Genomic DNA, 111,464 nt, shown 5'->3' with positions numbered 1-111,464 from the left:
GCGGAAGGCTGGCTTGGCACCCTGGGTAACCAGATTCCAGAGCTTCTCGGCGCCCATTTTTGCAAAGGTGTGCTCAGGTTGAACCGAGCCACGCAGACGGACGACGTCAGCAGCGGAGTAAGTGCGCGTCACGCCTTTCCAGCGCGGGTTTTCAGCCCAGTCTTTTTCAAGGGCTGCAATTTGCTGTTCGCGTGTCAGTGCCATGGAGATAAACCTCGTCGCATAGGTCTGGTGGAAAATTCCTGTTGCCAGGTACGCACATTCAAATGGGGCGTAGATGGCGCTCGCTGACCAGAAGCTTAGGCGGTCAAGTCGGGTCTGGCGGGGAAGGCGACGGGATGAACGATGGGCTCGAGGATGAAAGCTGAGCAGGTAAGGGCGAACTGGCGGGCGCATTCGGGCGTCGTGGGCCTTTATACGATCATCAGTGTGTTGCCGGGCTACCTATTACGCTTCCGTCCCTCGGGACAACTTCGTTCCAGTCGCAACCTCGTCAAACACACCTTGTGGGCGGTACAGACACGAATCGGCTCAGGTCGGTAAGGTTAGAGCGCGACCCGAAGGCCCTTGCCAGGGCCCCTGATTAGCGGGAGCGAGGCCATCATGCCTTCGCTTTTTTGGCTCGTCAAACGTTTTGTAGTGCTATTTTTCAAGCACTACATCTTTAGTCTAATACGACTAATCAGTCAGTTTTTGGTGTGTTAGTCCAAGGTGTCGACTTTGACTCGCAATGTCATGTCATCCCGCCCCTGAGTAGAGTAGCTGCGGCTCATGGCCTGTTTGTCGGCTTGAGTCTGGCGGTTGACGCCAGCCAGGGTGATCCACTCGCCTAGGCGACCGCTGACGGTTGTGTCGGTACTTTGAACGTTCACTACATCGGGACGCTCCTGGCTCATCCGGTCACGGTTGGTACTGATTGCCAGGTGAACGATGTCGCCGGTGACGCTGGCGGTGACGTAGAAGCCCTGGGTGACGTTGCGGTATTGGGTCTGGTTTTGCTGGTGAGCGTAGTTGTTGAGCGGGTTTTGCGGCTGGCCGGAGGTGTTTGTCTGGTTTGGCAGGCTGGTGTAGGTGTCGGTCTGGGTGGTGGTCAGTGGCACGCTCTGGCCGATCTGGATCAGGGCGGGTGTGCCTTCGCTGGTCTGGACCTGCTGGATGCCGCCTTCACGGCTGTCGGTGCTGTAGGTGATGATCTGCGTTTGCCGATCGGCGTTGTTCTGCTGGTTGTTTTCGTTGGTGTCGACCGTGATCAGCAGGCGTTTGGGCGCGGTGTCGAGCTGTGCGATCAGGGCTTTGAGTTCGTCGATCTTGTCGGGTTCGGCGTTGACGATCAGCTGGTTGCCGTAGGCGCTGACCTTGCCGTCCCTGCCGATAATATTCTGCGCCACGGGCAGCAGGTCGGCGCTGGTGCGATTGTTGAGCTGCACCACTTCGGTAGCGGCGACGACCGAGAAACTGCAGGTCAGTAGCAGCGTGGTGAGCAGGGTGCGTAGGGACATGTCCGTTATCTCCGCGATCAAAGGCTTGAGTTTGCCAGTTTGTCGGCCTGCGGTGGGGCAAGTTGAATCGTAGACAGCAAAACGCCCCGCTACCTGAGGATAGCGGGGCGTTTTGTGGTGTTACTGGTGTGTACTTGTGGCGAGGGAGCTTGCTCCCGCTGGGCTGCGCAGCAGCCCTAATAATTTTGGGGCCGCTTCGCGACCCAGCGGGAGCAAGCTCCCTCGCCACAGGTAATCAGCCCTTGCGAACCATGTCCACATGCGGAATTCCTGCTTCCAGGAACTCTTCACTGACTACGGTAAAGCCCAGGCGCTCGTAGAACGCTGTCGCCTGCACCTGCGCGCTGAGCATCTGCTGCTTGAGCCCGCGCTTCTCGGCTTCACCGATCACCGCTTGCATCAGCTTGTCGCCGACCTTCAGGCCGCGCCAGTCCTTGAGCACCGACACCCGGCCGATGTGACCATCGGGCAGCAGGCGGGCGGTGCCAATCGGAAAGTCGCCTTCGAAGGCGAGGAAATGCACGGCGCTCGCGTCGTCGGCATCCCATTCCAGTTCAGGTGGAACGGATTGCTCGGCGATGAACACCGTTTCACGAATGCGCCGGATCTCGGCGTTGTCCTTTTGCCAGTCTGCGACACGTACGTGAATCTTATTCATCGGCAAATCCCAGGCTACCTTGCTTGACCAGTTCGCACAGCAGGCTGCGGCCGTCTTCATCGCTCAGCCATTGGCCAAGGTTGTCAATGTGCAGCGCATCGGCGGCGCAAATCATTTTCAGCAGTTCACGCAGTTTGCCCGGCAGATAACGGCTCTGGCCGCTGGCGAACAGCAGCAGGTCGTCGTCGACTTCGGACCAGGCCAGGCGCGCGCTTGGGTTGCGAATCAGCACAGCGCCTTGTTCGAGGCTGCTCAGCAGATCGTCTTCTTCCAGTTTCGGGCCAACCACCAGTTCCGGGTAGCGTGGCTCGGTCATGAACTGGCCGAACCAGGTCAGCAACAGGCGCTCGTCGCTCATGTGCTCCGCCAGCAGGCTTTTCAAGCGGTCGAGCGCATCGTGCTGGATCTGGTGCGGGTCGATCGCTGGCTGCGCGTCGGCATCGGTGTAGCGCTCTTCGTCAGGCAGGAACTGGCTGAGGAAGTCAGTGAAGTGGGTCAGCACTTCAGCGGCGCTTGGGGCGCGGAAACCGACCGAGTAGGTCATGCAGTCATCGACGGCCACGCCGCAGTGGGCCAGGCGCGGCGGCAAGTACAGCATGTCGCCCGGTTCCAGGGTCCACTCGTCGGTGKCTTCGAAGTCGGCGAGGATGCGCAGGTCGGCATGTTGCAGCAGCGGGCTGTCGGAATCGCACATCTGGCCGATTTTCCAGTTGCGCTTGCCGTGGCCTTGCAGCAGGAACACGTCGTAGTTGTCGAAGTGCGGACCGACACTGCCACCCGGGGCGGCAAAGCTGATCATCACATCGTCGATGCGCCAGCTCGGCAGGAAGCGGAAGTTTTCCAGCAGCTCGGCGACTTCCGGCACGAACTGGTCGACAGCCTGCACCAGCAGGGTCCACTCGCGCTCTGGCAGCTTGCTGAATTCGTCTTCGGCGAACGGGCCGCGACGCAGTTCCCAAGGGCGCTCGCCGTGTTCGATGACCAGGCGCGATTCGACTTCTTCTTCCAGCGCCAGACCGGCCAGTTCGTCGGCGTCGATCGGGCTTTCGAAGTCAGGGATCGCCTGGCGGATCAACAGTGGTTTTTTCTGCCAGTAGTCGCGCAGGAATTCCCGTGCCGTGATGCCGCCCAGAAGTTGAAGAGGAGTATCAGGATTCATGTGTAACCTATTGAAAAAAAGCACTTTTCAGACGGGAATAAAAACGCCCGGCGCTGCCGGGCGTCTCAAAGGGTCAAGCGGTCGATCAGATGCGTTTGGCTTGTGCCACGGCGTTGCCGATGTAGTTGGCCGGGGTGAGCTTTTTCAACTCGGCCTTTGCTTCGGCAGGCATGTCCAGTGCATCGATGAAAGTCTGCAACGCTTCAGGGCTGATGCCCTTGCCGCGCGTCAGTTCTTTCAGCTTTTCGTACGGGTTTTCAATGTTGTAGCGACGCATCACGGTCTGGATTGGCTCGGCCAGAACTTCCCAGCACGCGTCCAGGTCCGCAGAAATCTTCTGAGCATTGAGCTCTAACTTGCTGATTCCCTTGAGACTTGCTTCGTACGCGATCACGCTGTGGGCGAAGCCGACACCGAGGTTGCGCAGTACGGTGGAGTCGGTCAGGTCGCGCTGCCAGCGGGAGATCGGCAGTTTGCTCGCCAGGTGCTGGAACAGTGCGTTGGCGATGCCCAGGTTGCCTTCGGAGTTTTCGAAGTCGATCGGGTTGACCTTGTGCGGCATGGTCGAGGAACCGATTTCGCCGGCAATGGTGCGCTGCTTGAAGTAGCCCAGGGAGATGTAGCCCCAGATATCGCGATCGAAGTCGATCAGGATGGTGTTGAAGCGCGCGATCGCGTCGAACAGCTCGGCGATGTAGTCGTGCGGTTCGATCTGCGTGGTGTACGGGTTGAAGCCCAGGCCCAGCTCGTCTTCGATGAAGGCGCGGGCGTTGGCTTCCCAGTCGATCTCAGGGTAAGCCGACAGGTGAGCGTTGTAGTTGCCGACGGCGCCGTTGATCTTGCCCAGCAGCGGTACGGCCGCGACTTGAGCGATCTGGCGCTCCAGGCGGTAAACCACGTTCGCCAGTTCTTTGCCAAGGGTAGTCGGCGAGGCCGGCTGACCGTGGGTGCGCGACAGCATGGGTACGTCGGCGAAGCGGATGGCCAGCTCGCGGATGGCTTCGGCGGTCTGGCGCATCAGCGGCAGCATCACGTCATCACGGCCTTCGCGCAGCATCAGGGCGTGGGACAGGTTGTTGATGTCCTCGCTGGTGCAGGCAAAGTGGATGAATTCGCTGACGTTGGCCAGCTCAGGCAGCTTGGCAGCTTGTTCCTTGAGCAGGTACTCGATGGCTTTAACGTCGTGGTTGGTGGTGCGCTCGATCTCTTTGACGCGCTCGGCGTGTTCCAGAGAGAAGTTTTCCGCCAGGGTGTTCAGCACGGCGTTAGCTTCGGCGGAGAACGCCGGCACTTCGCTGATGGCAGGGTGAGCGGCCAGGCGCTGGAGCCAGCGCACTTCAACCAGGACGCGAGCACGGATCAGACCGTATTCGCTGAAAATTGGGCGCAGGGCCTGGGTTTTGCCGGCGTAGCGGCCGTCAACAGGGGAAACCGCAGTGAGCGAAGAGAGCTGCATGGGGTGTTCTCGGACAGTCGGGCAACGAAATGGGGCGCGTATCATACATGAAAAAATTCCGCTGGTCCGTTGCCAACTGACCAGCGTTTTACGCGTTACAGGCTAAAAATCAGTATTGCAGGCGCAGATCAGCTGCTGTGCATCAGCGGATAAAGCTCTTTGAGCAGTTTGCGGCGACTGATCACCAACTGCCAGCGATGACCGCCCAGCTGCCGCCACAAGCGCGCCGAACGGATACCGGCCAGCAACAGGGCGCGGATCTTCGAGGCGTTGCTTGGCTGCTGCAGGTTGCGCATGTCGCCGTGCACCTGAATGCGTTGGCGCAGGGTACTCAAGGTGTCCTGATACAGCGCGCCACAGGCGGCGATCACGTTTTCATGGGCCGGGCCGAAATGCTCGACCTGGGACTGAATCTGCGGCAGGCGCTTGCCGATCACTTCAAGCATGTCGCCGCGCTTGGCCAGTTGCCGCTCGAGACCGAGCATCGACAGGGCATAGCGCAGGGGTTCGCGCTGCAGGGTGCTGGGGTCGCGTTCAAGGGCGCCGATCAATGCGCGATAACCTTCGCGCAGATTGATATCGTCGCCGCCGTAGACTTCCAGCGTGTCCTTGGGGTCGATGATCAACAAGCTGCCAAGCATGCAGGTCAGGCCGGCTTCGCTGACCTGCCCGGTCTTGGCTATCTTGTCGACCAGCACGGCGGCGAGAAACACACCGCCGAGCGCTATCAGTTGCTCCTGAGTCGGGCTCATGCGCACGAATCCTTGCTGCTCCAGGGTTCGGCGACTTCGATGACACCGCCACCGAGGCAGACTTCACCGTCGTAAAACACCACCGATTGACCTGGGGTGACCGCGCGCTGCGGGTCATCGAAGGTGGCGCGGTAGCCGTTGGCGGTTTTTTCCAGGGTGCAAGGCTGGTCGCACTGGCGATAGCGTACTTTCGCTGTGAGTTTGCGTGGCGAGCTCAGGTCGACCGGGTTGACCCAGTAGATGTCCGAGGCAAGCAGGGCGCGGGAGAACAACGTAGGGTGATCATTGCCCTGGCCAACGATCAGCTCGTTGTGTTCCAGGTCCTTGATCAGCACGTACCATGGCTCGTCGCCGGCATCTTTCAAGCCGCCGATGCCCAGGCCCTGGCGCTGGCCGATGGTGTGGTACATCAGGCCATGGTGGCGGCCGATCACTTTACCTTCGGTGGTCTTGATCTCGCCTGGCTGTGCCGGCAGGTATTGCTTGAGGAAGTCGCTGAAGCGTCGCTCACCGATAAAGCAGATACCGGTGGAATCTTTCTTCTTCGCGGTGGCCAGGGCGTGTTTCTCGGCAATCGCGCGAACTTCGGGTTTTTCCAGTTCGCCGACCGGGAACAGGGTCTTGGCGATCTGTTCGCCGCCCACAGCGTGCAGGAAGTAGCTTTGGTCCTTGTTCGGGTCCAGGCCTTTGAGCAATTCGGTGCGGCCATCGATGTCGCGACGGCGCACGTAATGGCCGGTGGCAATCAGGTCGGCGCCGAGCATCATGGCGTAGTCGAGGAACGCCTTGAACTTGATTTCACGGTTGCACAGGATGTCCGGGTTCGGCGTACGGCCGGCCTTGTACTCAGCCAGGAAGTGCTCGAACACGTTGTCCCAGTACTCGGCGGCGAAGTTGGCGGTGTGCAGCTTGATGCCAATCTTGTCGCACACGGCCTGAGCGTCCGCCAGGTCGTCCATGGCGGTGCAGTAGTCCGTTCCGTCGTCCTCTTCCCAGTTCTTCATGAACAGGCCTTCCACCTGATAACCCTGCTCGATCAGCAGTAGGGCAGAAACGGAAGAGTCCACGCCGCCGGACATGCCGACAATGACGCGCTTCTTTTGTGTGTCAGAAGGGGCTGGATCACGCATAGGGATTTAATGAGTGTCTTGAAAAAGGACGCGATTCTATCAGGCCCGAGCCTGCAAGGCTAAAGAGAAGGGCGGATCAGTTCGAGACTGAAGAGTTTACCGCTCAGGTAATCGTCGATACAGCGAATAATCAGCTCGCTGCGCCAGTGGTCGCGTTGCGCAAGGAGTTCGTCGCGGGTCAGCCATTTTGCGCCGACGATGCCGTCGTCGAGTTGATAGTCGGGGTGGTGTTTCACTGCTTTGGCGGCAAAACACACACGTTGGTAAGTCACGCCGTTGCTTGGAGCGGTGTACAGGTAGATGCCCACCACGCCAGTGGCTTCAACGTCCCAGCCGGTTTCTTCGAGGGTTTCGCGAATGGCGGCTTCGGTCAGGGTTTCGTTCGGGTCCAGGTGCCCGGCCGGTTGATTGAGCACCGCGCGTCCGGCCTTGAGCTCTTCGACCATCAGGAAGCGGCCGTTGTCTTCGACAATGGTGGCGACGGTGATGTGGGGTAGCCAATCCATAAAGCTTCCTCGATCTAATGCTGGAATAAAAAATAATGTGGGAGCGAGCCTGCTCGCGATTGCGGCGGGTCAGTCGACATCGATGTTGAATGATAAACCGCTATCGCGAGCAGGCTCGCTCCCACATTTGTCCGGTGTTCACATTGGAATTGTGTGAAGGCTGGAAACAGAAACCCCGGCACGGGGCCGGGGCTTCTTTGCATCCTTACAACCTTAAACCAGCGCAGCAATCGCCGCGTTGAAGGTGTTGCTTGGGCGCATGGCCTTGCTGATCAGCTCGGCGTCGGCGTGGTAGTAGCCGCCGATGTCGACTGGCTTGCCCTGAACGGCGTTGAGCTCGGCAACGATGGTTGCCTCGTTCTCGGTCAGAGTTTTCGCCAGTTGGCTGAACTGCGCTTGCAGCGCTGCATCTTCAGTCTGGGCGGCCAGGGCCTGGGCCCAGTACAGCGCCAGGTAGAAGTGGCTGCCGCGGTTGTCGATGTTGCCGACTTTGCGCGATGGCGACTTGTTGTTGTCCAGGAACTGGCCGGTGGCCTGGTCCAGGGTCTTGGCCAGCACCAGCGCCTTAGGGTTGTTGTAAGTAACACCCAGGTGCTCAAGGGAAGCGGCCAGGGCCAGGAACTCACCCAGGGAATCCCAGCGCAGGAAGTTTTCTTCCAGCAACTGTTGAACGTGCTTCGGTGCCGAACCGCCAGCGCCGGTTTCGAACAGGCCGCCGCCATTCATCAGCGGAACGATCGACAGCATCTTGGCGCTGGTGCCCAGTTCCATGATCGGGAACAGGTCAGTCAGGTAGTCGCGCAGTACGTTGCCGGTCACCGAGATGGTGTCCTTGCCTTCGCGAGTACGGGCCAGGGTGAAGGTCATCGCGTCGACTGGCGACATGATGCGGATGTCCAGGCCGGACGTGTCGTGATCCTTCAGGTAGGCCTGAACTTTCTCGATCACTACGCCGTCGTGGGCGCGCATTGGGTCCAGCCAGAAAATCGCCGGCGTTGCGCTTGCGCGAGCACGGTTGACCGCCAGTTTGACCCAGTCCTGGATCGGCGCGTCTTTGGTCTGGCACATGCGGAAGATGTCGCCGGCTTCAACCGACTGCTCCAGCAGAGTGCGACCAGCGCTGTCGGAAACGCGTACCACGCCGTTTGCCTTGATCTGGAAGGTCTTGTCGTGGGAGCCGTACTCTTCGGCTTTTTTCGCCATCAGGCCAACGTTTGGCACGCTGCCCATGGTGGTTGGGTCGAAGGCGCCGTGTTGCTTGCAGTCTTCGATTACCGCCTGGTAGATGGTGGCGTAGCAGCGATCCGGGATCACGGCCTTGGTGTCGTGCAGCTGGCCGTCGGTGCCCCACATCTTGCCGGAGTCACGGATCATGGCTGGCATCGAGGCGTCGACGATGACGTCGCTCGGCACGTGCAGGTTGGTGATGCCTTTGTCGGAGTTGACCATCGCCAGCGACGGACGAACCGCGTAGACCGCCTGGATGTCGGCTTCGATCGCCGCTTGCTGCTCGGCCGGCAATGCCTTGATGCGGGCGTACAGGTCGCCGATGCCGTTGTTCAGGTTGAAGCCGATCTGTGCCAGCACGTCAGCGTGCTTGGCCAGGGCGTCTTTATAGAACTCGGCAACGATCTGGCCGAACATGATCGGGTCGGAGACCTTCATCATGGTGGCTTTCAGGTGAACCGACAGCAGTACGCCTTTTTGCTTGGCGTCTTCGATTTCTGCGGCGATGAAGCTGCGCAGGGCATTTTTGCTCATCACGGCGCAATCGAGGATCTCACCGGCTTGCACGGTGGTTTTTTCTTTCAGGACGGTGGTGGTGCCGTCTTGAGCGATCAGTTCGATTTTCACGGCGTCAGCGGCGTCGATCAGGGCAGCTTTTTCGCTGCCGTAGAAATCGCCGGTGCTCATGTGAGCGACGTGAGACTTGGAGTCCTTGGCCCAGGCGCCCATTTTGTGCGGGTGCTTGCGAGCGTAGTTCTTGACCGACAGCGGAGCGCGACGATCGGAGTTGCCTTCGCGCAGAACCGGGTTTACCGCGCTGCCCTTGATCTTGTCGTAACGGGACTTGGCGTCCTTGTCGGCTTCGCTGGTGACGGTTTCCGGGTAGTCCGGCAGTGCATAGCCCTGGGCTTGCAGTTCTTTGATTGCGGCCTGCAGTTGCGGAACCGAAGCACTGATGTTCGGCAGCTTGATGATGTTGGCTTCAGGCGTGACGGCCAGCGCGCCCAGTTCGGCGAGGTGGTCGGCTACGGCTTTATTACCCAATTGCTCGGGGAAGCTGGCCAGGATGCGCCCTGCAAGAGAGATATCGCGAGTTTCCACGGCGATATCAGCGGAGGCGGTGAAGGCCTCTACGATAGGCAACAGTGAATAGGTGGCGAGGGCTGGGGCTTCGTCGGTGAAGGTATAGATGATCTTCGAGCGGTTGGGCATATTCGGATTAACTCTCTTCTTTGCTAAAGCGTGCGCAGAAACTCGAGGGGCGCCGGGTAAGCGCGTTCGTTCAAAGTCATCCATGAGCCGAATGTCGAGGTTTCTTCGCGGTGATGTTGGGTGCATCAGTCGAGCGTCAAGCGGGTGGACTGCGGTAACAGTCCAGCTTTAATCAGGCGGAAAGTCTCGTCTTAGAGAGGTCCGCCTGCGTGACCCTGCGGTCAGCGGCGGCATTATACATAGGTAGCTGGCAATCTGCCGATGGTTCATATGCAACGATTCTCGTCCATTGGTCTAAAGGTCGCAGGCGTGCGTGGGGCGTAGAGTCGTCCACCGTGCTTGAGTTTGGCGCTTTTCCCTTTGCTTTCAGGCTTGTACGTCGCGAACTGTGCGGCTTTGCGGCAGATCGATGGAACATAGGGTTTGCGTGCCGATTCAACTGGGGTACGCTCGGACGAAGCCAGATGTTCAATCCAAACAATGGAGTTCAGCATGGGATACAAGAAGATTCAGGTTCCAGCAGTCGGCGACAAAATCACCGTCAATGCAGACCATTCTCTCAATGTTCCTAACAACCCGATCATCCCTTTCATTGAAGGTGATGGTATTGGCGTTGATATCAGCCCGGTCATGATCAAGGTTGTCGATGCTGCTGTTAAGAAGGCTTACGGCGGCGAGCGCAAAATTTCCTGGATGGAAGTCTACGCCGGGGAAAAAGCGACTCAGGTTTACGATCAGGACACCTGGCTGCCTCAGGAAACTCTGGATGCAGTCAAGGATTACGTGGTTTCCATCAAGGGCCCGCTGACCACGCCGGTCGGTGGCGGTATCCGTTCCCTCAACGTTGCGCTGCGTCAGCAGCTCGACCTTTATGTGTGCCTGCGCCCTGTGCGCTGGTTCGAAGGCGTGCCCAGCCCGGTCAAGAAGCCTGGCGACGTCGACATGACGATCTTCCGCGAGAACTCGGAAGACATCTATGCCGGTATCGAATGGAAGGCCGGTTCGCCAGAGGCGACCAAGGTCATCAAGTTCCTTAAAGAAGAAATGGGCGTTACCAAGATCCGTTTCGACCAGAATTGCGGTATCGGCATCAAGCCGGTTTCCCTGGAAGGCACCAAGCGTCTGGCACGCAAGGCCCTGCAATACGTTGTCGACAATGATCGCGATTCGCTGACCATCGTCCACAAAGGCAACATCATGAAGTTCACCGAAGGTGCCTTCAAGGAGTGGGCCTACGAAGTGGCCGCTGAAGAATTCGGCGCAACCCTGCTCGACGGCGGCCCGTGGATGCAGTTCAAGAACCCRAAAACCGGCAAGAACGTCATCGTCAAGGATGCCATCGCCGACGCCATGCTCCAGCAGATCCTGCTGCGCCCGGCTGAATACGATGTGATCGCGACCCTGAACCTGAACGGTGACTACCTGTCCGACGCCCTGGCGGCTGAGGTGGGTGGTATCGGTATCGCGCCAGGTGCCAACCTGTCCGACACCGTGGCGATGTTCGAAGCCACCCACGGCACTGCACCGAAGTACGCCGGCAAGGACCAGGTCAACCCGGGGTCGTTGATTCTGTCTGCTGAAATGATGCTGCGTCACATGGGCTGGACCGAAGCGGCCGACCTGATCATCAAGGGCACCAACGGCGCAATCTCGGCCAAGACCGTGACCTATGACTTCGAACGTCTGATGGAGGGCGCCAAACTGCTGTCTTCTTCCGCGTTCGGCGATGCGCTGATCTCGCACATGTAAGCTGATGTGCGTTAAATAAAAAACCGGCCGACTCAAGTGATGAGTCGGCCGGTTTTTTTATGTCTCTAAGTTTGGTGGTATCAGCCCAACACACGCTCGTGCTGGACGGTCGTTGCAGGCGCGGGCGCATTGGCCTTTACTGAAACTGAGTCGATGTTGATCGCGTGCAGGCCTTTGGGGCCCTGGATGATCTCGAAACTCACGGGTTGGCCTGCTTTCAAGGTCTTGTAGCCGTCCATTTTAATGGCCGAGTAGTGGGCAAAGAGATCTTCGTCCTTGCCGTCCTCGTTGATGAAGCCATATCCCTTGGCATTGTTGAACCACTTGACCTTACCGCTAGCCATGCTCATATCCCTCTGCAACAGACTCCATCACTGGAGTATCATCCAGTTAATCCGCATCAACCCTGAAATGGGTTGACCGTGCGGACCTTTTTTACCCACCGTGGGCTCTATTGGTTGTAACACTGATTTGCCGATAGTCAAGGTGACCAAGCAGTCGGGGTTGAAAAGCTCTGGGGCCGTCCCCACCACTGTATTCAGCTCAACTAACGAACCTTTCTTTCCATGCATGCTATCAGCCAGATTCGACTAACATTCAATCAGGATCGCCCTGATTTACACGACGACGATTCAGCAGGCATTGCTGTACAGGAGGCTAAGCCTGTGTTACAGGCGCCGCCGATGTACAAGGTGGTTTTGTTCAATGATGACTACACACCGATGGATTTCGTCGTCGAAGTGCTCGAGGTGTTTTTTAACCTGAATCGCGAGCTGGCGACCAAGGTCATGCTGGCCGTTCACACAGAAGGACGGGCAGTATGTGGAGTGTTTACCCGCGACATCGCCGAGACCAAGGCCATGCAGGTCAACCAGTACGCCAGGGAAAGCCAGCATCCGCTACTCTGTGAAATCGAGAAGGACGGTTAACGCCGACCACTTGGGTATGAGGTGAAGCTATGTTAAACCGCGAGCTCGAAGTCACCCTCAATCTCGCCTTCAAGGAGGCGCGTTCGAAACGTCATGAGTTCATGACCGTCGAACACCTCCTGTTGGCTCTATTGGATAATGAGGCAGCCGCCACCGTTTTGCGTGCGTGCGGTGCAAACCTCGACAAACTCAAGCATGACCTGCAGGAGTTCATCGACTCCACCACGCCTTTGATCCCCCTTCATGACGAGGATCGCGAAACCCAGCCAACCCTGGGCTTCCAGCGTGTACTGCAACGTGCTGTCTTTCATGTACAGAGCTCGGGCAAACGCGAAGTAACTGGCGCCAACGTGCTGGTTGCAATCTTCAGTGAGCAAGAGAGTCAGGCGGTGTTCCTGCTGAAACAGCAGAGCGTTGCACGCATTGATGTCGTCAATTACATCGCTCATGGCATTTCGAAAGTGCCAGGGCATGGCGAACACTCTGAAGGTGAGCAAGATATGCAGGACGACGAGGGCGGTGAGTCTTCTTCTTCAGGCAATCCTCTGGATGCATATGCCAGCAACCTCAACGAACTGGCGCGCCAGGGTCGTATCGACCCATTGGTCGGGCGTGAAATGGAAGTTGAGCGTGTCGCGCAGATTCTGGCGCGGCGGCGCAAAAACAATCCGTTGCTGGTCGGCGAGGCAGGTGTGGGTAAAACCGCAATTGCCGAAGGTCTGGCCAAGCGCATAGTCGATAATCAGGTGCCTGATCTGTTGGCCAATAGCGTGGTTTATTCGCTCGATCTGGGCGCGTTGCTCGCTGGGACCAAGTACCGCGGCGATTTCGAGAAGCGCTTCAAGGCGCTGCTCAATGAGCTGAAAAAACGTCCGCAAGCGATCCTGTTCATCGACGAGATCCACACCATTATTGGTGCGGGTGCCGCCTCTGGCGGTGTCATGGATGCTTCGAACCTGCTCAAGCCGCTGCTGTCGTCGGGTGATATCCGTTGCATCGGCTCGACCACGTTCCAGGAATTCCGTGGGATCTTCGAAAAAGACCGTGCTCTGGCACGGCGCTTCCAGAAGGTCGATGTGTCGGAGCCTTCGGTCGAAGACACCATTGGTATCCTGCGCGGTCTCAAGGGGCGTTTCGAACTCCATCACAACATCGAATACAGTGATGAAGCCCTGCGCGCCGCTGCCGAACTGGCATCGCGCTACATCAATGACCGGCATATGCCGGACAAGGCCATCGACGTCATCGACGAGGCGGGCGCCTATCAGCGTCTGCAGCCAATCGAGAAGCGTGTGAAACGCATCGAAGTGCCTCAGGTCGAGGACATCGTGGCGAAGATCGCGCGGATTCCGCCAAAACACGTCACCAGCTCCGATAAAGAGCTGCTGCGTAACCTTGAGCGCGATCTGAAGTTGACGGTGTTTGGCCAGGATGCGGCGATCGATTCCTTGTCGACCGCGATCAAGCTGTCCCGTGCCGGACTGAAGTCGCCTGACAAGCCAGTCGGTTCGTTCCTGTTTGCCGGCCCTACGGGTGTCGGTAAAACCGAAGCGGCCCGGCAACTGGCCAAGGCGTTGGGGATCGAGCTGGTTCGCTTCGATATGTCCGAGTACATGGAGCGTCACACCGTTTCGCGCTTGATCGGTGCACCTCCAGGCTACGTCGGGTTCGATCAGGGCGGCCTGCTGACTGAAGCGATCACCAAGCAGCCCCACTGCGTGCTGTTGCTCGATGAGATCGAGAAGGCGCATCCGGAAGTCTTCAACCTGCTGTTGCAGGTCATGGACCACGGTACGCTCACCGATAACAACGGGCGCAAGGCGGATTTCCGTAACGTGATCGTCATCATGACGACCAACGCCGGTGCCGAAACCGCAGCTCGGGCTTCTATCGGCTTCGCGTATCAGGATCACTCTTCCGACGCGATGGAAGTGATCAAGAAGAGCTTCACGCCGGAATTCCGTAACCGTCTGGACACCATTATCCAGTTTGGTCGCCTCAGTCATGAGGTCATCAAAAGCGTGGTGGACAAGTTCCTTACCGAACTGCAGGCGCAGCTGGAAGACAAGCGTGTACTGCTCGAGGTCACCGACGCTGCACGCAGTTGGCTGGCGGCCGGTGGTTACGATGCGACCATGGGTGCGCGACCAATGGCGCGCTTGATCCAGGACAAGATCAAGCGTCCGCTGGCGGAGGAGATTCTCTTTGGCGAACTGGCCGAGCATGGCGGTGTGGTGCACATCGACATCAAGGATGGCGAGTTGACCTTTGAGTTCGAGACCACGGCAGAAATGGCCTGACATTAACCGCGATAAAGCAAAAGGCGCCGAAAGGCGCCTTTTTGCTGTTTGGTGTAATGGTGATTTGCGCATATCTCCTGTGGGAGCGAGCCTGCTCGCGATAGCGGTGGGTCAGGCTGCATCAATGTCGGGTGTGAAACCGCCATCGCGAGCAGGCTCGCTCCCACAATGGATTGAGGGCGCCTGTCAAATCCAGGGCAAACAAAAACGCCCGGCAGAGCCGGGCGTTTTGTATTGACTTGATTAACGAGCGCGGTAAGTGATCCGCCCTTTGCTCAAATCATAGGGCGTCAGCTCGACGCGCACTTTGTCACCGGTAAGAATACGAATGTAGTTCTTGCGCATCTTGCCGGAAATATGCGCGGTTACGACGTGCCCATTTTCCAACTCCACACGAAACATGGTGTTGGGCAGGGTGTCGACGACAGTGCCTTCCATTTCGAAGCTGTCTTCTTTCGACATGCAGTAAAGCCCTCGGTATCCAATGAATGGCCCGGTGCAACTGCGCCAGGCAAAAGCGGCGTGCATTGTGCCCGAAAAATGGGGTTTAAGCCAAGGGCTTTAGGGCTGAACCTAGTTCAGTACCACCCAGCGCTGATTAATCAGCAGCTCTATGGGGCGATATTGGGTCTTGTAGTTCATTTTCTTGCAGTTTTTGATCCAGTATCCGAGGTAGACCGCTTCCAGTCCCAGGCGCCGGGCTTCGTTGATCTGCCAGAGAATCGCGTAACGGCCCAGGCTGCGGCGATCTTCTTCGGGCTCATAGAAGGTGTAGACCGCCGACAAGCCGTTGGGCAGCAGATCCGTCACGGCGATCGCCAGCAGACGTCCCTCGAGGCGGAACTCGTAGAAGCGCGAAAACGGCAGGTCGCGGACCAGAAAGGTTGAAAACTGATCGCGGCTGGGCGGGTACATGTCGCCATCGGCGTGGCGTTGCTCGATATAGCGCTGGTAAAGGTCGAAATATTCTTCGCTGAAACCCGGTTTGGCCGGGCGAACCTGCAGGTCGGCATTGCGTTTGAAAATACGTTTCTGCTGACGGTTAGGTGAAAACTGCGCAACGGGAATGCGCGCAGGCACACACGCATTGCAATTTTGGCAATGCGGCCGGTACAGGTGGTCGCCACTGCGACGAAAACCCATTTCCGACAGGTCTGCATAGACATGCACATCCATGGGCTGGCTAGGGTCGAGGAACAGCGTGGTGGCCTGTTCATCGGGCAGATAGCTGCAAGAGTGGGGCTGAGTGGCATAAAACTTGAGGCGCGCCAACTCGGTCATGAATCAACCCTCGGGAATAGCTGTTCAATTAAGTGTAAGCCACGGCTGCAAAAATCGCTCAGCAAACCCATGTGGCACGGCTGGGTTGATCAAGATGTTGCTGAAGATAACCGGCAAACTCGCGACGAGGGATCGCCCGGGCACCCAGGCTGTGCAGATGACCGGTCGGCATCTGGCAGTCGATCAGCACGAAACCGGCGTCCTTGAGGTGATTGACCAGCGTGGCGAAGCCGACTTTGGAGGCGTTGTCGGCGCGGCTGAACATCGATTCACCGAAAAACAGCCGACCCATGGCCAGGCCATAGAGCCCGCCCACCAACACCCCTTGGTCCCAGACCTCGACCGAGTGGGCGTATCCGCGAGCGTGTAGCTCCATGTAGGCGGTTTGCATCGCTTCGGTGATCCAGGTGCCGTCGGCATACTCCCGCGGAGCTGCACAGGCGCGTATGACGGCAGGGAAGTCCTGGTCGAACGTCACGTCGTAGCGCTTTTGGCGCAACAGCTTGCCGAGGCTGCGAGAAACATGCAGTTCGTCGGGAAACAATACGGTGCGTGGATCCGGTGACCACCACAGGATCGGTTGGCCCTCCGAAAACCACGGGAAACAACCGTGGCGGTAAGCCTGGATCAGCCGATCGGCGCTCAGGTCGCCGCCGGCGGCAAGCAGGCCGTTGGGGTCGCGCATGGCTTTTTCCAGCGGCGGGAATTTCAGGGAGTCGCGTTGTAACCAGGTCAGCATGGTATCCAGGCTTGCAGAAGGGGAGGGCAGCGATGGGTCGGTGCCCACCGCAATGAAGGTATATCAGTTGTCATCGAGGTATTTTTCAGCGTCGAGTGCCGCCATGCAGCCGGCACCGGCGGAAGTCACCGCCTGACGGTAGACGTGGTCGGCCACATCGCCAGCGGCAAACACCCCTTCGATCTCGGTGGCGGTGGCATTGCCTTCGCTGCCGCCACGGACTCGCAGGTAACCGTTATGCATCTCCAGCTGGCCCTGGAACAGGTCGGTATTGGGTTTATGGCCAATGGCGATGAATACGCCGGTCAGCTCCAGGTCTTTCATCTCGCCGGTCAGGCTGTCGCGCAGGCGCGCACCGGTAACGCCGCTGGCATCGCCCAATACCTCTTCAAGGTTCTGGTTCCAGTGCAGGCGGATGTTGCCATTTTTGGCGCGTTCGAACAGTTTGTCCTGAAGGATCTTCTCGGAGCGCAGTTTGTCGCGACGATGAATCAGGTGTACTTCCTTGGCAATGTTGGCCAGGTACAGGGCTTCTTCAACGGCCGTGTTGCCGCCGCCAATCACCGCGACCACTTGATTGCGGTAGAAAAAGCCATCGCAGGTGGCGCAGGCGGAAACGCCTTTGCCGGCGAAGGCGTCTTCGGAGGGCAGTCCCAGGTATTGTGCCGAGGCGCCGGTCGCGATAATCAGCGCATCGCAGGTGTAGGTGCCGCTGTCGCCGGTAAGCCGGAACGGCCGCTGCTGCAACTCTGCGGTGTGAATGTGGTCGTAGACGATCTCGGTGTCGAAACGCTCGGCGTGTTTTTGCATGCGCTCCATCAGCACCGGGCCGGTCAGGCCTTCAACATCGCCTGGCCAGTTGTCGACTTCAATGGTGGTGGTCAATTGACCGCCAGCTTGCAGGCCCGTGATAACGGTTGGCTTGAGGTTGGCGCGAGCTGCATAAACGGCGGCGCTGTAACCGGCAGGGCCGGAACCCAGAATGATCAGGCGTGAATGCTTAGCTTCGCTCATAAAAACACCTCATAAGCCTTTGTCACAAAAGAGAATGCATGCTCAAATTGAAGCGCGCGCAACGTACTTTTGGCTATGCTACACCTTAGCTGCTCTGGCGTGGCATCGTGCGGGCAAACCCGTACAATGCCGGTCTGTATCGGGATGTTCCGAAATCTTCGTTATAAAAGATCGCTGTCTTCGGCATCTCCTACGGTTTCAGATTTCGATGTCAGAGTGTTAAAAGTAGTCTCTGTTGCGCCCGTTAACTTTGTTACCTGCCCGGAGTGGGCAGTTTTTTGTAGTCAATCAACAGTTGGACGCGCTACAGGCGCAGGAAAAGACGCGTTTTGAAGAAATCCACCGCAGCACCTAAAACAGTAGTTCCACTTTGGCGTCAGCATCTGCACTACCGGCTCAAGGAAGGTGCACTGATCGCCATCGGTGCCTTGTGCCTGTTCCTGATGATGGCCTTGCTGACCTATGGCAAGGACGATCCGGGCTGGAGTCATAACAGCAAAATCGACGATGTACAGAACTTCGGCGGGCCGGCCGGCTCTTACAGCGCCGATATCCTGTTCATGGTGCTGGGTTACTTTGCCTATATCTTCCCGCTGTTGCTGGCGATCAAGACATACCAGATATTCCGCCAACGCCACGAACCGTGGCAGTGGAGCGGCTGGCTGTTTTCATGGCGCCTGATCGGCCTGGTGTTTCTGGTGCTGTCGGGCGCAGCCCTGGCGCATATCCATTTCCACGCCCCGACCGGTTTGCCGGCCGGCGCCGGCGGTGCATTGGGTGAAAGCCTGGGCGATCTGGCGAAGAACGCGCTGAATATCCAGGGCAGCACCCTGATGTTCATCGCGCTGTTTCTGTTCGGCCTGACCGTGTTCACCGACCTCTCGTGGTTCAAGGTGATGGACGTCACCGGCAAGATCACCCTCGACCTGTTCGAACTGTTCCAGGGGGCCGCCAATCGCTGGTGGGCTGCGCGCACCGAGCGCAAGCAACTGGTTGCGCAATTGCGTGAAGTCGACGATCGGGTACACGACGTCGTGGCTCCGACCGTGCCCGACAAACGCGAGCAAGCCAAGGTCAAGGAGCGCCTGATCGAGCGTGAGCAGGCCCTGAGCAAGCACATGTCCGAGCGCGAGAAGCAGGTTCCGCCGGTGATTGCTCCAGCACCGCCGAAAGCGCCGCTGCCAAGCAAACGCGTCGAGAAAGAGAAACAGGCGCCGCTGTTCGTTGACAGCGCGGTGGAAGGCACCTTGCCGCCGATCTCGATCCTCGACCCGGCGGAAAAGAAACAACTCAACTATTCGCCTGAGTCGCTGGCTGCGGTTGGTCATCTGCTGGAAATCAAGCTCAAGGAATTCGGCGTCGAAGTCTCGGTGGATTCGATTCACCCGGGCCCGGTGATTACCCGTTACGAGATTCAACCGGCGGCCGGGGTAAAAGTCAGCCGTATCTCCAACCTGGCCAAAGACCTTGCGCGTTCGCTGGCAGTGACCAGTGTGCGGGTGGTGGAAGTGATTCCCGGCAAGACCACGGTCGGCATCGAGATTCCCAACGAAGACCGGCAGATCGTGCGCTTCTCCGAAGTGTTGTCGACGCCGGAATACGATGACGCCAAGTCCCCGGTCACCCTGGCCCTGGGCCATGACATCGGCGGCAAGCCGGTCATCACCGACCTGGCAAAAATGCCTCACCTGCTGGTAGCCGGTACCACCGGTTCCGGTAAGTCGGTGGGTGTGAACGCGATGATCCTGTCGATCCTGTTCAAGTCGGGCCCGGAAGACGCCAAGCTGATCATGATCGACCCGAAAATGCTTGAACTGTCGATCTACGAAGGCATTCCGCACCTGCTGTGCCCGGTGGTCACCGACATGAAGGACGCCGCCAACGCATTGCGCTGGAGCGTGGCCGAGATGGAGCGCCGCTACAAGCTGATGGCGAAGATGGGCGTGCGTAACCTGTCGGGCTTCAACCAGAAGGTCAGAGAGGCGCAGGAAGCCGGTACGCCGCTGACAGATCCGTTGTACAACCGCGAAAGCATCCACGACGAAGCGCCGCTGCTGACCAAGCTGCCAACCATCGTGGTGGTGGTCGACGAATTTGCCGACATGATGATGATCGTCGGCAAGAAGGTTGAAGAGTTGATTGCGCGGATCGCCCAGAAAGCCCGTGCGGCTGGTATTCACTTGATCCTCGCGACCCAGCGTCCGTCGGTGGATGTGATCACCGGTCTGATCAAGGCCAACATTCCGACCCGTATGGCGTTCCAGGTATCGAGCAAGATCGACTCGCGGACCATCATCGACCAGGGTGGCGCCGAGCAGTTGCTGGGTCACGGTGACATGCTCTACATGCCACCGGGCACCAGTCTGCCGATTCGGGTTCACGGCGCGTTCGTTTCCGACGATGAAGTTCACCGGGTGGTTGAAGCCTGGAAACTGCGCGGCGCACCGGAGTACAACGACGACATCCTCAACGGTGTCGAAGAGGCGGGCAGTGGCTTTGAAGGCAGCAGCGGTGGCGGCGACGATGATGCTGAAACCGACGCGCTCTATGACGAAGCGGTGCAGTTCGTGCTGGAAAGCCGCCGCGCCTCGATCTCTGCGGTTCAGCGCAAGCTGAAGATCGGCTACAACCGCGCTGCGCGCATGATCGAAGCCATGGAAATGGCCGGGGTCGTGACCTCCATGAATACCAACGGTTCGCGCGAAGTGCTTGCACCAGGCCCTATGCGCGACTGACCGGTGCCGCGTGAGATCACGCGGCACGCCATTCAAGCGAACATCAAAGAGGACTCCCATGCGTCTTATCCGCATGTTGCTGCTGCCGGTACTGGCTTTAACCACGCTCTCGGCCCACGCCGATGACAAGGACGTGGCGCGTCTGACTCAGTTGCTCGAAAAGTCGCAGACCCTGACCGCACGTTTCTCTCAGCTGACCCTCGATGGCAGCGGTACTCAGTTGCAGGAAACCGCTGGCGAGATGTCGTTGCAGCGTCCGGGCCTGTTCTACTGGCACACCGATGCACCACAAGAACAGCTGATGGTGTCGGATGGCCAGAAGGTTTCCCTGTGGGACCCTGATCTGCAACAAGTCACCATCAAGAAGCTTGATCAGCGCCTGACCCAGACTCCAGCCCTGTTGCTGTCCGGTGACGTGTCGAAAATCAGCCAGAGCTTCGCCATCACATCCAAGGAAGCCGGCGGCGTGATCGACTTCACGCTCAAGCCCAAGACCAAGGACACGCTGTTCGACAGCCTGCGCCTGTCGTTCCGCAACGGCATGGTCAATGACATGCAAATGATCGACAGCGTCGGCCAGCGCACCAATATCCTGTTCACCGGAGTCAAGGCCAACGAGCCGATTCCGGCCTCCAAGTTCAAGTTCGACATCCCCAAGGGTGCGGATGTGATCCAGGAATAAGACAAAACCTGTGGGAGCGAGCCTGCTCGCGAAGAGGGAGTGTCAGTCACCATCAATGTTGTCTGGCACACCGCATTCGCGAGCAGGCTCGCTCCCACAGGGATTGCGGTGTTTAACACTTTGGCGGGTCGGCATCAGGACCCAGTAGAGGTTTCATAAGTAGTGATGGACCTGTTTCGCAGTGCCCCGATAGCTCAGCCCTTGGCCGCCCGTTTACGTGCGGCCAACCTGGACGAGTACGTCGGTCAGGAACACCTGTTGGCCCGCGGCAAGCCGTTGCGCGAGGCGCTGGAGCAGGGTGCCTTGCACTCGATGATTTTCTGGGGGCCGCCGGGCGTGGGTAAAACCACCCTGGCGCGGCTGCTCGCGGAAGTCTCGGATGCGCACTTCGAAACGGTCTCGGCGGTGCTGGCCGGGGTCAAGGAGATCCGCCAGGCGGTGGAAGTTGCCAAGCAGCAGGCCGGGCAATATGGCCGTCGAACCATTCTGTTCGTCGACGAAGTGCATCGCTTCAACAAGTCGCAACAAGATGCCTTTCTGCCGTACGTCGAGGACGGCACGCTGATTTTCATCGGCGCGACCACCGAAAACCCATCCTTTGAACTGAACAACGCACTGCTGTCCCGTGCGCGCGTCTACGTGCTCAAGAGTCTCGACGAAACCGCGCTGCACAAACTGGTGCAGCGGGCCTTGACCGAAGAGCGCGGCCTGGGCAAGCGTCAGCTGAGCCTTGGCGATGACGGTTTCAAGATGCTGCTCAGCGCCGCTGACGGTGACGGCCGGCGTCTGCTGAACTTGCTGGAGAACGCCTCCGACCTGGCCGAAGACGGCACGGAAATCGGCGTCGAGCTGCTGCAAAGCCTGCTCGGTGACACCCGGCGACGTTTCGACAAGGGCGGCGAAGCGTTTTACGACCAGATCTCTGCGCTGCACAAATCGGTTCGTGGTTCCAACCCGGACGGCGCACTGTACTGGTTCGCGCGGATGCTCGACGGTGGCTGTGATCCGTTGTACCTGGCCCGGCGCGTAGTGCGCATGGCCAGCGAAGATATCGGCAATGCCGATCCGCGTGCCTTGAGCCTGTGCCTGGCGGCGTGGGATGTGCAGGAGCGGCTGGGCAGCCCCGAAGGCGAGTTGGCGGTCGCGCAGGCGATTACCTATCTGGCCTGTGCGCCGAAAAGCAACGCCGTCTATATGGGCTTCAAAGCGGCCATGCGCAGCGCTGCCGAGCACGGCTCGCTGGAAGTCCCGCTGCATTTGCGCAATGCCCCGACCAAGTTGATGAAACAACTCGGTTACGGCGACGAATACCGTTATGCCCACGACGAGCCGGACGCTTATGCCGCCGGTGAAGATTATTTCCCGGAGGAGCTGGAACCGCAGTCGTTCTATCGTCCGGTACCGCGTGGCCTCGAATTGAAGATCGGCGAGAAGCTCAATCACCTTGCGCAGCTGGATCGCCTGAGCCCCAAACAGCGGAGAAAACCTTGATTCCCTTGATCGTTGCGGTCTCCGTCGGCGGTATTGCCGGCACCTTATTGCGTTTCGCTACCGGCAACTGGATCAACGCGAATTGGCCGCGGCACTTCTATACCGCTACGCTGACCGTTAATATCATTGGCTGCCTGTTGATCGGCTTTTTGTACGGCCTGTTTATGTTGCGCCCGGAAGTGCCGATTGAGGTGCGTGCCGGGTTGATGGTGGGCTTCCTTGGCGGCCTGACGACTTTTTCATCCTTTTCACTGGATACGGTGCGCTTGCTCGAAAGCGGGCAAGTGCCGCTGGCCCTGGGCTATGCGGCGATCAGCGTATTCGGCGGGCTGCTCGCGACGTGGGCTGGCCTATCCTTGACCAAACTTTGATAAACGAGAGACCGACATGCTCGATTCCAAACTGTTACGTAGCAACCTTCAGGACGTAGCGGACCGCCTGGCATCCCGCGGCTTCAGCCTGGATGTTGCGCGCATCGAAGCGCTGGAAGAACAGCGCAAGACCGTCCAGACCCGCACCGAAGCACTGCAGGCTGAACGTAACGCGCGCTCCAAATCCATCGGTCAGGCCAAGCAGCGCGGCGAAGACATCGCGCCGTTGATGGCCGACGTCGAGCGCATGGCGAACGAGCTGGGTATCGGCAAAGTCGAGCTGGACGAGATCCAGACCGAACTGGACTCGATCCTGCTGAACATTCCTAACCTGCCACACGAGTCGGTACCGATTGGTTCCGACGAAGACGGCAACGTCGAAGTGCGCCGCTGGGGCACGCCGACCACCTTCGACTTCGAGATCAAGGATCACGTCGCGCTGGGCGAGAAGTTCGGCTGGCTGGACTTTGAAACCGCAGCCAAGCTGTCCGGTGCCCGTTTCTCCCTGCTGCGTGGGCCGATTGCCCGCCTGCACCGCGCACTGGCGCAGTTCATGATCAACCTGCACACCACCGAGCATGGCTATGAAGAGGCCTACACGCCTTATCTGGTTCAGGCGCCGGCCTTGCAGGGCACCGGTCAACTGCCGAAGTTCGAGGAAGACCTGTTCAAGATCAGCCGCGAAGGCGAAGCCGATCTGTACCTGATCCCGACTGCTGAAGTGTCACTGACCAACATCGTGGCTGGCGAAATCATCGACGCCAAACAGCTGCCGATCAAGTTCGTCGCCCACACCCCGTGCTTCCGCAGCGAAGCCGGTGCGTCGGGCCGTGACACCCGCGGGATGATTCGTCAGCACCAGTTCGACAAGGTCGAAATGGTCCAGATCGTTGAGCCGTCGACTTCGATGGAAGCGCTGGAAAGCCTGACCGCCAACGCCGAGAAAGTCCTGCAATTGCTGGAACTGCCATATCGTACCCTGGCGCTGTGCACCGGCGACATGGGCTTCAGCGCGGTCAAGACCTACGACCTGGAAGTGTGGGTTCCGAGCCAAGGCAAATACCGTGAAATTTCGTCGTGCTCCAACTGCGGCGATTTCCAGGCCCGTCGCATGCAAGCACGTTTCCGTAACCCGGAAACCGGCAAGCCTGAGCTGGTCCACACCCTGAACGGTTCCGGCCTGGCGGTCGGTCGTACCCTGGTGGCGGTGCTGGAGAACTATCAGCAGGCCGACGGTTCGATCCGTGTGCCAGCCGTGCTCAAGCCGTACATGGGCGGCCTTGAGGTCATCGGCTAAATGGAATTTCTGCCGCTGTTTCACAACCTGCGCGGCAGTCGTGTGTTGGTCGTCGGTGGAGGGGAGATTGCCTTGCGCAAATCCCGTCTGCTGGCCGACGCTGGCGCGCTGCTGCGGGTCGTTGCACCTGAGATCGAAGCCCAGCTGCGCGAGCTGGTGCAGGACAGTGGCGGCGAGCTGGTGTTGCGCGGCTATCGTGAGTCGGACCTCGACGGTTGCGGGCTGATCATTGCCGCCACCGACGACGAACCGCTGAATGCGCAAGTTTCCAAAGATGCTCATCGGCGCTGCGTGCCGGTCAACGTGGTGGACGCGCCTGCCCTGTGCAGCGTGATCTTCCCGGCGATCGTCGACCGTTCGCCGTTGGTGATTGCGGTGTCCAGCGGCGGCGATGCGCCGGTGCTGGCGCGGTTGATCCGCGCCAAGCTGGAAACGTGGATTCCCTCGACCTACGGCCAATTGGCCGGGTTGGCAGCGCGTTTTCGCCATCAGGTCAAAGGTCTGTTCCCGGATGTGCAGCAGCGTCGGGCGTTCTGGGAAGAGGTGTTCCAGGGGCCGATCGCGGATCGTCAACTGGCCGGGCAGGGCGCTGAAGCCGAGCGTTTGCTGCTGGCGAAAATCAACGGCCAATCCCCCAATGCTCCAGGTGAGGTGTATCTGGTCGGCGCGGGGCCGGGTGATCCGGACCTGCTGACATTCCGCGCCTTGCGGCTGATGCAGCAAGCCGATGTGGTGCTGTATGACCGTCTGGTGGCACCGGCGATTCTTGAACTGTGCCGTCGTGATGCCGAGCGGATCTATGTCGGTAAACGACGTGCCGATCACGCCGTACCTCAGGACCAGATCAACCAGCAATTGGTCGACCTGGCCAAACAGGGCAAGCGTGTCGTGCGGCTGAAGGGCGGTGATCCGTTCATCTTTGGCCGTGGTGGCGAAGAAATCGAAGAACTGGCGGCCCACGGCATTCCGTTCCAGGTCGTGCCGGGCATTACCGCTGCCAGCGGTTGCGCAGCCTACGCCGGGATTCCGTTGACCCACCGTGATTACGCGCAGTCGGTGCGTTTTATCACCGGCCACCTGAAGGACGGTACCTCGGATCTGCCGTGGAGCGATCTGGTCGCACCCGCGCAAACCCTGGTGTTTTACATGGGACTGGTGGGGCTGCCGATCATCTGCGAACAACTGATCAGGCACGGTCGTTCGGCGGACACGCCGGCGGCGTTGATCCAGCAGGGCACGACGCCGAATCAGCGCGTCTTCACCGGCACGCTGGCCGATCTTCCACAACTGGTGGCGGAGCATGAAGTGCATGCGCCGACATTGGTGATTGTGGGAGAGGTGGTGCAACTTCGCGAGAAACTCGCGTGGTTTGAAGGCGCCCAGTCGCAAGTCTGAACACCGAGTTGCCCTCATCGCGAGCAGGCTCGCTCCCACATTTGATCTGTGTTTGGCCATGAATCTGTGGCTGAACGCGGTTCAGTGTGGGAGCGAGCCTGCTCGCGATGGGGCCCTCAAAACCTGCATAAACCTCAGGTCTTGCGCCAAACCCCTTTCCCGCTCAACCGCTCCCGATCATGCGCAGTGGTGAAATCCTGCGCCGGTCCCTTCGGCACAATGCCGGTCGGATTGATCGTGCGATGGCTCGCGTAGTAGTGCCCCTTGATGTGGGCAAAGTCCACGGTGTCGCTAATCCCCGGCCACTGATACAGCTCGCGTAGCCAGTTCGACAGGTTCGGGTAATCGGCGATCCGCCGCAGGTTGCACTTGAAGTGGCTGTAATACACCGCGTCGAAGCGAATCAGCGTGGTGAACAGGCGAATGTCCGCCTCGGTCAGGTATTCGCCGGTCAGGTAGCGCTTTTCACCCAAGCGGTTTTCCAGCCAGTCGAGTTCACTGAACAGCTCATCAAATGCTTCTTCATAAGCCGTTTGCGAGGTGGCAAACCCGGCGCGATACACGCCGTTGTTCACCGCCGGATAAATCCGCGCATTCAGCTCATCGATTTCAGCGCGCAAGGGTTGCGGGTAGAAGTCCAGGCCATTGCTGGTCAGACCGTCGAAGGCGCTGTTGAACATGCGGATGATTTCCGCCGATTCGTTGCTGACGATGCGCTTTTGCAGGTTATCCCACAGCACGGGCACCGTTACGCGGCCGGTGTAGTCGGCGGTATCGGCGGTGTAGCGCTGGTGCATAAACGTGAGGTGGTCGAGCTTGTCGCCCGTGGAGCCGAAGGCCTTGTCGAAGGTCCAGCCGTTTTCCAGCATCAGCCAGCTGACCACCGACACATCGACCAGGCTTTCCAGGCCTTTGAGCTTGCGCAGAATCAGCGTGCGGTGCGCCCAGGGACAGGCGAGCGAGACATAGAGGTGATAGCGGCCGGCTTGTGCGGGGAAGCCGCCTTCACCGCTGGGGCCGGGTTTGCCGTCAGCGGTCAGCCAGTTACGGCGCTGCGCTTGTTCGCGCTGGAACGCGCCGTCCTTGCTGCTTTCGTACCACTGATCACGCCATTGCCCTTCAATCAGCAAACCCATCTTGAACTCCAAAGTCGTTAAACGTTGGAGTTGAGTCTATTCCGATCCCTTCGAACAAAAAGCGCAAAGGTTGAGCGTTAATGATCGATTAAATAGATTTGTCGCGAGCATCCCAGAACTGCTGAGCCTTGACGAAGGCTTCATCACGCGGTGTACCGAGACCGCGCAAGGCCAGGGCCATGGTCGAAATCAGCGCCATTTGCGGATAGCTGTCGACCACGTCACCGCGCCATACGGCCTTTAAGTGTTCCGGGTCCAGGCTCGCCGGTTTGACGTGGCGTTGCGCCGACAGCTGCGGCCATTCCTCGTCCCAGCTTTGACCGCCAGTGGTGCCGTACAAGTGACTATCGGCATCCGGGTTGATCTCGATCTCACCGCCATCGCCCTTGATCACGATCGCGTTATCGCCCAGCAAGCCGCTGGCGTCGCGGTGCACGCCCTGATAGCCGGGGTGGAAGATGCTTTGCAAGCCACAGCGTGCGCCCAGCGGGTTGAGAATCCGCGCCAGCGAATGGATCGGCGAACGCAGGCCGAGGGTGTTGCGCAGGTCGATCATCCGTTGCAGTTGCGGCGCCCAGTCGCCCAGCGGGATGAACGCCAGATTGCCTTGTTCCAGCGCCTCACCCACTTGTTGCCAGTTACGGCACAGCGGGATCTGCAATGGTTCGAGCAGTTGCTCGCTGTACAGCCGCCCGGCGGTATGCGCGCCACCGCCGTGCATCAGGATCCGCACACCGTTTTGCGCCAGGCACTTGGCCGCCAGCAGGTACCACGGCAGGTGGCGCTTCTTGCCGGCGTAGGTCGGCCAGTCCAGGTCGACTGCCAGCGCTGGCGCGTTCAGCCGCTCGCGCAAGGCCTCGGTGAAACCCGCCAGCTCTTCCGGGCTCTCTTCCTTGTGCCGCAACAGCATCAGGAAGGCGCCGAGTTGAGTGTCCTCGACCTTGTCGTCGAGCAGCATGCCCATGGCCTCGCGGGCCTCTTCGCGGGTCAGGCTGCGGGCGCCGCGTTTGCCTTTGCCGAGAATCCGCACGAACTGCGCGAAAGGGTGTTCGGCAGGTGTTTCAGTGATCAGTGGGGCGAAATCGGTCATAGACAATTCGTCGGTTTGGGCAGGCCCGCCAGCTTGGCGGCAAGTTTGGCGGGAGTGCCTTTGAACAATCGATTCAGGTGCAGGCTGTTGCCCTTGTCCGGGCCCAGCTTCAGCGCGGTGTATTTGATCAACGGGCGAGTGGCCGGCGACAGCTGGAACTCCTGATAGAAACCGCGCAGCAGCTCAAGGATTTCCCAGTGTTCGGGGCTCAGCTCCAGTTCTTCGGCGGCAGCCAGCGCGGTGGCGACTTCGGCGGACCAGTCACCGAGATCAACCAGGTAGCCGTCCTTGTCCAGATCGATGCGACGAGCGCCTACGGTGAGCGAATTCATAGCCAGCTGTTGACCTTGTCGTAGTGAATCGACAGTTCGACAAAGGCCGGATAGTCGACGCTTTTGACCCAGCTGGGCACGTGTATGCCGCGAGCCTGGACGTCTTCGTCGAGGACGAACAGACGCAAGGTTTCGCTTTGCGCTTGCAGTGCGCGGAGTGGCGCGGTGCCGGGCTGCAAGGCGTAGACCGCATCGCCACTGAGCAGAACGGCATCGCTCGCACCCAGCACGCGCAGGCAACTGGTCAGCCGGTTATCGGTAAAAGGCGAGTGAGACAACACATGCAAAGTCGACATCAGAGGGTGATCACTTGGTCATAACGGTCAATAACGGCCGAGATCTGTTCAGCGGCCAGTACGTGCAACGGTTCGAGGCTCAGGGCAGTCGGTTCCAGACCCCGTGCGGTTGCACTCTCGCCACACACGTACAGGTCTTCTATACCAAACAACCCAAGCGCCTGCAGGTTGGCGCTGAGGTCTTTTTGTTGCACGGCCTTGGCGTCCTGCCCGGTGGCGAGCTGGAACACGCCGTCATCGAGAAACAGCAGGCCGATCGGCAAATCGAAGGCGCCGCCGGCGAGTACGATATCCAGCGCTTCACGGGCACTTGGGCCAGACCAGGGCGCTTGCCGGCTGATAATCAGCAAGGATTTAGGCATGTTCATGGCCCTCCAAAACAGATCAGACGATCGGCGTCTTGTACCGCATCGTGCAACTGCCCGAGCCCGGACAGTTCCCACGGTGCACTGACATTGATTGCCGTGCGCTGATAACGCCTGGCTTCCGCTTCATCCAGTACACCACGACGCAACGCTGCAGCAATACACACTACGCCGTCGAGCTGGTGCTGGCTGACAAAGGTGCGCCATTGCAGCGCCAGGTCCTGCTCGTCCTGTGGCGTAACGACGTTGCTCGAGGCGTTGTAAACGCCGTCCTGATAGAAAAACAGCCGCACGATCTCGTGCCCACCGGCCAGCGCTGCCTGGGCAAACAGCAGGGCGCGGCGCGAGGAGGGCGCGTGTGCGGCGGAAAACAGCGCAATGGCGAACTTCATGGTGAACTCTGACAACAAACCTGCGGCCATGATAAAGCTTTATCGCCGGTGCGGCGAAGGGCGTTTAGGTGAGGGTGGCCGCTTTGATTAATTCTCAAGGCCATGCAGTTTGCGATATTCCTTCCAGTCCATGCCGGCCATTTGCGCCACTTCCTTGTGCACCTCCAGCCGCTGGGCTTCATAGTCCTCAACAGTCGCCACGGTCAATTGCAACGTCAACTCCCAGGCGAACAGGCCCAGACGCTCGGCCTCCGCCTCGTAGGCTTCATGCAGTCGTTCGTTGCGGTACTGCGCCATGGTTTCGCCTTTGGCCTGGGCGGCCAGAGGGTTCAGGTGATCGAGTTCTTCGCGTAACGCCGGTCGCGCATTGAGAAATCGTTGCAGCGCCAGTTCGTGCTGCGAGTCGATGGGGGCCATGGACTGTCCTTGTCGAAGGGAAAGCATGCACGTCTTGAGGGCGTTTGCCTTGACGCGGGTCAGGAGGTCTTTTTCTTGTTGGCTTTGGCCTCGGCGGCCAGGCACTCGAGCGCAAATTGCTCGGTATAGGTCATCTGGATCGGCGTGGTTTCACCTTTGACGGTTCTTTCGCCATCGAGGATGTAGCGAATGCGTTTGTCGGTCACGCCAATGCGTTTGGCGATCCACGACGGGGTCTGACCGATCTGGCTGATCAGCTTGTCGGCGTAGTCGGTGGAAGGTTTGTAGAACTCGGCATTGGGGGTCATGGGCTTTCCGGAGGAGTTGCTCGGCGCGACGCGCCAATTATGGCGCGACAGGGTGCGCGAATCGGCGCGGGCTGTCGCGAACTATATCAAGTAAAGCACGAAGCAGAGCGGCGCCATGAGGAAGAACCTTGCCAGGCGCTTCGGAGTAGCCGCTTGCGGTGATACAGTCAGCGTTTTGCGAATAAGGAAGCACAATGCGTATTTTGATGGTGGCGCTGGCTGGCGTGTTGCTGGCGGGTTGCGCGGGATCGACGATGAAAGAAGCGCGCTCCCAGAGCCCCTACAAGACGCTCGCTTCGAGCAAGCCCGATCTGGTCGTCGCCCAGTGCGTGCAGTTTGCCTGGCAGGACGAGGCGGTGTTCGGTGTCGACGCCAGCGGTTACCTGCAACCCGGCGAAACCGGTGGCTTCACCGTTTACACCCGTTCGGCCGAGGCCTTCATCGACGTGCAAGGCGGCGCATTGAAGTACTACGCCACTCAGGACAACTGGGTTGCCAAGCGCCGACTGGCAGCACTGGCAACCTGTCTGTGAGTCAGTGAGCGTCAGGTGTTTGGCTCAGCGGCCGTCAGGCGTTTCTGAAAAAAGAAGCGCTTGCTGCCCGGCGGGTAATCGGCAATCTGCCCAATCTCGGTAAACCCCAGCTTCTTGTAAAACTCCGGTGCCTGGAATTCGAAGGTGTCGAGGTAGATCCCAATGCAGTTCTTCTCCCGTGCCAGCTCTTCGGCCATGTGCATCAGCCGTGAGCCGGTGCCCTGTCCGCGTGCCTGCTCGGGCACCGACAACAGGTCGATGAACATCCACTGATAAAACAGTTTTGCGTAGAGCCCGCCGAGGATTTCGTTGGTCTGCTCATCACGAACCAGCAGGGCGATTTCCTGGTGGTGACCTTCGCCGGCATGGGCGATGTTGTAGGCGCGCAGGGGGTTGATAATCGCCTGGCGTTCTTCGGGTAGCGGGTTTTGCGATAACTCGATGCGCAGTTTCATTCGTGACGTCCTTGTAACGGTTTATTTGAGGGCAACCGATGCCGAGACTACCGCGTGTCGTTAATGAAGTGAATGCTTGTGGTGCGCAACCGTCCTGATGTGAATCGTTCTGATTGCGGGGTTGTGTTGTAGTACTTTTACCAGTCCCAGCGTAGGAATTCATACACTTAACTGTATGGATAACCAGTTATTGTTGGGTTTGGTGCGAACCCGCGATCGAAACGCGAAAAAAGCGGCCATGGACTTCACCTGTCATTCGGTTAGGTTGAAAGCGTTCCTCAGGAAGGAACGTTCTTAATCAACGGAGTGAAAAAATGAACAAGCCACAAACCCAAGCGCAACTCAAACATGGTCGTGTCACTACCCCTGCCAGCCGCGGCTCTGTCGCCATGGAGGTCGGTCTCCTGGAAGGGTGGCAGGTCAACGAAATGGAAGGCGGCAAGAACTTCCCGTCACTGACCGCCGGGCCTTTCCCCGCACCGTATCAGACGGACAGCGACAGCGTCGCACCGCCGGCTGATGGTTTTATTCTCAGTGGCGGCAAGGCTGATGCTCGTGATTGCATCAACTTCACCAACGAGGAAATGAGCAAAAAGCTCAACCGGCCATTTACCTGGCCACTGCTGAACGTGAACTCGGGCGAGACCTTTCATGTCACCTGGCAGTACACCGCGCCTCATACCACCCGCGGCTACAGCTGGTTCATCACCAAGGATGGCTGGGACCCGAAACAGCGCATCAGCCGTGCGCAACTCGAGGCCAAACCGTTCGCGGAAGACTTCTACACCCAGGTGCCTTATTACGCGCACAGCAGCGAACTCAAAGCCAAAGTCGAACATGAAGTGAAGTTGCCGGCAGGCAAGAAAGGCCATCACGTCATTGTGCTGCTATGGATTGTCGCCAACACCGGCAATGCGTTCTATCAAGCGTTCGACGTGGACTTCAAGTGAGGCCACGTTTGTAGTGTGATGCCTGACAGGTTCTAAAGGATTAGAACCGAAAGCCCGGCAGCGATGCCGGGCTTTTTTGATTTTTCACGGAGCCCTGGGGGGGACAAAAAAAAAGCAAAAAAAAGCCCGCGGGAGGGTGCGGGCCGAATGTTTCTTGAATGAGCGGCGAGGAATATAAGCGCTCTGCGTCGAAATCACTGTGAAAGATGTTTCATATCTAATGCCGGTCCATTCGACCGTTCGACCTATTCAGCCCACAGAACGCCAAACCGGGTGTAAGTTAGGTCCGGACCTGTCTGTACTTGAATGGAGGTGACTATGAACGCTCCGATGCTTAGCAAAATGCAGATGAACGGTTATCAAGTGGTCAGCATCAACAGCGGTCTCTGGAAGGTCTGTACCCGTAACGACCGGCTCGGGTCCTTTGGCAGCCGAGAGGAAGCGCTGGCTTACGCCGCGTCATTGCCTGCCCGTGCATCCAGAACGAAACCCGTTTCCAATACACAGTGAGGCGAGCATCTGGATGAGTGTGTCGGCCTTTCTTCCAGCTACCGCAAACAAAAAAGAGCCCGCGTTCAGCGGGCTCTTTTGTCAGGCGTTATCGGTCGACTGAGGTTTGCGTCGATCCTTGCCGGCAGGGTTGCCGGTGTTCAGAAGCCTTCTCTCCACCATTACATTTTCAAGTGCCTGGCGGTCTGAAGGTTGCAGCTGATGTTCCCTCTCTTTGAGCTCAAGCAGGATCGGGCTGGACCAAGTGCGATAGGTCCGCTCAGCCATTCGAATCGGGTTCATTTTCGTCTCCCAGACCAAGTGCTCGCTAACGGCGCGAAGCGTTTCCATACCGCGAAAATCCTAGTCGAGAAACCTCGGTGTCGCCACCCGATCAGCCATTGCTTTTGTGATCGCCACTGATGATCTTGCCGATCGGCGTGATGAGATCAGGTCTCTGGTTTCTCACATTGCCGATCGCCATATCCACCTTGAACCACTCGAAGGTTTCGGCAGGCTCGCCCTGGTGCAGCACCATCTGCTCGGCGCTCTCCTTGGGCATCGCCAGGTTGAGCCACTCGCGGGCCAACTCCGGTGACAGCACCACGGGTCGCCGATCATGCAGGTCGACCAGGCCACCGCCACTGTCTGCGGTGAAGATCACAAAACCATCGTCCTTCTTCGGTTCCCGGCCACCCGCAGGGTACTGACCAATGGCCGCGCAAAGTATGGGAGCGCGATCCCGGCGCCGGATAAGGTAAGGCTGTTTATTCGGGCCGCCTTCATAAACCCATTCGAACCAGTTATCGATGGGTATGATGGCGCGGTGCGGCCAGATCGCCCGGAAGAATGAGCCGTGTGCGACTTTCTCGACCCGGGTATTGATCGGGACAGAGTTGTCTTTCGACCAGGCCGGTCGCCATCCCCAGCGTACCCGGTCAGCGTGCAGGGTTTCGCCTTCGAGGTGGAAGAGCGCGACCTGGGTTGATGGTGCGACGTTGTACAGACCCAGAGGCTGGTCGCCCACAGTATTGACCAGGGGATTGGGCATGCTCAGCGCCGCGACGAAGTCGTGGATGCCTCGGTACTGCGAAAGTCTTCCACACATTGGAAAATCCTCCGGTGGAGCTTTCAGCTTAGCCGAGTCGCGCCCAGGGCGGAGGCGCCGCGAGCGGATCTAGTGTCTGAAGAACTGGCAGATCGCAGGAGGTATGGGCCAGCAAACCTGCAATGGCTCCGGTCAGCAGGTTCTCCAGCAATTCGTTGCGTTCCCGATCCTCCAGCGGGTGCAGCGCCAGCCAGCTGGGTGCGCTGTTGAGCATGCTGGCAATGGTGTGTCCGGCAGCCAGTAACCCTTGTTCACTGAATCGGGGCGAGGGACAGAGGATCATTAACAATTGCCGTTCGTAATGCTCCTGCAACTGCCGGACACGCGCTTGTTGATCCTCGTTCAGGCAACCGCTGTCGCGCTCCACCAGGCGAAAATGCCAGGGCATTTCCCGATGCAGGTTYAGGTGCGCATGGATGACGTTGTGCAGGCTGCTACGCAGGTCTCGCGGCTGTCGCTCGAGACGTCCGAGTGTTGCCAGTAGCTCCTCGTAGAACTCTTCGATCAAGTCGAGCAGCAAGTGCTGCTTGCTCGGGTAATGGTGATACAGCGAGCCTGGGGCAAGCCCCAGGAACGCTGCCAGCTCGCGCATGCCGACCTGGCCAAAACCCTTGCTGGCGAACAGCTCCAGGGCCTTGTCCCGGCTCTCGGCAAAGCGTGAGCAACGCTCAGCCATAGGTATGGAAACCACGGCCAGTCTTGCGCCCCAGATAACCGGCCGCGACTATTTCCTTGAGCAGCGGCGCGGGGCGGTACTTGCTGTCGTTGAAGCCGTCGTAGAAGGCCTGCATGATCGCCAGCAAGGTATCCAGGCCAATCAGGTCGGCCAGCGCCAACGGGCCTATCGGCTGGTTGCAACCCAGGCGCATGCCCGCATCGATGTCTTCGGCGCTGGCCAGGCCTTCCTGGAACACCAGGATCGCTTCATTGATCATCGGCACCAGAATCCGGTTCACCACGAAACCCGGACGGTTACCGGCGGTGATCGCGGTCTTGCCCAGCCGTTGCGCCAGTTCCAGAGCCAGGGTGTGCGTGGCGTCGCTGGTTTGCAGGCCGCGAATCACTTCGATCAACCCCATCACCGGCACCGGGTTGAAGAAGTGCAGGCCGATGAAGCGCGCCGGCGAACTGACACTGGCGGCGAGCTCGGTGATCGACAACGATGAGGTGTTGGAGGCAATCACGCAGTCGACGCTGACCTGAGCGGCGATCTGCTGCAGCACCCGCAGTTTCAGTTCAAGGTTTTCAGTTGCGGCCTCGATCACCAGTTGAGCATTGTGCAGGGTGGCGTAGTCGGTGCTGGTGCGGATCTTGTCCAATGCCGCGAGCTTTTGCTCCTCGGTCAGCGACGCCTTGGCGACCTGCCGGTCAAGGTTCTTGCCCACGGTCGCCAGCGCTTTTTGCAGGGCGCTGTCGGAGATGTCCAGCAAGGTCACGTTGAAACCGGCCAGTGCGCAGATTTGCGCAATGCCGTTGCCCATGGTGCCGGCGCCGATGACGCCAATGTTCTGCAGATTCATCGTCATGTCCTTCCCGTCAAACCCGTTCGAACAACACGGCAATGCCTTGGCCGCCGCCAATGCACATGGTCGCCAGGGCATAACGTCCCTGAATCCGATGCAGTTCGTGGATGGCTTTGGTCGCGATGATTGCGCCGGTAGCGCCCACTGGATGGCCCAATGAGATGCCCGAACCGTTGGGGTTGACCTTCTCGGGATCGAAGCCCAGCTCTTGCGCCACGGCACAGGCCTGGGCCGCGAAGGCTTCGTTGGACTCGATGACATCAAGGTCGGCCACGGTCAGCCCGGCGCGTTTGAGCACCAGACGGGTGGCGGGAATCGGCCCCAGGCCCATCATTGAAGGCTCAACGCCGGCGTGGGCATAACCCACCAGTCGGGCCATCGGCTTGAGGCCTTGTTCCTGAACGAGTTGCCCGGTGGCCATGATCAGCGCGCCAGCGCCATCATTGAGGCCAGAGGCGTTGCCGGCGGTGACGCTGCCGTCTTTTTTGAACGCGGGTTTCATGCCGCTCAATTGCTCGAAGCTGACTTCTGCCCGTACATGCTCATCCGTGGCAAACGAAACCGTCCCTTTGCGGCTCGCCACTTCGATCGGCACGATCTGCCCGGCAAAACGCCCTTCGGCAATCGCCCGGGCGGCCCGCTGCTGGCTGAGCAGCGCCAGTTGATCCTGGGTCTGACGGGAGATGCCGTAGTGCTCGGCGATGTTTTCTGCGGTGATGCCCATGTGGAAACCGGCAAACGGGTCTTGCAGCACGCCGAGCATGTAGTCGATGCCCTGAATGTCACCCATTCGTGCACCCCAGCGCGCCTGTGGCAACAAGTAGGCACCACGGCTCATGGATTCGACACCGCCTGCCAGCACGGCAGAGGCATCCCCGAGCATCAGACTTTGCGCGGCACTGACAATCGCCTGCAGACCCGAACCGCAGAGGCGGTTGACGTTGAAGGCCGGGGTCTCTTTCGGCAGGCCGGCATTCATCGCCACGGCCCGTGAAATGTAGGCGTCGCGCGCCTCCGTCGGGATCACATGCCCCATCACCGCATGACCGATGTGCTCGGGCGCCAGGCCTGATCGTTCAATGGCTGCGCGGCACACGTCGGTTGCCAACTGGATAGGCGGCACATCCTTGAGTGAACCGCCAAAGCTGCCGATGGCAGAACGGACCGCGCTCACAACAAAAATATCGGAAGGGTTCATGTGGTTTTCCTGAAAAAGGTCTTTTTTGTTGGGCACGAGTCTAGAATCAGCAACGCCGCTGGCCTATGCCGGAACTGTTCAACGGTGATGGCGTTTTTTGCCACTTTCAGATGCCGAGGAGAGAGACGATCACATGCGGGAAACGGATTCGGTGGCGGTCTATTTCATGTATCCAATGATCCATGCCCTGCGAGAAAATCCGCAGCGTCTGCGGTCGGTGCTCGAACAGGTGGGAATCGATCCGGCACTGATGGATCAGCCTACGGCACGGGTGCCGGCCACTGCTTTTGCGGCGTTATGGCTGGTGCAGATTCGTGAGCTGAACGACGAGTTCTTTCAGCTGGACTCCCACGGCATGCCGCCAGGCAGTTTCGCCTTGATCTGTCGGGCACTGATCCAGGAACCGACGCTGGAAAAAGCCATGCGTCAGTGCCTGGCCAATTTCGGCCTGTTCCTGCGGGATTTTCGCGGCACGTTAACGGTGCGTGGCAAGCGTGCAGTCATCAGCTTGCAGACTCAGGCGCAAAACAGCGACGTCGCGCATTTCGGTGAGGAGACGTTCCTGGTGTTGATGATCAGCCTGCTGTGCTGGCTGGGCGGGCGGCGCATTCCCATCGATCGTGCAGACTTTCGTCATGAGCGGTTATCGCTCAATGATGATTCAATGCTCTGGGGCGCCAACCTGACCTTTGGCGCCGAGYGCACCGAGATCGAGTTCGACAGCCGTTATCTGCAATTGCCGGTGGTTCAGGACCTGGCTTCACTCAAGGCATTTTTGCGCAGTGCGCCGCAGTGGCTGGTGATTCGTTTCCGTAACCAGCATGGCCTGGCGTCACAGGTTCATCAGCGTTTGCGCAACAGCCATTACAGCCAATGGCCGACCCTGGAGGCGTTCGCGCTCGAACAGCATTTGAGCCCCAGCACCGTTCGCCGAAAACTGGAGCGTGAAGGCTGTTCATTTCAGGAGATCAAGGACGAAGTACGCCGCGGTGTTGCCTTTGAACAGCTGCGCCAGAGCCCATCGAGCATCACCGCGATTGCCGAGCAGATCGGTTTTCAGGAGCCCAGCGCGTTCCATCGGGCGTTCAAGAAATGGACCGGTGAGAGTCCGGGGCGTTACCGGGCGAGGTTCCAGGGTAAGCGCGTCGATGCCTGATCGGTACTTCAAAAAAACGCCATAATGCCTGTCAGTTAAGGCTCAAACCTGTGGGAGCGAGCCTGCTCGCGATAGCGGTGGGCCATTCAACATTGATGTTGAATGTTATGCCGTCATCGCGAGCAGGCTCGCTCCCACATGGATTGCGCTTAACTGACAGGCACCGGACAGAACGGAATCACTCACTGATCCGTTTCGCAGTTGACCATCCATGGCACCCCGAAACGGTCAACCAGCATGCCGAAGCGTGCGGCCCAGAACGTCGCCTCCAGCGGCATTTGAATGGTGCCCCGGTCCGCCAGTGCGCTAAAAATTCGCTCGGCTTCAGCGATGCTGGTGACATTCAGCGAAACAGAGCAACCGTTGATGCCGTGGTAGGGCCGCTCAGGTGTGGTGTCGGACCCCATGAGGACCTGGTCGCCGACCACCAGCCGGGTATGCATGATCAGGTCATGGCTACTCGCCGGAATTTGATCGCGAGCCGGCGACTCACCGAAGGTCATCATCATTTCAAGGGTGCCTTGCAGGCATTGCGCGTAGAACGTGAAGGCTGCTTTGCAATCACCGTTGAAGATCAGGTAGGGATTGATTTTCATCGTCAGCTCCAGGAACGCAGAGGGAGAGGGCACTGTTTGTTCCAGCGTGCCCGCGTGGGTAAAACCATGGGAAAGACGTTCAGCTATCGAGTAGCAGGGTGCTAATTATGGCTGACAGGTGTGGTTTTTTTAGATGATTTTGTTTGCTGCGAGGGAGCGTTATTACCGGCGGTAAAAAGATCGCAGGGGGCAACTCGCCCCCTGGTATCGAGGTCTCGCTACATCAAGTTGCTTTGCGGCAACCCCAGCAGGCCGGTCAGCGTATTGAGGATGGTTTGTTGCCGGGCGCGGTTGACCTGGTGCTCGGCTTCTGCGGCTGCGACATCGGCGGCGCAATGTGGGCAGATCACTTCGTGTGCGTGGATGTACTGCAAGCAGCCACGACACAGCGCCAGTTGCGGCGGAATACGTCCTTCGTCAGGCGATTTCTGGCCCTGGTTCGCCCAGGCCAGTTTGATCACCTGGCCGCTGTCGCTGACGCTGTTGACCTTCTCGCCGGTGTCGATGCGTTCGGTAATCAGGTCAAAACGTCCGACGGCGAAGGAGGTTTTCGCGGCATCCTCTAGTTTGACGATTCGTTCGCGCAGTCCCTTTTTCTGCAGGTCCAGTGCTCGGTAGTGACAGTAGGGGTTGTTGCCGGGTTTGCCGAGCAAGGAGTGCGAGGTCCAGGTACAGCCGCCACGGCAGACATCGTTGTAATAGCAGCTTCGGCAGTAGCCCCACAGATCCTCGACACCGCGCAGGCGGCCAAAGTGCATGCCTTCGCTGTAGTGCCAGATATCGTGCAGGCTCATGTTGCGCACGTTACCGCCGGAAAAGCCCACCGTTGCCAATGAAGGGCAGCCTTTGACGGTGCCGTCGGCTTCGAGTGCCAGCACGGTTTGCCCGGCCGCGCAGCCGCTCCAGTGCACGCGTTCGTCGCCAAAACCACGCCACATATGCTCGTAAGGGCCGTAGTAACCAATATTGTTGCCCACGTTCATCAGCAGGCCGCGATCGACCCCTTCGCGGTAGAGGCGTGCCAGCAACGGCATCACTTCAAGCAGTTGATAGGGCTGCAACAGCAACTCGGGGTGGTCGACGGCATTGCCCATGGCGACCGTCAGCTGGATCTGCCAGTGGGTGGCGCCGAGTTCGATGATCAAGTCCATCAGTTCGGGCAGATCGGGCAGGGTGGCCGCGCCGATCTGGGTATTGACGCTCACCGCAAGCCCCGACTGTTTGGCGCGTCGCAGGGTATCGATAGCCTTGTCGAACGAGCCCGGAACATTGCGCACGGCGTCATGCAATGGGGCCAGTCCATCCAGCGAAACACCGACGCCATTAAGCCCGGCGTCCACGGCGGCCTGCATTTTCGCGGGCGTCAGGTTGCGTCCACCGGTTTGTATCGCGCAATACATGCCGTGATCGTGGATCGCCTGGATCAGCTGAGTCCAGTCCTTGCGCAAATAGGCTTCACCGCCGATCAAGGTGATCTCGCGGGTGCCGAGTGCCGCGAGGGAATCGATGACATCCAGGCATTCCCGGGTGTTCAGTTCATCGGGGCGTCGATGGCCTGCGCGTGAGCCGCAATGCAGGCATTTGAGATCGCAGGCCAGGGTAATTTCCCAGACCACATGGACCGGCACGTAGCGTTTGAGGTCGGTTTCACTGAGGTAGCGGGCGGGGCGATTGTCTGACATGGGAAATCCTTGCGCACAGACACGTACGCGGCACGAATCCATCGAAGTGTTCGCGCCTTCCTTAACATCAATGGCGCGAGCGGATTTACCTTTTGTTGTTGGCCAACGGGCGCAGAACCTGTGGGAGCGGGCCCGTTTCCACAGGGATACCCAGGCGTGGCCACTTTTTAAGTGACCACGCCCGGGCATTGCCGGTTAGCGTGCTTCCAGTCGGGCGATTTCTGCTTGCAACTGCTCCAGTGCGCTGCGCAAGGCGCCGCTGTTGGCCAGTTGCTGCTCGCCCTGGCTCACCACGGATTTCAGTTGCGCCAGGTCACCGCTGGCTTGCGCTTGCTGCACGGCGACGGCGTAGAGCGGGCGCACAACATGTGACGGATGCTCCGGGTGCTGAGCCGGGGCCTGGCTGACAGCCGCGTGTCTGACTGTCGTCCAGTGGTCTTGATCGTAGTACTTGTAGTCGGCAAAGCCGCTGGCCCAATCGGCGCCTAGAATGCCGCGCAGGTCGAAGGTCTGGGCGATATTGCTGTTAGGGCCGCTCGGGCTGCCATCCAAAGTAAGGATGATGTGGTTTTCCGTATCGGCGGTCAGTTTGGCCTCGGAATACTCACCCCATACCCGGGCACGGAAGTTGAGGGGTGGATAGGTGCTTTGAAAAATGCTCGCAATACCGCTGACTTTCTTGTTGACGGTATCCACCAGCAGATCCAGGGTTAAAACCGGTGCGCCGAGTAGCGAGCTGGAAACGTTGAGGCGCGTGTGAAAAAGTCCAATTGACATGGTGCAACTCCCTTAATTGTATTCAGGACAAGCCAGGCACATTCAGTTGCCGGTCAGCGGCGTTCCAGCCGGCTGATTTCACCCTTGGCGGCCTCAAGCGCACTTTGCAGCTGTGGTTGCTGGGCCAGTTGTTGTGTGGCAAGGCTCGCCAGATTTTTCATCTGGGCCAGGTCACCGCTGGCAATGGCACTCTGAATCGGTGCGGCGTACAGCGGCATGATCGGCGGATACGGCAGGATGACCGGACCCGGCTCCAATGGCGGTAAATAGGCCTTGGAGGGCACCGACTCGACAAGATGGGCGGGCGCATTGACCTTGACCCAGCGCTGACCATTGAAGTACTCATAGTTGGCGACGCCTGATTTCCAGTCGCTACCGACCACCAGATGCAACTTGAAATTCACGATGGAGTTAGAGCTCGGACCACCTTGGTTGCCTTGAACGGTGATGAGGATTTTGCTGACGCCGGGTTTCATCACTGTCATGTAGGTGTATTCACCCCAGACATCGGAATGCACATCCAGCGGCGGGTTGGTTGCCTGAGTGATTGCGGCAGTACCGCTTACCGTTTGCTCAGGTGTAAACACCAGCAGATTGAGCGCCAGACTTTGTGCGCCTGGTTGCTGAGTACCAATTTGATAGCAGAGTGGGAATAAACCGACAGATTGCTGAGAAGAACCAGACATAATTATTGCCTCCATTGCAATAGGGGAGCGGAAACAGCAGTTAGTGCCGTTCCAGGCGTGCGACTTCCTTAGCCAACTGCTCGTACGCGCTACTGAGTTCTTTGGGTTCTGGCTTGGATGCATCGCGTTGTTTCAACAACGTTTTCATTTGCGGCAGGTTGCCTGCCTTGATCGCGCTTTGGATGGCCACCCCATAAGGGGGCATGCTATGGCCAGTTGAATTGCTCATAACGATTCCTTCCGTGGTTGTGCGAATACTGCTGTCGTCAGCAGTTTCTGCAGTTAAGCAGGGGTTGATAAATATGCAATGGGCAATGGGCTAGTACGGCTGATAAATTGTTAATATTATTTTATTAATAGCGACGCGTTAGGAAGTTGGCTGTTTGTTATCAGGATTGGCGATGAGGGGAAGTGTGCCGGGTTCTTTTCTCATAAGCAGGGTAAGTTCTTATCGCCATTGATAATGAATATGTGTGGTTGTTTAATTTACGGGTGATTAAGTACGATAGTTCCAATAAGAGCATCGTTTAATTGTGTCTGTTCAGCCTTCCTGAGCGGCGATTCGTCGAATGATCTGCAAGGCTTCTTCGCGCAGCAACGGCTGTTTCATCCGCTCGGCCAGCAACGCCATTTGCCGCGAATATTCGCAGGCGACCACCGCCTCGACCTGTTCGCCCTTGCACAGCAGGGCGATGAAGGCGTATTGCTCGGGGTTGCCTTCGAAGACGATCCGGTCCCATTGGTCGGCGTGACCGAGCATCTCGAAGGTCTTGTCGAAGTGATAGGTCCAGAAGAACGGCACATCCACATAGTGTGTATCAGCGCCCAGCATGTTTTGCGCGGCGATCCGCGCCTGCTGCTGGGCCAGGCGCCAGTGCTCGATGCGTGTGGGGAAACCTTGCAATGCAAAGGAGGCGATGTCGCCGGCGGCCCACAGGCCAGGCGCAGCGCGCATGCCTTCGTTTACCGGTAGCCCGCCGTCATCGTCCAGCTCAACACCTTCGAGCAGGTCGGTGACCGGGTTGACGCCGATGCCGATCAGCACCAGGTCGGCGGGAAGTCGTTGGCCATTCTCGAGCAGAACGGCCTCGACGTTGTCCTGGCCCTCGAACGCCTTCGGTTGGGTATTGGCATGAAAGACCACGCCGTTGTCTTCGTGCAGGGACAAAATCGCCATGCCGATGCGCTCACCGAACAGCGTACTGAACGGTGTTTCATGGTGCGCGACCACGCTGACTTCCAGGCCATGGCGGCGCAACGCCGATGCCGACTCCAGGCCGATGAAGCTGGCTCCGATGATGACCACACGGGCACCGGGCTTTGCGATGTGCAGAATGCGCTCGGCGTCCGCTCGCGAACGTAGCGCCAGGATGTTGTGCAGATGCGCACCGTCTACCGAAAGCGGCCTGGGTTCGCCGCCACTGGCCAGAAGCGCGGCGTCGTAGTCGAAGGTGCGCCCGTCACCCAGGGAAACCCTTTTGGCGGCCACATCGAGTCGGATGACCTCACCTTGAACCCGCTCGATGTGCTGTTCGTTGTAAAAGCGTTCATCCAGCAGCGGTGGGGTTTCTTCGACGGACATTTCCCCGGCAAGGACATATTTGCTCAGCACCGTGCGGTCATAGCCGGGGTCCGTTTCGCGATCGATCAACACCAGGCGCCCGGCAAAGCCGTGTTCACGCAGGGCGGCTGTTGCCGCTGTGCCCGCAGCGCCTGCACCGACGATCACGAAGCAGCGTGAATCAGGGGCAGGGGCACGAACTGCTTCGAGGGGCGCAAGGGGCTGGTCGTCCACATGTACATCGCCATCGACGATCTTGACCGGATAACGGGTCAGTCCATTCAGCGCTGGCGGTTCGCACAACCGGCCGTCCTCGACCGTGAACATCGCCTTGTGCCACGGGCAAATCAGCCGACCATTGCAGACAATGCCTTCGTCCAACGGAGCCTGTGCGTGCGGACATTCGCCCTGATAGGCGTAGACCCGTTCGCCGGCCCGCAACAGCACGATCTTCAGTGAGCCGATTTCAACGCGAGTACCGCGGTCTTCACGAAGGTCGGTAAAGCGGGCGACGTTGTGCAGGGACATGACAACTCTCCGGGGCGGGATCTTCCGTTGGCGCCGGCAGTGGCGGGGGAGTGTCAGTGAAACCGCGGCCCCGTCTGGCAGGCTCGACCCTTACAGTAAAGCAGTGAAATCGATTGCCCATCGGCACCCTCGATCGACGCTCCAAGGAACGCTTGCGCTGCGTTACACGCCATGCAAACTGTCGCGACTCCACCTGACTGATGGCCTTTAACATGACGGATAGCAAACCCGACAGACACACTCCCAGCGCCCAGGACATCGTCGCTGCACTCGACCTGGAACCCCATGTGGAAGGCGGTTATTACCGCCGGACCTTTCAGTCTGATCACCAGCCCATGGTCGAGACCGCAGGTGGTCGGCGTTATGCGATGACCTCGATCTATTACCTGCTGACGGACAAGTCTCCCGTCGGCCACTTTCATTTGAACCGATCCGACATCGTTCACTACTACCATCTGGGAGATGCGATTCAGTACTTCCTCATTTACCCGGACGGCACGTTGAAAACCGTGGAGATGGGCAATGACGTCACTGCCGGGCAGTGCCTGCAATTGCATGTGCCGGGCGGTGTCTGGAAGGCTTCGCAGCTCATGGCTGGACCGGCCGCTTACGGCCTGATCAGTGAAGCCGTTTCGCCAGGGTTTGATTTTGCGGATATGCAATTGGGCAGTCGGCGCGGGCTCAGCGAGCTGTTTCCAGAGCATTCGGCGTTGTTTGAGCGGCTGGCGCGAGAATAAAACAGTAAGACCAGCTGCTACGGACTCAAACGCAGGCTTCGCCAGCGGCTACGGGTCATCCGGTCTGCGAGGGATGAGCAGGGTGTTGCGCTTGTGAAATTTATTCTGTAGTTTTTCATGAAATTATAAAAACATAATTTCATGGGTGCCCGAATGTTTCAGCAGTCCTCGCAGCATGTCGCCAGCTATTACGCCCACAGTTGCGCTGATCGCCTGTTGAACCGAACCGTTCTGGAAGGTGAACACACTGCTGAGGTGCTGATCATCGGTGCCGGTTTCAGTGGTCTGCATACCGCCTTGCGCCTGGCCTTGGCGGGCAAGCGCGTGACGTTGCTGGAAGCCAGTCGCGTTGCCTGGGCGGCCTCGGGGCGCAATGGTGGGCAGGCGATTCTCGGCTGGTCGTGTGATATGCCGCCCCTGGAGGCTGCTCTGGGTCATGAACGCGCGCGGCGCTTGTGGGACGGCATGCGCTGGGCGGCGCAGGAGCTGCGCGAGTTGCCCGCGCGCCATGGTTTCGACTGCGATTATCGCCCTGGCCATTTGTGGACGTCGGTCATGCCGCGTCGGGTCAGTCTCCTGACCGAGTGGCAACGCGAGGCCAGCCATAAGTGGGGCCACGATGGCCTGCGATTCATAACGCGTGAGCAGTTACCGCAGTGGGTCGCCAGCGAGCGTTATCAGGCGGGGCTCTATGACCCCGAAGGCGGGCATCTGAATCCATTGAAGCTGGCACTGGGGCTGGCCGCAGCCATCGAACGTGCTGGCGGCTGCATCTTTGAGCAAAGCAAAGCGCTGAGCTATCGCGAAGAAGGCGACCAGTACCTGGTGACTACCGAGCGCGGGAGCATTCGGGCAAATGTCCTGGTGCTGGCGTGCAACGCCTATCTCGATCAACTCGATCCTGAATTGGCCAGTTGCGTGTTGCCGGTGGGCACTTATCAGGTGGCCACCGCGCCGCTGACCGCCGAGCAAGCCAGCGCGCTGCTGCCGAGTAATGTCTGCGTCACCGACAACCAGTTTGTCCTCGATTATTTCCGTCGCACACCGGATAACCGCCTGCTGTTCGGTGGCGGCTGCACCTATCTGGGCGGGATGCCCAAAGACATCGCCGCCGCGACACGGCCCTATCTGGAGCGGGTCTTCCCGCAGCTCAACGGTGTCGAACTGGAGTTTGCCTGGGGCGGGCATATCGATCTGACCCTCAAGCGCACCCCCGACATTGGCCGGCGCGGCGATCTCTACTGGCTACAGGGTTATTCCGGGCATGGCGTGCTTCCGACATTGGCAGGGGCTCGCGCTGTGTCCGATGCGATTCTCGGTCAGCCGGACGAGCTGGCGTTGTACCAGGGGTTGCGTAATGACAGCTTTCCCGGTGGTAAATACCTGGCAGCGCCATTGGAAGCCATCGGCAAGGCCTGGTACCGACTGCGCGACAGCATTTGATGAGTCATCTTCCGGAATTACTGGCATGAACAAGCAAGAAGAAATCGCCGCGCTGGCGATCCTGATCCACGATCTGCGCAAGCACAAGAAATACACCCTCAAGGAATTGGCCGACAAAATCGACCGCTCCGTGGGCTTTCTTTCGCAAGTCGAAAGGGGCTTGTCACGGCCGACCGTGGCGGACCTGACCGCGATCAGCGAAACCCTCGGCGTGCCAACCACCTATTTTTACAGCCTGCCGAAACCCAAGGTGTTGCCTTGGGTGACCCGCCCGGATGAGCGCCGTACGTTGTACTACGCCAACGGGATTACCGACATTCTGGTCTCGCCGAAGATCAGGGCCTCGTTCTCGATGCTCGAGAGCCAACTGGAGGCCGGCGCCAGCAGTGGCGAGCGGCACTTGAGCGACAGCTCGGAGCAGGGCGGCTACGTCCTGGAAGGCGCATTGACGCTGTGGTTGGGCGATGACGACGAGCCGGTCACCTTGCAGGCCGGCGACAGTTTTCAGCTCGACAGTCACACGCGCTGTCGCTACGGCAACCTCACTGACCAGCTCACGCGAGTGCTTTGGGTTTACACCTGATAACAATAAAAGGAACAACAACGATGGATGCTGCCTGCTCTGATCTGCTGGCCGAAGTGCGTGCTTTTCGCCAACGCTACCCCGAGGTGCGCTATGTCGACCTGATCTCCCTGGACATTCCCGGGCATTTCTACGGCAAGCGCTATCCGATAGAGATGCTCGAAAAAGTGGCTGCCGGCAGCGCTCTCAAGCTGCCGCAGAACTGCGTATTACTGGGCGTGCAGGGTGGTCTGTTCAAAATCGGCGACTACTGTTTTAACGACGGCGACCCGGATGCCCTGCGGCGCCTGGTGCCAGGCACGCTCAAGCCGGTGAGCTGGGAATCCAAGCCACTGGGGCAGATGCTGATCACCTCGGACGGCACCGAGAAGCCGATTGTCTTCGAGCCCCGCGAGGTCCTCGCGCAAGTGCTGGAGCGGTTGCGTGGCAAAGGTATTCATCCGGTAGTGGCGTTCGAACTGGAGTTCTATCTGTTCGATAAACAGCTGCGCGAGGGGCAGCCGCAGTTCCCCCGCGATCAGCTGTCGGACGATGCCGATGATCAACCGAACATGCACATCGAGCGGCTGTCGCGCTTTTCGCCGGTGCTCGATGAAATGGTCGAAGCGGCGAGGGCGCAAGGCATCGATACCACGGTGATCACTGCCGAACTTGGGCCGGGCCAGTTCGAGATCAATTTCGGTCACCTTGATGACGGCCTGCGCGCTGCCGACTGGGCGGCGCTGTTTTGCCGTAGCACCCGTGGCGTCGCACTCAAGCACGGTTACCGCGCCAGCTTCATGGCCAAGCCTTACTTGCAGCATCCGGGCAGCGGCATGCATGTGCATGTCAGCCTCTATGATGCCGAGGGTAAAAACCTGCTGGCCGCCAACCAGCAGCAAGCACTGCGGCATGCAGTGGCCGGCTGCCTGGAACTGCTGCCGCATTGCATGCCGATCTTCGCGCCGAACCAGAACGCCTTCCGGCGTTTGGGCGGTACGGTGAACGCGGCGACACGTGCCAGCTGGGGTTTCGAGGATCGCGATGCGTGCGTGCGGATTCCCGATTCGGATTCGAAAAATCTGCGTATCGAGCATCGCCTGGCGGGCGCGGATGCCAACCCTTATCTGGTGCTGGCAGCAATCCTGGTGGGGTTGGAGCAGGGGCTGGAAGCCGGTCGCGAGCCGATCGCAGCGCTCAATGAAGACCGCAACAGCGGGATCGATTTCCCGCTGGAAATGCTCGAAGCCGTGCGCGCCATGCAGCATCAGCCACAGCTGCGCGAGGGTTTGGGGGCGGAGTTTGTTGACGTGTACTGCGAGAACAAGCGCCAGGACCACCTGGCTTTCATGCAGGAGATCAGCGCGCGCGAGTACCGTTGGTATCTGTAACAACCGCCGACTCAGCCCCGTGAACTGAGTCGGCGTTTTACCCCCCGTTGTTATCGAAGGAATTATCGAAGGAATGCCTGCATGTCGCTGGTCAGTTTCTTCAGTGCCGCCTTGAAATCGTTGGCAGTCACCTGCTGGCTTGTATTTTTCAACTGTTCACCGAAGACCTTGCGAGCGACTTTAGCCACGGTTTGGCCGTTGCTCGCATCGATCATTTCGGCTTCGATGAACAACTCGGTGTCTTGGTCGCGGTGACCGGTGGCCGCCTGAGTCGCACCTATCGCGGCCGCAACCGGAACCACTTCATACCATTTCATGCCTTCGTTAGAAGCCGTGACCCCGGTAATCGCGGCGCGTACGATCAGGACGCGAGAACCGGCAGGGGCCGACTGAACGTTTGGCACCACACGGTACTTCTGGCTCAGTGTGCTCTTGGCACTGTCCGTCATGTAGGTTTGCAACTGATCCAGCGTCTGGCGGTTGACTCGCTCATTGGGCTTGGGGGCCGGGTACAGTTCCAGTTGCTTGAAGGCCACCGTGTTGTAAGCGTTCGGGTTCCAGGAAGGCGTCACCCAACGCATGGCTTTCTCGCCACTGGGCGTGGTGACTTCTTGCAGGTTGCTGTAGTTGGAAAGAAACCCCGAGTATTGTTCCTTCTGTGTCACTTTTGAGGTGCAACCGCCGAGCATCAGGCCGGTCAAGGCAACACCGATAAGCAAGTTTCTGGATAGGTCCATATTTTTACTCCATGGGTTGAAACGTTTTATTCAGGTCGCCTTAGGGGGGAGGCCGGCATCATCCGTATCGATTTCGCACCTCACTCAACCACAGCCCGCCAGAAACCTGGATCCCTGGCGAATCAGCGTAGGTACGAATGGCGAAATATCCAGTAGTGATGCTCGTGGACACATTGCCCTGTGACATCGTCTGCCTGGTTGCGGAATGCACTCGGTAGGGTGCTACAGAATTTTTTTCTTCCTGTCCTTGACATGCCCGGCGAACACGTCCAGAATTGCGTCCATTCCTGATTCAGGAACGATAAAAACCCTTTAGATATCAAAGGGTTGGAAACAGATAGCAATCCAGTTTCCCTCTCCAGTTTTTATGCGTTTGATGTTGTTTTTAAGGCATCGGACGTTTGGGGCCGAGTAGCAAAATGGTTATGCAGCGGATTGCAAATCCGCCTACGCCGGTTCGATTCCGACCTCGGCCTCCACTATAAATAGCTCCGTAGATCACTGATTTACGGAGCTTTTTTATTTGCAGTAGACGACAAGATTTTGTCTTGAATTTGACGTTAGTGAACTTGCTTAGCGGGGAAGGGGTGTATATATTTCTTCCCCTGCTGCACCGCACCAAAAAGGATTGATCGTTAATTCGATCGTTCTTGAACGCTTCACCGCGCTACCGCCCGAATGGCGAAACTGGTAGACGCATGGGACTTAAAATCCCCCGCTCGTAAGGGCGTGCCGGTTCGATTCCGGCTTCGGGCACCATATTTATCAAGGGTTTGCGAGCGAAAGCTAAGCAAACCCTTGTTCGTTTCTGGTCCGCAATTTTAGCGTTGCTCCGCAACTCACTTGGTAGGCGAGACTTTCTCGCCTTTTCGGTTGCGGATGTACCGGCCTTTGCGCGCAAATCGCGTTTTTGGGGCTGGACCAGTAGAGGTCGGTCGTCGAGTGCGTGGGGCATATGCGTTCCTCGCCCTCCTTTCACCGGCAGGCTGCCGATATACGCCGTCGAGCAAGGGCGTGAGATCGAAGAACCAACGCGTTGCACCGAGTCAGACGACGGATACCTCTCAATCAGGCGATACCCGGTCTTCGAGTGCGTCCACCGCCGTATGCGCCAGGTCGGACGCAGTTTTCCGATTAATTGGTGAAACGTGGACTACTCATAGTTGAATAATGTCTATTGTCAGGTAGTACGAGATGGGGACTACCAACGTATGATAAAACTATCATCTCCTTTATAGAGACCATCTGGGCCTGTTGCTGGAGCTCCACCAAAACCGATCACTCGTCCTGCGGTGCTAGAGCGACACGCAAGAAGAAAAAATGAATCGTAAGTTGTGTGAAAGGTTCCACCTGCAGGGTGCGGTGAGGCAATAAGCTGCTCAAGTCGAATATAGTCAGTACCTATCGTAAGATCAGTTAGGTACATTAAGTCGCAAACGCCATGTACATCAAGAGCGTCAAGTGCATCATCGATACGGGGTGCTTGTGCAAACAAATAAGGGTAAATGTAGAGCTGAGGAGCTGGTGAGGTGAAGCTCGCAGCGCTTCCGATGAAGGTCTCAGTGTATATTTGCAGGTTCTCTATGTTGTCTGGAGAGGTAAACTCTGGGTTGAATAACGCGTAATTAAAGGGGATGGTAAACGCATAGTTTTTGGGTGGGAGTGATGGCGGTGGTTCTAAATATACTGGGTTCTGCATTCCATGAGTGTATAAGAGTAAGGTGCGAGAAACTGCTGGCGCTGGCCAGAACTCGAGTGTTGCGGTAATTGCTGGAGTAATAACGACGTTTATTGTTTGTCTCATGGTTTTTCCTCCGTGAAAATAAGAGCGCAGGTATTCTTATGTGCTGGATGGATTTTTCTATAGCTACTTGCAAGGATGGAGTACAAAACAAGCCAAATCTATTCGTGCTGATCAACACTGAATATCGTGAGCGATGATGCAAGCGTAGTCTAAAAATGAGCGGGATGAGGGCTCTATCGAGAGCAAATGGTGCCGCGCGGGTGGTATACGGTCAGCAGGACACCGGGGTAAGGAGCCGAGCCGCACGGGTGAAGGGCGTGGGAATATTTCCTGAGCCTATAACGGCGGGGCAAAAGGTTATTAGACGTGCCGAAGCAGCTTTGTTAAAAAAATAGTGCACGGCACGCTGTCTGCGTGCTCTTGCATCTCCATTTGGCTAAATGGAAATCGCCCAACATTGAGCTGGGCAACGATCAATGAGTCTGATTGCCGATACAGGGAAAAGTAGCTGCGACTTTGGCCAACTGCTCGCGCACCAGTGCATCGGGCTCATTGATCCCTCTTCTTTTCTGCCGCTGACCCTCTCACCCAAAAACCTTCTCGCCGGCTCGCGGGGGCCGACAGGCACATCCGATGTACGACTGCTTGCCGATTGGCGCGCCAGTGGTAGCGGGTCAATACTTCTTACCTGTCTCTGGAGCGCCCCTATGAACCGGCAAGAAGAGTTTTTGGCGAAAGCGTTAGAGGTTCATCATGAGTATGAAGAGGCTACGGTCGCCGTTCACAAGATGATGCGTGAGAACAGGGCTATAGGCGCGGAATGGGATGCGGCTGTAGCGCGGCAGATCGCATCCCTTGATGCCTGGATGGAGCTGCCCCACGAGTTCGGGGACTTCAAGGCGGATGAGTGACAGGTTTCGTGGCGTGGGATCTTCAGCAACCGGGCGTTTTGAACCTCCTCAATCCGAGGGCATCAAACGACTATAACGTCAGGCACGGGCCTGCCCGGAGATGATCAAATGAAACGCACAACTGCTTTGATTTTTGTGGTGTCAGCGGCGTTGTTACTTGGCGGTTGCTGGCCATATTGGCATGACCATGACCGTCGCGGACATGATCGTGGGCGTTACTACGGTGACTATCATCAGGCACAAGAGTATCGCCATGCATGAGTTCGATGTAGCGGAGCCAGGATAAATTCGTCTCGAGCCCGGCAGTTCAATCGACTGCCGGGAGGAGGGCGTCTTATAGCCAGTAGCGGCGGTTGGAGCGAACCCGGTGAAGGGAAAAGCCCGACACGAGATCGGGCTTGAACGTGCACGTCAACTCAACCGTTTAATCGTGTTTGTACTTATTCTTGTATTTATGATGGTGTTTACCGTTGTAACCTCTGCCCTCTGAGCCACGATTGCGATGATCGTCGGACAGGTTATTGCCGAGTGCGCCGCCCGCCGCACCGCCGAGGCCTGCGCCAATGGTGGAGCCGGTTGAGCCGCCCAGCTGATGACCAATGACCGAACCACCCGCCGACCCGAGCCCGCCACCGATCGCTGCGTTGGTTTTGTTGCCCCTCGGCGCAGCGACAGCGCTGCCTGCAGCGCCCCCTACACCCGCGCCGATCGCTGCACCGGTGCTTCCGCCCATTTGCTGACCAACTATGTTGCCCAGTGCGCCGCCAAGGCCTCCGCCAACGGCTGCGGTGCCATCTCCAGCGGCCATTGCTCCTTGTGTGATCAGGGCACCAAGAGCAAGGGTAAGCAGTGTGATTCGCATGCTGTGCACCTCAATAAGTAGTTTTTGTGTTCAGACTGCTATTTTGACTATTGAGCATTTTGAAACGTGCGTTGTTGCTTCCGGTCGCCAAGCTGCTCTCGTCAGTGCATTGACGATAGAGAGAGCACTAGAACTGTAGAGGGCGCGGCAGAGCCAAAGTTCGACTGGGATCGTGGCACGTTGTCGAGAGTTTACACAGGAGCAAAAAAAACAGCCCGTACGCGGTGGGCTCTTTAGTGCGGGTTACTCGACTAACAACCAACAGAGGGATGCAGCAATGACTGAGCGCCATATGATCCACTCGGAAACGCTTTTGAACGGACGCAAGATCGAGGTCAAGACCAAGATCCTGAGGGACGGCTCGTTGCAGATGTTCATCGGTGTTTACCAGCCTGACGGTACGGTCCTCTTTGAGGACCACGATCCAAAACCGCATCTGCTGGACATGGAAGACGCTCTGGACTGGGGGATCGAAATCGCGCGACGCACGGGTAACGCCCCTTAAGCCAGTCAGGCTTGATAATCACCGGACCTGTTTTCTGGTGTACCACCGCTCACTAATGAATCATTAATCCGCTTGATGGTCGTATCTATGGGTGAACGCTCTGCGAACTAAACTTGCGGGTAGTGACACTCCTTCTCCGTAGTACTGACCCTTGCTTTTAGGATGTTCATATGAAGCGCACAGCGATAATGATCCTGGCCATTTCAAGCTCTCTCCTGCTGGGAGGCTGCTGGCCTTACTGGGAAGATGGAGACGGGTACGGCCGAGATCATGACCGAGGCCGTGATCATGGTCGTGAGTATCATCGTAGTTATGATCGCCATGATGACCGTGGATACGAGCGTCGTGACAATGATCAGGGCGAAGGTCGTTACCACAATCGTGATCATGACAACAGAGATGACTGACGCTTGAGGCCTGGTCGAAACGAGGAAAGGTCATGCAGATTCTGACAGCAAGGACGGTTCGGCCCGTCAGCCAGTGGTTGATGGCGGCGGGTATCGGCCTGATCGCAATGATGGCCTATGCCCAGGCTCAAACCTCACCTCAAGCCGCCCAAGAAATAAAGAGCCTGCTGGATTTTGTCGAGCACAGTGAGTGTCGGTTCGTGCGTAACGGAAGTGAGTATCCGGGTTCCCAGGCTCGGGCGCATCTGGAGAAAAAGCTGAACTACCTCGAAGGCAAGAACATGATCGGCAGTGCAGAAGACTTCATCGATCTGGCGGCCACTAAAAGCAGCATGAGTGGCAGCCTCTATGAAGTGCGATGTCCCGCAGGCGTACAACCTTCAAGCCTCTGGCTGAAGACCGAGCTACAGAGGCAGCGTCAGCTTCATTGAGTTGGTTTGAAGTCGAGAAAGCCCAGTATGATGCTGGGCTTTTTCGTATCCGGGCGTCGTACGGTGGATTGGATCGGTCTATCTGTCACTTCAAGGCTATTCTGTGATTTCAAGCCAAGGGCACAGTGACGCATGGGGCGACCAGAGTGAATAAATCCCGACTTTCGATGTAGAAACAGTAGTGCGCGTTGCTCCGATGAGAGGTCCCTTCCTGGTCTGAAGGTTCTTATGATGCCCCACACGCAGCCAGGGAGGGTGGGGGTGGTGGCATTGGAAAAGTGGCGATTATGGACACGAGAGTCAGACTGGCGAGCGGTGAAGAGGCAGAAGACTTTTTCGTCCAAACACTGGAGCAGGCTGTCGATGCCGTGGTGGTCATTGATGACCAGAACAACGTGGTGTTTTTCAATGCGGCTGCCGAACGGTTTTGGGGCTGTCCCCGTCTGGAAATACTGGGGAGTAACGTCAATACATTGGTTCCTCACACCCTGCGTTCCCGGCACGACGGTTATGTCGACGCGAACCGGGAGACCGGAGTCAACAAGATCGTGGGTGTCAGCCGGGATGTCCATATCGCGCGCAAGGATGGCGAGGAGCGTTGGGGCGCGATGTCGATCTCGAAAATTACCTTGCAGGGCCGAATCCTGTATGCGGCCTTCGTCAAGGATGTGACACAGACGCGCTTGAAAGATATCGAACACCGGTTGCTGTCGATGTCGGTCAATATCACCAGCTCTGCCACTTGTATTGTCGACGCCGATGCACACCTTATCTATGTCAATGACGGGCTCATTCGATTGCTCGGGTATTCCCGTGAGGAGGTCATCGGACGGTCGCCCCTGATGTTCTTTGTCTCCGATATTCAGGCCGAAACGCGTGCGCAAGCGGTGCTCGAAAGAGTCCTGCGTGGTGAATCCAGTGAAGCCAGCGCACTGATCAGCAAGCGTAATGGTCAACGGTTGTGGGTGCATATTTCGTCGACCCCCGTGTTCGATGCTCACGGGAAGGTCGACAACATCGTCATTGTGCTGACTGACATCACCCGGTCAAAGCTGCATGAGGTGTTGCAGGACAAGGTGATAGGGGCTCTTTTGAAAGAGCAGTCTTTGGAAAGCGTATTGACCCTGATGTGCCAGGAGATCGAACGCATTGCGCCCGAAGTCATCGTTTCGATCCTGAGCGTGGACCCGGAGGGTTTTCTGCACCCGCTGGCCAGTCCTGGTTTGCCGACCGATTACTCCAGAGCGATCGAGGGACTACCGATAGGTCCTGTTGCGGGGTCTTGCGGGACGGCGGCCTACAGGGGCGAACCGGTTCTGGTGACGGATATCAATCACGATCCGCTCTGGGCGGATTACAAGTCTCTGGCCGAGAAGTCGGGCTTGCGAGCGTGCTGGTCTATTCCCGTGCGCAATAGCGCAGGCCGGATCGCTGCCACCTTTGCACTCTATTTCAGGGAATGTCGCGGTCCCGATACCTTGCATGCGCACCTGGTGACGGCGGGAACGCACCTGTGCATGTTGGCGCTCGAGCGGGAAGAGGCGCGTGAGTCCATTCGAAAAATGGCGTTTTATGATGCGTTGACCGGCTTGCCCAATCGCAGTTTTTTGCTTGCACAGGCGGACCGGGCCATTGCCGAAGTTGCTCAAGAACAGGCCGGGCTGGCGGTGCTGTTTGTCGACCTGGATCGCTTCAAGCAGGTCAATGATGCACTGGGACATGCTTCGGGCGACGAGTTGCTGCAAGTCATGGCGCAACGGCTACGCAGTGTGCTGCGGGAGGCGGACATTGTCGGGCGGTTATCCGGCGATGAGTTCGTTCTGGTGCTTCCAAGGATGAATGCCACGCAGGTCACAACCTTTCTCGAACGGCTGAAGATGACCCTGAGTACTCCGGCCAATATAGCTGGCACCTCCGTGGTCCTGTCGGCCAGCATCGGTATTAGCATGTTTCCAGATGACGGGCAGGATATGGAAAACCTGCTGCATTGCGCTGATATTGCGATGTACCAGGCCAAACGTACCGAACGCGGCGGCTTCAGTTTTTTCCTCGAAGAGATGAACAAGATCGCTCAGGAACGTTTGATACTCGAGACGGCGTTGCGTGTGACCCTGGCTGACAATGGTCTTCAACTGGCCTATCAGCCACAAGTCGACCTGAGGAACGGACGTCTTGTCGGCGTAGAGGCGCTGGCACGCTGGGAACACCCCACACTGGGCAGTATCTCGCCAGCGCGATTCATACCTTTGGCCGAGGAGTGCGGGTTAATCAATGAGTTGAGCCAATGGGTATTGCAAGAGGCCTGTGGGCAATTGGCGCAGTGGCGCCGACAAGGATTCGTGGTCCCGTCCATGTCGATCAATCTGTCACCGATCAACTTTCACAATCTGAATCTGGTGGGGCTGATCGACGAGCAATTGCGCCGATGCAAATTGCAGCCCGCCGATTTGTGTGTGGAGGTGACGGAAGGCGTATTGCTTTGCAACAGCCCTGGTTCAGAGCAAACCATCCAGGATCTGCATGCCTTGGGTGTACGTCTGGCAATCGATGACTTTGGCACGGGTTATTCCAGCCTGGGGTACTTGCGGCGGTTGCCGATCAGTGAGCTGAAACTGGACAAGAGCTTTGTTGATGACCTGGAGCACGATGCATCCTGCCGCGCATTAAGCGAGTCGGTCATCGGTATTGGAAAGGGGCTTTCCTTGCATGTTGTCGCTGAAGGCATTGAGCACGCCGCCCAGCGTGACATTCTCAGAGCGCAAGGTTATGAGGTCGGGCAGGGATATTTCTTCTCTGTCCCATTGCCTTCCGGGGCGTTCATGCAATGGATGCTGAGCGGCCCGAGCGGGCGATAAACGGCGTAGAAATAATCCTGTCCGGCCACGGCAGTCGATCGGGTCCTCATCCCTGACATCTATACTCTTTGCATGCATTCAGCCATGGGATCCCGATCCCGGGACCTGTCCTGTTCACTCGCTGGTGATAAAGCCTTGGCCTGGATTTACGAGGGCTCAACATGCGCATTTTGATAGGGGTTGCAGCCTTTTTATTCATGTCAGGGTGCATGACTTCTCCAGTCCCGGCAGAAAAAGCCGCTCAGGTTCCAGGTGATCGGGTTTTTGCGTTTCAGCAACCCATCGGGGGAGACAGCGGGACTATTTTTGTGACGCGTGATGGCGGTTTGCTGGGTTCGGCCTGCTACATCGGTGTTTACGTGAACGGTGATTTTGTTGCGCGAGTGGGACCTGGTGAAGGAGCAAGATTTTTCACCAGGCCCGGGGAAGTCTTTGTCGGCGCAGGCGAAGACCTGAAGGGTAACGGCCTGTGTTCGTTAGGCATTTCCTTACGCGAGGTGGTAACGACCATGGATGCCGGAGAGGTCAGGCATTTTCGAATTTACGGTGATGCGAGCGAGGGCATTTCAATAGCGCCAAGCTCTCGCTGAAGTGGCGGCGTACGAGCTGCGACCTTGAAAAAAGTGTGGTTATTTAAGGACTTAGGTGATTATTTGCGTGATAAAAAGATGTAAATATCTTGTTACATGTCGGATGGTGAGCTATTATCGCGTCCGTGTTCACCTACCACGGTTTACGCATTTTTAAGCCCCAAGCGTCCATCAGCTGCTTGGGCTTTTTTTTGCTTTAAATTTGTCGCTGGCGGGTACTGGTTTTGAACATGGAGCGTTTCTAAACTTCTAATACGTATCGACCACAGGGCGTACGAGAGGTGAGCCATGAAGACCGATCCGCAAGCACCAGGTACCCGAAAACCAGCTGAACCGAGCCATTCGGACGACGCACGGCAGGAGCGCGACGAGCTCCAGCCAGATAATCCGAAAAAGTGGAAGGATGTTCAAAGCGCGGTCGAGAGCGAGCTGGAGACACTGCACGATAAAGCCAGGCCCCTCTAAGTGGCGCTCGCCAGCGAGTACAAGCCATGCATCTCACCGTCGGGTGAGATGCAGGGTGCGAATCAGGCAATCAGATCTACTTTGCCGCTGGCCAGGCGATAGACGCCCCCGACGATTTTCAATGAGCCCTTGCTCAGCGCTTCAGTCAGTACGGGTGAGGCTTTCTTGAGGTTGTTTACCGTGTCTTTGACGTTTTGCACGGTCGCGTTCTCGAGAAGATTTCCGGGATCCTTGAGTACCTTCTCGATAGAGGGCCTCAGTGCGTCAGTCAGTTTCTGGATTTGACCGGGGAAAACCGCATTGTCCTTTGTTGCCTTGATGCCGGCATTGAGTGCGCCGCAGTCTTCATGCCCCAGTACCAGAATCAGCGGTGCGCCGAGCACCAGGACCGAATATTCCAGGCTTGCCATGCCTTCCTCCGTGACGAAGTTGCCTGCGACACGCACCGCAAAAAGGTCGCCGCGGGCCGTGTCGAATGCGTACTCGGGGGCGATGCGTGAATCAGCGCAGCTCAAGACTGCTACGAACGGGTTCTGGCCGGTGACCAAGGCTTCACGCTCGGCCTTGAAGTCGTGCGTCTTCGAGGTGCCGTTGATATATCGCTTGTTACCGTTGATCAGTCGTTGAAGGGCCTTGTCGGGACTGATCGCATTTTGTGGTTTTGGAGGCGGGGCCTTTTTCTCGGCGGCCTGGGCGATGCTGTCAGGCAGCACACCGGCAAGCAGCAGGGCGCTGGCGCCTAGTCCTGCAAGCCGGAGAAAACGACGACGGCCATCTGCGTCCGGCGCGGAGCTTGAATCACAGGATTCACACATGATTTGTGTACTCGGGATTTGGGTGGGAGTGGCTCGCTATCAAGGGTTAATACTTTCGGGAGACTTCAGCACTTCTGCGTTGGAGTCTAGATGGTTTGCCGGGGGGGGCGTTTCAGGTGGCGCGCGATTACAAAGTGCGAAATACCTAGTACTTTGAGCTTAATTCGTTCGCTTTTGCCGGAGGCAGCTAACCTGTAAAGGTCAGGTAACACTCCGATACGCAATCCCCACGGACGGAATGCCATGTTTCCTCTTCTTCAGCTTTGCCAGATTGTGGAGTCCGGTTTCTATCCACTCACATGCACCTGCACGGTGAATCCCGACAGGTCGTTGAGGGTCACAATTGTCGATCCAGAATCCGGACGGGTTGAACTGCTGATCACTGGCGTGTCGACGTCGACTCTGGGCAGTGTCCGGGAGATCGCCAACTTTATCGGTGAGCTGCGTACTGAATTGAAAGCCGGGCGCAGAGCGTTTGCAGGCTGATCCAACGATCAGGTCAAGTCGCGGTCCGACGATTGGACTTCTGCCGAATGATCTGGCGGCAGGCTCGATTCGCCGCGCAAGCGAGGTGGCAAATCTGGGAGTTGCATCCAGTGCACAAGAGGGTTATCAAGTCTTTTGCAGTGGAAACGATTTTCAGAGCGTCGCATCGAGTGATGCCGTGACGCGGAGGGAATTGCCATGTTACTTAACAAACCCGAGCACGAACTGCGCAGCGATTTCCAGAACCTTGCATCTGATTTGCGATGGTCGGCAGTGGAGCTCAACGCCATTGCCGAGCGGCTGAAACAGACCGGTAATGATGTCGATGCCCAGTCATTGCTGAAGACGTGTCAGGTGTTGGGGACCGCCGAAGAACGGCTGGCCCTCTACGCGAGTGAGGTGAAGGCTCATCGAATTCACCTTGAATAAGCGCGGGTCGCCATTACAGCTCGCTCAGGACCGCCAGTATGACTCTGCGGCATCGTTGCAGATTTTTCGGAGCAGCGGAGATTTCCAGGCGTCTCGCATGAGGTTGCCGCACAGAGTCAGGAGATATACCCAGTTGAAGGAAAGGTTTTCAGATTTTGCAGTGCTCATATTGATGGTGCTTGGCGGCATTTCGTTGCTGTTCGTTGCTAAATACTGCATTGAATACTTCGTAGGCCCCATTGCTGAATCATGGATCGATCTCGCGCTCGTCCTCTCGGGCTATGTACTGTTCTTTCTTCTTGAACCCATTCGCAAGTCAGTGAGTAAAAAGTGGAGTAGTAAAGGGGCGAGACGAAAAAGACCCGGTGAGGGCGTGTGAGGGGCGTTGATAAGGCGCTGGCTTCCTTGGGGGGCTGTGATATTTCCGTAACCATGACAACCCTTTCACGAAGTCTTCACCCTGACCGGCCTAAATTGGCCTGACTCCTTTGAGATATCCCCTTCAAGCCCGCCCGCATGCGGGCTTTTTTTCGTCCTCAATATTGTCCACTCGTCGACAGGCTCTCCAATGAGTCTCCATTGATTACTTTTGCCGAGGCCTGGCAAATTCTATAAAGTTAACCATTAGGTCAGCTTTTCGGCTTTTCAGCCCTTCGCATTGCGAGGAAGGGCTCCTGAGATTTGAGATTTTCCCTGTACACCATAACGACATGGGCGGCATTCATAACCGTCCAGAGGATGATCCATGTCCAACCGTGATATATCCCGGCGCTCCTTTCTGCAGGGCGGGTTGATCGCAGGCGTCAGCGTCACGCTGACCCCGCTCAGCTCCCAGGCGCTGGCTGCCTTGATGGAAAACAGCGTGACCGTGCCGTCCGAGCAATGGCTCGGCAACAACGGCAAGGCCCGCATGCGCAACGACTCATTGTCCAAGGTGTGCGGCAGCAAGGTATTTGCCCGCGACATCCGCTCCAAGGACATGCCCGGCTGGCCACAGCAACAAGGCCACGCGATGCTGCTCAAAACCATTCGCGCCGACCGCATTTATGACGGATTCGACCTGTCGTTGCTGGGTGCCGAATTGCAGCCTGATCGCATCGTCACCGCTGAAGACCTGGACAAGGACGGCATCGTTTTCCCTGAAGACCACGCGCCCGATCCGCTGCTGCCAACCGGCAAGGTGCCGATGTTCATCGGCCACCCGGTAGCGATCCTGATCTGGAACGATTTCGAGCGCTTCCGCCAGGCCAAGAACACGCTCAAGTTCAACGACAAAGCGATCCGCTACGGCGCTGAGGCGCCGTTTTACACACGCGATCCTTATGGCAGTTTCCGTTATGTGCGGGTCGGTGGGGCGACCTCGGCGGATGAAGATGAATTCGCCAGCCTGAAGGACTCGATCCTGTTCCCGATGATTCGCGAACGGCGTCCGGTGTGGAACGCCCAGCCAAACCTGCATGGCAACCTGACCGAGCGCGGTCTGTTTTATGCCGATCGCATGAAGCAGCAACTGGAAACCCCGCCAGAAGGCTGGATGGTTTTCGACGAGCGCTACAAGACGCCGTCGATTGAACCGGCTGCAATGGAACCGGACAACGGCAATGGCTGGTACGACCCGGCGACCAGGACCCTGCATTTTGTCGTCGCGACCCAGTGCCCGCTGGAGGCGGCGACTGAAACCGCGAAGATGATCGCGCCGTCGCGGTTCGGCTTGAGCACGCTGAACATGCACCCTGGCTACACCGTCGGCTACGGCTCCAAGGACCACAACATCTTTGTCTACTACGCGGCGCTGGCGGCGTTGTATGGCGGCGGTGTGCCGGTGCGTCTGGCCAACGACCGTTACGAGCAGTTCCAGAGCGGTATCAAGCGTCATCCGTTCGACATTCGCTACCAGTTGGCCGTCGACAAACAGGATCACAGCTTCAAGATTTTTCGCGCGGACATGAGCGTCGACGGTGGTGGGCGGATCAACTACAGCCCTTCGGTGGCGGCGGTCGGTGCGACAGCCGCACAGTCGATTTACTACATGCCGCAGAACGACCTGCAAGTGACCGCGTACCATTCACGTGGTGTTGAAGCCGGCTCCATGCGGGGCTACGGCACCCTGCAAAGCATGGCCGCCACCGAAATGATGGTGGACGAAATTGCTGATCGGCTGGGCATTGATGCCATCGACCTGCGCAAGAAAAACGTGCTGCTGTCCGGGATGAAAAACACCCAGGGCGCAGTGCCGGCCGGTGCGTTGCGCCTGCATGAAATTCTCGAAAAAGCGGCTGGCAACGAGCTCTGGAAAAACCGTCACGCGTTGAAAAAACAAGAGGATGCCAAGGACCCGGACAACTGGTACGGCATCGGCTTCGCCATTTGCCAGAAAGACTTCGGCACCGGTTCCGAAGCACCGATGGCCAGTATCGAATTCACCGCTGACGGGCATATCACGCTGCGCCACATCGGCATCGAGATTGGCACCGGCATGTCCACTTCCCAGGCTTTGGTGGTCGCCGATTTCCTCGGCAATCCGGCCAGTGAAGTGAAGACCGGTGAAACCGAATGGAAAGAGCTGCAACTGACCAGCAGCGGCAACCCGTACCTCATGAGCCAGGCCGAGCAGGACGCCATGCTGCGCAACCCGCGTTGGGTCGGCAAGATCGCCTCGGCGTCGTCGGCGACCAACTCCGCCTATTACTTCAGCCATGCGACCCGTGAAGCGGCGCGTGTGTTGTTCAATCACGGCCTGTGGCCGGCCGCCGTCGAAATCTGGCGTCAGGGGCCGTTCGGTGGTCAGGCCAACCCGTATGTGCTGCGCCGCGAAGACGCCCATTGGGTGGATGGCAAATTGAATGCCAACGGCATGGAACCGCTGCCATTTGCGGTGCTGGCCAAACGTGCCCACGAGCGTGGTCTGGTGACTGGCGCGACGGTGCACGGTTTCAACCGCTGGAGCTGGGCTGAGGCCGAGTACAGCATCAATGGCGTGCGCGAGCGGTTGCCGCTCGACGGTCTCGCCGTGAAGTATGGCGACGGTGCGCCGAATGCGATCAGGGCACAAATGAACAGCGCCGGTTTCCACCTGCTGGATCGGCAGAACATTGCCTACCCGGCGACCCAGTTGAACAACGCGGCGGTGACCTATTACAGCCCCGTGGCGACGCTGGTTGAACTGAAAGTGAACAAGGGCTCGGGCGAGGTGGAAGTCCTCAACCATCACTCCTGGCTTGAATGTGGCCGGGTGCTGGTGCCGGAGCTGGTCAAGGGCCAGCTCGAGGGCGGGATCGCCATGGGCATCGGTCACGCGCTGCTGGAAGAAATGCCGCTGTACGAAGGTGGACCGGGGGAGGGTGACTGGAACTTCAACCGTTACCGTTTACCGCGCGCCAAGGACGTCGCGGTCTGGACGCAGACCTCGGAGATCCTTCCGCCATTGTCGCCGAGCGACCCGTCCAAGGGCATCGCCGAAGTGGTGATGATTCCGGTGGTGGGCGCCATCGCCAACGCCGTGGCCCATGCAATTGGCAAACGGGTCCGTGACCTGCCTATCACTCCAGCGCGCATCAAGGAGGCCCTCAATGGCTAACCGTCCGCTTCAAATGACCCTCAATGGTCAATCCGTCGGTCCCGTCGGGGTCCCTGATGATCTGCCGATGATTGACTATCTGCACGAATACCGAAACCTTACCGGCTCGCGCCTGGGCTGCGGCCAGGGCATTTGCCACGCCTGCGTGGTGATTGTCGACAACCCCGACGGCACCAGCGAAGAAGTACGCACCTGCATCACCGGCGCGCATTACTTCGAGGGCAAGAAAGTCCGCACCATCGAAGGCCATGCGCGCCGCGATGAAAGCGGCAAGGTCACCGAACTGAATCCGATCCAGCAACGCTTCGTCGATGAGTTCGCCTTCCAGTGCAGTTATTGCGCCCCGGGCTTCGTCAACGCCGCGACCGTGCTGGTGGAAAAACTCCAGCGTCAGCCGATCAGCAAAAGCCAACTGGAAGCGGTCATCGAAGACAGCCTCGGCCATCACATTTGTCGCTGCACCGGCTACGTGCGCTATTACAGCGCCACGCGCAACGTGCTGACCGATCTCGGCCTGGTCAAGGAGGGTTGAGCATGAAGCGACTACTGTCCAGCCTTGGCACGGCGGTTGGCCTGGCCGTTTCGCTGATGGCGATCCAGCAGGCCCAGGCGGCCGATCAGCAGCAGATCAAGCGCGGTGAATACCTGGCGCGGGCGGCGGACTGCATGGCTTGCCACACCGCGCCCGGTGGCGCGCCTTATGCGGGCGGCCTGCCGATCGTGTCACCGTTCGGCACCATTTATGGCACCAATATCACCCCGGACAAGGACCACGGGATCGGCCAGTACAGCGACGACGAATTCTTCGCTGCGCTGACCGAAGGCAAGCGTCGTGATGGCGCCAACCTGTACCCGGCGATGCCGTACACCTCGTATCACCTGATGCCGCGTGAAGACTCCGACGCCATTCACGCGTACCTGGAGACGGTCGCGCCGATCAACCGTGCTGCACCGGTCACCCGCCTGAGTTTTCCGTTCAATGTTCGTCTGGGGTTGATGGGCTGGAACATGCTCTACGGCAAGGACGTGAAACTGACGCCGGCTGAAGGCAAAAGTGAAGACTGGAAACGCGGCCAGTACCTGGTCGACGTGCTCGGCCACTGTGGCGAATGCCACACACCGCGTGGTTTGCCCGGCGCGATGCAACAAGACAAACGCATGACCGGCGGCCTGCTCAATGGCTACCTGGCGCCCAGCTTGCTCGCCAACGATCTGGCGGCACGCGGCTGGACGCATCAGGACCTGAGTTCTTTCCTCAAGCACGGCATGAGCGCTCAAGGTACGATGTTCAACGAGATGTTCCCGGTGTTTCATAACAGCACCCAGAACCTCAATGAGCCGGACCTGGCGTCCATGGCGACTTTCCTGCTCGGCGACTCGCCACCGCAAGCGCGGGTGTTGAGCGAAGTGCCGCTGGACAAGATGACCGAAAGCGCCCGGCGCGGCCGTCAGGATTATCTGAACGTTTGCGCCGGTTGCCATGGTGTCAACGGTGAGGGCAAGCCGCACATCGCGGTGGCGATGCAAGGCAACACCACGTTGCGCCTGGAAGATCCGCGCAACCTGTTGCGGGTGATCGAAGACGGGATTGGCGAGCAAAAATTTGCCGGCTTCGAGCGCATGCAACCGATGCCGGGTTTCGCCGACAAGTTGAGCAATCAACAAATGACGGACCTGATCAGCTATTTGCGTCAGGCTTGGGGCGGTCAACCGGCTGATCTGCTGATCGGCCAGATCGAGCAATTGAAGGCAGATGCTCCCGTTGAGCACAAGGCACACTGATATGCAGCATCTTGACCTGCAAGTGGTTCGGCGAGCGTTGGCCTGGTCCAGCGCTGGCCAGCGTGTATGGCTCTGCAGCGTGCTCGGCACCTACGGCTCGGCGCCTCGTGCGCCGGGCTCGATGTTGGCGGTCAACGACAGCGGGCACTGGATTGGCTCGTTGTCGGGCGGCTGCGTCGAGGACGACTTTCTGGCGCGCATGGCCGAAGGGGCGTTTCTCGACGCCGTGTCGGTGGTGCGTTACGGCGAAGGCGATGATCCGCGTTCCACGATAAAACTGCCCTGCGGCGGGTTACTCGACGTGCTGGTGGAAAAGCTTGAGCCTGAGTGCGAGGTGCAAGCCCATCTGCGCGAACTGGAGTCCGCGTTGCTCGGGCAGCGTCGTTTGATTCGCGAAGTGAATCTGGCCAGCGGCGCACGCAGTCTACTGGTTGACCGTGAACACGGGCCGCGTATCGAACGGGAAATCGACCGGGTGCGTGTGCGCGTCGGTGCGGCCCAACGCTTGTTGCTCGCCGGTTATTCCAGCGTGGCCCAGGCGTGTGCCGAGTTTGCGGTGGGGCTGGGTTTCGAGGTGATTCTGTGTGATCCGCGTGATGAGGTCCTCGAAGGGGTGGTCCTTGAGAACGTGGAGATTCGTCGCCAGTTGCCGTCGATGTTCATTGCCGATGGCGGCTGTCACAGCGATACCGCCGTGGTGGCGCTGACCCACGATCCGCGCATCGACGACCTGGCCATGATGGAAGCGGTGCGCACCGAGGCGTTTTACATCGGTGTGATGGGCTCGATGCAAACCTCGCAAAAGCGCTTTGAGCGCTTACGGCGTATCGGTGGTTTGGGCGAAGCTGAACTGGCGCGTATTCACGCGCCGATCGGGCTTAATCTGGGCAGCAAGACACCCGCGGAAATCGCCTTGGCAGTGCTCGCCGATATCCTGCGTATTCGCAGCGGTATCGCTCGGGATCAACTCTGAAAAACAGCGTGTCGGCGTGCTGCCGATCCCTGGCGAGTCCCGGCTTCAGCGTATGAGCCGGGACTTGCTTAGCGGAATCGAGGCAGTGGCCGGTCGACAGGTTTGAGTGATGTCAGCGCGTTCTGAATCAGCGGGGCATCTTTCTCGATGTCTTGCAGACGGTCGCGAATTTTCATCGCGGTGGGGTGGCCGCCATGGATATCGACCCAGTCGGCGATTTCCTTGCAGGCAGCCGCCAGGCGCGCCTGACGTGAGTCGAGCAGGGTCAGCAAGGTAGTGATGGACTCTTTTTCGGACATGAGAAACACCTCCGTATCAGAGAAGCTTTTGATCGAGCAACAAAACGCTCGCCGGGCGCGAGCGTTTGCCGATGGGGTCGCCGATCCTTCAGCTGGAATCAGTATAGACCCGCAATGCCAATGGCGGCGGAGCCGCATGCAGCCTGCGTTTCAGACTTTGCGCGAGACCCGCGAGCTGGCGGCATTGAGCCGTCGGCACTCCTTCATGGCATCTTCCATACGCTCATAACCGTCACCGATAAAACCGCCGCCCGTGCGTGTATCGGCGATCCGGAACCAGACCGCCGTAATCGGCTGCTGACCAGACACTTCACCCGCACGGCGACCCTCAACGGTGCTCTTGTTGCAACGTTTCACAACGAATATGTCTTCCATGGCGTCACCGACGCTCCAGTTGTGTACACATCAACTATAGAAGCAAGTTGAAAAGCTGCAAAAACGGTCTGTGCTGTTTGTCGACTTACGCGAGGACCGCCACCGCCTTGATTTGCGCCCACAACTGCTGGCCGGGGTGCAGTTGCAAGTGATCGCGGGAGTAGCGGGTGATGCGCGCCAGCAACGGTGTTCCGGCAGCGTCCAGGCGCACCAGCACATGGGCGGCGTTGTCCGCGGAAATTTCGCTGGTGACCGTCACTGGCAAGCGGTTGAGGATGCTGCTGAGTTCACCGCCCTGAAGACTCAGGCTGACATCGCGGGCCTGGACTTTGACGCGCAACAATTTGCCCACGGCCAAAGGCGAATGCGCGACCCGCACGTTCAATTGGCTGCGGGGCAGTTGCAGGGTCAGCAGTTGATAATGGGCGTCGTAGTCCGTCACCTGACCCTTGATCACCACGCCAGCATCGTCGCCCAAGGCCAGCGGCAGGTCGAGCCGCGCAAGCGTTTCGCCGATGGGCCCGCTGGCCAGGGCTTTGCCGTAGCTGAGCAGGACAATGTGGTCGGCCAGTCGCGCGACCTCATCCTGCGAGTGACTGACGTACAGCACCGGAATTTCCAGTTCGTCGTGGAGCCGTTCGAGGTACGGCAGGATTTCACTTTTGCGCTGTGAGTCCAGCGCTGCCAGTGGCTCGTCCATCAACAGCAGTTTCGGGCTGGTGAGCAACGCCCGGGCAATACCGACCCGTTGGCGCTCGCCGCCCGAGAGGTGTTGTGGATGACGGTCGAGCAAGTGGCTGATTCCCAGCAGTTCGGTGGCGTGGGCCATGTCGACCCGGCGTTGCTGGCGTGGAATGCGCCGCAGGCCAAATTCCAGGTTGGCCTGCACCGACAGATGGGGAAACAGGCTGGCCTCCTGAAACACATAACCCAACGCCCGTTTGTGCGGGGCGACAAAGAGTTTCTTGCTGCTGTCCTGCCAGATTTCGTCATTGATCTGGATAAAGCCTTGCTCGGCCTTTTCCAGGCCGGCGATGCAGCGCAGGCAGGTGGTCTTACCCGAGCCGGAATGACCGTACAGCGCCGTGACGCCGCGACCGGGCAGGTGCAGGTCGACGTCCAGGGAAAAATCCGGGTAGCTCAGTTTCAGCCGAGCGTGAATCGTTGAGGTCATCGATCAGCTCCAGCCAGCTTTGGTTTTGCGGCTGGAGTACAGCGCCAGCAATACCAAAAACGAGAACACCAGCATCGCCCCGGCCAGCCAATGGGCCTGGGCATATTCCATGGCTTCGACATGATCGTAGATCTGCACTGACACCACGCGGGTTCTGTCCGGGATATTGCCGCCGATCATCAGTACTACGCCGAACTCACCCACAGTGTGGGCGAAGCCGAGAATGGCCGCAGTGATAAAGCCTGGCCTGGCCAGCGGCAAGATCACGTTGAAAAAAGTGTCCCAAGGGTTGGCGCGCAAGGTGGCGGCCACCTCCAGCGGGCGCGGACCAATCGCCGAGAAGGCGTTCTGCAGTGGCTGGACGACAAAGGGCATGGAGTAGATAACCGAACCGATCACCAGCCCTGCAAAACTGAACGTCAGCGTGCCCAGCCCCAGTGCCTGGGTGAACTGGCCGATGACCCCGTTAGGACCGAGGGTCAGCAGCAAATAGAAGCCGATCACCGTCGGCGGCAGCACCAGGGGCAGGGCGACAATGGCGCCGATGGGCCCGCGCAACCAGGAACGGGTGCGCGACAGCCACAACGCAATCGGAGTGCCGATGACCAGCAGGATGGCCGTCGTCAGGGAGGCCAGCTTGAGGGTCAGCCAGATGGCGGAAATATCGGCACTCGATAGCGTCATTTAGAGTTGATAACCGTAGGACTTGATGACGGCAGCGGCTTTAGGCCCTTTGAGGTAAGCAACCAGCGCCTTGGCGGCCGGGTTGTCTTTGCCTTTGTTGAGGATCACTGCGTCTTGTTTGATCGGGTCGTGCATGTCGGCTGGAACGATCCACGCCGAACCGCCGGTGACTTTGCCGTCTTTATAGATCTGCGACAAGGCGACGAAGCCTATTTCCGCATTGCCGGTGGAGACGAACTGGTAGGCCTGGGTGATGTTCTGGCCTTCGACGACCTTGCCCTTGACCTTGTCGGTCAGGCCCAGTTTAGCCAATACCTGGGTGGCCGCGAGACCGTAAGGGGCGGCTTTCGGGTTGGCGATCGACAGGTGCTGATAGGTGTTGTCGCTGAGCACTTTGCCTTTGGCGTCAACGTAACCGTCCTTGGCCGACCACAGTGCCAGGGTGCCGATGGCGTAGGTGAAACGCGAACCTTTGACCGTGTCGCCTTCGCTCTCGAGTTTTTGCGGGGTGCTGTCGTCAGCCGACAGGAGCACTTCGAACGGCGCGCCGTTTTTGATCTGGGTGTAGAACTGGCCCGTGGCGCCATAGGCGGCGACCAGTTTGTGCCCGGTGTCTTTTTCGAAGTCGGCGGCAATCGCCTGGATCGGTGCGGTGAAATTGGCCGCGACCGCGACCTGGACTTCATCGGCCTGGGCTGAGCCAAACGCGAACACGGCGAGCAAGGATGCCAGGCAAGTAGGGGCAAAACGTGAGGCACGAATAGTCATGAAGCGGCTCCGAGGTTGGCAGGTGCAGTGGGCAGTTTTTATTGGGGGGTGGACTGCACCGGTGCGAAAGGATGAAACGCTATATAGGTGAATATATAGCGAATTTCCGACAAACGGAACGTATCAAATACCACGCAATGAGCCGACACTTGCCCCGTAACCCGTAACCCGTAACCCGTAACCCGTAACCCGTAACCCGTAACCCGTAACCCGTAACCCGTACCTCGTACCTCGTACCTCGTAGCAGCTGCCGAGCCCGCGAGGCTGCGTTCGGCTGCGAAGCAGTCGTTGAATCAGGCCGCGCGTTCTTCCAGGCAAACCACGTTTGCAGGATTTGCGAGGACTTCGTCCTCGAACGCAGCCTCGCGGGCTCGGCAGTTGCTACGGGGGGATCGTTACCACGCAAAGTATGTGAACGATCAAACGGGGATTAGAGGCGAGTCAATTTGGCCAGCGCCTCGTCCGCCAGACGCCTAGTCAACTCAGCGGTCGGTAATTCAATCCCAAGCCGCAGTGCTTGTCCGGCCCAGAGGTTGCTGAAGTCCGCCTCGTCCTTGGCGCGTAGCGGCATCAGCGCGCCGCCGGCCAGCGGGAAGGCCGGTGCTTGCGGGCTGATCGGGCCGAGTTCGCGCATGACCCGATTGAGAATGCCTCGCGCAGCCCGCCCGGTGAAAATGTTGGTCAGCGCCGTCTCGCTTTCCTTGGCGCTGCGCAAGGCCCGGTGATGGGAGGCGCTGACCTTGGCCTCCGGGGTAAACAGGTAGGCGGTGCCCAGTTGCACTGCCGACGCACCCAGGGCGAAGGCAGCGACAATCCCGCGCGCATCGCCGATCCCGCCGGCGGCGATCACCGGTACGCTGACGGCATCGACGATCTGTGGCACCAGGGCAAAGGTGCCGACCTGACTGTTCAGGTCATCGCTGAGAAACATCCCGCGATGGCCTCCAGCCTCGTAGCCCATGGCGATGATCGCGTCGCAGCCATGCTGTTCCAGCCAGATCGCCTCATCGACCGTGGTCGCCGAAGACAGGACTTTTGCGCCTGTAGCCTTGACCCGATCGAGCAGGGACTTTTCCGGTAGGCCGAAGTGAAAACTCACCACCTGCGGACGGAACTCTTCGACCACCGCGCAGGCGGCGGCGTCGAACGGTGCACGATTGGAAACCGGGGTCGGTGCGTCGAAGTCAGCGCCCAACTCGTGGTAGTAGGGCTCCAGCAGGTTTTTCCATTGCTGAGCGCGTTGCTCGTCGGCGACCGGTGGTTGATGGCAGAAGAAGTTCACATTGAAGGGGCGCTGGCTGTGTTGCTGGATGACTTTCAGCTCTTCGCGCAATTGTTCGATGCTGAGCAGGGCGGCGGGCATTGAGCCCAGGGCACCGGCATTACTGGCTGCGATGACCATGGCTGATCCGGTGGCGCCGGCCATGGGGGCCTGGATGATCGGTAATTCAATGCCGAACAGATCAAGAATACGGGTGTCAGGCCACTGGTTCATCGCAACGTCCTCCTCATGACAAGAGTCAGTTATGTAGCAGGAATCAGTGTCAAAAGACCAGTGGCCATTAGGCGCAGATGCCGAGTGCAATAAAGCGTAGCCTCCGGTTGTGCCAACGCTCGGGCCAATGCATTGTGGCCGCTTGTAGTGGATGTTAATCGTTAACAACGGAGGAGCTGTTCCATGGATTTGAAGCAACTTGAGGTTTCACCGTTCCGCGTATCGGGATTGCGTGTACGTACGTTCAACAGCGCTGAGCAGCAGGCAGCTACCGCCAGAATCGGCCCGATGTGGCAGCGATTTTTTGCCGAAGGGCTGTTTGACAAGATTGCCAATAAGCAACCGGACTCACCGGCTTACGGGGTTTACTCCCACTATGAGTCCGATGCATCCGGGGCTTTCGACGTGACAGCCGGGGTGGCGGTCAATGAAGCTGCTCCCGGTTATGAAACCATCGAGGTGCAGGGCGGCCAGTACCTGGTATTCGAGGCGAAGGGGGCGATGCCCGGCAGTGTGATCGAGGCGTGGGGCAGGGTCTGGGCGTATTTTGAGGCCAACCCGCAGGTCAAACGCCGATTTGCCACCGACTTTGAGGCTTATACCGGCCCTGAGTCAGTGGCCGTGTATATCGGCATTTTCTGAGATTTAGTTTCACGCGCAAGCAGTTGACGCTTGCGCTCCACCCCCCAGCGGTAGCCCGAAAGATCGCCATCGCTACGCACCACCCGATGGCAGGGAATGGCCACCGCGAGGTTGTTGGCACCGCAAGCCTGGGCCACGGCACGGAAGGCTTTTGGCGCGCCAATGCGCTGGGCAATTTCGGCGTAGCTGGCGGTGCTGCCCGCCGGGATATCGCGCAGCGCCATCCACACCCGCTCCTGAAACGCCGTGCCGCGCACATCCAGCGGCAGGTCCAGGCCAAGCGCCGGGGCTTCGATGAAACCCACCACCTTGGCAATCAGTTGTTCGAAGTCATGGTCGGCGCCAATCAGGTTGGCCTGGCGGAACCGGTCTTGCAGGTCGCAGACCAGCGCATGGGGATCATCCCCCAAGAGGATCGCGCACACCCCGCGTTGGCTTTGCGCCACCAGGATCGCCCCTAATGAGCACTGGCCAACGGCAAAGTGGATGTCGGTGTTCTGGCCGGCGGCGCGGTAGTCGCTGGGCTTCATGCCGAGCAGATGATCGGCGGACTCGTAAAAGCGACTGTTGGAATTGAAGCCTGCCTCATACAGCGCGTCGGTCACCGAACCGGCGATTTCCAGGCGTTCACGAACCCTGCGTGAACGTTGTGCAGTGGCATAGCCCTTGGGCGTCAGGCCCGTAACAGCTTTGAACACCCGGTGAAAGTGGAAAGCGCTCATTCGTGCGGTCTCTGCCAGTTCGTTCAAGCTGGGCAATGTCTCGGCAGCCTCGATCTGCCGACAGGCTGCAGCGACCAGTGTGGCGTGCTGCGCGGCGAGATGAGTCTGGTCTGTTGCCGCGCGTTTGCTCGGGCGATAACCGGCCGCCTGAGCCTGTTCCTCGGTGTCGAAAAACTCGACGTTTTCCGGTTTCGGCAATCGCGCCAGGCTGCTGGGGCGGCAGTAGATCCCGGTGGTTTTCACCGCGTAGACGAACTGACCGTCAGCGCGTGGGTCGCGCGCCAGCACCGCGGACCAACGGGGATCTTGCTCTGTGATGGGTTTGGCAGTGGTCATGGGACGTTACCGATAGAAGGTTCAGTTCAGCCTAGCGAGTGTGGACGCTGAGGACACTCCGGCGCTTGCGGTCAAACTCTGGATTTCATCCCGCGGTGCGGAACGTGAAGTTGATCCGCTGTCCGCCCAGTTGCGGGTGATGACCGTCCTTGAGTGGCAGCACGCCGTGATAACGCAAGCGATCCACGCCGCCCCAGACCACGATGTCACCGTGAAACAGCGGCACTCGCAGGCTCGTGTCGCTGCGCTTGAAGCCGCCGAACAGGAACATCGCCGGCAGACCGAGGGACACCGAAACAATCGGCGGATCGTAGGACCGTTCATCCTTGTCCTGATGCAACGACATCCTGGCGCCCGGCAGGTATCGGTTGATCAGGCAGGCATCGGGCTCAAAGTGATGGAAACCGGCTTCTCGTGCGGCAGCCTGTGCCATTTCCCGAAAGACCTCGGGCATCGCCGGCCAGGGCTGGCCGCTGACGGGATCGATGCGAGTGTAGCGATAGCCACTGCGATCGGTGGTCCAGCCCAGCGTGCCACAACTGCTCAAGCCGACCGACATGGTGAAACCGCCAGGGGTGACCATCTGCCGAAACGGTGCGACCCGTAGAATCTTCTCCAGCAGCGGCAGCAATTGCTCCACCCAGGGCAGGGCAAAACCCCGGAGTACGAAAGACTGTTCGCCGATTTGCTCGGTCCTGGCCGGTTGCCGGTCTTCATCGGCAAACAGCTCGAAGGTGGTGGGAGGCATCGCTTTACTGCGCATCGTGAAAGATCACTCCAAGGGTATGCCGTTTGCCGCTGTGCAGGCGACTGACACCGTGGCGCAGGTTCACCCGGTAATCGCCGCGAACACCTTTGACCGGGCGCTGATGCACGGCAAAAATCAGCGCATCGCCTTTTTCGAGTCTCATCACCATGGGCCGTGATTGCATCCGTGGGCGCTGCTCGGTGAGCACGAACTCGCCACCGGTAAAGTCTTCGCCGGGAGCGGACAGCAGAATCGCCACTTGCAGTGGGAACACGTGCTCGCCATACAGATCCTGATGTAAACAGTTGTAGTCCTGCGGACCATATTGCAGCAACAGTGGCGTAGGGCGCTCCTGTCCCGCGTCATGACAACGTTGCAGGAAGGCTGCGTGCTCCGAGGGAAAGCGGCCGGGCAAGCCCATCCGTTCATTCCAGCGATTGGCCTGCGGGACAAGCCTCGAGTAGAGCGTGCTGCGCAGGCAAGCAACGATAGCCGGCAGCGGGTAACTGAAATATTTGTACTCGCCGCGCCCGAAACCATGTCGGGCCATTATCACGTGCGAGCGGAAAAGCGCAGGCTGGGCGTAGAGCGCGCTGAGGTCTGCACATTGCTCGGGGCTGAGCAGTCCTTTGATTGTCGCGCAGCCGTCCCGGTCGAGGTCTTGCTCCAGGGGAGGCCAATCCAGTGCGTTGATACGCGAGATCAAAGGCTGTTCGCCCATTGCACGGACACCGTCGATATAACGCGCTACTGAGGTGTTGTGCGGAAAAGAAATGGACATGTCCGGCTCCTGAACCAAGGTTGAGGTGTGCCAGTCTGGGGAGTACGAAGGCGGGCGACACTCCGGTGCTTGCGGTCGAACTCCGGAGTGGTTGTGCCAGGGGTTACAGCGCTTTGCTGACCTTTATATCGCTGATCCCGGACAATTCGCCGTGAATCGCTTCAAGTGCGGCTCTGGCCTCTTCTTCGGTGCCGGTTTCAAGCTGGGCGAACTCGAAGCGGCGTTCTTCGTTGAGCTTGTATTTGATGACGTATTTAGTCGTTTGGGCCACGGTCGTACCTGTCTGTCGCAGTGCGGGCCGAGGTCTCAGCTGAGTTTCGAGCTGGACCGGCGGATGATTTTGATCGAGTGGGTCAGGGTCGGTTTGCGGGTCACGCTGATCGGCCGGCGGTTGACCGTGTCGATGGTGATGTTCCAGAAACCGGTGCTTGGCGCGGTGATTTTCGCAGGGAAGGTGTCAAACGCGCCGCCGTGGTAGGTGTGGCGGCCGCCGTTCTTGAAGCTGCGAAAATTGGCGTCGTTCATCAAGCGGATGTTGCACATTTGGGAGCATTGAATGACGACGATGTCATCTTCATTGAGGTGCTCGCGCTGGTGGATAAATTTCATGGGGGCGCCTCCAGAAGGGCTTTTTCTACAAAATCAAAACGATAGCATGGGCGATGGCGCAGTTTATCAGCCCGAACGGTTTATTATTGGGCTACCGCGAGTCGCTTTGACAATTAAAAACAGCTATTCGGGTTTTTATGGGTGATAAAGCAGCGGTCTCCGGAGAAAAACAGTATTTGCGCTGTCGGAGGGTCTTTAAGGGAGGATTCGTATGAAACGGGGTGTGTTGGTACTGGTGTTGGCGATGAGTGGTTGCGCGACGGTCTCGGACATTAGTCAGACGCTGCCGACCATGAATGTGATCTCGGGGAAAAAACCTCAAGCGTACGCCGACTGCGTGGCCAAACATTTGGCCAGTACCCGAGGGGCTGTGCAAATGGAGCGCTACAACAAGGACGGCGTGCGGGTCATTGTTGCAGGAAAGTTGTCTGCGAGTCCGTCTGCGGTGTTTGACATCGAAGAGCGATCCGGCGGAAGTAGCATCAAGCTCCACGAAAGCATGTCCAATGTGCCAATTCGGCCTGGAGATGTGCAGGATGCGGCCAACCAATGCATTTCTGGAACATAGTTTTTTGGCGTTTCCCCCTCGCTCGCTGAATTTGAAATTGGCTGATTGACCATAWCGTCCGATAAACTGTCGTCAATCAGCAGGAGTGCCGTCCAGCCTCGGGCTTGGGCGGCACTGTCATTTCTGGAGTGGTCAATGAAGCGAGAGCAAGTAAGAGAGCGGCATGCAGAGGGGCTCATCTCTGCGACGCATGTGATTCAAAACCCGGCAAACTCCGGGGAATGGATTGTGTTTTTCAAGAAAAGTGCAGGGCGCAGCTATTTCCTGGTGGATGACAACGACGAGGTCGAATCATTCGCTCGGCTGGATGATTTGATCGAGACAGTACGCGGACTCGGGATCAAATTCGCCGAAATTCACATGTAGCGGCCATAGCGTCTGCCGGTTACTTGCACACCACTACGACGCTGCGGCTCTTGTAGTTGCCAACATCGACGCCCAGGGTCTTGTCGCTTTCCTTGGTGGCTGGCGTGCCATCGGTGCCAATGATCCGATAGCCGGTTCCAGCGCAGGAATCGTCAGCCATTTGATAACATTTGGCCCAGGAGTTGGCTTCACCCGAGCAGTCGATCGACAGGCCTTGCTCGCCATTGTTCAGATAGGTTTTGGAGGCAGTCGCGCAACCGCTCAAGGCCAACACCGCAATCAGAGCCAGATATTTTTTCATGTAAGGGTCGTCATCGAGTGAACAGTGTGTAAGGGCGTAAGTCGCCCTGCAGCGAGATGCTATAGCGAACAACTATTTCGGTACAGACAATCACAAAAAAGCCCTGCACCTTGGCAGGGCTCTTTCGAGCAGCGGTGTTACTCAGGCTTGGCACCGCGCCGCTTGGGTGCAGGCGGGGTGTCTTGAAACACCGAGGCGACTTCAATCGCCAACGCTTGCGTGGGGAAAGGCCCGGCGATATTTTCGCCGCTGACGCTGTCGACCCACCATTGGCCATCTTTGGCCTGATTGATCAGGTAACCGTTTACGCTTTTTGCTGCCGACATCTATCTGCCTCGTTGGCTGGTTCAATCGCGTCATGATAACTGGAAAAGTACCCCGGTGCGTTCACTGGTCTAAAGTGAAGACTTTGCGTTGTTCCGTACGTCTTGGTTTGGAAGCTAATCTGCGTCGTCGCGGAACTATCCGCCGGAATATTTCTCTATGATGGCATCGGTTAGCCAGTGCGGGGCATTGTAAGGTGCTCGCCGGCTGATTAGACTGCGCCGAAACTCGTACACACAGCCCTTTTAAGGACTTTTATGATCAAGAAATGCTTGTTCCCAGCAGCCGGTTACGGTACTCGCTTCCTGCCAGCGACTAAAGCCATGCCTAAAGAAATGCTGCCGGTGGTGAACAAGCCACTGATCCAGTACGGCGTTGAAGAAGCACTGGACGCTGGTTTGACAGAAATCTCCATCGTGACCGGTCGTGGCAAACGCGCCCTGGAAGACCACTTCGACATCAGCTACGAGCTGGAAAACCAGATCAAGGGTACTGACAAAGAGAAGTACCTGGTCGGCATCCGCAAGCTGCTCGACGAGTGCTCGTTCTCCTACACCCGTCAAACCGAAATGAAAGGCCTGGGTCACGCAATTCTGACCGGCCGTCCATTGATCGGTGACGAACCGTTCGCGGTCGTGCTGGCGGACGACTTGTGCGTCAACCTGGAAGGCGACGGCGTACTGACCCAGATGGTCAAACTGTACAAACAGTACCGTTGCACCATCGTCGCGATCCAGGAAGTCGACCCGCAGGAAACCAACAAATACGGCGTGATCGCTGGCGATTTGATCGGTGACGACCTGTACCGCGTCCGCAACATGGTCGAGAAGCCAAAGCCGGAAGATGCTCCATCCAACCTGGCAATCATCGGTCGTTACATCCTGACCCCGGACATCTTCAAGCTGATCGAAGAAACCGAGCCAGGCAAAGGCGGCGAGATCCAGATCACCGACGCCCTGATGAAGCAGGCGCAAGACGGTTGCGTGATTGCCTACAAGTTCAAAGGCACGCGTTTCGACTGCGGTGGCGCTGAAGGCTACATCGAAGCGACCAACTTCTGCTTCGAACACTTCTACAAGACGGGCAAGGCTTACTAAAAGCGCTTCGCTGTTTTGTTCTGGAAAGCCACCTTCGGGTGGCTTTTTCGTTTTTCGGCCCCATGTCAATCGCAGCGCTGACCGAGAAAGCTGCAGCGAGTATGCTTGTGGCCTGCCGAGGAGATTGAAAATGGCCTACGATTTTGACCTTTATGTGATTGGCGCCGGTTCCGGCGGTGTACGAGCAGCGCGCTTCGCTGCAGGTTTTGGCGCGAAAGTGGCAGTGGCCGAGAGCCGCTATCTGGGCGGGACCTGCGTCAACGTTGGCTGCGTGCCGAAGAAGTTGTTGGTTTACGGGGCGCATTTTGCCGAAGACTTCGAGCAGTCGCAGGGCTTTGGCTGGTCGTTGGGCGAAGCGAATTTCGATTGGGCAACGCTGATCGCCAACAAGGATCGCGAGATCAATCGGCTGAACGGTATCTACCGCAATCTGTTGGTGGGCAGTGGCGTAACCTTGCATGAAGGTCACGCCAAAATCGTTGGCCCGCATGAGGTCGAGATCAAGGGCGAGCGGCATACCGCCAAGCATATTCTGATTGCCACCGGCGGCTGGCCGCAGATCCCCGAGATTCCGGGGCACGAGCACGCCATCAGCTCAAACCAGGCGTTTTTCCTCAAAGAGCTGCCCAAGCGCGTTCTGGTGGTCGGTGGTGGCTATATCGCCGTAGAGTTCGCCGGGATTTTCCACGGGCTGGGCGCCGAAACCACCTTGCTGTATCGCGGTGAGCTGTTCCTGCGTGGCTTCGACGGCTCGGTGCGCAAGCATTTGCAGGAGGAACTGACCAAGCGCGGGATGAATCTGCAATTCAATGCCGACATCGAACGCATCGAAAAACAGGCCGACGGCAGTTTGAACGTGACCCTCAAGGATGGTCGCGAGCTGCAGGCGGATTGCGTGTTCTATGCGACGGGGCGTCGTCCGATGGTCGACAACCTGGGGTTGGAGAACACCAAGGTCACGCTCGACAAGAAGGGCTTTGTCGAAGTCGACGAGCAGTATCAAACCGCTGAGCCATCCATCCTGGCGATTGGCGATGTGATCGGTCGCGTGCAACTGACGCCGGTAGCCCTGGCTGAAGGCATGGCAGTGGCGCGTCGGCTGTTCAAGCCCGAGCAGTATCGTCTGGTCGACTACAAGATGATTCCCACGGCCGTATTCAGCTTGCCGAACATTGGCACGGTTGGCCTGAGTGAAGAGCAGGCCAGGGAAGAAGGTCATGAGGTGCAGATTTTCGAAAGCCGTTTCCGGCCGATGAAACTGACCATGACCGAGTGCCAGGAGCGCACGTTGATGAAATTGGTGGTAGATGCCAAGACTGACAAGGTTCTGGGTTGCCACATGGTCGGCCCGGAAGCGGGTGAAATCGTCCAGGGCCTGGCAATTGCCTTGAAGGCTGGCGCTACCAAACGCGATTTCGACGAAACCATCGGCGTGCATCCTACCGCTGCCGAAGAGTTCGTCACCATGCGCACGCCGGTAGCGGGCTAATCGTCCTTCCGTGCCTCTGAAGCTGCGTCTGGCTACACATTCGTATGGGGCATGCGGAATTATTGAGCACCTGAGACCAAATGTGGGAACGCCGCCCGGCTGCTCCCACAATGCGACTTGGGCTCTGGATCGCTGAAAAGGCTGTTGGCGAATAGATATGGTTTTCTTCTATTGATAGTGCAGGCTAATAGCGAAAACCAATGAGCAGCATCAGGTTTGCCAATGAGCCATCCGTCGGTCGAGTAGGTAGGATTCACTCCATCAACTTCTCAACCCCTGACGGAGAGTCAACGATGCCTATCATCAACAGCCACGTAAAACCGTTCAAAGCTACCGCATTCAAAAACGGCGCATTCGTCGAAGTGTCGGACGCCGATCTGAAAGGCAAATGGTCCGTCGTGTTCTTCTACCCGGCTGACTTCACCTTCGTTTGCCCTACCGAGCTGGAAGACCTGGCTGACAACTACGATGCATTCCAGAAGCTTGGCGTAGAAATCTACAGCGTGTCGACCGACACCCACTTTGCCCACGCCGCATGGCACAACACTTCGCCTGCGATCGAAAAAATCAAGTACACCATGATTGGCGATCCGACCCACGTGATCTCCCGCAACTTCGACGTGCTGATCGAAGAAGTCGGCCTGGCCGACCGTGGCACCTTCGTGATCAACCCTGAAGGCCAGATCAAAATCGTCGAACTGAACGACGGTGGCGTTGGCCGTGACGCTTCCGAGCTGCTGCGCAAAATCAAGGCTGCCCAATACGTTGCCGCTCATCCTGGCGAAGTCTGCCCAGCCAAGTGGAAAGAAGGCGAGGCCACCCTGGCTCCGTCCCTGGACCTGGTCGGCAAGATCTGAGTCTGTGAGTCGATTGAGGGCGATGAGCTCTTAAGCACGTAAACCGCATCGCCCCAAAAAACGCCTGGGCGAATCTGCCCGGGCGTTGTTTTTTCTACCGTATACAAAATGGAAATCGCCCGTATGTTGGACGCCAATCTTAAAGCTCAGTTGAAGTCATACCTGGAACGGGTCACCCAGCCGATCGAGATCGTCGCCTCCCTCGACGACGGTGCGAAATCCCAGGAAATGCTCGCGTTACTGAAAGACGTTGCCAGTCTTTCCCAACAAATTACCTTGCTCGACAACGGCACCGATGCGCGCAAGCCATCGTTCTCGTTGAACCGCCCGGGAAGTGATATCAACCTGCGTTTCGCCGGTATCCCCATGGGCCACGAATTCACTTCGCTGGTGCTGGCCTTGCTGCAAGTCGGCGGTCACCCTTCGAAGGCCAGTAGTGAGGTGATCGAACAGATCCGCTCGCTCAAAGGCGAGTTCAACTTCGAGACCTATTTCTCGCTGTCGTGCCAGAACTGCCCGGACGTGGTCCAGGCGCTGAACCTGATGGCGGTGCTGAACCCGAACATCCGTCACGTCGCCATCGACGGCGCGCTGTTCCAGGACGAAGTCACTGAACGGCAGATCATGGCCGTGCCCAGCATTTACCTGAACGGTGTGAATTTCGGTCAGGGCCGCATGGGCCTGGAAGAAATCATCGCCAAGATCGACACCAGCGCCATCGAGCGTCAGGCCGAGAAGATCAGCGCCAAAGACGCCTTTGACGTGCTGGTCGTCGGTGGTGGGCCAGCCGGTGCTTCGGCAGCAATCTACGCCGCCCGTAAAGGCATTCGTACCGGCGTTGCAGCCGAGCGTTTTGGTGGTCAGGTGCTGGACACCATGGCGATCGAGAACTTCATCTCGGTACAGGAGACGGAAGGGCCGAAGCTCGCCGTTGCGCTGGAAGAACACGTCAAGCAATACGACGTCGACATCATGAACCTGCAACGCGCCGACAAGCTGCTGCCGGGCAAGAACGGCGAGCTGCACCAGATCCAGTTCGCCAGCGGTGCTTCACTCAAAGCCAGGACCGTGATCCTCGCGACCGGTGCTCGCTGGCGCGAAATGAACGTCCCGGGCGAGCAGCAATATCGCAACAAGGGCGTGGCGTACTGCCCGCACTGCGACGGCCCGCTGTTCAAAGGCAAGCGCGTTGCGGTGATTGGTGGTGGCAACTCGGGTGTCGAAGCAGCCATCGACCTGGCCGGTATTGTTGCTCATGTCACACTGCTGGAGTTCGATGTGCAGTTGCGTGCCGATGCGGTGTTGCAGCGCAAGTTGCACAGCCTGCCGAACGTGACAGTGATCACCAGTGCGCAAACCACTGAAGTGACCGGTGACGGTCAGAAGGTCAACGGCTTGCGTTACAAGGATCGTCAGTCAGGCGAAGTATTGAGCGTCGAGCTGGAAGGGATCTTCGTGCAGATCGGTTTGTTGCCGAACACCGATTGGCTCAAGGGCACCGTCGAGCTGTCGCCGCGCGGCGAGATCATCGTCGATAACCGTGGTGAGACCTCGATACCGGGTGTGTTCGCCGCCGGCGATGTAACGACCGTGCCGTACAAGCAGATCGTGATTGCGGTCGGCGAGGGTGCCAAGGCATCGCTGAGCGCCTTCGATCACCTGATTCGCACGTCTGCGCCGGTGTAAACGTCAACGCTGAAAACACAAAACCCCATGAGCGATCATGGGGTTTTTTTGTGTCTCACACAATCCAGATGATGGATTGATCTTTGTGGGAGCGAGCAAGCTTGCTCCCACATTGGATTTTCGGTGAGCTTTACAACGGGGCTGGCTGAATGATCTCAACCCAGTAAGCGTCCGGGTCCTTGATGAACGCCAGGCTCTTCATGCGGCCATCGTTCAGGCGTTTCTGGAAATCACAGCCCAGTGCTTCAAAGCGCTCGCAAGCAGCGCGAATGTCTGGCACCGAAATGCAGATGTGGCCGAAACCGCGAGGCTCGGTGTTGCCATTGTGGTAGGCGAAATCCGCATCGTTCTCGGTGCCGTGATTGTGAGTCAGCTCAAGAATGCCGGGAATCGATTTCATCCACTGGGTGCGTGCAGCCGCGTCGGCCGGGATCTGGTTCTTATCGACCAGCGCCAGGAAGTACAGGCTGAACTCGGCTTCAGGGAAGTCGCGTTTTTCCACCAGCGTAAAGCCGAGGATGCGTGTGTAGAAGTCCAGGGATTTGCTGATGTCCTTGACCCGCAACATGGTGTGGTTGAAGACAAATTGCTGCGTGGCGGCGTCAGGTTGGGCGGTAACGCCGGGGAAGGAGTTCAGTTCGTGCAGGCTCATGGGCCCTCCGGAAAAAAGTGGGGCAAACGGCGCTCAAGACAAGAGCTGTCACTTGGCTTGCCGTTGATGGGACTTGCTTGCAGTACGCCAATAATACGCAGGCGGCGTATTGCGCCAAAGCAAAACCTTCAGCTATTGCCTGGCGGCGTGGCGGGGCTCAGACTTTAACGTTCGCCCCGTCAGTGTTGAGTGCAATGTTTCGACCGTATCGCTACCTGCTTGTTTTGACCTGCCTGTTTTCGGCTGTTGCCCGCGCCGAGACTGTGCTCCCCGAGATTACCTGGCCCAGCGGCTGGGCAGTGCAAGTGTTGCCACAAGAGGAGGCGACAACTCAAACACCGCCCAGGGTTTCAAGGCAGCGGGCGGTGAAAAACGATGCAAACGGTGATCCGGTCCTGGTCATGGAGTTGACCATGAGCCAGGTTGAGCCGGGGCATGAAGTCAATTTGCAAGGCGTGCTGCTGGAAATGCGCAAGTCTGTGCAAAAGGATTTTTTTCGGGGCGGTTATCAAAGTGTATGCAACAAAATTCATCCCGCTACATTGAGCAGGCTGCAAGCGCTGGAAACCACCTGCACGGTCACCCAGAATGGACGACATGTGTTGTCGCAAACATTAGTCGCAGCGCTAGATGCTGATAAGGCCTATGTTTTTTCCTACGCAGGGCAAGCCGAGGCTTATGCCGCAAGTCAGGATGAAATACGCGATGCGCGAAACAGTTTGAGACTTTAGTAATGCGCGATGTCTGCACGCTGGCCGTGCCGAGGGGCATTGTTTAATGCCCAAAGGGATTAAGCAGAAAGTTATACCGGATGCCTATGGTATTTGGCCGGCGTTTCCAACTAGATCGACGATCATCGTTGCATTAAGTATCGGTGAGCATAAAAAAGCCCTGCACAGGCAGGGCTTTTGGAGGGGCGCAGGAAAGCTTAAGCGCGCAGCCAGGAGTCAACGGTGCTCGCACCATATTGTTCCTTCCAGGCTTTCAGGCCGCGGTGATTGCCGCCCTTGGTTTCAATCAGTTCACCGGTGTGCGGGTTTTGATAAACCTTGACCACACGGGCGCGGCGGGTTTTCGGTGCGGCGGCCTGATGCAGGCTGGATTTTGGGTTCGGGTCGAGAATGGCGATGATGTCGCGCAGGCTCTTGCCGTAGGTTTTCATCAGCCCCTGGAGCTTTTCTTCGAATTCGATTTCTTTCTTGAGCCCGGCGTCGTTCTTCAGCGATTCCAGCTGCGCGAGCTGTTCTTGAAGGGCCTTTTCAGCGGCACGAAATTCAGCGAGTCTGGACAATATCTTTACTCCAATAGTGTGTTTGGCTGATACCAACCGCCAACAAAGCTATAAGCCAAGAGCCTTGTAGCGACTCGGTGTTAATGGCTCACCTGTCAATCTTGCGCAGGCAAGAAAAATTGTAGTAGTTAATTCGCTCAGAGTAAATCACGTCTTTTTCATGATGTAACGCACGTTGCTGTTTGATGCAATTTGCGGCGTGGATCCTTTTGTTGAGGATGTCCATGGAGCGCGCAAAGTGGCTAATTAATGGCTGTTCAACGCAATAATGAAGTCGGTACCCGGCATCGGTCGTCCAAATAGGTAGCCTTGCAGAAAGTTCACCCCATGACGGGCAAGATAATCACTCTGCTCGACGATTTCGACACCTTCGGCAACGATACCAAGGTCCAGCTTGGCCGAGAGTTCGATGATGCTGTCGAGTATATGGCGGGACAAGGCATCGACACCGATCATCGCCACAAAGCTTTGATCGATTTTCAGAAAGTCCACATTGAACTGGCGCAAATACCCCAGGCTTGAATGCCCGGTGCCAAAGTCATCGATCGCAATCATCACCCCCAGCGCATGTAACTGTTCGAACAATTGAAGGGTGATAGCGTTGGGTTCGATCAACTCGCGCTCGGTCAGCTCCAGAACCAGCGCGACCTTGCCGGGCGGGAAGGCCGCGAGAAACTCGCGGCAATCGTCTACCAGTGCAAGGTCACGGCAGTGGCTGGCGGTGATGTTGATGCCGATATGAAAGCGCTCATGGAACGCATGCGCATGCGGGGCGAGCAACGCGGCAGTCTGGCGCATCAACGAGCGGGTCATCGGCACGATCAATCCGGAATGCTCGGCGAATGGGATGAACAGGTCTGGACGCACCAGGCCTTCTTTCGGGTGTTGCCAGCGCATCAAGACCTCGATACCTGCCCACGCTTTGCTGTCACCGTGAACCACAGGCTGGAAGTAAGGAATGAACTCATTGGCCTCCAGCGCCCGTTGCAGTTCGTGAGTCTGTGAAGACGAGCGCTTCTGCAGCCAATGACCAATGGCCCCGGCAATCACCCCAAAGAATATCAGCAGGCTGAACAGCGGCGGGTATTCGCTTTTCATGTAGCGCCAGACCTCGCCCTGGGGAAAGCCGGCCTCTACTTCATAGGCGTACCGCGAAGATTCAAGATTGCTTTGGGCTACCGGCAATACGGGCAGGGCGCCCTCGTGGACTTGGCCGTCGTCAGATAACCAGTGGGGGCCGACTTGCAGTAACAGTAGAGTCTGTCGACCAATCAGCCGCAGGACGTTGCTCAGGTGATAGCCGTCAAGGGCGCTCAGGGCGCCTTGCTTCCCTTCGCTGAGGCGATACACCAGCACCGCGGTATTGGGTGTGACCGGGTTTCCGTTCATCAACCACAATTTGCCTTGTGTGTACTCGCCAGGATCGACCGCTGCCTGATAGTCGCCAAATAGTGAACTGCAATATATGTTGTTGTCCCACACCAGATTGGTCGAACGCACGAAGGGTCGGCGCGTGACTTGTTCGCGCAGGGCCAGTTTGACATCGGCGCAAGGCTGTCCAGCCAGCGGCAGCAGTTCTTGTGCCGCCAGCGCGGTGTCATCGAGCATCAAATCGAATTGGCGCACCGCTTCTTCGGCCGTTTGCTGGGTGCTGTGCTCCAGCACCCGCTCGGCCTGCATGTGCAGAATGACCAAGCCCAGCACCACCGGCAGCAAGCCGATCAACAGCGTGATGAGGTTGCGAGTCCGTGGCGTGCGGCGGGCTTTGATGGTCAAGGGCATGTGCGGAACCTGCGGCGACGGAGTAGGGCTCTCAGATAGAGTAGGGCTCTCAAATGCAGGCAGGGCACAGACTTGCCTCTCAAAAAGAGTACAGACAAGGGCCATGATAGATGGCGCACAGGCTTTGTGCTTTTCAAGGATAGTTCAGGCTCACGGCCAACTTGATAAACGCCAGGGTCGCCGGTGATGACTGGCGCTGGTCGAGTACTGCCAGGCCGACCTGACGTTTGACCGGCGGTGAAAGTGGCCTTTTCACGTAGCGCGCGTGTTCCGTGTTCGGCAGCGAAAGTTCGGCCACTAGCGTCAAGGCGTCGCCACGGCTGACGGTTTCCAGTGTGCTGAGCAATTGCGAGCTGCGATAGCGAATGTCCGGGGTCAGCCGGGCAGCGCTGAACAGGTGCGAAACCAGCTCCGAAGAGCCGGCTTCAGTAAGAATGAACGGGTCGTGACACAGATCACTCAAGGTCAGGCTGTCGCGTCGGGCCAGTTCATGAGTGGCCGGTAACAGCGCCACCATCTGGTCTTCCACCAGCGCAAACGTATCAAAGCGGTCCTCGGGCAACACCACAAAACCGATGTCGATACGCCGCTCCTCAAGCCATTGCAGCACTTGCCGATCCGGGCCTTCGTCAACGTGGACCTCGATTCCGGGATACGCCGCGCGGTAGTGCTGCAAAATCTTCGGCAGCAGTTTGATCGACGAGGTTGGTCCGAATGAGCCGATACGCAGCGTGCCCCGCTTCATTCCGCGAGCATCCGCTGCTTCCTGGCGCAAGGTGCTGGCCAGCCCGAGCATGGCGCGGGCGCGTAACAGCAGTTGCTGACCGATATCGCTGAGTTCGATGTGGGACTGATGCCTTCTGAGCAACTCGACACCGAGTTCCTGCTCCAGCGATTTAATGGCATGGGACACCGCCGACTGGGTGATGCCCAGGCGGTTGGCCGCACTGGTGAAACCGTGCAGCTCGGCCACCAGCGAAAAAATCTCGAGTTGGGTCAGGGTCATGAGTGTTTACTCATTTTACGATGATCAGGCATTACGCAAAGAATACGTCATCCGACTTCCTTCTCGGCGTGGAGATTTATGAAAAGTCTTGTCCAGAGCGGCTCCCGTGATTCAGATGTTCTGGTTTACCTGAAACTCGCCACGGTCACGATGATCTGGGGTGGGACCTTCGTGGCTGGCCGGTTTCTCGCCGGCACTCTCAGCCCGTTATTCGCGGCGAGCCTGCGTTTTCTGCTGGCGAGCCTGGCCTTGCTGCTGTTTATGGCTCTGGCGCGCATCCCTTTGATGCGCCCGACCTTCAGGCAGTGGTTGCAGTTGGGCGTACTGGGTTTTTTCGGGATCTTCTTTTACAACCTGTGTTTCTTTTACGGCTTGCACTACATCAACGCCTCTCGGGCATCGCTGATCGTGGCGTTGAATCCGGCCGTCATCGGGTTGGCGTCGTGGCTGCTGTTCAAGGAGCGCTTGAGTCGGGCCAAAATTGCAGGCATCGCGATCTGCATCGCTGGGGCAGGGCTGGTCATTGTCAGTCGCAACCAGCCTGTGTTTGATGGCAGCGCCACGAACAGCTGGATCGGTGATCTGCTGATTTTCGGTTGCGTGTTGGGTTGGGGCATCTATTCGTTGTTTTCCAAAGGCCTGAACCAGGCGTTGGGCCCGCTGCACACCGTGACCTACTCGATTGTGCTGGGCACATTGATGTTGTGGATGACCAGCGCCGCACGCGGTGAGGTGAGTCTTGAAGTCGTGGGCGATTTGCAGGTGACGCAGCTGTTGAGTCTGTTGTACCTGGGTGTACTCGGTTCGGCACTGGCCTACATTTGGTACTACGACGGTATTCGTAAAATCGGCGCTACCCGTTCGGGGGTGTTCATCGCCCTGAATCCGCTGACGGCAGTGATACTTGGCGCGCTGTTGCTGGGCGAGCAGTCGAGTGGGGCGATGTACCTGGGAGGCGGGGCGATTCTGCTGGGCATTTACCTGTGCAATAAACCCCTTGCACCGACGTCAAAAAGGGGGATTTTATAGAGAAGGCGGACAAACATGGTTACGCTGTGTAGAATCCGGTTACGCATATAAGAATAACGTCTTCTGGCAGCAGAAGCCTCGCCCGCAAGAGCCTTGGGTCGACAATGAAGATATTCGGGTTCCAATTGATCTACGGTGATTTTCTCGCCCGCAGTGTGCGAGGTATCTCCTGTGCGCCACCCGCCGCTCTCAGCAGTGCTTGTAACTAACGTTCCGTTAATTCCAAAAGCATCATGATGAGGCGCCAACCATGGCAGATTTATACGAAAACCCAATGGGCCTGATGGGCTTTGAGTTCATCGAACTCGCATCGCCGACCCCGAACACCCTTGAGCCGATCTTCGAGATCATGGGCTTCACCAAGGTCGCGACCCACCGCTCAAAAGACGTGCACCTGTATCGGCAGGGCCAGATCAACCTGATCCTCAACAACGAACCCCACAGCGTGGCGTCGTACTTCGCGGCTGAACACGGTCCGTCGGTATGCGGCATGGCGTTCCGGGTCAAGGATTCGCAAAAAGCCTACAAGCGCGCCCTGGAACTTGGTGCGCAGCCGATCCACATCGAAACCGGCCCGATGGAACTGAATCTGCCGGCGATCAAAGGCATTGGCGGCGCGCCGTTGTACCTGATCGACCGTTTCGGCGAAGGCAGCTCGATCTACGACATCGACTTCGTGTTCATCGAAGGCGTTGATCGTCACCCGGTCGGAGCCGGCCTGAAGATCATCGATCACCTGACCCACAACGTGTACCGCGGTCGCATGGCTTATTGGGCGAACTTCTACGAGAAGCTGTTCAACTTCCGCGAGATCCGTTACTTCGACATCAAGGGCGAATATACCGGCCTGACCTCCAAGGCCATGACCGCCCCGGATGGCATGATCCGCATCCCGCTGAACGAAGAGTCGTCCAAGGGCGCCGGGCAGATCGAAGAGTTCCTGATGCAGTTCAACGGCGAGGGTATCCAGCACGTTGCCTTCCTCTCCGATGACCTGATCAAGACCTGGGATCACCTGAAAAAGATCGGCATGCGCTTCATGACCGCGCCGCCAGACACCTACTACGAAATGCTCGAGGGCCGTTTGCCGAACCACGGCGAGCCGGTCAACGAACTGCTAGCGCGGGGGATTCTGCTGGACGGTTCGTCCGAGGCGGGCGACAAGCGTCTGTTGTTGCAAATCTTCTCGGAAACCCTGATGGGCCCGGTGTTCTTCGAATTCATCCAGCGTAAAGGCGACGATGGTTTCGGCGAAGGCAATTTCAAGGCACTGTTCGAATCCATCGAGCGCGACCAGGTTCGCCGTGGTGTGCTCTCGACTGAGTAATCTGCTTCAACTGTAAACCTGTGGGAGCGAGCCTGCTCGCGATGGCGTCTTCAGACTCAACATTGATGTTGGCTGACAGATCGCAATCGCGAGCAGGCTCGCTCCCACATTGTTTTGCGCAGCGTTAAGGGCGGCGATGCCGCATCAAATGCTTGAAGCCCTCAAATACCAACACCAGCACCGCCAGCCAGATCGGGATGTAGGTCAGCCATTCTCCCGCCTTGATGCTTTCTCCCAGCAGCAATGCAACCCCCAGCAACAGCACCGGTTCGACATAGCTCAGCAGCCCGAACAGGCTGAACGGCAGCAAGCGGCTGGCGATGATGTACACCACCAGCGCCGAAGCACTGATCACCCCGAGCAGCGGGATCAGCAGCGACAACCACGGGTGTTGGTCGAACACTGCAAAACCTTGTTCACCGCTGTGCACGAACCCGTACGCCACCGGCAGCATCAGCGTCATGTCCAGCCACAGACCGCCGAGGTTGTCCGACGCCAAGCGCCGGCGCAGCACGAAGTAGGTCGGGTAACCGATGGCCACCAAGAGAGTCGCCCAGGAAAAACTGCCCACCTGATACAACTCGTTGAGCACGCCGAGGGTGGCGAAAAACGCGGCGACCTTTTGCAGGTACGAAAGCTGTTCGCCATAGGCGATGCGCCCGGTCAGCACCATAGTCAGTGGCAACAGGAAGTAGCCCAGCGAAACGTCAAGGCTGTGGCCGTTCAGCGGCGCCCACATGAACAACCAGAGTTGCACGCCGAGCAATGCCGAGGAAACCAGCAGGCCACCGAACAATGCCGGTTTGCTGCCCACCCGACGGAGGATCTCGACCACGCGCCGCCATTCGCCGGAAACCACCATGAACACGGTCATGCACGGCACGGTCAACAGCATTCGCCAGCCGAAGATTTCCACGCCGCTCAGGGGCGATAGCAACGAGGTGTAGAAATACATGACGGCGAACAGCACCGAGGCTGACACCGATAGAGCAATACCTTTAGACAAACTGTCCTCGCGAGACATTGAGTGAGCGTGAAGCGGGTGCAAAGGATACGTGGTTTCAGAGCCGAATATTGTCCGAATGATCAACATAAACCAACTGTGGGAGCGAGCCTGCTCGCGATAGCGGTCTACCAGTCAACATCCATGTTGAATGTGAAATCGCCATCGCGAGCAGGCTCGCTCCCACCGGAGTATGTGTTTATTTAGTTGGAACGCGGTCTACGCCCCGACACGAAATGGCCCATGTCATTGAACCCCGGCGTCGACGAGTGTCCCGGCGTTACCAGCGAGTCGATGAAGGCTTCATCTTCCGTCGTGACCTTCACCGCCAGGGCCTTGGTGTAGGCATCCCATTGGGCTTCGGTACGCGGGCCGACGATGGCCGAGCTGACGGCGGAGTTGTTCAGCACCCAGGCGATGGCGAACTCGACGATGCCGACGCCGCGCTCTTGGGTGTATGCCTGAATCTGCTGGGCAATGCGCAGCGACTCGACCCGCCATTCGGTTTCCAGGATGCGCTTGTCCTGACGACCGGCACGGCTGTTGGCGTCCGGGGTGACGTCTGGCGCGTACTTGCCGCTCAACACGCCACGGGCCAGCGGGCTGTAAGGCACCACGCCGAGGCCGTAGGCATTGGCGGCGGTGATTTGTTCGGTTTCGGCCTGGCGATTGACGATGTTGTACAGCGGCTGGCTGATCACCGGTTTGTCGACGCCGAGTTTCTCGGCAACGCGGATTACTTCGGCGATACGCCAGCCACGGTAGTTGGACAGGCCCCAGTAACGGATCTTGCCTTGGCGAATCAGGTCGCCGATGGCCGACACCGTGACCTCCAGCGGCGTGTTGTGGTCTTCGCGGTGCAGGTAATAGATGTCCAGGTAATCGGTGCCCAGGCGGGTCAGGCTGGCATCGATGCCATTGAACAGGTGCTTGCGGCTCAGCCCGCTGCGATTCGGCACACCGTCCACCGGGCCGAAGCCGACCTTGGAAGCCACCACCCATTCGTGACGGTGACCGGCAATCGCTTCGCCGACGATCTCCTCGGAGCGGCCGCCGGTGTACACGTCTGCCGTATCGATGAAGTTGACGCCCTGATCCCAGGCCTTCTCGATGATCCGCAGCGAATCTTCGGTGCTGGTCTGTTCGCCAAACATCATGGTGCCGAGGGTCAACGTAGACACTTGCAGGCCGGAGTGGCCCAGTGTGCGGTAGGTCATGTGCGAAATCCTTTTACCGGTGGGAAAGGCCCAATCAAATACCAGAACAACCGCACGGGGCAAACGGAATTATCGAACACCCCGGATCAAAATGTGGGAGCGAGCCTGCTCGCGATAGCTGCTTTACATTCAACATCAATGTTGACTGTCATGCCGCCATCGCGAGCAGGCTCGCTCCCACATTTGAAGATTCGCGGTGATTAAGCGCGCAACGTGCGGGTCATGCGCAGCGCCAACAGACTGCCGCAAACAATCACGCCCGCCAGCAGGTACAACGCCGCATCGGTCGAGCCGGTGCTGTCCTTCACCCAACCGACCAGGTACGGGCTGAGGAAGCCGGCCATCTGGCCCATGGAGTTGATCAACGCCAGGCCACCGGCAGCAGCGCCGGCGCTGAGCATGGCAGTCGGCACCGGCCAGAACATCGGCAAGCCGGTGAGGGCGCCCATGGTGGCGATGGTCAGGCCAAGAATCGCAATGGCCGGGTTGGCCGCAAAGTTCACGGCAATCAACAGACCCACCGCGCCCATCAGCATCGGCACCACCAGATGCCAGCGGCGTTCTTTATGCAAGTCAGCCGAGCGACCGACCATCAGCATGAACACGGCCGCCAGCAGGTACGGAATCGCACTGAGCCAGCCGATCACCAGGTTATCGGCGAAACCGAGGTTCTTGATGATCGACGGCAACCAGAAGTTGATCGCGTACACACCGCTTTGAATGCAGAAGTAGATCAGGCCGAATGCCCAGATCGCCGGGTTCTTGAACACCGCCGGCAGCGAGTCGGTGGCGGTTTTCGGTTTGCGGGACCAATCGATGGCTTGATCCGCCTCGAGCACGGCACGTTCTTCTGGCTTGAGCCATTTGGCGCTGGCGAAGTTGTCGCTGAGCAGGAAGAACGCCAGCGCACCGAGGGTGATGGTCGGAATGCCTTGCAGCAGGAACATCCACTGCCAGCCGGCGAGGCCACCCTGGCCGGCGGCGAAGTGGTTGAGAATCCAGCCAGAGAACGGGCTGCCGAGCAGGCCGGAGACCGGAATCGCCGACATGAACAGCGCCATGATGCGACCACGGCGGAACGTCGGGAACCACTGCGAGAGGTACAGCACTACACCCGGGAAGAACCCGGCTTCGGCGGCACCGGTGAACAGGCGCAAGGTGTAGAACCCGGTCGGCGTGGTGACGAACAGCAGGCAGGTCGACAGCATGCCCCAGGTGACCATCATCAGCGCGATCCAGCGCCGTGGGCCGACTTTGCTCAGCGCCAGGTTGCTCGGTACGCCGCACAACACGTAGCCGATGAAGAAAATCCCGGCCCCGAGGCCGTACACGGTTTCGCTGAATTTAAGCGCATCGAGCATCTGCAGTTTGGCAAATCCAACGTTGACCCGGTCGAGGTAGTTGAACAGGTAGCAGACAAAGATGAAGGGGATCAAGCGCAGGGTAACGCGCTTGTAGACGGCGTTTTTATCGTCATCGGTGGCCAGGGTGGCAGCGGCGCTCTGTGACATGGCGGGACTCTCTTTATTATGATTTTTTGCGAGGCAAGGGTAACGTTGGTCGCCTGGAGAGTCTCGGTCACCCCTACGCGGATGTCTTTGTGCCTGAGCACAGGGTTTGCGCCAACAGCCTGTGCGGGTGAACAATCAATCGCCGCACGTTTTCAAGGATTAGCCGCATGTTCGAACTCGATCACGATCTGGCGCAGGATATCGTCGACCGTGCGATGGCCATTCTGCCGTACAACGTCAATGTCATGGACAGCCAGGGGCTGATCCTCGGCAGTGGCGAGCCGGAGCGGATCAACACCCGGCACGAAGGTGCGCAACTGGTGCTGGCGAATGGGCGCGTGGTGGAAATCGACGCGCAGACCGCCGTGCACCTCAAAGGTGTGCAGCCGGGGATCAATCTGCCGTTGCTGCTCGATCAGCGTTTGATTGGCGTGTTGGGTATTACCGGTGAGCCCGAGCAACTGCGTACCTATGCCGAACTGGTGCGCATGACGGCCGAGATGCTGGTCGGCCAGCGCAACCAGCAGGCCGAGCAGCAATGGCGTCGCCAGCGTTGCGATGACCTGTTGGCGTTGCTGCTCAGCGAGGCCGGGGATTCACCACGGCTGATCGACGAAGCTCAGCAAATGGGCCTCAAGCCGCAGATGTCGCGCACACCTTATTTGTTCGAGTTGGGCCTGGAGCATGGCGCGGGGCAAACCGCCGAGGCCTTGAGTGCCTGGCTGATCTCACGCTATCCCGACAGTTGGTGCGTGAGCTCCGCGAAGTCGTCGTTGCTGTGGTGCCGGCCGACCACGCAAGTGGTGGACAACGAGCGCTTGTTGGAAAAACTCGAGGGCCAGGGCTGGAACATTCTGCGTATTGCCGTGGGTGGCCAGGCCGATGGTTTGCAAGGCTTGCGCCGCTGCTATCGACGGGTCGGCGACTTGCTGGCCTATGGGCGCGATGTGCTGCCAAAAACCCGTTTGCTGATACTCAACCGCTATCGATTGCCGGTCATGCTCTGGCGTCATCGCAACGACGATGCGCTGGACGAGTTGCTCACGCCTCTGCGCAAAGTCATCGCCAAGGACAGCAACGGCCAACTGTTGGCAACGTTACGAAGCTGGTGCGAACACGATGGCCAAAGCCAGGCCTGTGCCGATGCGTTGGGCATTCACCGCAACAGCTTGCGTTACCGCATGGAGCGCATTGCCGAACTCAGTGGCGTTGACCCGATGCGCCTCGACGGCATGCTCGCGCTGTACCTGGGCGTGCAATTGCTGCCCGAGACAGACGCCAAACCGTGAACGACATAAATCCCTGTGGGAGCGAGCCTGCTCGCGAAGAGGTCATCACATCCAATATCCATGGCGACTGACACATCGCCATCGCGAGCAGGCTCGCTCCCACAATGGATCGGCAAGGTTCACAACATTTTGTTTCACTGCCAATCCTTGTGGGTTTTGTGAGAATGAACAATAAACCCCTGCTGCACTTGTGCAACGGACCGGCGTTATTGTTCATATCAACTGGCAGCATGGGCTCCATTGGAACTGGAGAATTCACATGAAAATCGTCATCGCCCCTGATTCGTTCAAGGACAGCCTCAGCGCCGAAGCCGTGGCCACTGCCATTGCGCTGGGCCTGGCCGAGGTCTGGCCGGACGCGACGCTGGTCAAGTGTCCGATGGCTGATGGCGGAGAAGGGACGGTCGAGTCGATTCTCGCTGCCTGCGAAGGTGAGCTGCGCAGCGCCAGCGTGCAGGGTCCGCTCGGTATACAGGTCGACGCGCACTGGGGCTGGCTGCCCCACACTCACACCGCGATCATCGAAATGGCCGAAGCCAGCGGCTTGCAGTTGGTGCCGCTGGGTCAACGCGATGCGTGCATCAGCAGCACCTTCGGCACGGGCGAACTGATCCGTGCGGCACTCGATGCAGGGGCGCAGCGGATCATCCTGGCCATCGGCGGCAGTGCCACCAACGACGCAGGTGCCGGTGCGTTGCAGGCGCTGGGTGTGCGACTGCTCGATGCCCAGGGCCAGACATTGCAACCGGGTGGCTTGGCATTGGCGCAACTGGCACGGATCGACCTGAGTGAAATGGACCCGCGTCTGGCCAGCGTGCGCTTCGAGATCGCCGCTGACGTCAACAACCCGTTGTGCGGTCCTCATGGTGCCTCAGCGATATTCGGTCCACAGAAAGGTGCATTGCTCGAGCAGGTTCAACAACTGGATCAGGCCCTTGGGCATTTCGCCGGGATCTGCGCCCAAGCGCTGGGAAAGGATCTGCGTGACGAACCGGGCAGTGGCGCCGCGGGCGGTCTGGGGTTTGCGGCCAAGGCGTTTCTTGGCGCGCAATTTCGCGCCGGTGTAGAAGTGGTTGCCGATCTGGTCGGCCTGGAAGAGGCGGTACGTGATGCAGACCTGGTGATCACCGGCGAGGGCCGCTTCGATGCCCAGACCTTGCGCGGCAAAACCCCGTTTGGCGTGGCGCGTATCGCCCGGCAACAGGGCGTGCCGGTGATCGTGATTGCCGGCACGCTCGGCGAGGGCTACCAGCAGATGTACGAACATGGCGTGGACGCGGCATTCGCCCTCGCATCCGGGCCAATGACGCTGGAGCAAGCCTGCGTCGACGCCCCGCGCCTGCTACAGGATCGCGCCCGGGACATCGCCCGCGTCTGGCGCATGGCGGTACATAAGCACTGAACACGGTCCTTTTTGGCGAGGGAGCTTGTCGGAACGCCGCACCGTCCCGCTGGGACGCGAAGCGGCCCCGAAATGGAAAAAAATAAAGTAAAGGCTTACGGCGGCTTCGCCACCGAGCGGGAGCAAGCTCCCTCGCCACAGATAGGAGCAGTGTTTCACCACTGAAACACGTCTCCTGCCCAGAAATATATTTCGCTCAACCCTCCATAAAACCTAAAGCCCTGCCGATACAGGGTATAGGCGCATAACCCCTCAAATAAAAGTCGCCTACCTGCACGCCGGGCGCAACTTTCTGCCTGTCAGCGTTCACTGCATGGATGCTCGAAGACATCACTACCCGAGAGTCATCCTATGTCCATACGTAATATGAATATCGCGCCTCGAGCGTTCCTGGGTTTTGCGTTCATTGCGTTGCTGGTGATCGTGCTCGGCATCTTTGCCGTGAACCGTATGTCGATCATCCGCCAGGCCTCCATCGACATGGAAAGCAATCAGCTACCCAGCGTAGCCTTCCTTGGGAACATCACCGAGAACGTCCTGCGCTTGCGCATTCTGTCGTTTCGCGTGCTGGTCAATCGTGAAGCCGCCGGGTTGCAGGAAGCAGAAACCCGCATCAATGAGCTGGTCAACAAAGTCAGGCAAGCTCAGAAAGGTTATGAGGCCTTGCCAGCAGGCCCGGAAGAAACGGCGCTGACTAAAACCTTTGCCGCTACCCTGGACAGCTATCTGCAAGCCCAAAGCCAGATGATGGAGCTGTCGCGGCAGAACAAAGTCGATGACCTGCGCAACCTGATCAATACGCGGATCAAGGACGGTACCGATCTGATGGGTGTGCAGTTGAACAAGCTGATCGACATTAACAAGGCGGGCGCAACCGAGGCCGATGCTGTAGCGGGCGACCAGTATTCTTTCGCTACCAACGGCATCATCGCGGTTTCGGTGTTTGCCGCATTGGTGACGGTGTTGCTGGCCTGGCTGCTGACCCGCAGCATCGTCACACCACTGAACCGTGCAGTCGCCGCTGCTGAGTCGATTGCCGGCGGTAACCTCACCAAATCCATCGAAGTCGATGGCAAGGACGAACCGGCGCGTTTGCTCGGCGCCTTGTCGACCATGCAGGCCAACTTGCGCAAGACCATCGAGCAAATAGCCGGTTCCGCCAATCAACTGGGGGCTGCCGCAGAAGAACTCAGCGCCGTGACCGAGGAAGCGTCGCGTGGTCTGCAACAGCAAAACAACGAGATCGAACAGGCCGCGACCGCTGTCAATGAAATGACCGCCGCCGTGGAAGAAGTCGCACGCAACGCGGTGTCCACCTCCGAGGCGTCGAATCAATCGACCCAGGCCGCCCGTGAAGGTCGCGACCGCGTGGTGGAAACCGTCAACGCCATTCAGACCATGACCCATGACGTACAAAGCACCTCGCTGATGATTGAAGGCCTGGCCACGCAGGGCCGCGATATCGGCAAGGTGCTGGACGTGATCCGGGCAATTGCCGAGCAGACCAACCTGCTGGCACTTAACGCGGCCATCGAAGCCGCGCGTGCCGGTGAAGCCGGACGCGGTTTTGCGGTGGTAGCAGACGAGGTCCGCGCCTTGGCGCATCGCACGGCGCAATCGACCCAGGAAATCGAAAAAATGGTCGCCGGGATTCAAAACGGCACCGGCGAAGCGGTCGACTCCATGCAGCAAAGCAACCAGCGCACGCACACGACCTTGGAACTGGCCCGTGCGGCCGGAGTGGCGCTGGAGCAAATCACCCAGTCGATCCACCAGATCAACGAGCGCAACCTGGTGATCGCCAGCGCCTCGGAAGAACAGGCGCAGGTGTCGCGCGAAGTGGACCGCAACCTGGTGAACATCCGCGACCTGGCCACGCAATCGGCGGCTGGTGCCAACCAGACCAGCGCCGCCAGCCATGAGTTGTCGCGCCTGGCGGTGGATTTGAATGCCATGGTGGCGAGTTTCGTGATTTGAGATAGGGTTGAATGTGGAACTCGCGCGACAGGAGAAGTACATGCGCTATTCAGCCTTGACCCAACGAATCGCCGGCGACGGAGCCGATGCCTGGCAGATTCACTACCGAGCGCTGGAGTTGCGCGAGCAGGGCGTCGATGTCCTGCTGCTGTCGGTCGGCGACCCGGATTTCGATACGCCGAAGCCGATCGTGCAGGCGGCCATCGACAGCTTGCTGGCTGGCGATACCCATTATTCGGAGGTGCGCGGCACGCGGTCGCTGCGCACCAGCATCGCCCGTCGTCACACCCGGCGCAGCGGACAGGTGGTCGATGCCGATCATGTGCTGGTGCTGCCGGGCGCGCAGTGTGCGGTGTACTCGGTGGTGCAATGTTTGCTCGACCCGGGTGACGAGGTGCTGGTCGCCGAACCGATGTACGTGACCTACGAAGGCGTGTTCGGTGCCTGCGGGGCGAAGGTGATACCCATCGCGGTGCGGCCGGAAAACGGATTTCGCGTTGACCCGGCGGACGTCGCTGCACGGATCACTCCCAGGACACGCGCCATTTTGCTCAACAGTCCGAACAATCCTTCCGGGGCAAGCCTGTCGCTGGCGATCTGGCAGGCGTTGGCGCGTTTGTGCGTCAAGCATGACTTGTGGCTGATCAGCGATGAGGTCTACAGCGAACTGTTATATGAGGGGGAGCACATCAGTCCGGCCAGCTTGCCGGGGATGGCCGAACGTACGGCGACCGTGAACAGTCTGTCGAAGTCTCACGCCATGACGGGCTGGCGAGTCGGTTGGGTGATCGGTCCGAAACCCTTGACTGAACACCTGGAGAACCTTTCGCTGTGCATGCTCTTTGGCATTCCCGACTTCGTGCAGAACGCAGCGCGGGTGGCACTGGAGGCTGATTTGCCGGAACTTGCGCTGATGCGCAACGAATACCGTGCGCGGCGTGATCTGGTGTGCGCGCGCCTGGGCGACTGCCCGGGCATCAGCCCGGTGATTCCGGATGGCGGGATGTTCGTGATGGTCGATGTGCGCCAGACCGGGGTCGGTGCGCAGGCATTCGCCGAAAAACTGCTGGAAGGTTATGCCGTGTCGGTGCTCGCCGGCGAAGCGTTCGGGCCGAGTGCGGCGGGGCATATCCGCATTGGCCTGGTGCTCGACCAACAGCAGTTGGCCGAAGCCTGCCGCCGGATTGTGCGGTGTGCAGCTGAATTGCTGGAGTCCCGCCGGGCCTGATCGGTCTGAAGCTTTGTGCTGGATTTGATGGCCTCATCGTCGGATCGCCGCCCGGAGCAGGCTCGCTCCCACACTAGATCTTTAGTGAACACAGATTTTGTGTACGACATAGATCCAATGTGGGAGCGAGCCTGCTCGCGATAGCTATCTAATGATCGCCAACACCATCAAACTTTCCACGCAACAGCATTCACCAGATTCGCCGGCCGTTCACCCGCCAGCGCCGCCAGCAAATTGTCGACCGCACAGCGGGCCATGGCCTCGCGGGTTTCGTGGGTTGCAGAGCCAATATGCGGGGTCGCCACCACGTTGTTCAACTGCAACAACGGCGAGTGGTGATCCAGTGGTTCACGTTCGAACACATCCAGCCCCGCCGCGCGAATCTGCCCTTGGCGCAACGCTTCGATCAACGCCGCCTCATCGACCACTTTGCCTCGGGAGATATTGATAAAAATGCTCTCCGGGCGCATCAGTGCAAACTGCTCGGCGCCGATCAATCCTTCGGTTTCAGCGGTCAGCGGTAATGTCAGGCAGACAAAATCGGCCTGTTGCAGCAGCGCTGGTAGGCTGCGGTACCGCGCGTTAAAGCGTTGCTCCACCGCAGGTTTCGGACTGTGGCTGTGATAGAGAATCGGCATCCCGAAACCGAAGTGCCCACGCTGGGCCAACGCCTCGCCGATGCGGCCCATGCCGATAATGCCCAAGGTCTTGCCATGCACATCGGTGCCGAAATGCGCCGGGCCGATGTTGCGGTTCCATTGCCCGGCACGCACCAGATTGGCCAACTCGACCACGCGCCGGGCCGTCGCCAGAATCAGCGCAAAACCGGTGTCGGCGGTGGTTTCGGTCAACACGTCCGGGGTATTGCTGAGCAGGATCTGTCGGCGGTTCAGGTAGTCGATGTCGTAGTTGTCGACGCCGACCGAGACACTGGCGATAGCCTGCAAGCGTGGCGCAAGGTCGAGCAATTCGGCGTCCAGCTTCAGGCTGGCACCCAGCAAGCCGTGGGCGCTGGGCAGCGCTTCGCGCAAGCGCTGCAGGCCCTCGGCGTCAAGGCTGTCGATCAGCGTCACCTCAGCCTGTTCATGCAGGCGGGCCATGAGTGGCGCAGAGAGCTTTTTGTACAGCACGACCTGCTTTTTCATCCGATCAGTCTCTTGTTCAATTCAGGAGTGCGCCGCCACGGGCCGGGCCGTTGCACGCGAGGGTTGGGCCCGGTCGCTGGCGCCGGGCTTGAGGAAAATCGTCAGGATCACCGAGAGCATCAAGGCTGCGCTCATCAACAGGTAAGAGGCGCCGGGCGAGCCGGTGGCGCTGTTCAAATAGCCGACCAGATACGACCCGCCAAACGAGCCAAGCGCGCCCATGCTGTTGATCAGCGCCATGGCACCGCCGGCGACGTTGACCGGCAGGATCTCCGGGACGATGGCAAAAAACGGACCGTACGGGGCGTACATGCAGGCGCCGGCGATCACCAGCAGCGCGTAGGACCACCAGAAGTGCTCGGCGCCGAGTGCATAGGAGGCGTAAAACGCGATCGAGGCGATCAACAACGGCGGCCAGACAAAGCGTTTGCGCCGCTGAATCCGGTCCGAGCCCCAGGACACCCCGAGCATCGCAATCACCGCCGCCAGATACGGCAGCGCCGACAGCCAGCCGGCTTCGATCATGTTCATCTGCGCACCGTGTTTGAGGATCGACGGCAACCACAGTACAAACCCGTAAACACCGATGCTCCAGCAGAAAAACTGCAAGGCCAGGATGATCACTTTGGGCGAGCGGAACGCTTCGGCGTAATTCTTCACCGCTTTGATCCCGACCTGTTCAGCGGCGAGGGCGCTTTGCAGGTCTTGCTTCTGCTCGTTGCTCAGCCACTTGGCGTCGGCAGGCCGATCATCGGCCAGGCGCCACCAGATAAACGCCCAGAGCACCGCCGGCAACCCTTCGACGATAAACATCCAGCGCCAGCTGAAATGCTGCACCAGATACCCCGACACCACCGACATCCAGAGCATGGTCACCGGGTTGCCGAGGATCAGAAACGTATTGGCCCGCGAGCGTTCGGCGCGGGTGAACCAGTGGCACAGGTAAACCAGCATCGCCGGCATCACCGCGGCTTCGACCACGCCCAGCAGAAAGCGGATGGCAACCAGCATGTAGGCGTTGGAGACGATGCCGGTCAACGTGGCGAGGCCACCCCAGAGGATCAGGCTGACGAAGATCAGTTTCTTTACGCTGTGTTTTTGCGCGTAGATCGCCCCCGGTACCTGGAAGAAAAAATACCCGAGAAAGAACAGCGCACCGAGCAGCGAGGACAGTCCCGGTGTGATCATCAGGTCGGCGGCCATCCCGGAGGCGGCGGCAAAACCGTAGTTGGCGCGGTCCAGATACGCCAGGCTGTAGGTGATAAACACGATCGGCATGATGTACCACCAGCGGCGGGTGGCGAGGTTCAGCGTTTGCATGGCAGTGCTCCTGAGCTTGTTGTTTTTGTCGCAGCAGGTAACGGTTCTGGTTCAGGTAATGCGGTGACAGTCAGGGCCTCATCGCGAGCAGACGAACGTCGCCCGGCTCTTCCCACATTTGATTGGTGTCGGTCACAGAATTCGTGTCTGAAACAGATCCCCTGTGGGAGCGAGCCTGCTCGCGATTGGCGGCCTCAGACCCAGCCAATAACTCGGCCCGGGTCGGCAACCCCTCCATATCCCCCCGGCTCTGCACCGCACGGCTGCCAATCCAGTTGGCCCGCCGCACGGCATCGGGGAGGCTGAAATTCTCCAGCAACGCGCTGATCATCCCGACCGCAAAACCATCGCCGGCACCCACCGTGTCCACGACGTTGGTCACGGGCACACCCGGTACGAAACCCTGATCATGTCGGGTGCGGTAATAGGCGCCGTCAGGGCCGAGTTTGATCACCACCGCCTCGGCGCCCAGATCCAGATAAAACGCCGCAATGTCGGCCGGGTCCTCGAATCCTGTGAGCAAGCGTCCCTCGCTCAAGCCCGGCAGCACCCAATGGGCCAAGGCGGCGAGGCGATTGATTTCGCCGATCATCTGCTGTTCGTTGCCCCACAGCGTCGGGCGCAGGTTCGGGTCGAACGAGACGCTGCGCCCGGCTTCGCGCATGCGCGTCATCAATTCGAAAGACATCTGCCGCGCCGACTCGGACAGCGCCGGCACAATGCCGGTGGCGTGCAGATGTCGGGCTTGAAGCAGTTCAGGCACGATCGACTGCACGGACAGAAGACTGGCCGCCGAACCCCGGCGGAAGTATTCGACGTGAGGATCGCGGCCATCGTCGGCACGTGACTTGAGCTGGAAACCGGTCGGCTGCGCGGGGTCGGTCTCGACGAAACGGCAATCCAGACCTTCCTGCTCCAGGGTGTCGACCACAAAACGGCCCAGCGAATCCGCACCGACCCGGCTCAGCCAGGACACCTTGAACCCCAGTCGCGACAGACCGATCGCGACATTGCTGTCGGCGCCGGCAATGCGTTTGTGGAACTGCGCAACGTCGGCCAGATCACCGCTCTGTTCGGCGACAAACATCGCCATGGTTTCGCCAAACGACAGAATATCGATCTCAGACATGAGCGCTCTCCAGCCGTGCCTGACCCAGGCGGGCGAGGGTGGCGACATGCTCGGCGGTCAACTGCACCAGGTCGGCACCTTGCAACGGATATTCCACCGCCCGCATAACCCCTTGGGGCATGTGCTGCAGGTGCTGTGCCCATTCGTGCAAATCATCAAGCGAGGGCGGTATGGCGACCAGCTTGCCGTCGGCACGGCGACGGACCGCTTTGCAATGCACATAGCCGACATGCCGGCCCAGCAGGCATGCGGCGCTGGCGGCGGATTGGTCCTGCCATTGCCAGTTGCCGATATCGAAGGTCATCTGCACCGGCAGCGCATGCGCTTCAACTGCGCTGAAAAACCGCTGGAACGGCTCGATGCGTCCACCCTGCAAGGTCTGGTCATTTTCCACCAGCAACTGCACCGGACTCTGGGACAGACTGGAGGCCAGCGCCGACAGGGAGTGAGTGTCGGTGAAGTCACCCAGCGAGATCTTCAGCCACTTGGCGCCAAACGCCCGGGCTCGCCTTAAGGTATCCGGCAATTCTGGATGGGGCTGCTCCTGTCCTGTCAGCCACAGTTCCAGCGGTGAAGAAAACACGCAAGCCAAGCCGTGGTATTCGATGGCCGCAGCCACTTGCGACGGCACTTCATCGGTGAGCAGTTCTTCACGCAGCTCAATGCGATCAGCGCCGGCAGCGGCCAGCAACTCGACAAAACCCAACTGCCCACGCTGGCGAACCAGCTCGGCACCGTAGCTGGAAAGACTGATGGAAACGGGTGGTTTATTCATTGTTTTGTACCTCTGAAACCGGTTTCATTTTTGTTCAAAAAAAGAGTCAGTCATTGATTTATGCAGTGACCTTAAGGGCCCCATCGCGAGCAGGCTCGCTCCCACAAGAGCGTCACCGCGATTTCCTGTGGGAGCGAGCCTGCTCGCGATGGGGCCATAAGCATCACACCAAACTCCCACGCGTCGACCCACGCTCAATCAACCGCGCCGCAAAATCCAGGGTCCGCGCCGGCCCGTCATCGCCGCGCAAGCGCTTGAGCAAACACTCGAACGCGCTCGCGCCAATCTCTGCCGTTGGCTGGGCGAGGGCGGTAATGCCGCTGCCCACCAGCGGGTACCAGTCGAGGTCGTCGAGGGCGATCAAGCCGATGTCTTCAAACAACCTGCAACCCAACTCGCGCAAGGCGCGGGTGCCGGCCAACGCGGCAATACCGTTGGCGCAAAACAGTGCTTTCGGACCGGGGCCGGGGGTGGCCAGGAAGGATTTCAGCTGTGCGTTCAGCTCGCTGCCGGTCTCAACCACTGCACCGCTCAGCAGCGTGCGCTGCTCGATCTGCCCCTTGAAACTGTTGACCCGCTCAATCCGTGAGCTGGTGCCGTCGAAGGGTTCGCTGACCAACACAATGTCGCGATAGCCGCGTGCTTCAAGATGATCCAGCGCCATCTCGACCGCCGCCGGGTTGTCCAGCCCGACCAGGTCGCTGTCCAGCAGATCGACCTTGCGATCCACCAGCACCATCGGCAGTTCACGGTGCAACTCGCGCAGCTCATCAAGGTGATGGCCAAGGGTGTTCACGATCAAGCCTTCGATGTTGTACGAGCGCAGTGCCGCCAGATGCTGGCGTTCCTGTTCATCGTCGCGGTCGGTGTTGCACACCACCAGGCTGTAGCCGTGCTGACGGCAGGCGGTTTCCACGCCATGCATCACGGCAATCGAATAGGGGTTGCGGATATCGGCTACCAGCATGCCGATCAGGCGGGTTCGCCCGCGTTTCAAGCCGCGAGCCATCTGGTTCGGGCGATAGCCCAGTTCACTGATCGCTTGCTCGATGCGTTTGGCAGTAGCCTCGGACAGCAAGGCCCGGTCTTCGCCAATAAAGCGCGACACGCTGGCCTTCGAGACCCTGGCGTGCTCGGCAACATCGAGCATGGTGACGCGGCCGCGCTGGGCGGCGGAAAAAATAGTCACGGTGTGAAGCCCTGTTGTTTGAGTTGTTGTGGCTGGCGCTGAAACCGGTTTCAGAAGACACCAGGCGCACCTGAACGTCAAGCTCATCGACGAAGGAAATTGTAGGAAAAGTCGGATTATACCGACAGACGGTCGTTAGACCTGTCAGATCTGACAGTAGCCGGTGTCGGGGATAGGGCGTTTAATTTTGAACAACGCTTGGTGAGTCACGACTCCAGAAGTCTTGCGAACGTGGAGACCCGCTTCGGTATTGCGCCGGCAATGAAATAGCGGGGCAACGGTAATGTGTTCTTGGGCATGAATTGGCTTGAGCGCAAAAAATTAGCTCATCAGTGATGGAGTACATGAAATGACGGCTAAAGAAAATCTGGGCCTGCTGAGCCTTGGTAAACGGGAACTGGCGGAAAAATCTCGAGATGAACTTCGGTTTTTAAGATTGGATGATCCCGGTACGCTCGCAGGCAAGACGCTTATGGATGGTCTGCTGTCCGAAAATCATGTACCGAAAGCATTGCTCGATCTGACGGAGATTACTGTCAAGTTGGAGTCATATGACTCTACTAGACCCGATGCTGCCGACTACTATCAAATTCGCTTGCGTAACCCGCGTACGGGGGCGACGAAGACTGTGGGCACTGGCAATCTCGGGCCAATTGCTGATCGTGTATGGCCGTTAGAGGTCAAATTTCTTTCCAGTGAGTTGCTGGACGACGATGCCAGTAAGTCGGCCACGGATTGGGAAATAGGCATCAGAGTTATAAACGGGGACACTCAGAACCCAACGACCCCGCAGTATCTATCGATAAAGGTTGACAGATTCCAACCCTATAAGAACAAGCAAACAGGTGTCGTAAGCAACCCTGTAAGGGCCACGTTCACAAACCCTGCGCCCGGCAAGGACCTGGACAGCGACTGGTTACTTCGCAACACTCACGTCGAATGTAATATTTCAACGGCCTTTAGCTATTATCGACAGGATGATGAAGTCGAAGTCTGGTTCGATGATACCTATTCACAAACAGCACCTCCGAAGGAAGTCATCAAGATTTCATTGCCTCCTAGCGGCCAGGTACGATTTCCGGTAGCAGACATTCCCGCTCCTCTGACTAATGGCACGTGGTATCTGTTCTACCGATTGAAAGACCTTGTTGGGAATTTCAGTCTGGTTTCTCTTGAACGTACAATCACGGTAAGAATCCAGCCTGATGCCGTGCTTAAACCCGTCGAAATTCCGACTGCAATCAAACCGGATGCACTTGACCTAAAAGACCTCGAGGGGCGTGTCTATGCCGAGGTGCCGCGCCCGGATAATGGCCTGAATACCGATATAATCAAACTCTATCTTGCGCCCAGGACGGGGGGGATCCCGATCTTTGTCGGTGAACAGGATTTGGGTGGCCAGTCGCGGCTACAGTTCGAACTGTACTACCACGAACACCTTAAACCCTTGTTTGGTACTTCTGATATCGAAGTAGAGGTGAGGGCGTATTACGAGTTCATACGTCACGGTGCTCTTCCACGTACTTCAATGGATACCCACGCTATCATTGACTTCGTTACTGCCGGACCGGATAAGGGTGATGAACTTCCAGATCGGGTCAGCAAACAAATGGCCAAAGTGACCGTTATGGGGGATTCCCTGACCCCCAACAAAATCACGGCAGAAGATCTGAAAGGCCCCGTCTGGATCAGTACCCCGATGAAGGCAGCGGGTGACACTTGGGAGCCAGAGGCGAATGAACAGTGCTTTTTAATCTACGCAGGGCACAAGATAGGACCTATCTTACTGTTGGGTGGGGAGACTGAAATCAAGCAGCAAATTCCCGCTTCAATTATTGAAAGTGTCGGTCCTGGATTTAACAACGCGTCGTGGGACATTCAGTATGTCGATGGCCGAAATACGATGTCGTCGGAGCCGCAAGAGGTTGAAGTCGCAAAAGAACGTATTACGTTTCCTCAACCTACATTCCGGCTCAATGCTAAAGGTGATGTCAATTGCCTGAGTTTTGACGGTAATGAAGGTACCTCGGATATTTGGCTGCCTGTGACGGTTAAATCATTTCCGCTTATATGCCAGCAGGTACTATTGTGACTGTTCATTCTTATGGTGCAAAAGAACTGGATGGGACAGACGTAATACCAGGAACCGAGTTTCAGATGCCGTACCGGATTCAAGGCAGTGAACCGGATGGAGAGTTTGTGATCAATATTCCGTACTTGAAATACATCAAGCCCATTCAACCAACGCAAGCATCCGGACTGCCATCCGGTTCTCTCACCGTCTGGTTCGAAGTGCCTGTGGCTGGCGAACCGGTACCTTCTGACATGAACCGGAAGAAGGTAACGCTGCTCTCTGATGCGAACTACTGCGAAGGGACTCCCAATCGTCGCCGCTGATTGAATCAATACCTTTGGGGGCGGATACATCCGCCCTTTTTTTCAAAATGAGTAAGACGAATTCCATATAGGAAAAAGATTATTCCTACATACGATTGGCGATTGTATCCGTAGTCTCTGCCTCCTCTTGCGGTGGGCTCTCCCGCCGACATCATTCAATCGTAGGATTTGAAAATATATCAGGTGGATATTTCATGAAGTATCGGTTCAATTTGAGGCCCATTGCCATTGCATTGGGTGCGCCTTCGCTGGCCATGATTTCGCTTGTAGCCTTCGAGGCTGATGCTCGGGATCTGGTGGACGAGAGCTGGACCGTCATTCCGTCAGAGGGTGCGCAAGCGTGGTCGCTGGCAAGTAACTCGGTATTGAACGTCATCAAGGGTACCGAGGCGCTTGACATCAACGCCTTGCAATCGACTGTCAATGTCAACGGGGGAGTCACCCGGCAAATTTCTGCTGAGGACGGTTCTCACGTAAACCTGGACAAAGCTACGGTAAACGGTAATGGCGGTCGGGGGGGGGGGGGGTGGAGCTGGTCAACAGCACCGCGACCATTACCGACAGCACTGTCTCCAGCGTCAATACAGGCCTGCAAGTCGCACACGAGCAAGGCACTCCTACAGGCTCTACCGCCACGGTCACGGGTAGCCGCATTATCGGGCAGACACTCGGGGCGCGGGTCACCGCCTTCAGCACGCTCACGCTTTCGAACTCGACGGTTGAAGGAGCCGGGGCTACGAGTACCGGGCTGAGTCTTTTCAGCGGTTCCGCTTCAGCCAGCAACAGTACTCACATCATCGGTGGCCATAACGGTGTGACGGTCAAGGTTGAAGTCCCGGGCGAAGGCAGCCAACTGGTGCTGGACAATTCAAGCGCGGAAGGCAAAACCGGTTCTGCGATCGTTGTGGACAATGCCGGGGCAACGAACACTATTACTGACATTCATGTCATTAACGGTTCGACCCTCAAGGGCGGCAACGGCACTATTCTTGAAATGGCGGGAGCGGCGTCGGTCAACATGAATGTTGGCAGCAGTGCACTGGAAGGCAATGTTCAGGTGGCCGGTAACAGCACTGCCAACCTGAACTTCAACCAGGCCTCGCTGACGGGTGATGTGATCGCCGAGGCGGGCAGCACCGCTAATGTGCAGTTGCAGCAAGGTTCGCTGTTGACCGGGCGCCTGGAGAACGTCGCCACGCTCGGCATCGATCATCAATCCGAATGGGCCATGACCGGCAACAGGCAGGTCGGCGACCTGCACACCGAGGGCACTGTCAGGTTTGGTGCCGATAATGGCAATGACTACAAACAACTGGATGTCACCAATCTGTCGGGCCGCGGCCTGTTTATCATGCGCACCCACTTCACTACGGGTGAGACCGATCTGTTGAAGGTCATGGGCACCGCTACCGGCGATCATCGACTGCTGATCACCAGCAGCGGTGTCGATCCGGCCAGTGGTGAGCCGATCACCGTGGTGCGCACACAACAAGGTGGCGATGCGCGATTTTTGCTGGCCAATGCCAACAATGAGGTCGATCTGGGGACCTATTCCTATGGCTTGAGTAAAAGTGCCTCGGGCAACGATTGGTTTCTCGACCCGAGCAAGCGCACCGTCAGTCCTTCCACTCAGGTCGTCAGTGCCTTGTTTGGCGCGCCACTCACCGTTTTGTATGGCGAAGACGCCATGTTGCATACACGCATGGGCGAAGTGCGCTTCAACACCGGCAAGTCAGGGGCCTGGAGCCGCGCTTTTGGCAGCAAATACAAAGTCGGTGGGGCATTCGGCGATAGTTATCGGCAAACGCAGCAAGGCTTCGCGTTGGGTGTCGATACACCGTTGGGCGACGGTCAGTGGTTGCTGGGGGTGATGGCCGGTTATAGCCAGTCGGACCTCTCTTTGAACCACGGCAGTTCCGGCACTGTCGACAGCTACTCCCTGGGCAGCTACCTGACCTGGTTGAGTGAACGCGGGTATTACGTCGATAGCACCCTTAAGCTGAACCGCTTCGAGAACAAGGCGGACGTTGTGATGAGTGATGGTAGGAAGGCCAAGGGTGATTATGGCAACACCGGGGTGAGCGGATCCGTGGAGTTCGGCCGTAACATCAAACTCAAGTCTGGCTATTTCATCGAGCCCTTCACTCGCTGGTCGACCGCATACATTCAGGGCCAGGATTATGAACTGGAGAACGGCATGCAAGCCAAGGGCGACCGGACCTGGTCATTCGTGGGTAAGGCCGGGCTGACCGCAGGTCGTGACATGCCGATGGCCAGCGGTGGCACGCTGAAGCCTTATGTCCGGGCGGCGCTGGCCCACGAGTTTTCCAAAAGCGATGAGTTCAAGGTCAACGATAATGCGTTCAGCCGTAATCTCTCCGGTTCGCGCTTTGAAGTGGGAACGGGGGTTGCCATGAAACTGTCGGATCGCTGGAGTGCACACGCCGAGGTCGAGTACATGAAAGGCAAGAACATCGAAATGCCGATTAGCGGGACGGTGGGTGTTCAGTTGAAGTTCTAATAGGGTTATCGCCGTCCCTATCGTAAAGCCCTGTCTCTATCGAGACAGGGCTTTTTTGTGCTCAGCGGTTTGCGCGGGTTAACAGGGTGTCGAATTCTCCATTAGCCGTGGTAGAGAGAGTACTGATGCCTTTCACTTCGATCTGCGCGTTAAAGTCGCCTGAGAATGTGCTGTTTGCGACATCGAGTTGGAAGTTTATATCCCCTGATATTGCTAATTTACTGGTAGGGTTTTGTGGGTCCGTGTAATCAACGAGTTCAATGGTGGCGAAGCCCGGTTTGTCTTCACCAACCTGATGATTTCCGTTTGAAAGTGTCTTGGAGAACACGATCAAAAACACCCTCAAGCGCTTTTCATCACTGTCTTTTTCAGTGGCTTCTACCACCCAGGTTTCACCCCGGTTCGGGCTTGTACTGCTGCGCAGTGTCGTCCCGCTAGCTGTAAATGGGGGGGCACCCTCCAACGTGACGTCGAAGTAATCTTCTGTGCTGGTTTTTTTTGCGGCTACGCTCATGATCGCTTTCTCCCTGGCAATTAACAAAGAATCCACAAATAGGTAACCATCGCTAACTCATGGATTAACTCATCAGAGCTCAGTAGCGTCATTCTGTAAACTGTCAGATATACCAGTTTACAGTGGGTGTTTTGTGTGGGTTGTTATCAAGAGGTTTTATGCGTATGAAGTGTTATTTCAAAAGCCTATAACCGCTAGTTGAAAGTCATTATGACTTCCCCCGGTTTTCATCAACTGAACAACCCCGCAGCGATATTGATCGAAAAGCCAAGGATGGCCGTGTTGAACAGAAAACCGATCAGTGACTGGGCCAGCACGACCTTGCGCAAACTGCGTGTGGCCACCCCGACATCGGCGGTTTGCACGGCCACGCCGATGGTGAACGAGAAATACAGGAAGTCCCAATAGTTGGGGTTTTTCAAGCCTTCAGCAAAGCGCAACGCCGGCTCCTTGCCATCCCAAGTGTAGAACAGCCGGGCATAGTGCACGCTGAAGATCACCCCGACCAACAACCACGAACCGATTACCGTCATTCCGGTGAAGCCGTAGTGCAATAGCCGTCGGCTGGTCTCCAGATCCTTGCTGCCGACCAGTTCCAGGGTGATGGTGGCGAGACTGGCAATAGCCGCGATACAGACGATGAGCAGTACCATGCCGGCGTTTTCATCTTCGACTTCGGCGATACGTTTTACATCATCGGCCCGTGCGCGGATGGTCAGCCAGAGCATCAGTATCAGATAAGTCCAGACGCCGGCATTCCAGCCAATAAGGATTTTGCTGATGATCGAATTGGCCGGAACCAGAAGGCTGACCGCTACCCCCAGCAGGGTGGCAGTGGTCAGGCGAGGGTGGGTGCGCAGGAGGTGTGGCATGGAGGCTCGATACGTCAGGGCTTTGCAACACCTTAGCCCAGCGCGGTCTGTTGTGACCACCGTCAGCAGGCAGACGATAGCCCTTGTGGGAGCGAGCCTGCTCGCGATGAGGCCGTAACATCCAACATCTATGTTGGCTTTTACGCCGCTATCGCGAGCAGGCTCGCTCCCACATTAGGTTGGTGTTGTTGCCTGGATGCTCTTATGTCGCTTGCGCACCAACTTCATCACCACCACAAAAAACACCGGCACAAACACCACCGCCATGGTCGCGGTGATCATCCCGCCGATTACCCCGGTGCCGATCGCTTGCTGGCTCGCCGAGCTGGCGCCGGTGGCAATCGCCAACGGCACCACGCCAAGGATGAACGCCAGCGAGGTCATGATGATCGGTCGCAGACGCAAGCGTGCGGCTTGCACCGTGGCGTCGATCAGGTCATGGCCTTCGTCGTACAGGCTCTTGGCAAACTCGATGATCAGGATCGCGTTTTTCGCCGACAACCCGATGATGGTGATCAGCCCGACCTTGAAGAACACGTCATTGGGTATTCCGCGCAAGGTCACCGCCAGCACCGCGCCGAGCACCCCCAGCGGCACCACCAGCAGCACCGAAGTCGGAATCGACCAGCTCTCGTACAGCGCCGCCAGACACAGGAACACGATCAGCAACGACAAGCCAAGCAGCATCGGTGCCTGGCTGCCGGACAAGCGCTCTTGCAACGACAACCCGGTCCACTCCTGACCCAACCCCGCCGGGCCTTGGGCGACCAGGCGCTCGATTTCCGCCATGGCTTCRCCGGTGCTGTGGCCGGGTGCCGGCTCACCGGAAATGCTGATCGCCGGGTAACCGTTGTAGCGCGTCAGCTGCGCCGGGCCCTGGGTCCACGTGGCACGGACGAACGCCGACAACGGCACCATTTTGTCGGCATTGTTGCGCACATGGATCTTCAGCAAGTCTTCAACCTGACTGCGCTGATCGCCTTCAGCCTGAACCACCACCCGCTGCATCCGCCCCTGGTTGGGGAAGTCGTTGATGTACGCCGAACCGACGGCGGTGGACAGCACGTTGCCAATATCGGCAAAGGAAATGCCCAAGGCATTGGCCTGTTTGCGGTCGACCTCCAGTTGCACTTGCGGTGCTTCAGCCAGGGCGCTTTCGCGCACGTTCATCAGGATCGGGCTTTTCTCGGCAGCCGCCAGCAAGGCACTGCGCGCTTGCATCAGCGCCGCATGACCCAGGCCACCGCGGTCTTGCAGGCGGAACTCGAAACCGCTCGACGTACCGAGGCCGTCAACCGGAGGCGGCAGCACCGAGAAGGCCACGGCGTCCTTGATCTGACTCAAGGCGCCGTTGGCGCGATCAGCGATAGAGGCTGCCGAATCATCACGGCTACGTGCCGACCAATCCTTGAGCGTGGTAAACGCCAGGGCCGCATTCTGGCCGCTGCCGGAGAAGCTGAAGCCGAGAATCACTGTGCTGTCGCCGACACCGGGTTCAGTGGCGTTGTGCGCTTCGATCTGCTCGACCACCTGCACTGTACGGTTCTTGCTGGCACCCGGTGGCAGTTGAATGTCGGTGATGGTGTAGCCCTGGTCTTCGACCGGGAGGAAGGACGAGGGCAGGCGACTGAAGCAAAACACCAGGCCAATCAACAACACGCCATAGACCAGCAGATAACGACCACTGCGTTTCAGGGCGTAGACCACCCAGCGCTGATAACCCTCGGTCATCTGCTCGAAGCGCTGGTTGAACCAGCCGAAGAAACCGCCCTTGGCGTGATGTTCGCCCTTGGCGATCGGTTTCAGCAGCGTGGCGCAGAGTGCCGGAGTGAGTGTCAGGGCGAGGAACGCCGAGAACAGAATCGATGTCGCCATCGACAGCGAGAACTGCTGGTAGATCACCCCGACCGAGCCCGGCATGAACGCCATCGGGATAAACACCGCCACCAGCACCAGGGTAATACCGATGATCGCCCCGGTGATCTGGCTCATGGCTTTGCGTGTTGCTTCTTTGGGCGACAGGCCTTCGTTGAGCATGATCCGCTCGACGTTCTCGACCACGACGATAGCGTCGTCGACCAGAATGCCAATCGCCAGCACCATGCCGAACATGGTCAGTACGTTGATCGAGAAACCCAGCGCCATCATGGTCGCAAAAGTACCCATCAATGCCACRGGCACCACCAACGTCGGGATCAGCGTATAGCGGATGTTCTGCAGGAACAGGAACATCACCGCGAACACCAGCAGCATCGCCTCGCCGAGGGTGTAAACCACTTTGGTGATCGAGACTTTGACGAACGGCGAGGTGTCGTACGGAATCTTGTATTCGACGCCGGCCGGGAAGTAGCGCGCCAGCTCGTCCATCTTCTCGCGCACCAGCGTTGCGGTGCTCAAGGCGTTGGCGCCGGGCGACAGCTGCACGCTGACCGCTGTCGACGGCTTGCCGTTGAGGCGGGTGGAGAACTGGTATTCCTGGCTGCCGATTTCGACCCGCGCCACATCACCCACGCGCACCGTGGAACCGTCGGGATTGGCCCGCAGCACAATGTCGGCGAACTCTTCGGGGGTCGACAACTGACCTTTCACCAGCACCGTCGCGGTGATTTCCTGAGTGGTGCGGGTCGGCAAATCGCCGATGCTGCCGGCCGAGACCTGGGCGTTCTGCGCAACAATCGCTGCGTTGACGTCGGCCGGGGTCAGGT

114 protein-coding genes, 2 tRNA genes and 1 pseudogene (2 of these 117 only partly in view) are annotated in these 111,464 nt (G+C 58.4%); 51 read left to right on the top strand and 66 right to left on the bottom strand.

From position 1 onward, the window contains the following. The 9 genes from aceA to AC1DIH_RS15100 form a co-directional block, all read right to left on the bottom strand. Positions 1–204, bottom strand: partial view of an isocitrate lyase gene (gene aceA / locus AC1DIH_RS15140; protein ID WP_019689825.1) — the 5' portion only. It extends 1,122 nt beyond the left edge of the window; only the first 204 of its 1,326 coding nucleotides appear in the window; its start codon is at positions 202–204; its stop codon lies beyond the left edge, outside the window. A gap of 497 nt (positions 205–701) precedes the next feature. Then, a complete protein-coding gene (locus tag AC1DIH_RS15135; protein ID WP_477772276.1) occupies positions 702–1,499 on the bottom strand; it encodes a secretin N-terminal domain-containing protein in 798 nt (265 codons plus the stop codon). A gap of 235 nt (positions 1,500–1,734) precedes the next feature. Next, on the bottom strand, positions 1,735–2,157 hold the full coding sequence (locus AC1DIH_RS15130; RefSeq protein ID WP_477772275.1) for a GNAT family N-acetyltransferase: 423 nt from the start codon (positions 2,155–2,157) through the stop codon (positions 1,735–1,737). Beyond that, positions 2,150–3,316: a ribosomal protein uL16 3-hydroxylase gene (locus tag AC1DIH_RS15125; RefSeq protein WP_477772274.1), complete on the bottom strand. Its 1,167-nt coding sequence runs from the start codon at positions 3,314–3,316 to the stop codon at positions 2,150–2,152. The genes AC1DIH_RS15130 and AC1DIH_RS15125 overlap by 8 nt, the downstream gene beginning before the upstream one ends. A gap of 85 nt (positions 3,317–3,401) precedes the next feature. Beyond that, the gene (purB, locus tag AC1DIH_RS15120) at positions 3,402–4,772 is read right to left on the bottom strand and encodes an adenylosuccinate lyase (RefSeq protein ID WP_103319869.1); all 1,371 of its coding nucleotides are present in this window, start codon (positions 4,770–4,772) and stop codon (positions 3,402–3,404) included. Positions 4,773–4,900: 128 nt separating this feature from the next. After that, positions 4,901–5,524, bottom strand: coding sequence for a high frequency lysogenization protein HflD (gene hflD / locus AC1DIH_RS15115; protein WP_019689830.1), 624 nt, complete (start codon positions 5,522–5,524; stop codon positions 4,901–4,903). Beyond that, on the bottom strand, positions 5,521–6,654 hold the full coding sequence (mnmA, locus tag AC1DIH_RS15110) for a tRNA 2-thiouridine(34) synthase MnmA (protein WP_477772273.1): 1,134 nt from the start codon (positions 6,652–6,654) through the stop codon (positions 5,521–5,523). Before mnmA ends, hflD begins: the two co-directional genes overlap by 4 nt. 59 nt (positions 6,655–6,713) lie before the next feature. Next, entirely contained in the window at positions 6,714–7,160 is a 447-nt protein-coding gene (locus tag AC1DIH_RS15105) for an NUDIX hydrolase (protein WP_429538575.1), read from the bottom strand. A gap of 213 nt (positions 7,161–7,373) precedes the next feature. After that, complete coding sequence (locus AC1DIH_RS15100) at positions 7,374–9,599, bottom strand: NADP-dependent isocitrate dehydrogenase (RefSeq protein WP_477772272.1); 2,226 nt, start codon at positions 9,597–9,599, stop codon at positions 7,374–7,376. A gap of 492 nt (positions 9,600–10,091) precedes the next feature. Here AC1DIH_RS15100 and icd point away from each other — a divergent pair, with 492 nt between their 5' ends. Further along, positions 10,092–11,348 (top strand): NADP-dependent isocitrate dehydrogenase, encoded by a 1,257-nt coding sequence (gene icd / locus AC1DIH_RS15095; RefSeq protein ID WP_054597846.1) that lies wholly within the window; start codon positions 10,092–10,094, stop codon positions 11,346–11,348. Between the two features lie 80 nt (positions 11,349–11,428). Here icd and cspD read toward each other — a convergent pair whose 3' ends face one another. Next, positions 11,429–11,692, bottom strand: coding sequence for a cold shock domain-containing protein CspD (cspD, locus tag AC1DIH_RS15090; RefSeq protein ID WP_477772271.1), 264 nt, complete (start codon positions 11,690–11,692; stop codon positions 11,429–11,431). Positions 11,693–11,914: 222 nt separating this feature from the next. Here cspD and clpS point away from each other — a divergent pair, with 222 nt between their 5' ends. Next, entirely contained in the window at positions 11,915–12,277 is a 363-nt protein-coding gene (gene clpS, locus AC1DIH_RS15085; protein WP_477772270.1) for an ATP-dependent Clp protease adapter ClpS, read from the top strand. Between the two features lie 29 nt (positions 12,278–12,306). Beyond that, positions 12,307–14,577, top strand: a complete 2,271-nt coding sequence (gene clpA / locus AC1DIH_RS15080) for an ATP-dependent Clp protease ATP-binding subunit ClpA (protein WP_427537189.1) — start codon at positions 12,307–12,309, stop codon at positions 14,575–14,577. Positions 14,578–14,820: 243 nt separating this feature from the next. On the opposite strand, the gene infA is transcribed toward clpA, so the two are convergent. From infA to trxB, 4 genes are all read right to left on the bottom strand, one after another. Further along, positions 14,821–15,039, bottom strand: coding sequence for a translation initiation factor IF-1 (gene infA, locus AC1DIH_RS15075; RefSeq protein ID WP_002553999.1), 219 nt, complete (start codon positions 15,037–15,039; stop codon positions 14,821–14,823). Between the two features lie 111 nt (positions 15,040–15,150). Next, positions 15,151–15,858: an arginyltransferase gene (locus AC1DIH_RS15070; protein ID WP_477772269.1), complete on the bottom strand. Its 708-nt coding sequence runs from the start codon at positions 15,856–15,858 to the stop codon at positions 15,151–15,153. Positions 15,859–15,916: 58 nt separating this feature from the next. Continuing rightward, the gene (aat, locus tag AC1DIH_RS15065) at positions 15,917–16,597 is read right to left on the bottom strand and encodes a leucyl/phenylalanyl-tRNA--protein transferase (protein ID WP_477772268.1); all 681 of its coding nucleotides are present in this window, start codon (positions 16,595–16,597) and stop codon (positions 15,917–15,919) included. Between the two features lie 63 nt (positions 16,598–16,660). After that, positions 16,661–17,611 carry a thioredoxin-disulfide reductase gene (gene trxB, locus AC1DIH_RS15060; protein ID WP_477766027.1) on the bottom strand — a complete coding sequence of 317 codons (951 nt, stop codon included), beginning with the start codon at positions 17,609–17,611 and terminating at the stop codon, positions 16,661–16,663. A 329-nt stretch (positions 17,612–17,940) separates the two neighbouring features. Here trxB and ftsK point away from each other — a divergent pair, with 329 nt between their 5' ends. The 6 genes from ftsK (at position 17,941) to cysG (ending at position 25,582) form a co-directional block, all read left to right on the top strand. Further along, complete coding sequence (gene ftsK, locus AC1DIH_RS15055; protein ID WP_477772267.1) at positions 17,941–20,346, top strand: DNA translocase FtsK; 2,406 nt, start codon at positions 17,941–17,943, stop codon at positions 20,344–20,346. A gap of 58 nt (positions 20,347–20,404) precedes the next feature. After that, positions 20,405–21,028 carry an outer membrane lipoprotein periplasmic chaperone LolA gene (gene lolA, locus AC1DIH_RS15050; protein WP_477772266.1) on the top strand — a complete coding sequence of 208 codons (624 nt, stop codon included), beginning with the start codon at positions 20,405–20,407 and terminating at the stop codon, positions 21,026–21,028. 165 nt (positions 21,029–21,193) lie between these two features. Next, positions 21,194–22,519, top strand: a complete 1,326-nt coding sequence (locus AC1DIH_RS15045) for a replication-associated recombination protein A (RefSeq protein ID WP_020723510.1) — start codon at positions 21,194–21,196, stop codon at positions 22,517–22,519. Then, the gene (crcB, locus tag AC1DIH_RS15040) at positions 22,516–22,890 is read left to right on the top strand and encodes a fluoride efflux transporter CrcB (protein WP_019689843.1); all 375 of its coding nucleotides are present in this window, start codon (positions 22,516–22,518) and stop codon (positions 22,888–22,890) included. Before AC1DIH_RS15045 ends, crcB begins: the two co-directional genes overlap by 4 nt. 16 nt (positions 22,891–22,906) lie before the next feature. Then, the gene (gene serS, locus AC1DIH_RS15035) at positions 22,907–24,187 is read left to right on the top strand and encodes a serine--tRNA ligase (RefSeq protein WP_054597838.1); all 1,281 of its coding nucleotides are present in this window, start codon (positions 22,907–22,909) and stop codon (positions 24,185–24,187) included. Beyond that, positions 24,188–25,582, top strand: coding sequence for a siroheme synthase CysG (cysG, locus tag AC1DIH_RS15030; protein WP_477772265.1), 1,395 nt, complete (start codon positions 24,188–24,190; stop codon positions 25,580–25,582). A 134-nt stretch (positions 25,583–25,716) separates the two neighbouring features. Here cysG and AC1DIH_RS15025 read toward each other — a convergent pair whose 3' ends face one another. From AC1DIH_RS15025 to AC1DIH_RS14990, 8 genes are all read right to left on the bottom strand, one after another. After that, positions 25,717–26,718: a glutathione S-transferase family protein gene (locus AC1DIH_RS15025; RefSeq protein ID WP_477772264.1), complete on the bottom strand. Its 1,002-nt coding sequence runs from the start codon at positions 26,716–26,718 to the stop codon at positions 25,717–25,719. 88 nt (positions 26,719–26,806) lie between these two features. Then, positions 26,807–27,808 (bottom strand): glycosyl transferase family protein, encoded by a 1,002-nt coding sequence (locus tag AC1DIH_RS15020; RefSeq protein ID WP_477772263.1) that lies wholly within the window; start codon positions 27,806–27,808, stop codon positions 26,807–26,809. Beyond that, positions 27,805–28,140: a TusE/DsrC/DsvC family sulfur relay protein gene (locus AC1DIH_RS15015; protein WP_054597834.1), complete on the bottom strand. Its 336-nt coding sequence runs from the start codon at positions 28,138–28,140 to the stop codon at positions 27,805–27,807. Before AC1DIH_RS15015 ends, AC1DIH_RS15020 begins: the two co-directional genes overlap by 4 nt. Then, a complete protein-coding gene (tusB, locus tag AC1DIH_RS15010) occupies positions 28,137–28,436 on the bottom strand; it encodes a sulfurtransferase complex subunit TusB (RefSeq protein ID WP_477772262.1) in 300 nt (99 codons plus the stop codon). Before tusB ends, AC1DIH_RS15015 begins: the two co-directional genes overlap by 4 nt. Continuing rightward, positions 28,436–28,798: a sulfurtransferase complex subunit TusC gene (tusC, locus tag AC1DIH_RS15005; RefSeq protein WP_103316437.1), complete on the bottom strand. Its 363-nt coding sequence runs from the start codon at positions 28,796–28,798 to the stop codon at positions 28,436–28,438. The genes tusB and tusC overlap by 1 nt, the downstream gene beginning before the upstream one ends. A 2-nt stretch (positions 28,799–28,800) precedes the next feature. Continuing rightward, the gene (gene tusD, locus AC1DIH_RS15000; protein ID WP_477772261.1) at positions 28,801–29,193 is read right to left on the bottom strand and encodes a sulfurtransferase complex subunit TusD; all 393 of its coding nucleotides are present in this window, start codon (positions 29,191–29,193) and stop codon (positions 28,801–28,803) included. Positions 29,194–29,280: 87 nt separating this feature from the next. Beyond that, positions 29,281–29,610, bottom strand: coding sequence for a DUF6388 family protein (locus tag AC1DIH_RS14995; protein ID WP_477772260.1), 330 nt, complete (start codon positions 29,608–29,610; stop codon positions 29,281–29,283). 59 nt (positions 29,611–29,669) lie between these two features. Continuing rightward, positions 29,670–29,918 carry a hypothetical protein gene (locus AC1DIH_RS14990; protein ID WP_019689854.1) on the bottom strand — a complete coding sequence of 83 codons (249 nt, stop codon included), beginning with the start codon at positions 29,916–29,918 and terminating at the stop codon, positions 29,670–29,672. A 194-nt stretch (positions 29,919–30,112) separates the two neighbouring features. Between AC1DIH_RS14990 and AC1DIH_RS14985 the strand changes: the two genes are divergently transcribed. Next, the gene (locus AC1DIH_RS14985; RefSeq protein WP_427534135.1) at positions 30,113–30,451 is read left to right on the top strand and encodes a hypothetical protein; all 339 of its coding nucleotides are present in this window, start codon (positions 30,113–30,115) and stop codon (positions 30,449–30,451) included. An 11-nt stretch (positions 30,452–30,462) separates the two neighbouring features. Here the strand turns inward: AC1DIH_RS14985 and AC1DIH_RS14980 are convergent, their stop codons facing one another. Further along, a complete protein-coding gene (locus AC1DIH_RS14980; protein WP_477772259.1) occupies positions 30,463–30,906 on the bottom strand; it encodes a GNAT family N-acetyltransferase in 444 nt (147 codons plus the stop codon). 314 nt (positions 30,907–31,220) lie between these two features. On the opposite strand from AC1DIH_RS14980, the gene AC1DIH_RS14975 reads away from it, so the two are divergent. Then, complete coding sequence (locus AC1DIH_RS14975; protein ID WP_477772258.1) at positions 31,221–31,856, top strand: lytic polysaccharide monooxygenase auxiliary activity family 9 protein; 636 nt, start codon at positions 31,221–31,223, stop codon at positions 31,854–31,856. 318 nt (positions 31,857–32,174) lie between these two features. Further along, positions 32,175–32,366, top strand: a complete 192-nt coding sequence (locus AC1DIH_RS14970; protein ID WP_477772257.1) for an SPOR domain-containing protein — start codon at positions 32,175–32,177, stop codon at positions 32,364–32,366. An 81-nt stretch (positions 32,367–32,447) separates the two neighbouring features. Here the strand turns inward: AC1DIH_RS14970 and AC1DIH_RS14965 are convergent, their stop codons facing one another. From AC1DIH_RS14965 to AC1DIH_RS14945, 5 genes are all read right to left on the bottom strand, one after another. Further along, a complete protein-coding gene (locus AC1DIH_RS14965) occupies positions 32,448–32,648 on the bottom strand; it encodes a hypothetical protein (RefSeq protein WP_477772283.1) in 201 nt (66 codons plus the stop codon). 91 nt (positions 32,649–32,739) lie between these two features. Continuing rightward, positions 32,740–33,453: an SOS response-associated peptidase family protein gene (locus AC1DIH_RS14960; protein ID WP_477772256.1), complete on the bottom strand. Its 714-nt coding sequence runs from the start codon at positions 33,451–33,453 to the stop codon at positions 32,740–32,742. A 28-nt stretch (positions 33,454–33,481) separates the two neighbouring features. After that, positions 33,482–34,135 carry a TetR/AcrR family transcriptional regulator gene (locus tag AC1DIH_RS14955; protein WP_477772282.1) on the bottom strand — a complete coding sequence of 218 codons (654 nt, stop codon included), beginning with the start codon at positions 34,133–34,135 and terminating at the stop codon, positions 33,482–33,484. Further along, positions 34,122–34,973 (bottom strand): 3-hydroxybutyryl-CoA dehydrogenase, encoded by an 852-nt coding sequence (locus AC1DIH_RS14950; protein WP_477772255.1) that lies wholly within the window; start codon positions 34,971–34,973, stop codon positions 34,122–34,124. Before AC1DIH_RS14950 ends, AC1DIH_RS14955 begins: the two co-directional genes overlap by 14 nt. A 16-nt stretch (positions 34,974–34,989) precedes the next feature. After that, complete coding sequence (locus tag AC1DIH_RS14945; RefSeq protein WP_427534127.1) at positions 34,990–36,174, bottom strand: acetyl-CoA C-acyltransferase family protein; 1,185 nt, start codon at positions 36,172–36,174, stop codon at positions 34,990–34,992. A 133-nt stretch (positions 36,175–36,307) separates the two neighbouring features. Here AC1DIH_RS14945 and AC1DIH_RS14940 point away from each other — a divergent pair, with 133 nt between their 5' ends. After that, complete coding sequence (locus AC1DIH_RS14940) at positions 36,308–37,330, top strand: AraC family transcriptional regulator (protein WP_477772254.1); 1,023 nt, start codon at positions 36,308–36,310, stop codon at positions 37,328–37,330. Between the two features lie 182 nt (positions 37,331–37,512). On the opposite strand, the gene AC1DIH_RS14935 is transcribed toward AC1DIH_RS14940, so the two are convergent. The 6 genes from AC1DIH_RS14935 to AC1DIH_RS14910 form a co-directional block, all read right to left on the bottom strand. Continuing rightward, positions 37,513–37,926 carry a VOC family protein gene (locus AC1DIH_RS14935; protein WP_477772253.1) on the bottom strand — a complete coding sequence of 138 codons (414 nt, stop codon included), beginning with the start codon at positions 37,924–37,926 and terminating at the stop codon, positions 37,513–37,515. A 218-nt stretch (positions 37,927–38,144) separates the two neighbouring features. Further along, positions 38,145–39,608: a GDL motif peptide-associated radical SAM/SPASM maturase gene (locus AC1DIH_RS14930; RefSeq protein ID WP_427537131.1), complete on the bottom strand. Its 1,464-nt coding sequence runs from the start codon at positions 39,606–39,608 to the stop codon at positions 38,145–38,147. A gap of 195 nt (positions 39,609–39,803) precedes the next feature. Further along, positions 39,804–40,385 carry a DUF1842 domain-containing protein gene (locus AC1DIH_RS14925; RefSeq protein ID WP_427532433.1) on the bottom strand — a complete coding sequence of 194 codons (582 nt, stop codon included), beginning with the start codon at positions 40,383–40,385 and terminating at the stop codon, positions 39,804–39,806. Between the two features lie 53 nt (positions 40,386–40,438). After that, on the bottom strand, positions 40,439–41,071 hold the full coding sequence (locus tag AC1DIH_RS14920) for a DUF1842 domain-containing protein (RefSeq protein ID WP_477772252.1): 633 nt from the start codon (positions 41,069–41,071) through the stop codon (positions 40,439–40,441). A 40-nt stretch (positions 41,072–41,111) separates the two neighbouring features. Continuing rightward, entirely contained in the window at positions 41,112–41,300 is a 189-nt protein-coding gene (locus tag AC1DIH_RS14915; RefSeq protein ID WP_103316425.1) for a DUF1843 domain-containing protein, read from the bottom strand. 312 nt (positions 41,301–41,612) lie between these two features. After that, a complete protein-coding gene (locus AC1DIH_RS14910; RefSeq protein WP_477772251.1) occupies positions 41,613–43,160 on the bottom strand; it encodes an FAD-dependent oxidoreductase in 1,548 nt (515 codons plus the stop codon). 212 nt (positions 43,161–43,372) lie between these two features. Here AC1DIH_RS14910 and AC1DIH_RS14905 point away from each other — a divergent pair, with 212 nt between their 5' ends. From AC1DIH_RS14905 to AC1DIH_RS14890, 4 genes are all read left to right on the top strand, one after another. Further along, positions 43,373–43,897 (top strand): cupin domain-containing protein, encoded by a 525-nt coding sequence (locus AC1DIH_RS14905; protein WP_477772250.1) that lies wholly within the window; start codon positions 43,373–43,375, stop codon positions 43,895–43,897. Positions 43,898–44,050: 153 nt separating this feature from the next. Continuing rightward, positions 44,051–45,340, top strand: a complete 1,290-nt coding sequence (locus AC1DIH_RS14900) for an NAD(P)/FAD-dependent oxidoreductase (protein WP_477772249.1) — start codon at positions 44,051–44,053, stop codon at positions 45,338–45,340. Positions 45,341–45,365: 25 nt separating this feature from the next. Beyond that, positions 45,366–45,923: a helix-turn-helix domain-containing protein gene (locus AC1DIH_RS14895; protein ID WP_019689871.1), complete on the top strand. Its 558-nt coding sequence runs from the start codon at positions 45,366–45,368 to the stop codon at positions 45,921–45,923. 23 nt (positions 45,924–45,946) lie between these two features. Continuing rightward, positions 45,947–47,293: a glutamine synthetase family protein gene (locus AC1DIH_RS14890; RefSeq protein WP_477772248.1), complete on the top strand. Its 1,347-nt coding sequence runs from the start codon at positions 45,947–45,949 to the stop codon at positions 47,291–47,293. Between the two features lie 62 nt (positions 47,294–47,355). Here the strand turns inward: AC1DIH_RS14890 and AC1DIH_RS14885 are convergent, their stop codons facing one another. Continuing rightward, positions 47,356–48,030 (bottom strand): DUF3313 domain-containing protein, encoded by a 675-nt coding sequence (locus AC1DIH_RS14885; RefSeq protein WP_477772247.1) that lies wholly within the window; start codon positions 48,028–48,030, stop codon positions 47,356–47,358. Positions 48,031–48,435: 405 nt separating this feature from the next. Between AC1DIH_RS14885 and AC1DIH_RS14880 the strand changes: the two genes are divergently transcribed. Further along, positions 48,436–48,509 (top strand) — tRNA-Cys (locus AC1DIH_RS14880). 193 nt (positions 48,510–48,702) lie between these two features. Beyond that, positions 48,703–48,789 (top strand) — tRNA-Leu (locus AC1DIH_RS14875). Positions 48,790–49,231: 442 nt separating this feature from the next. Here AC1DIH_RS14875 and AC1DIH_RS14870 read toward each other — a convergent pair. After that, positions 49,232–49,834 (bottom strand): hypothetical protein, encoded by a 603-nt coding sequence (locus AC1DIH_RS14870; protein ID WP_477772246.1) that lies wholly within the window; start codon positions 49,832–49,834, stop codon positions 49,232–49,234. A gap of 647 nt (positions 49,835–50,481) precedes the next feature. Here AC1DIH_RS14870 and AC1DIH_RS14865 point away from each other — a divergent pair. Both AC1DIH_RS14865 and AC1DIH_RS14860 read left to right on the top strand, forming a co-directional pair. Next, the gene (locus AC1DIH_RS14865) at positions 50,482–50,685 is read left to right on the top strand and encodes a hypothetical protein (protein WP_054597749.1); all 204 of its coding nucleotides are present in this window, start codon (positions 50,482–50,484) and stop codon (positions 50,683–50,685) included. Between the two features lie 108 nt (positions 50,686–50,793). Beyond that, entirely contained in the window at positions 50,794–50,946 is a 153-nt protein-coding gene (locus AC1DIH_RS14860) for a hypothetical protein (protein WP_158002036.1), read from the top strand. A 163-nt stretch (positions 50,947–51,109) separates the two neighbouring features. On the opposite strand, the gene AC1DIH_RS14855 is transcribed toward AC1DIH_RS14860, so the two are convergent. Continuing rightward, positions 51,110–51,547 (bottom strand): glycine zipper domain-containing protein, encoded by a 438-nt coding sequence (locus tag AC1DIH_RS14855; RefSeq protein WP_477772245.1) that lies wholly within the window; start codon positions 51,545–51,547, stop codon positions 51,110–51,112. Between the two features lie 277 nt (positions 51,548–51,824). Here AC1DIH_RS14855 and AC1DIH_RS14850 point away from each other — a divergent pair, with 277 nt between their 5' ends. The 5 genes from AC1DIH_RS14850 to AC1DIH_RS14830 all read left to right on the top strand — a co-directional run bounded on the left by AC1DIH_RS14850 (position 51,825) and on the right by AC1DIH_RS14830 (position 56,800). Beyond that, on the top strand, positions 51,825–52,052 hold the full coding sequence (locus AC1DIH_RS14850) for a hypothetical protein (RefSeq protein ID WP_477772244.1): 228 nt from the start codon (positions 51,825–51,827) through the stop codon (positions 52,050–52,052). A gap of 439 nt (positions 52,053–52,491) precedes the next feature. Continuing rightward, positions 52,492–52,890 (top strand): YfeK family protein, encoded by a 399-nt coding sequence (locus AC1DIH_RS14845; RefSeq protein ID WP_477772243.1) that lies wholly within the window; start codon positions 52,492–52,494, stop codon positions 52,888–52,890. A gap of 287 nt (positions 52,891–53,177) precedes the next feature. Then, entirely contained in the window at positions 53,178–55,745 is a 2,568-nt protein-coding gene (locus AC1DIH_RS14840; RefSeq protein WP_477772242.1) for an EAL domain-containing protein, read from the top strand. Positions 55,746–55,906: 161 nt separating this feature from the next. Further along, positions 55,907–56,335 carry a hypothetical protein gene (locus AC1DIH_RS14835; protein ID WP_477772241.1) on the top strand — a complete coding sequence of 143 codons (429 nt, stop codon included), beginning with the start codon at positions 55,907–55,909 and terminating at the stop codon, positions 56,333–56,335. Positions 56,336–56,623: 288 nt separating this feature from the next. After that, the gene (locus AC1DIH_RS14830; RefSeq protein WP_477772240.1) at positions 56,624–56,800 is read left to right on the top strand and encodes a hypothetical protein; all 177 of its coding nucleotides are present in this window, start codon (positions 56,624–56,626) and stop codon (positions 56,798–56,800) included. A 62-nt stretch (positions 56,801–56,862) separates the two neighbouring features. On the opposite strand, the gene AC1DIH_RS14825 is transcribed toward AC1DIH_RS14830, so the two are convergent. Beyond that, a complete protein-coding gene (locus AC1DIH_RS14825; RefSeq protein ID WP_477772239.1) occupies positions 56,863–57,615 on the bottom strand; it encodes a carbonic anhydrase in 753 nt (250 codons plus the stop codon). 243 nt (positions 57,616–57,858) lie between these two features. Between AC1DIH_RS14825 and AC1DIH_RS14820 the strand changes: the two genes are divergently transcribed. The 7 genes from AC1DIH_RS14820 to AC1DIH_RS14790 all read left to right on the top strand — a co-directional run bounded on the left by AC1DIH_RS14820 (position 57,859) and on the right by AC1DIH_RS14790 (position 64,862). Then, positions 57,859–58,101: a DUF1652 domain-containing protein gene (locus tag AC1DIH_RS14820; RefSeq protein ID WP_477772238.1), complete on the top strand. Its 243-nt coding sequence runs from the start codon at positions 57,859–57,861 to the stop codon at positions 58,099–58,101. Positions 58,102–58,299: 198 nt separating this feature from the next. Further along, on the top strand, positions 58,300–58,530 hold the full coding sequence (locus AC1DIH_RS14815) for a hypothetical protein (RefSeq protein WP_477772237.1): 231 nt from the start codon (positions 58,300–58,302) through the stop codon (positions 58,528–58,530). After that, a complete protein-coding gene (locus AC1DIH_RS14810) occupies positions 58,523–58,909 on the top strand; it encodes a hypothetical protein (RefSeq protein ID WP_477772236.1) in 387 nt (128 codons plus the stop codon). Before AC1DIH_RS14815 ends, AC1DIH_RS14810 begins: the two co-directional genes overlap by 8 nt. 366 nt (positions 58,910–59,275) lie before the next feature. After that, the gene (locus AC1DIH_RS14805; protein WP_477772235.1) at positions 59,276–62,107 is read left to right on the top strand and encodes a xanthine dehydrogenase family protein molybdopterin-binding subunit; all 2,832 of its coding nucleotides are present in this window, start codon (positions 59,276–59,278) and stop codon (positions 62,105–62,107) included. Beyond that, positions 62,100–62,639, top strand: a complete 540-nt coding sequence (locus AC1DIH_RS14800) for a (2Fe-2S)-binding protein (RefSeq protein ID WP_477772234.1) — start codon at positions 62,100–62,102, stop codon at positions 62,637–62,639. The genes AC1DIH_RS14805 and AC1DIH_RS14800 overlap by 8 nt, the downstream gene beginning before the upstream one ends. Before the next feature lie 2 nt (positions 62,640–62,641). Beyond that, positions 62,642–63,889, top strand: a complete 1,248-nt coding sequence (locus tag AC1DIH_RS14795; protein WP_477772233.1) for a c-type cytochrome — start codon at positions 62,642–62,644, stop codon at positions 63,887–63,889. A gap of 1 nt (position 63,890) precedes the next feature. Beyond that, the gene (locus AC1DIH_RS14790) at positions 63,891–64,862 is read left to right on the top strand and encodes an XdhC family protein (RefSeq protein ID WP_477772232.1); all 972 of its coding nucleotides are present in this window, start codon (positions 63,891–63,893) and stop codon (positions 64,860–64,862) included. Positions 64,863–64,930: 68 nt separating this feature from the next. Here the strand turns inward: AC1DIH_RS14790 and AC1DIH_RS14785 are convergent, their stop codons facing one another. From AC1DIH_RS14785 to AC1DIH_RS14760, 6 genes are all read right to left on the bottom strand, one after another. Then, positions 64,931–65,161 (bottom strand): hypothetical protein, encoded by a 231-nt coding sequence (locus tag AC1DIH_RS14785; RefSeq protein WP_054597737.1) that lies wholly within the window; start codon positions 65,159–65,161, stop codon positions 64,931–64,933. A 150-nt stretch (positions 65,162–65,311) separates the two neighbouring features. Further along, on the bottom strand, positions 65,312–65,536 hold the full coding sequence (locus AC1DIH_RS14780; protein WP_477772231.1) for a hypothetical protein: 225 nt from the start codon (positions 65,534–65,536) through the stop codon (positions 65,312–65,314). A gap of 85 nt (positions 65,537–65,621) precedes the next feature. Next, on the bottom strand, positions 65,622–66,710 hold the full coding sequence (gene modC / locus AC1DIH_RS14775) for a molybdenum ABC transporter ATP-binding protein (RefSeq protein WP_477772230.1): 1,089 nt from the start codon (positions 66,708–66,710) through the stop codon (positions 65,622–65,624). Between the two features lie 3 nt (positions 66,711–66,713). Continuing rightward, positions 66,714–67,394: a molybdate ABC transporter permease subunit gene (modB, locus tag AC1DIH_RS14770; RefSeq protein WP_477772229.1), complete on the bottom strand. Its 681-nt coding sequence runs from the start codon at positions 67,392–67,394 to the stop codon at positions 66,714–66,716. Beyond that, positions 67,395–68,162 carry a molybdate ABC transporter substrate-binding protein gene (gene modA / locus AC1DIH_RS14765; RefSeq protein WP_477772228.1) on the bottom strand — a complete coding sequence of 256 codons (768 nt, stop codon included), beginning with the start codon at positions 68,160–68,162 and terminating at the stop codon, positions 67,395–67,397. A gap of 430 nt (positions 68,163–68,592) precedes the next feature. Further along, on the bottom strand, positions 68,593–69,657 hold the full coding sequence (locus tag AC1DIH_RS14760; RefSeq protein WP_477772227.1) for an NAD(P)H-dependent flavin oxidoreductase: 1,065 nt from the start codon (positions 69,655–69,657) through the stop codon (positions 68,593–68,595). Between the two features lie 183 nt (positions 69,658–69,840). On the opposite strand from AC1DIH_RS14760, the gene AC1DIH_RS14755 reads away from it, so the two are divergent. Further along, positions 69,841–70,299: a GyrI-like domain-containing protein gene (locus AC1DIH_RS14755; protein ID WP_477772226.1), complete on the top strand. Its 459-nt coding sequence runs from the start codon at positions 69,841–69,843 to the stop codon at positions 70,297–70,299. Here AC1DIH_RS14755 and ada read toward each other — a convergent pair. From ada to AC1DIH_RS14730, 5 genes are all read right to left on the bottom strand, one after another. Next, positions 70,254–71,357 carry a bifunctional DNA-binding transcriptional regulator/O6-methylguanine-DNA methyltransferase Ada gene (gene ada / locus AC1DIH_RS14750; protein WP_477772225.1) on the bottom strand — a complete coding sequence of 368 codons (1,104 nt, stop codon included), beginning with the start codon at positions 71,355–71,357 and terminating at the stop codon, positions 70,254–70,256. The two genes, AC1DIH_RS14755 and ada, sit on opposite strands and share 46 nt — an antisense overlap. Before the next feature lie 85 nt (positions 71,358–71,442). Beyond that, on the bottom strand, positions 71,443–72,120 hold the full coding sequence (gene alkB, locus AC1DIH_RS14745) for a DNA oxidative demethylase AlkB (RefSeq protein WP_477772224.1): 678 nt from the start codon (positions 72,118–72,120) through the stop codon (positions 71,443–71,445). Further along, entirely contained in the window at positions 72,110–72,826 is a 717-nt protein-coding gene (locus AC1DIH_RS14740; RefSeq protein ID WP_477772281.1) for a 2OG-Fe(II) oxygenase, read from the bottom strand. The genes alkB and AC1DIH_RS14740 overlap by 11 nt, the downstream gene beginning before the upstream one ends. 163 nt (positions 72,827–72,989) lie before the next feature. Further along, positions 72,990–73,157, bottom strand: coding sequence for a hypothetical protein (locus AC1DIH_RS14735; RefSeq protein ID WP_477772223.1), 168 nt, complete (start codon positions 73,155–73,157; stop codon positions 72,990–72,992). Positions 73,158–73,192: 35 nt separating this feature from the next. Next, positions 73,193–73,495 (bottom strand): DUF1883 domain-containing protein, encoded by a 303-nt coding sequence (locus AC1DIH_RS14730; protein ID WP_019690029.1) that lies wholly within the window; start codon positions 73,493–73,495, stop codon positions 73,193–73,195. 211 nt (positions 73,496–73,706) lie between these two features. Between AC1DIH_RS14730 and AC1DIH_RS14725 the strand changes: the two genes are divergently transcribed. Continuing rightward, a complete protein-coding gene (locus AC1DIH_RS14725) occupies positions 73,707–74,063 on the top strand; it encodes a hypothetical protein (RefSeq protein ID WP_477772222.1) in 357 nt (118 codons plus the stop codon). Between the two features lie 135 nt (positions 74,064–74,198). Beyond that, on the top strand, positions 74,199–74,429 hold the full coding sequence (locus AC1DIH_RS14720) for a hypothetical protein (RefSeq protein ID WP_477772221.1): 231 nt from the start codon (positions 74,199–74,201) through the stop codon (positions 74,427–74,429). 19 nt (positions 74,430–74,448) lie between these two features. Here AC1DIH_RS14720 and AC1DIH_RS14715 read toward each other — a convergent pair whose 3' ends face one another. Both AC1DIH_RS14715 and AC1DIH_RS14710 read right to left on the bottom strand, forming a co-directional pair. Further along, positions 74,449–74,730 (bottom strand): hypothetical protein, encoded by a 282-nt coding sequence (locus tag AC1DIH_RS14715; protein ID WP_054597726.1) that lies wholly within the window; start codon positions 74,728–74,730, stop codon positions 74,449–74,451. A gap of 137 nt (positions 74,731–74,867) precedes the next feature. Continuing rightward, positions 74,868–75,056 (bottom strand): hypothetical protein, encoded by a 189-nt coding sequence (locus tag AC1DIH_RS14710; protein ID WP_477772220.1) that lies wholly within the window; start codon positions 75,054–75,056, stop codon positions 74,868–74,870. A gap of 255 nt (positions 75,057–75,311) precedes the next feature. Here AC1DIH_RS14710 and galU point away from each other — a divergent pair, with 255 nt between their 5' ends. From galU to ahpF, 4 genes are all read left to right on the top strand, one after another. Further along, positions 75,312–76,151 carry a UTP--glucose-1-phosphate uridylyltransferase GalU gene (galU, locus tag AC1DIH_RS14705; RefSeq protein ID WP_145020659.1) on the top strand — a complete coding sequence of 280 codons (840 nt, stop codon included), beginning with the start codon at positions 75,312–75,314 and terminating at the stop codon, positions 76,149–76,151. Positions 76,152–76,281: 130 nt separating this feature from the next. Continuing rightward, positions 76,282–77,640 carry a glutathione-disulfide reductase gene (gene gorA / locus AC1DIH_RS14700; protein WP_477772219.1) on the top strand — a complete coding sequence of 453 codons (1,359 nt, stop codon included), beginning with the start codon at positions 76,282–76,284 and terminating at the stop codon, positions 77,638–77,640. A 293-nt stretch (positions 77,641–77,933) separates the two neighbouring features. After that, positions 77,934–78,497: an alkyl hydroperoxide reductase subunit C gene (gene ahpC / locus AC1DIH_RS14695; RefSeq protein WP_427532369.1), complete on the top strand. Its 564-nt coding sequence runs from the start codon at positions 77,934–77,936 to the stop codon at positions 78,495–78,497. Positions 78,498–78,620: 123 nt separating this feature from the next. Continuing rightward, positions 78,621–80,183: an alkyl hydroperoxide reductase subunit F gene (gene ahpF / locus AC1DIH_RS14690; RefSeq protein WP_477772218.1), complete on the top strand. Its 1,563-nt coding sequence runs from the start codon at positions 78,621–78,623 to the stop codon at positions 80,181–80,183. 130 nt (positions 80,184–80,313) lie between these two features. Here the strand turns inward: ahpF and gloA are convergent, their stop codons facing one another. After that, entirely contained in the window at positions 80,314–80,835 is a 522-nt protein-coding gene (gene gloA, locus AC1DIH_RS14685; RefSeq protein WP_477772217.1) for a lactoylglutathione lyase, read from the bottom strand. Positions 80,836–81,029: 194 nt separating this feature from the next. Here gloA and AC1DIH_RS14680 point away from each other — a divergent pair, with 194 nt between their 5' ends. Beyond that, entirely contained in the window at positions 81,030–81,566 is a 537-nt protein-coding gene (locus tag AC1DIH_RS14680) for a DUF4946 domain-containing protein (protein ID WP_477772280.1), read from the top strand. A 197-nt stretch (positions 81,567–81,763) separates the two neighbouring features. On the opposite strand, the gene AC1DIH_RS14675 is transcribed toward AC1DIH_RS14680, so the two are convergent. The 3 genes from AC1DIH_RS14675 to AC1DIH_RS14665 form a co-directional block, all read right to left on the bottom strand. Beyond that, positions 81,764–82,126, bottom strand: coding sequence for a histone-like nucleoid-structuring protein, MvaT/MvaU family (locus AC1DIH_RS14675; protein WP_019690040.1), 363 nt, complete (start codon positions 82,124–82,126; stop codon positions 81,764–81,766). 246 nt (positions 82,127–82,372) lie between these two features. Further along, positions 82,373–83,908 (bottom strand): EAL domain-containing protein, encoded by a 1,536-nt coding sequence (locus AC1DIH_RS14670; RefSeq protein WP_477772216.1) that lies wholly within the window; start codon positions 83,906–83,908, stop codon positions 82,373–82,375. Positions 83,909–84,041: 133 nt separating this feature from the next. Beyond that, on the bottom strand, positions 84,042–84,914 hold the full coding sequence (locus AC1DIH_RS14665; protein ID WP_477772215.1) for a LysR family transcriptional regulator: 873 nt from the start codon (positions 84,912–84,914) through the stop codon (positions 84,042–84,044). 78 nt (positions 84,915–84,992) lie between these two features. Between AC1DIH_RS14665 and AC1DIH_RS14660 the strand changes: the two genes are divergently transcribed. Together AC1DIH_RS14660 and hppD are read left to right on the top strand one after the other, a co-directional pair. Beyond that, positions 84,993–85,943 carry a DMT family transporter gene (locus AC1DIH_RS14660; protein ID WP_477772214.1) on the top strand — a complete coding sequence of 317 codons (951 nt, stop codon included), beginning with the start codon at positions 84,993–84,995 and terminating at the stop codon, positions 85,941–85,943. 250 nt (positions 85,944–86,193) lie between these two features. Next, on the top strand, positions 86,194–87,270 hold the full coding sequence (gene hppD, locus AC1DIH_RS14655) for a 4-hydroxyphenylpyruvate dioxygenase (RefSeq protein ID WP_477772213.1): 1,077 nt from the start codon (positions 86,194–86,196) through the stop codon (positions 87,268–87,270). Between the two features lie 124 nt (positions 87,271–87,394). Here hppD and rarD read toward each other — a convergent pair whose 3' ends face one another. The 3 genes from rarD to AC1DIH_RS14640 form a co-directional block, all read right to left on the bottom strand. Next, positions 87,395–88,276 (bottom strand): EamA family transporter RarD, encoded by an 882-nt coding sequence (gene rarD, locus AC1DIH_RS14650; RefSeq protein WP_103316380.1) that lies wholly within the window; start codon positions 88,274–88,276, stop codon positions 87,395–87,397. Between the two features lie 200 nt (positions 88,277–88,476). Continuing rightward, positions 88,477–89,490 (bottom strand): aldo/keto reductase, encoded by a 1,014-nt coding sequence (locus tag AC1DIH_RS14645; protein ID WP_477772212.1) that lies wholly within the window; start codon positions 89,488–89,490, stop codon positions 88,477–88,479. A 200-nt stretch (positions 89,491–89,690) separates the two neighbouring features. After that, entirely contained in the window at positions 89,691–91,001 is a 1,311-nt protein-coding gene (locus tag AC1DIH_RS14640; RefSeq protein WP_477772211.1) for an MFS transporter, read from the bottom strand. Positions 91,002–91,168: 167 nt separating this feature from the next. Here AC1DIH_RS14640 and AC1DIH_RS14635 point away from each other — a divergent pair, with 167 nt between their 5' ends. The 5 genes and pseudogenes from AC1DIH_RS14635 to AC1DIH_RS14615 all read left to right on the top strand — a co-directional run bounded on the left by AC1DIH_RS14635 (position 91,169) and on the right by AC1DIH_RS14615 (position 96,897). Then, the gene (locus AC1DIH_RS14635) at positions 91,169–92,290 is read left to right on the top strand and encodes a sugar diacid recognition domain-containing protein (RefSeq protein WP_477772210.1); all 1,122 of its coding nucleotides are present in this window, start codon (positions 91,169–91,171) and stop codon (positions 92,288–92,290) included. A 259-nt stretch (positions 92,291–92,549) separates the two neighbouring features. Further along, complete coding sequence (locus tag AC1DIH_RS14630; RefSeq protein WP_477772209.1) at positions 92,550–93,692, top strand: glycerate kinase; 1,143 nt, start codon at positions 92,550–92,552, stop codon at positions 93,690–93,692. Positions 93,693–94,043: 351 nt separating this feature from the next. Then, positions 94,044–94,811, top strand: a pseudogene (locus tag AC1DIH_RS14625) (MCP four helix bundle domain-containing protein); the annotation flags it as partial. Next, a complete protein-coding gene (locus AC1DIH_RS14620) occupies positions 94,806–95,669 on the top strand; it encodes a methyl-accepting chemotaxis protein (protein ID WP_477772279.1) in 864 nt (287 codons plus the stop codon). The pseudogene AC1DIH_RS14625 and the gene AC1DIH_RS14620, both read left to right, overlap by 6 nt. 40 nt (positions 95,670–95,709) lie before the next feature. Continuing rightward, positions 95,710–96,897, top strand: coding sequence for a pyridoxal phosphate-dependent aminotransferase (locus tag AC1DIH_RS14615; protein ID WP_477772208.1), 1,188 nt, complete (start codon positions 95,710–95,712; stop codon positions 96,895–96,897). A 167-nt stretch (positions 96,898–97,064) separates the two neighbouring features. On the opposite strand, the gene AC1DIH_RS14610 is transcribed toward AC1DIH_RS14615, so the two are convergent. The 5 genes from AC1DIH_RS14610 to AC1DIH_RS14590 form a co-directional block, all read right to left on the bottom strand. After that, the gene (locus tag AC1DIH_RS14610; RefSeq protein WP_477772207.1) at positions 97,065–98,042 is read right to left on the bottom strand and encodes a 2-hydroxyacid dehydrogenase; all 978 of its coding nucleotides are present in this window, start codon (positions 98,040–98,042) and stop codon (positions 97,065–97,067) included. Positions 98,043–98,063: 21 nt separating this feature from the next. Beyond that, positions 98,064–99,362, bottom strand: a complete 1,299-nt coding sequence (locus AC1DIH_RS14605) for an MFS transporter (protein ID WP_477772206.1) — start codon at positions 99,360–99,362, stop codon at positions 98,064–98,066. 70 nt (positions 99,363–99,432) lie between these two features. Next, positions 99,433–100,491 (bottom strand): sugar kinase, encoded by a 1,059-nt coding sequence (locus tag AC1DIH_RS14600; RefSeq protein WP_477772205.1) that lies wholly within the window; start codon positions 100,489–100,491, stop codon positions 99,433–99,435. After that, positions 100,484–101,266, bottom strand: coding sequence for a sugar phosphate isomerase/epimerase family protein (locus tag AC1DIH_RS14595; protein ID WP_477772204.1), 783 nt, complete (start codon positions 101,264–101,266; stop codon positions 100,484–100,486). The genes AC1DIH_RS14600 and AC1DIH_RS14595 overlap by 8 nt, the downstream gene beginning before the upstream one ends. Positions 101,267–101,429: 163 nt before the next feature. Continuing rightward, positions 101,430–102,416 (bottom strand): LacI family DNA-binding transcriptional regulator, encoded by a 987-nt coding sequence (locus AC1DIH_RS14590; RefSeq protein ID WP_477772278.1) that lies wholly within the window; start codon positions 102,414–102,416, stop codon positions 101,430–101,432. Positions 102,417–102,804: 388 nt separating this feature from the next. Between AC1DIH_RS14590 and AC1DIH_RS14585 the strand changes: the two genes are divergently transcribed. The 3 genes from AC1DIH_RS14585 to AC1DIH_RS14575 all read left to right on the top strand — a co-directional run bounded on the left by AC1DIH_RS14585 (position 102,805) and on the right by AC1DIH_RS14575 (position 107,373). Continuing rightward, a complete protein-coding gene (locus AC1DIH_RS14585; RefSeq protein ID WP_477772203.1) occupies positions 102,805–104,547 on the top strand; it encodes a hypothetical protein in 1,743 nt (580 codons plus the stop codon). Beyond that, complete coding sequence (locus AC1DIH_RS14580) at positions 104,544–104,852, top strand: hypothetical protein (RefSeq protein ID WP_477772202.1); 309 nt, start codon at positions 104,544–104,546, stop codon at positions 104,850–104,852. The genes AC1DIH_RS14585 and AC1DIH_RS14580 overlap by 4 nt, the downstream gene beginning before the upstream one ends. A gap of 526 nt (positions 104,853–105,378) precedes the next feature. Continuing rightward, the gene (locus tag AC1DIH_RS14575) at positions 105,379–107,373 is read left to right on the top strand and encodes an autotransporter outer membrane beta-barrel domain-containing protein (protein ID WP_477772201.1); all 1,995 of its coding nucleotides are present in this window, start codon (positions 105,379–105,381) and stop codon (positions 107,371–107,373) included. Positions 107,374–107,434: 61 nt separating this feature from the next. Here the strand turns inward: AC1DIH_RS14575 and AC1DIH_RS14570 are convergent, their stop codons facing one another. From AC1DIH_RS14570 to AC1DIH_RS14560, 3 genes are all read right to left on the bottom strand, one after another. After that, positions 107,435–107,887, bottom strand: coding sequence for a hypothetical protein (locus AC1DIH_RS14570; RefSeq protein WP_477772200.1), 453 nt, complete (start codon positions 107,885–107,887; stop codon positions 107,435–107,437). Between the two features lie 230 nt (positions 107,888–108,117). Continuing rightward, a complete protein-coding gene (locus tag AC1DIH_RS14565) occupies positions 108,118–108,759 on the bottom strand; it encodes a DUF1345 domain-containing protein (RefSeq protein ID WP_477772199.1) in 642 nt (213 codons plus the stop codon). Between the two features lie 174 nt (positions 108,760–108,933). Beyond that, positions 108,934–111,464, bottom strand: partial view of a multidrug efflux RND transporter permease subunit gene (locus tag AC1DIH_RS14560; RefSeq protein WP_477772198.1) — the 3' portion only. 586 nt of this gene lie beyond the right edge of the window; the window shows 2,531 of its 3,117 coding nt (coding positions 587–3,117); the start codon falls outside the window, past its right edge — the gene reads right to left on this strand; its stop codon occupies positions 108,934–108,936.

Source organism: Pseudomonas sp. 05N36 (assembly GCF_056397385.1).
Note: the sequence above shows the minus strand (reverse complement) of the source record. Positions and strands in the feature narration are given on the sequence as shown.

Excerpts from the sequence above, each read along its gene's own strand:
- AC1DIH_RS15105 (WP_429538575.1), bottom strand. The coding sequence starts at position 7,160 with ATGGATTGGCTACCCCACATCACCGTCGCCACCATTGTCGAAGACAAC.
- AC1DIH_RS14715 (WP_054597726.1), bottom strand. The coding sequence starts at position 74,730 with ATGAAAAAATATCTGGCTCTGATTGCGGTGTTGGCCTTGAGCGGTTGC.
- AC1DIH_RS14730 (WP_019690029.1), bottom strand. The coding sequence starts at position 73,495 with ATGAAATTTATCCACCAGCGCGAGCACCTCAATGAAGATGACATCGTC.
- AC1DIH_RS14815 (WP_477772237.1), top strand. The coding sequence starts at position 58,300 with ATGTTACTTAACAAACCCGAGCACGAACTGCGCAGCGATTTCCAGAAC.
- AC1DIH_RS14845 (WP_477772243.1), top strand. The coding sequence starts at position 52,492 with ATGCAGATTCTGACAGCAAGGACGGTTCGGCCCGTCAGCCAGTGGTTG.
- ahpF (WP_477772218.1), top strand. The coding sequence starts at position 78,621 with ATGTTGGACGCCAATCTTAAAGCTCAGTTGAAGTCATACCTGGAACGG.
- AC1DIH_RS14915 (WP_103316425.1), bottom strand. The coding sequence starts at position 41,300 with ATGAGCAATTCAACTGGCCATAGCATGCCCCCTTATGGGGTGGCCATC.
- AC1DIH_RS14935 (WP_477772253.1), bottom strand. The coding sequence starts at position 37,926 with ATGAAAATCAATCCCTACCTGATCTTCAACGGTGATTGCAAAGCAGCC.
- cspD (WP_477772271.1), bottom strand. The coding sequence starts at position 11,692 with ATGGCTAGCGGTAAGGTCAAGTGGTTCAACAATGCCAAGGGATATGGC.
- AC1DIH_RS14665 (WP_477772215.1), bottom strand. The coding sequence starts at position 84,914 with ATGACCCTGACCCAACTCGAGATTTTTTCGCTGGTGGCCGAGCTGCAC.
- AC1DIH_RS14925 (WP_427532433.1), bottom strand. The coding sequence starts at position 40,385 with ATGTCAATTGGACTTTTTCACACGCGCCTCAACGTTTCCAGCTCGCTA.
- clpS (WP_477772270.1), top strand. The coding sequence starts at position 11,915 with ATGCATGCTATCAGCCAGATTCGACTAACATTCAATCAGGATCGCCCT.
- AC1DIH_RS14780 (WP_477772231.1), bottom strand. The coding sequence starts at position 65,536 with ATGGAAGACATATTCGTTGTGAAACGTTGCAACAAGAGCACCGTTGAG.
- AC1DIH_RS14670 (WP_477772216.1), bottom strand. The coding sequence starts at position 83,908 with ATGCCCTTGACCATCAAAGCCCGCCGCACGCCACGGACTCGCAACCTC.
- AC1DIH_RS14565 (WP_477772199.1), bottom strand. The coding sequence starts at position 108,759 with ATGCCACACCTCCTGCGCACCCACCCTCGCCTGACCACTGCCACCCTG.
- gloA (WP_477772217.1), bottom strand. The coding sequence starts at position 80,835 with ATGAGCCTGCACGAACTGAACTCCTTCCCCGGCGTTACCGCCCAACCT.
- AC1DIH_RS14865 (WP_054597749.1), top strand. The coding sequence starts at position 50,482 with ATGAACCGGCAAGAAGAGTTTTTGGCGAAAGCGTTAGAGGTTCATCAT.
- AC1DIH_RS15070 (WP_477772269.1), bottom strand. The coding sequence starts at position 15,858 with ATGACCGAGTTGGCGCGCCTCAAGTTTTATGCCACTCAGCCCCACTCT.
- tusD (WP_477772261.1), bottom strand. The coding sequence starts at position 29,193 with ATGAAGTTCGCCATTGCGCTGTTTTCCGCCGCACACGCGCCCTCCTCG.
- AC1DIH_RS15025 (WP_477772264.1), bottom strand. The coding sequence starts at position 26,718 with ATGGGTTTGCTGATTGAAGGGCAATGGCGTGATCAGTGGTACGAAAGC.
- galU (WP_145020659.1), top strand. The coding sequence starts at position 75,312 with ATGATCAAGAAATGCTTGTTCCCAGCAGCCGGTTACGGTACTCGCTTC.
- trxB (WP_477766027.1), bottom strand. The coding sequence starts at position 17,611 with ATGAGCGAAGCTAAGCATTCACGCCTGATCATTCTGGGTTCCGGCCCT.
- AC1DIH_RS14980 (WP_477772259.1), bottom strand. The coding sequence starts at position 30,906 with ATGAAACTGCGCATCGAGTTATCGCAAAACCCGCTACCCGAAGAACGC.
- AC1DIH_RS14790 (WP_477772232.1), top strand. The coding sequence starts at position 63,891 with ATGCAGCATCTTGACCTGCAAGTGGTTCGGCGAGCGTTGGCCTGGTCC.
- ahpC (WP_427532369.1), top strand. The coding sequence starts at position 77,934 with ATGCCTATCATCAACAGCCACGTAAAACCGTTCAAAGCTACCGCATTC.
- AC1DIH_RS14590 (WP_477772278.1), bottom strand. The coding sequence starts at position 102,416 with ATGCTCGATGTTGCCGAGCACGCCAGGGTCTCGAAGGCCAGCGTGTCG.
- AC1DIH_RS14870 (WP_477772246.1), bottom strand. The coding sequence starts at position 49,834 with ATGAGACAAACAATAAACGTCGTTATTACTCCAGCAATTACCGCAACA.
- AC1DIH_RS14905 (WP_477772250.1), top strand. The coding sequence starts at position 43,373 with ATGACGGATAGCAAACCCGACAGACACACTCCCAGCGCCCAGGACATC.
- mnmA (WP_477772273.1), bottom strand. The coding sequence starts at position 6,654 with ATGCGTGATCCAGCCCCTTCTGACACACAAAAGAAGCGCGTCATTGTC.
- cysG (WP_477772265.1), top strand. The coding sequence starts at position 24,188 with ATGGAATTTCTGCCGCTGTTTCACAACCTGCGCGGCAGTCGTGTGTTG.
- purB (WP_103319869.1), bottom strand. The coding sequence starts at position 4,772 with ATGCAGCTCTCTTCGCTCACTGCGGTTTCCCCTGTTGACGGCCGCTAC.
- AC1DIH_RS14975 (WP_477772258.1), top strand. The coding sequence starts at position 31,221 with ATGAACAAGCCACAAACCCAAGCGCAACTCAAACATGGTCGTGTCACT.
- AC1DIH_RS14830 (WP_477772240.1), top strand. The coding sequence starts at position 56,624 with ATGAAGACCGATCCGCAAGCACCAGGTACCCGAAAACCAGCTGAACCG.
- AC1DIH_RS14805 (WP_477772235.1), top strand. The coding sequence starts at position 59,276 with ATGTCCAACCGTGATATATCCCGGCGCTCCTTTCTGCAGGGCGGGTTG.
- lolA (WP_477772266.1), top strand. The coding sequence starts at position 20,405 with ATGCGTCTTATCCGCATGTTGCTGCTGCCGGTACTGGCTTTAACCACG.
- infA (WP_002553999.1), bottom strand. The coding sequence starts at position 15,039 with ATGTCGAAAGAAGACAGCTTCGAAATGGAAGGCACTGTCGTCGACACC.
- AC1DIH_RS14950 (WP_477772255.1), bottom strand. The coding sequence starts at position 34,973 with ATGAATCTGCAGAACATTGGCGTCATCGGCGCCGGCACCATGGGCAAC.
- AC1DIH_RS14800 (WP_477772234.1), top strand. The coding sequence starts at position 62,100 with ATGGCTAACCGTCCGCTTCAAATGACCCTCAATGGTCAATCCGTCGGT.
- AC1DIH_RS14855 (WP_477772245.1), bottom strand. The coding sequence starts at position 51,547 with ATGCGAATCACACTGCTTACCCTTGCTCTTGGTGCCCTGATCACACAA.
- AC1DIH_RS14985 (WP_427534135.1), top strand. The coding sequence starts at position 30,113 with ATGCGTATTTTGATGGTGGCGCTGGCTGGCGTGTTGCTGGCGGGTTGC.
- hppD (WP_477772213.1), top strand. The coding sequence starts at position 86,194 with ATGGCAGATTTATACGAAAACCCAATGGGCCTGATGGGCTTTGAGTTC.
- AC1DIH_RS14885 (WP_477772247.1), bottom strand. The coding sequence starts at position 48,030 with ATGGACCTATCCAGAAACTTGCTTATCGGTGTTGCCTTGACCGGCCTG.
- AC1DIH_RS14630 (WP_477772209.1), top strand. The coding sequence starts at position 92,550 with ATGAAAATCGTCATCGCCCCTGATTCGTTCAAGGACAGCCTCAGCGCC.
- AC1DIH_RS14595 (WP_477772204.1), bottom strand. The coding sequence starts at position 101,266 with ATGAATAAACCACCCGTTTCCATCAGTCTTTCCAGCTACGGTGCCGAG.
- AC1DIH_RS14615 (WP_477772208.1), top strand. The coding sequence starts at position 95,710 with ATGCGCTATTCAGCCTTGACCCAACGAATCGCCGGCGACGGAGCCGAT.
- AC1DIH_RS14585 (WP_477772203.1), top strand. The coding sequence starts at position 102,805 with ATGACGGCTAAAGAAAATCTGGGCCTGCTGAGCCTTGGTAAACGGGAA.
- AC1DIH_RS14660 (WP_477772214.1), top strand. The coding sequence starts at position 84,993 with ATGAAAAGTCTTGTCCAGAGCGGCTCCCGTGATTCAGATGTTCTGGTT.
- AC1DIH_RS14825 (WP_477772239.1), bottom strand. The coding sequence starts at position 57,615 with ATGTGTGAATCCTGTGATTCAAGCTCCGCGCCGGACGCAGATGGCCGT.
- clpA (WP_427537189.1), top strand. The coding sequence starts at position 12,307 with ATGTTAAACCGCGAGCTCGAAGTCACCCTCAATCTCGCCTTCAAGGAG.
- modC (WP_477772230.1), bottom strand. The coding sequence starts at position 66,710 with ATGACCTCAACGATTCACGCTCGGCTGAAACTGAGCTACCCGGATTTT.
- AC1DIH_RS14680 (WP_477772280.1), top strand. The coding sequence starts at position 81,030 with ATGTTTCGACCGTATCGCTACCTGCTTGTTTTGACCTGCCTGTTTTCG.
- AC1DIH_RS14945 (WP_427534127.1), bottom strand. The coding sequence starts at position 36,174 with ATGAACCCTTCCGATATTTTTGTTGTGAGCGCGGTCCGTTCTGCCATC.
- alkB (WP_477772224.1), bottom strand. The coding sequence starts at position 72,120 with ATGCGCAGTAAAGCGATGCCTCCCACCACCTTCGAGCTGTTTGCCGAT.
- AC1DIH_RS14635 (WP_477772210.1), top strand. The coding sequence starts at position 91,169 with ATGTTCGAACTCGATCACGATCTGGCGCAGGATATCGTCGACCGTGCG.
- ada (WP_477772225.1), bottom strand. The coding sequence starts at position 71,357 with ATGACCACTGCCAAACCCATCACAGAGCAAGATCCCCGTTGGTCCGCG.
- AC1DIH_RS14605 (WP_477772206.1), bottom strand. The coding sequence starts at position 99,362 with ATGCAAACGCTGAACCTCGCCACCCGCCGCTGGTGGTACATCATGCCG.
- AC1DIH_RS14640 (WP_477772211.1), bottom strand. The coding sequence starts at position 91,001 with ATGTCACAGAGCGCCGCTGCCACCCTGGCCACCGATGACGATAAAAAC.
- AC1DIH_RS14860 (WP_158002036.1), top strand. The coding sequence starts at position 50,794 with ATGAAACGCACAACTGCTTTGATTTTTGTGGTGTCAGCGGCGTTGTTA.
- AC1DIH_RS14600 (WP_477772205.1), bottom strand. The coding sequence starts at position 100,491 with ATGTCTGAGATCGATATTCTGTCGTTTGGCGAAACCATGGCGATGTTT.
- AC1DIH_RS14900 (WP_477772249.1), top strand. The coding sequence starts at position 44,051 with ATGTTTCAGCAGTCCTCGCAGCATGTCGCCAGCTATTACGCCCACAGT.
- AC1DIH_RS14995 (WP_477772260.1), bottom strand. The coding sequence starts at position 29,610 with ATGGCCCCCATCGACTCGCAGCACGAACTGGCGCTGCAACGATTTCTC.
- AC1DIH_RS14890 (WP_477772248.1), top strand. The coding sequence starts at position 45,947 with ATGGATGCTGCCTGCTCTGATCTGCTGGCCGAAGTGCGTGCTTTTCGC.
- AC1DIH_RS14620 (WP_477772279.1), top strand. The coding sequence starts at position 94,806 with ATGCAGGCCAACTTGCGCAAGACCATCGAGCAAATAGCCGGTTCCGCC.
- AC1DIH_RS14710 (WP_477772220.1), bottom strand. The coding sequence starts at position 75,056 with ATGTCGGCAGCAAAAAGCGTAAACGGTTACCTGATCAATCAGGCCAAA.
- AC1DIH_RS14570 (WP_477772200.1), bottom strand. The coding sequence starts at position 107,887 with ATGAGCGTAGCCGCAAAAAAAACCAGCACAGAAGATTACTTCGACGTC.
- AC1DIH_RS15130 (WP_477772275.1), bottom strand. The coding sequence starts at position 2,157 with ATGAATAAGATTCACGTACGTGTCGCAGACTGGCAAAAGGACAACGCC.
- AC1DIH_RS14835 (WP_477772241.1), top strand. The coding sequence starts at position 55,907 with ATGCGCATTTTGATAGGGGTTGCAGCCTTTTTATTCATGTCAGGGTGC.
- AC1DIH_RS14610 (WP_477772207.1), bottom strand. The coding sequence starts at position 98,042 with ATGAAAAAGCAGGTCGTGCTGTACAAAAAGCTCTCTGCGCCACTCATG.
- modB (WP_477772229.1), bottom strand. The coding sequence starts at position 67,394 with ATGACGCTATCGAGTGCCGATATTTCCGCCATCTGGCTGACCCTCAAG.
- tusB (WP_477772262.1), bottom strand. The coding sequence starts at position 28,436 with ATGTCGACTTTGCATGTGTTGTCTCACTCGCCTTTTACCGATAACCGG.
- AC1DIH_RS14740 (WP_477772281.1), bottom strand. The coding sequence starts at position 72,826 with ATGGGCGAACAGCCTTTGATCTCGCGTATCAACGCACTGGATTGGCCT.
- AC1DIH_RS14725 (WP_477772222.1), top strand. The coding sequence starts at position 73,707 with ATGAAACGGGGTGTGTTGGTACTGGTGTTGGCGATGAGTGGTTGCGCG.
- AC1DIH_RS14795 (WP_477772233.1), top strand. The coding sequence starts at position 62,642 with ATGAAGCGACTACTGTCCAGCCTTGGCACGGCGGTTGGCCTGGCCGTT.
- AC1DIH_RS14895 (WP_019689871.1), top strand. The coding sequence starts at position 45,366 with ATGAACAAGCAAGAAGAAATCGCCGCGCTGGCGATCCTGATCCACGAT.
- AC1DIH_RS14785 (WP_054597737.1), bottom strand. The coding sequence starts at position 65,161 with ATGTCCGAAAAAGAGTCCATCACTACCTTGCTGACCCTGCTCGACTCA.
- AC1DIH_RS14720 (WP_477772221.1), top strand. The coding sequence starts at position 74,199 with ATGAAGCGAGAGCAAGTAAGAGAGCGGCATGCAGAGGGGCTCATCTCT.
- AC1DIH_RS14645 (WP_477772212.1), bottom strand. The coding sequence starts at position 89,490 with ATGACCTACCGCACACTGGGCCACTCCGGCCTGCAAGTGTCTACGTTG.
- AC1DIH_RS15020 (WP_477772263.1), bottom strand. The coding sequence starts at position 27,808 with ATGACCGATTTCGCCCCACTGATCACTGAAACACCTGCCGAACACCCT.
- AC1DIH_RS14760 (WP_477772227.1), bottom strand. The coding sequence starts at position 69,657 with ATGAACCAGTGGCCTGACACCCGTATTCTTGATCTGTTCGGCATTGAA.
- AC1DIH_RS14820 (WP_477772238.1), top strand. The coding sequence starts at position 57,859 with ATGTTTCCTCTTCTTCAGCTTTGCCAGATTGTGGAGTCCGGTTTCTAT.
- AC1DIH_RS14965 (WP_477772283.1), bottom strand. The coding sequence starts at position 32,648 with ATGAACCCGATTCGAATGGCTGAGCGGACCTATCGCACTTGGTCCAGC.
- AC1DIH_RS15100 (WP_477772272.1), bottom strand. The coding sequence starts at position 9,599 with ATGCCCAACCGCTCGAAGATCATCTATACCTTCACCGACGAAGCCCCA.
- AC1DIH_RS14850 (WP_477772244.1), top strand. The coding sequence starts at position 51,825 with ATGACTGAGCGCCATATGATCCACTCGGAAACGCTTTTGAACGGACGC.
- serS (WP_054597838.1), top strand. The coding sequence starts at position 22,907 with ATGCTCGATTCCAAACTGTTACGTAGCAACCTTCAGGACGTAGCGGAC.
- AC1DIH_RS15045 (WP_020723510.1), top strand. The coding sequence starts at position 21,194 with ATGGACCTGTTTCGCAGTGCCCCGATAGCTCAGCCCTTGGCCGCCCGT.
- AC1DIH_RS14990 (WP_019689854.1), bottom strand. The coding sequence starts at position 29,918 with ATGACCCCCAATGCCGAGTTCTACAAACCTTCCACCGACTACGCCGAC.
- modA (WP_477772228.1), bottom strand. The coding sequence starts at position 68,162 with ATGACTATTCGTGCCTCACGTTTTGCCCCTACTTGCCTGGCATCCTTG.
- tusC (WP_103316437.1), bottom strand. The coding sequence starts at position 28,798 with ATGCCTAAATCCTTGCTGATTATCAGCCGGCAAGCGCCCTGGTCTGGC.
- aat (WP_477772268.1), bottom strand. The coding sequence starts at position 16,597 with ATGCTGACCTGGTTACAACGCGACTCCCTGAAATTCCCGCCGCTGGAA.
- hflD (WP_019689830.1), bottom strand. The coding sequence starts at position 5,524 with ATGAGCCCGACTCAGGAGCAACTGATAGCGCTCGGCGGTGTGTTTCTC.
- AC1DIH_RS15135 (WP_477772276.1), bottom strand. The coding sequence starts at position 1,499 with ATGTCCCTACGCACCCTGCTCACCACGCTGCTACTGACCTGCAGTTTC.
- AC1DIH_RS14910 (WP_477772251.1), bottom strand. The coding sequence starts at position 43,160 with ATGTCCCTGCACAACGTCGCCCGCTTTACCGACCTTCGTGAAGACCGC.
- AC1DIH_RS15015 (WP_054597834.1), bottom strand. The coding sequence starts at position 28,140 with ATGAATTCGCTCACCGTAGGCGCTCGTCGCATCGATCTGGACAAGGAC.
- AC1DIH_RS14840 (WP_477772242.1), top strand. The coding sequence starts at position 53,178 with ATGGACACGAGAGTCAGACTGGCGAGCGGTGAAGAGGCAGAAGACTTT.
- AC1DIH_RS14970 (WP_477772257.1), top strand. The coding sequence starts at position 32,175 with ATGAACGCTCCGATGCTTAGCAAAATGCAGATGAACGGTTATCAAGTG.
- AC1DIH_RS14930 (WP_427537131.1), bottom strand. The coding sequence starts at position 39,608 with ATGTCAGACAATCGCCCCGCCCGCTACCTCAGTGAAACCGACCTCAAA.
- AC1DIH_RS14920 (WP_477772252.1), bottom strand. The coding sequence starts at position 41,071 with ATGTCTGGTTCTTCTCAGCAATCTGTCGGTTTATTCCCACTCTGCTAT.
- gorA (WP_477772219.1), top strand. The coding sequence starts at position 76,282 with ATGGCCTACGATTTTGACCTTTATGTGATTGGCGCCGGTTCCGGCGGT.
- AC1DIH_RS14755 (WP_477772226.1), top strand. The coding sequence starts at position 69,841 with ATGGATTTGAAGCAACTTGAGGTTTCACCGTTCCGCGTATCGGGATTG.
- AC1DIH_RS14960 (WP_477772256.1), bottom strand. The coding sequence starts at position 33,453 with ATGTGTGGAAGACTTTCGCAGTACCGAGGCATCCACGACTTCGTCGCG.